The following is a 112,916-nucleotide window of genomic DNA, read 5'->3' as shown; positions in this document are numbered from 1 at the left end:
CGGCGTCGTTCGTGAGGATGATGCCGCCACGGGGGCCACCGAGCGTCTTGTGCGTCGTCGACGAGACGACGTGGGCGTGCGGCACCGGAGACGGGTGCAGGCCGGCGGCGACCAGCCCTGCGAAGTGGGCCATGTCGACGAAGAGGTACGCGCCGACCTCGTCGGCGATGCGCCGGAACGCCGCGAAGTCGAGGTGCCGCGAGTACGCGGACCAACCGGCGACGATCATCTTCGGCCGGTGCTCCCTGGCCAGCCGCGCGACCTCCGTCATGTCGACGACGTGGGTGTCCTCGCGTACGCCGTAGGCCACGACGTCGTAGAGGCGGCCCGAGAAGTTGAGGCGCATGCCGTGCGTCAGGTGACCGCCGTGGGCGAGGTCGAGACCGAGGATCGTGTCGCCCGGCGTGAGCAGCGCGTGCATGACCGCGGCGTTCGCCTGGGCCCCCGAGTGCGGCTGGACGTTGGCGTGTGCCGCCCCGAAGAGCGCCGTGACCCTCTCGATCGCGAGCGACTCGACGACGTCGACGTGCTCGCACCCGCCGTAGTAGCGGCGACCCGGGTAGCCCTCGGCGTACTTGTTCGTCAGCACCGAGCCCTGCGCCTGCATGACCGCGAGCGGGGCGAAGTTCTCCGAGGCGATCATCTCCAGGGTTCCCTGCTGGCGCCGGAGCTCGGCCCCGATGGCGGCGGCGACCTCGGGATCGAGCTGCTCGAGGTCCTCGTCGAGCAGCGTGCCGGCGGCGGTCGGGGTGATGGTGAGCTGGGACATGAAGCCCTCCGGAAGTTGATGTCCTTGTTGTCGATGACTGATATATCATCGGGATCGCAATAGTATGTTTGCCGGGACGGGTCGTCAACGGTCTGTCCGGAAAGATCGACGATCTCGACCACGACACCGTGGCCACCGACCCGGGAGGAACCATGACCGCGACGGCGCCAGCACTGGCGTACGGCTCACTCGCCGAGCAGGCCTACCACGTGCTGCGCGACCGACTGGTCATGCTCGACATCGCACCCGGCGCCCCGATCAACGAGGCGCAGCTGGGCAGCGACCTCGGCATCGGCCGCACCCCGATCCGCGAGAGCCTCAAGAAGCTCGAGCTCGACCACCTCGTCGTGTCCTATCCGCGGCGGGGCACGTTCGCGACGCAGGTCGACATCACAGACCTCGCCGCGATCTCCGAGATGCGCCACGTCCTCGAGCCACTCGCCGCGCGGCGGGCCGCTCTGGTCGCGCGCGCGGACATCCGTGCCGAGCTCGCCGAGAAGGCGCGGCAGATCGGGTCGATGGGCGACGAGCCCGAGGACAAGCGTCCGCTGATGGAGTACGACATCGACGTGCACCGGCTCATCTACCGCGCCGCCGAGAACCCCCACCTCGAGGAGACCCTCGTCCGGCTCGACAACCTGGCGACGCGCATCTGGTGCCTCGTGCTCGAACGGCTGCCGTCCGTCTCGGAGCACATCAAGGAGCACGTGGCCCTGCTCGAGGCGATCGTGGCCAAGGACGCCGACCGCGCCGCCGAGCTGGCCGCGTCGCACGTCGAGCACTTCGAGGAGGCGGTCCGCGCCGTCCTCTGACGGCCCGCCCAGCCGGCCGGCACCGCGGTCAGGAGCGCAGGTCGTCGCGCAGCTGGGCGCCTCCGCGCACGAGCCGGAGCGCGAGCGCCAACGCCGCGAGCTGACCCCGCCCTCGCGGGTCGCCACCGAGCACCTGGAAGATCCGGCGGAGCCGCTTGTGCAGGGACTGCCGCTCGAGGAAGAGGAGCTGCGCCGACTCGGTCGCGTTGCAGCCGGTGGAGATCCACACGTCGAGGGTGCGCACCAGCTCGCCGCCGGACCGCTGGTCGAGCCGCACCAGCTCACCGAGCGCCTCCTCGACGAGGGCGTCGACGACACTGCGCGACAGCGACCTCTCGGCCATCCGCTCCACGAGGTAGTCGGAGGCGTCGTGGACGGCGGCCGTGCCCTTCGCCGACCGGCCGAGGCGCCACGTCGCGCGCGCCTCCGCGAGGGAGAGCGAGGCCTGCCGCACGGTCGGGGCCGTGGGGCCGAGTGCGCCCGTCAGACCGGTGCCGGCGATCGCGGCCCGCAGCGCCGTGAGAGCCCGCGCCCGCTCGGCCTGCGTCGCTGCCTGGAGCGGCATGAGGATCTCGAGCCAGTCCGCGTGGGCGACGACGAGCGAGGCCGGCAGGGCACGTCGGGTGCGCTGCTCCGTGTCGATGCGCCCGTCGGCCGGGCGCCGCACCACCGCCATGACGAGGGGCCGCTCGGGGTCGATCCCACCCGCCTGGCACAGCTCGAGGAGGCGCTCACCTCCCCCGCCGGCGCCGATCAGCCGCACGAGCTCGTCCTCGGCGAGCCTGACCAGGCTGGGCCGGCTGTGCCGGGCGAGCGCCAGCGCGACGATGCTGCGCACCCTGGCGAGCACCGTCTCCAGGGTCTCCCGGGTCTGCACGTCGGCCACCGGGCTGCCCAGCAGCTCGAGGTGGGCGACCCCGATCGCGCTGACCGACAGCTCGACCCCGAGCGGCTCGGCCTCCGCGTCCGGCTCCGGACCGGCCTGCCCGAGCAGGCCGCCGCGGGTGTCGAGCACCCGTACGTGGACCCCGAGCGTCTCGGCGATGACGCCCAGCAGCGGCTCGAGGGCCGTGCCGGAGCTCGCGAGCCGCTCCGTGAGGGCCTGGGAGAGCTGGTCCGCGACGCGGAAGGCTGCCACCTGCGCCGAGACGATGCGGCGGTTGACCTCCTCGGCCACCTCGACGAACGGGACCACCTGACGCAGCTCCAGCAGCGGCAGACCGGCCTCCTCGGCGGCGGCGACCAGCTCGGCAGGCAGGTGCCGGCCCGACCCGGCCGTCTCGACGGCGAGCGCGGCGACGCCCCGTGACGCGAGGCTCCAGACGTACTCCACCTGGGCCGCGGGCTTGAGCGCGAGCAGCGCGACCCCGCCGGTGAGCAGCAGCTCGCCGCCGGACAGCAGCGGCGCGATCTCGAGCACCTCGCTGGAGTGCACCCACCGCACCCGGGCCGTCCCTACGCCGCGCTGGGCAGCGACCACCTGCGGCGCGCCGGGGGCGAGGGCGCCACTGTCGAGGATCTCGCGCAGCAGAAGGGACATAGCAGTCACCCTCGCAGTGGGGGTGACACTTTGTCACCTGATCGGGCCGTGAGAGGAGACAGTGTGAGTCTGGAAGGGACGGAAGGCAGATCCTACCGTTGTCGCAGCCGGCCATTCATCCTCAGGGGTTTTCAACGACGAAAGCAGTCCCCACATGAGCCTTTCCACCAAGAGTCACTCGGAAGACGTGACCCATTCCGTAGAGGACGTGCTCCAGCCAGTGCCGGAGTCCGCCCGAACGACCAAGGTCTCCGGACAGTTCTGGATCTGGGCCGGGGCGAACGTCGCTCCGATCAACTGGATCCTCGGCGCGCTGGGCATCCAGCTCGGTCTCGGCTTCGCCGACACGATGACGGTTCTCGTCGTCGGCAACATCATCGGCATGGTCGGGTTCGGCTTCTTCGTGCTGCTCGGGCAGAAGACCGGCGCCACCGGCATGCTGCTCGCCCGCGGTGCGTTCGGCCGGCGCGGCGCCTACCTCCCCGCCGCCATCCAGGCCGTCGTCGCGGTCGGGTGGTCGGCCGTCAACACGTGGGTCATCCTCGACCTCGTCATGGCGCTCTTCGCCAAGATCGGCTGGGTCGACCCGGACGCGTCCAACCTCGCCTGGAAGATCGGCGTCGCCGCCGTGATCATGAGCATCCAGGTCGGCATCTGTTACCGCGGCTACAGCGCCATCGCGAAGTTCGAGCGCATCACGATGCCTCCGACGATCCTCGTCCTCGTCGTCATGTCGGTCATCGCCTGGACCCAGCTGCCGATCGACTGGGGCTACGCCGGCCCTCCCGGAAAGGTGCTGACCGGCGGAGAGCGGTGGGCCGCCATGTCGGGCATCATGACCGCGATCGGGATCGGCTGGGGCATCGGCTGGTTCACCTACGCGCCGGACTACTCGCGGTTCGTCTCCAAGCGCATCCCGCCGTGGAAGCTCTACCTCACCTCGGTGCTCGGCCAGTTCCTGCCCGTCGTCTGGCTCGGCGTGCTCGGCGCCAGCCTGGCGACGATGCACGGCACCGCCGACCCCGGTGAGCTCGTCGTCAAGAGCTTCGGCGCGATGGCGATCCCCGTGATCCTCCTCGTGATCCACGGACCCATCGCGACGAACATCATCAACCTCTACACGTTCGGCGTCGCGTTCCAGGCGCTCGACATCCGTATCGGCCGCAAGAAGCTCTCGGTCATCGTCGGCTGCCTGTCGATGTGCGCCGTCATCGGCTTCCTCTTCGCCGAGGACTTCGCGACGCTGCTCGACGGCTGGATCATCGCCATCGCGGCCTGGGTCGCGACGTGGGGCGGCATCATGGCCGTGCACTACTTCGTCTTCGAACGCCGCCACAAGACCTTCGGCTACCTCTTCGTCAACCCGCGCGACACCCGCCTCAAGGCCGTCAACTGGTCGGCGATCGTCGCCTTCGTCTGCGGCCTCTTCATGACGTGGGTGTTCATGTACGGGGGTCTCCCGGCCTTCCAGGGCCCGGCGGCGACGGCCATGGGCGGCGTCGACCTCTCGTGGCTGGCGGGCACGCTGACGTCCGGGCTGCTCTACCTCGCCCTCGGCTACCCGCGCTTCCGCGACCGCATCCACCACGGTGTGCCGCTGGGCATCAGGACCGACCTGGCCGACGAGGACTACCTCCGCGACCACGGCGACGCGTGCGCGCACGACGCAGACCACGCGTACGCCCCCGGCCGGCCGGCCACGACCCCGACCGAGGTCTCGGCGCCCGCGCACTGACCCCCCGTCACCGGCGCGCGGTGGGTGGGAACGCCCACGCCCACCCACCGCAGCGCTGGACCCTGCCCGCACCCCCGGACCCGTTCAGGAGCAGCCATGCCCACCACCGTCCTCATGGAGGAGCTCGACGCCTTCACCTACCGCGAGAAGATCGGTGGCGGTGCGCCCGTCATCGTCCCGGTCGGCGCGATCGAGCAGCACGGGCCCCACCTCCCGCTGCAGACCGACGTGCTGCTCGCCAAGGCCATGAGCACCCGACTGGCCGAGGCCGTCGACGGCATCGTCGCGGCGCCCGTCACGTACGGCTACAAGTCGCAGCAGCGCTCGGGCGGTGGCAACCACCTGGCCGGCACGACGAGCCTCGACTCGGCCACCGTCATCGCGATCGCCCGGACGCTGACGCTCGAGTTCGCGCGCCACGGGGCGCGGCAGGTCGTCTTCCTCAACGGCCACTTCGAGAACTACCAGTTCCTCTACGAGGGCGTCGAGCTCGCGACGACCGAGCTGCAGCAGCGAGGGCAGGACGTGTCGGTGATCCTGCTGTCCTACTGGGACTTCGTCGACGAGGAGACGATCGAGGAGATCTACCGCGGCACGTTCCCCGGTTGGGACGTCGAGCACGGCGGCGTGCTCGAGACCTCGCTGATGCTGCACCTGCACCCCGAGCTCGTCCACCTCGATCGCGTGATGGACCTCCCGGCAGCACAGCTGCCCCGCTACGACCGCCTCCCGGTCCGCCCGGAGCTCACGCCCATCTCCGGGTGCCTCTCCTCCGCAGCCGCCGCCTCCGAGAGCGCAGGCCGTCTGCTGCTCGACCGGACGTCAGCCGCGCTCGCCGAGTCGATCGGCGCCGAGCTTCGCACCACCCCTGACCTGATCCCGGCCAACGCCACCCCCGGATTCACCACCCCCTGAAGGAGATCCACCATGTCCATCGCCACCCCCGTCACGTCGGTCAGCGAGCTCGAGCGGCTCAAGGAACTGCACAACGGCACCAAGGTCCCCCTGACCTTCTCCGACGCCGAGTTCGAGCGCCGCCTCTCCGGCCTTCGCCAGATCATGGCGACCAAGGGGCTCGATGCCGTCGTGCTGACCTCCTACCACGGCATCAAGTACTACTCCGACTTCCTCTTCACCTACTTCGGCCGGTCGTACGCCCTCGTCGTCACCCCGACCGAACAGGTCAGCGTCACGGCCAACATCGACGCCGGCATGCCGTGGCGTCGCAGCTACGGCGAGAACATCGTCTACACCGACTGGCGCCGCGACAACTTCCAGCACGGCGTCCAGGAGGCCCTCGCGCAGCGCGGCATCATGCCGCGCCGCGTCGGCGTCGAGTTCGACACCCTCTCGCTCGACGCCCACGCCAAGCTGCAGGCGGTGCTCGGCGGCGCCGAGCTCGTCGACGTGGCCCAGGACGCGATGCGCCAGCGGATGGTCAAGTCCGCAGAGGAGATCGAGGTCATCAAGCATGGCGCCCGCATCGGCGACCTCGGCGGCGAGGCCATCCGCGCGGCGATCCGCGAGGGCATCAGCGAGTACGAGGTCGCCCTCATCGGCACCGAGGCGATGGTCCACGAGATCGCACGCACCTTCCCCGACAGCGAGATCCGCGACACGTGGGTCTGGTTCCAGTCGGGCATCAACACCGACGGGGCCCACAACTGGGCGACCACCCGCACGCTGCAGCGCGGCGACATCCTGTCGCTCAACTGCTTCCCGATGACCTCGGGCTACTACACGGCACTGGAGCGCACCCTCTTCCTCGGCGAGCCCGATGCGCGGTCGCTCGAGCTGTGGGAGATCAACGTCGAGGTGCACCGCCGCGGTCTCGAGCTGATCAAGCCCGGTGCCGTCTGCAAGGACATCGCCGCCGAGCTCAACGAGATCTACGTCGGACACGGGCTGCTGCCGAACCGCACGTTCGGCTACGGCCACTCGTTCGGCGTCCTGTCGCACTACTACGGCCGCGAGGCCGGCCTCGAGCTGCGCGAGGACATCGACACCGTGCTCGAGCCGGGCATGGTCGTGTCGATGGAGCCGATGATCACCGTCCTCGACGGCGAGCCCGGCGCGGGCGGCTACCGCGAGCACGACATCCTCGTCGTGGGCGAGGACGGCGCCGAGAACATCACGAAGTTCCCGTTCGGCCCCGAGCACAACATCATTCCCTGCTGACGCGGCGCACCGACAGGCGCCCGGACCTCCGCTGGCGGAGGGCCGGGCGCCACCGCAGTGGGGCCGGGCTCAGCCGCCGGCTCTCAGCGTCGCGCGGCCGCCCGGGCATAGGCGTCGGCGATGTCGAGCACGCGCCGGACGTACGCGTCGGAGGCGTTGTAGCCGAAGACCGCTCGCGCCCAGGCACGCCCGTCGCTCAGGTCGACCCCGCCGGCGCACAGGTGCCGTGCCGCGCCCCACGCGGCGTCGTCGATGTCAGTCGGGTCGGCGACGCCGTCGGCGTCCGCATCGGCCCCGAACCGCTGCCACGAGCTCGTCAGGAACTGCATCGGCCCGACCGCGTGGTCCCACGTGGGGTCCCCGTGCAGGCGTACGCCGGCGGCGTCAGGTCGTAGGGGCGCCACCCCTCCCTCGCCGTCGAGAGCAGGCCCGACGATGGGTCGGGAGGTCCGACCGCTCTTCAGCAGTCGTCCGCCACCGAGTGTGCCGTGCACCGACTCGACCCGGCCGACGGCGGCCAGCGTCGTCCAGCCCACGTGGCAGTCCGGGAGGTCGGCCACCGCGAGGATCGAGGCTCGCGCGTACGCCCGCAGCGCGACGACGGGGATGCCGGTGCGCGACGAGATGCGCGACACCCAGGTCGGGTCCGGTTGGACGGACAGCGGGGCGGCCCCCTTGCCCCCGGGCCGCCCAGTTGCCCGCTCGGCCGGTGCGGTCAGCGGCGTCGTGTCGACGACGTCGACGAGCGAGCCCGTCGCCGGCTGGTCGATCGGCATCTGGAGCCCGTGACCGACGACCCACGCCGTGCCGAGGACGGCCAGGCCCACGGACACCCCGCCGCCCGGGACCCGTCCGAGCCGTCGCCGCCGGCGCGCCGGTCTGCCGGTCGCTCTCGATCCTCGACCGCGCACCCGGCCGAGGATACGCAGCGCGTCACCCGGCGCGCCGGAGGCGCGACCCGGCGTGGTGCACCGACGTCAGCCTCGCGGCCGCCCGTCGCCGTGGAGGGTGCGAGGGTCGGCGGCAGCCCGTCGCACGGCGTCGGCGTCCAGGTCCTCGGCGTGGGTCTGCGACTCCCGCTCGGCGCGCACCCTGTCGGCGTACGCCTGCACCTCCGCCGTCGTCGTCGCCTCGTCCCAGCCCAGCAGAGGTGCGACGAGAGCCGCCACGCCCGACGACGCACCCACCCCGCGGTCGGCGACCTCGATCGAGATGCGGGTGCGCCGGGTGAGCACGTCGTCGAGGTGCAGCGCACCCTCGTGGGTGACGGCATACCGGATCTCGGCACGCAGGTACTCGTCTGCGCCGGCGAGGGGCTCGCGCAGGCTCGCGTCCTCGCGGGTCGGCTCGAGCACCTCGGCGACGAGGCTGCCGTAGCGGTCGAGCAGCCGGCGCAGGCGCCAGGTCGGCAGGGACCACTCGGCCGCCAGGGACTCGAGGGAGTTGCTCAGCGCCTCGTAGCCCTCGGCCCCCAGGATGGGCGTCCGGTGCGTGACGGACGGCGCGACGGGACGGTCGAGGTCGCGCACGGCTGCGTCGACGGCGTCGCGGGCCATGACCCGGTAGGTCGTGTACTTGCCGCCGGCGACGCTGACGAGGCCCGGCAGCGGTCGGGCGACGGCGTGCTCGCGCGAGAGCTGGCTCGTGGCCTCGGACTCCCCCGACAGCAGTGGCCGGAGGCCGGCGTAGACGCCGAGGATGTCGTCGTGCGTCAGTGGGGTCGTCAGCACCGAGTTGACCTGCGAGAGAAGGTAGTCGATGTCGGAGCGGCTGGCAGCCGGGTGGGCCTTGTCGAGGTTCCAGTCGGTGTCGGTGGTGCCGACGAGCCACTGGTTGCCCCACGGGATGACGAAGAGCACAGAGGTCTCGGTGCGCAGGATCAGGCCGGTCTCGGAGTTGATCCGGTCGCGCGGCACGACCAGGTGCACGCCCTTCGACGCCCGCACGCGGAACCGACCCCTCGTGTCGGCGAGCTCCTGCACGTCGTCGGTCCACACGCCGGTACAGTTCACGACGACGGACGCGCGGACGGTCGCGCGCGCCCCCGTCTCCACGTCGCGCAGCTCCGCGCCGACGACCCGGCCGCCGTCGCGGACCAGGCCCTCGACCCTCGTCGAGGAGCGGACGACGGCGCCGTAGTGCGCCGCCGTGCGCGCGACTGTCAGGGTGTGTCGGGCGTCGTCGGCCTGCGCGTCGTAGTACTGCAGCGCCCCGACCAGCGCGTCGGGTCGCAGCGCCGGGCACAGGGCGCGTGCGCCGGTGCGGCTGAGATGGCGGTGCCGCGGCACGCTGCTGCGACCGGCAAGGGCGTCGTAGAGCGCGAGTCCCGCACCGACGTAGGGCCGCTCCCACACCCGGCCCTTGAGCGGGTAGAGGAACGGCACCGGGCGCACGAGGTGCGGCGCGAGCAGGGTGAGCATCAGCTCACGCTCGTGCAGCGCCTCGCGCACGAGGGTGAAGTTCAGCTGCTCCAGGTAGCGCAGGCCGCCGTGGAAGAGCTTGCTCGACCGCGACGAGGTGCCACTCGCGAAGTCGCGCATCTCGACGAGGGCGGTTCGCAGCCCGCGGGTCGCCGCGTCCAGCGCCACGCCCGCGCCGGTCACCCCTCCCCCGATGACGAGCACGTCGAAGGCGCCGTCCTGGAGCTCGCCCCACGTGGAGGCCCGGTGGGCAGGGTCGATGCGGTCGCGTACGTTCACGACGTCTCCTTGACGAGGGGTTCGGGCTGGGGGTGAGGCACGGGCTCGGAGGTGGCCCAGCCGAGCGACCGGTCCACGGCGTCGTTCCAGCCGCTCCAGCCGATGGTGGCGAGCGTCGAGCCGGGGTCGGGCTCCCACCGCCGACCGACACGGCGCACCCGGGCCACGGCCTCCGGGCTGTCCCACACCCCGACCGCGAGGCCGGCGGCGAACGCTGCGCCGAGCGCGGTCGTCTCGGTCACCTCGGAGGCGACGACCGGCACCTGCAGCACGTCGGCCTGCAGCTGCATGAGCAGCGAGTTGGCGACCATCCCGCCGTCGACCTTGAGCTCGTCCAGGTCACGGCCGGTGTCGGCGCGCATCGCGTCGGCCACCTCGCGCGTCTGGAAGCACGTGGCCTCCAGCGCCGCCCGCACGAGGTGCGCCCGCGAGGTGTAGGCCGTCAGGCCCGCGATGACGCCGCGGGCGTCGGGTCGCCAGCGCGGGGCGAAGAGTCCCGAGAAGGCGGGCACGACGTAGGCGCCCCCGCTGTCGGGCACGCTCGCCGCGAGCGTCTCCACCTCGGCGACGTCGCGGACCAGCTCCAGGCGGTCACGCAGCCAGTGGATGAGCGCGCCGGCCACGGCGACGGCCCCCTCGAGCGCGTAGTGCGGCGGCCTCTCGCCCAGCTGGTAGGCGACCGTCGTGAGCAGCCCGTGGTCGCTGCGGACGATCTCCTCACCGGTGTTGGCGAGCAGGAAGCCGCCGGTGCCGTAGGTGCTCTTGGACGAGCCGGGCTCGAAGCAGGCCTGCCCGACGAGGGCGGCGTGCTGGTCACCCAGCGCGCCGGCCACGGGAACGCCCGGCAGGGGGCTCCCGGGATGGCCGGTGCCGTAGACCTCGGACGAGCTGCGGATCGCGGGCAGCGCCGCCGGCGGCACGTCGAGACGGTCGAGCTGCTCGTCGCTCCAGGCGAGAGTCCGCAGGTCCATGAGGAGCGTGCGCGACGCGTTCGTGACGTCGGTGACGTGCACCCCTCCGTCGGGGCCGCCCGTGAGGTTCCAGACGAGCCAGGAGTCCACCGTGCCGACGAGCAGGTCACCCGCGCAGGCTCGTTCACGGGCTCCCGGCACGTGGTCGAGCACCCACGCGATCTTCGGCCCGCTGAAGTAGGTCGACAGCGGCAGCCCGGTGATCGCGCGCACGCGCTCGACGGTGGCCGGGTCGTCGGCCAGACGCGCACACACCTCGGCCGTACGCGTGTCCTGCCACACCACTGCCGGGTGCACGGGTTCGCCGGTCGCCGGGTCCCACACCACGACGGTCTCGCGCTGGTTGGCGACGCCGCACGCCGCGATGTCGGCGGCCTCGAGTCCCGCGTCGCGCAGGGCCGCCTCGACGACGTGGACGGTGTTGCGCCAGATCTCCTCGGCGTCGTGCTCGACCCAGCCCGGCGCCGGGTAGTGCTGCCGGTGCTCGGTCTGCGCGCTGCCGACGACGGTGGCGTCCGCGTCGACCACCAGACAGCGGGTGCTCGTCGTCCCCTGGTCGATGGCGGCCACGTAGGGCGGGCGCCCGCGACGCGCGCTCACCACGCCAGCACTCCCTTCACGACCGTGAAGGCCGCGCCCGCGAGCGCCAGCCCGATGGCGAGGTGGCGGGCCATCTCGTGGTCCACCCGTCGCGAGAGCGCCTCCCCGCCGAGCAGCCCGACGAACAGTGCACCGAGCGAGACGAGGAGGGCGGCCGGTGACACCCGCGGCAGGCCGCCCTTGGCTGCGAGCGACGCGAGGTTGGTGAAGATCGAGAAGAACTGGAAGGTCGCGACGAACTTGCGGTGCTCCCACGAGGTGCTGACGGCATACAGCACGATGGCCGGGCCGCCCACTCCCGCAGTGACGTTCATGAAGCCGCTCGCCCCGCCGGCGACGACCGCGCCCGACGTGCCGCGCAGCACGCGGGCCCGGTCGCTGAGCACCACGGCGGCGAGGGCGACGATGACCGTCAGCCCGATGATGACCATGAGCTGCGGCGCGGGCACGTTGCGCGCGACCCAGGCCCCGGGCGGGATCGCGAGCAGCGCGGGCACGGCCAGCAGCAGGCCCTTGCGCCACTCGGTCTCGCGCCACTGGGTGACGAACACGACGGCGCTGACGATGAGCCCCAGCAGGTTCGAGAGCACGACGCCCTCGAATGGCCCGGCGACGAGCACGAGCAGCGGCGCGCACACCAGCGCGAAACCGATGCCGGTCACCCGCTGGGTCAGCGCCCCGGCGATGACGCCGAGGGGCAGGAGCACGAGCTCGGTGCTCATGCCGTCGCGTCCTGGTCGGTCGTCATGGCGGGGTCAGAGCCCGAGGGCGAGGTAGCGAACGTCCTCGAACTCCTCGAGCCCGAGGGCGGCGCCCTCACGGCCGAGGCCGGACTGCTTGACGCCACCCATCGGGGCGAAGGCCACGGACGGCAGTGCGTTGTTGACGCCGACGATGCCGGCCTCGAGGCGCTCGGCCGTGCGCCAGCACCGCGACACGTCGGCCGACCAGACGTAGGCGGCCAGACCCATCTCGGTGCGGTTGGCCCGCGCGACGGCGTCGTCGGCGTCACGGAACCGGAAGACGGCGGCGGCGGGGCCGAACACCTCCTCGGTTGCGAGACCGGCGGTCGTCGGCACGTCGGTGAGCAGCGTCGGCGCCACGAACGTCCCTGCGGTCGGCAGGTCGCGCTCCTGGGTGACGCGCTTGGCGCCGAGCGAGATCGCCTCGTCGACAAGGGAGTTCACGGCATCGACTCGCGACTGGTCGATCACGGGACCGAGGTCGGGCAGCGGGTCGGCCAGGCCGTCGCCGATCGTCATCGCTTCGACGCGAGCTGCGAGGCGCCCCACGAACTCGTCGTGCACGTCCTCGTGCACGAGGAAGCGGTTGGCGGCGATGCACGACTGACCGGTGTTGCGGAACTTGGCGAGCATCGCCCCCTCGACGGCCGCGTCGAGGTCGGCGTCGTCGAACACCACGAAGGCGGCGTCGCCACCCAGCTCGAGCAACGGGCGCACGATCCTGCGCGAGGCGGACGCCATGATCTCGCGGCCTACCTGCGTGGACCCGGTGAACGACACCGCGCGCACGGCCTGGTGGTCGAGCAGGGCCTGGGTCACCTCGCGGGCGGGGCCGTGCACGAGGTTGACGACGCCGTCGGGCACGCCGGCGTCGACGAGGGTGCGGATCAGCTCCGTCGCCGCCAGCGGGGCCTTCTCCGACACCCGCGCGACGACCGTGCAGCCGGCGGCGAGCGCCGGGGCGAGCTTGCGCGCCTGGATGGAGCACGGGAAGTTCCACGGCGTCAGCGAGGCGACGACGCCGACGGGTCGGCGCACGGTGAGGTGGCGCCGGTCGGCGGCCTCGTGCGGGATCACCTCGCCGTGGGGGCGGCGCGCCTGCTCGGCGAACCAGCGGAAGTACTCGGCGCTGAAGGCCACCTCGCCGACGGCCTCGGGCAGCCGCTTGCCGGCCTCGCGGGCGAGCGTCGCGCCGATCGTCTCGGCGCGTTCGGCGAGCAGCCGGGACGCCTCGAGGAGGATGTCGGCACGCCGCCGGGCGGGCAGCTCGGACCAATCGCCGAAGGCTCCCGCTGCGGCGTCGGCGGCACGACGGGCGGTGTCGGGTCCGCCCCAGGCGACCTGCCCTACGACTCTCCCGTCGGCGGGGTTGGTGACCTCGATGGCGGACTCGCCCTCCTCCCAGGTGCCGGCGACGAGGTTCTTCGCGATGGTGGGCACTGCAGTCTCCTTGCGTTCAGGGTTTCCGTACGTCATGGGGCGTCAGCGGACGAGCACGCCAGGGCGGCGGCGACCGCCCACCTCGACCGTGGGCCAGGCGTCGTCGTGCACGAGGGTGCGCGGACCGTCGTCGAGCACGAGCGTCGTGTCCTCGACCTTCCAGCCGGCACCACTCGGGTTCCAGGCGACGACGGCACCGTCGCCGAGCACGACGTCGCTCGTCGTGTGCGCGGGGAACTCCCGTGGCACGAAGCCGCTGAGGCCGCCCTGGTGATGGCGGTGCCACTCGTCGGTGTCGAAGCCGTTGCGGCCGTATGCCGCAGCGCCGGCACCCACGACGTCGCCGAGTCGCGCACCCACTCGGCTCTCGTCGAGGAAGGCCTGCTCGACGGAGAGCAGCCGGCGGTAGGCGTCCTCCTGCTGCGCATCGAGGGAGGCGAAGGACACGATGCGGCTCACGCTGGCGACCAGCCCGTGCCGCCGTCCGCAGGCGACGAGCAGCGCGAGGTCGCCGACGGGCTCGCCCACGGGCAGCGGGTGCCGGTGCGCCTCGAGCCGGTCGGCACCGCCCACGAGCAGCACGATGGGGTCGAGCTCGCGGTCCAGCAGCTCGCGGGCGAACGCTCCGGCCGCGGCGTAGCCGGTGGTGCTCGGCGTCAGTCCCTGCGCTGCAGCGGTGGCGGCAGCGGCCGCGTCGCGGCACACGTCGGCGAGGCGGCTGCGCTGGAGTCCGGTGAGCTGTCGGCGGGCTGCCGCCAGGTCGGCCCCGACGGGGACGGCGCCGGACGGGGGCCGGTCGCCCGCGACACGGGAACCCGTGGGGAGCTTCCCGTCACGGCCCTCCCACCATGGCACGACCTCCCACCGCGTCTCGCACGCGTCGTCGAGGCCGGCGAGCTCCATATCGCGCAGCCGCGGCGCCTCGATGGCGTTGGTGACGACGGTGAGGCCGACGGCGCCCGACGCCGGCACGTGGACGATGACGTCGAGGCACGCGGTGTCGAGCGTCTGCGGCACGTTGACCCGGGCGCCGAGGAGCCAGGTGAGGTTGGCCGGCTCGCGCAGCACGACGGTGTCGACGCCGTGGCTGCGCGCCAGCTCGGCGAGGCGGGCGAGCTTCTCCTGCAGGTCGCCCCACCTGCCTTCGTCAGCCCCCATGTCGCACCACCGGTCCGGCGAAGGATGCCGGCTGTTCGTCGAACCCGACGAGGCCGTCGGTGGCGTCCGCGCCGTCGGGCGCCCCGGCGCCGTATGCGTGGAGCGTCCAGGGCCGCCCGTGCAGGTCGTCGACCGACCGGACGGACTCGTCGACGTCGACCCGGGGGATCGTCGCTCCACCGCGCACGAGGACGGGCATCCGGTCGAGCGGCACCGTGACGGTGTGGAAGGCCGGACCGGCATACCTCGTGTCGTCGTCGAGGTCGAACCACTCGCCCTCGGGCACGTAGAACGTGCGGCTGACGGGGGCGTCGCCGTCGTCGAAGACGGGCACGACGAGCAGGTCTCGGCCCAGCAGGAAGCTGTCGTCGACGCTGCGCGCGACCCGGTCGTCGGAGTGGTGGAAGCCGAGCGGCCGCATCACGGGCCAGCCGTTCGCTGCGGACTCGCGGGCCACCTGCCAGAGGTAGGGCAGCAGCGAGTAGCGAAGTCGCACCCACTCACGGGCGATGTCGAGGGCCTGGTCACCGAAGGCCCACGGCTCGCGGGGGCGCAGCCCGTGGGCGCGCATGAGCGGCGACAGCGCACCCAGCTGGGTCCACCGCACGTAGAGAGCCGGCGTGAGCTCGGGCCCGAAGAATCCGCCGATGTCGTGGCTCCAGAAGCCCGGGGCGCTCATCGCGTACGACAGCCCACCACGGACCGTCGCCTGCATGCCGGCCACGGTCGACTCGGCGTCGCCTCCCCACTGACCCGGGTAGCGGTGCGAGCCGGCCCAGCCGCTGCGCCCCCAGACGAGCGGTGCCCGTCCCGTGAACTCACGGATGGCGTCGGACACCGCGGCGTTGTAGCGCAGCGGGTAGAGGTTGTGCGCCTGGTTGGCGGGGGTGCCGTCGTAGAGGGCGACGTCGTCGGGCAGCGCCTCGCCGAAGTCGGTCTTGAACACCGCGACCCCGTCGTCGAGGAAGGCGCGGTGCTTCTCCTGCCACCAGCGCTTGGCCGTCGGGTTGGTGAAGTCGATGAGAGCGCGCATGCGCCCGTCGGGGGTCGGCGTCTTGACGATGCCGGCGAGCGTCCCGTCGGTGCGGCGCACGAGGTAGCCCTCGCGCTCGGCCTCGTCGAAGAGCGGAGAGGCCGGGTCGAGGTAGGGCAGCTCCCACACCGAGAGCCGAAGGCCGAGGTCGGCGAGGTCCTCGACGAACTGCTTGCGGTCGCCGAACCGATCGGTGTTCCAGATGAAGTCGGTGTTGAGCCGGTCGACGACGAGCCAGTCGGGGTCGAGGTGCAGCACATCCATCGGCACCTGGTGGCGCCGGGTGCTCTGCGCGACCTCGAGCATCTCCTCGCTCGAGTGGTAGCGGCAGCGGCCCATCCAGTAGCCGAAGGCCCACGGCGGCGGCACGTCAGCACGCCCGGTGAGGTCGGTGTAGTTCGTCAGTCGTGCACCCGGGTCGGGGCCGGCGAAGACGTAGAGGTCGATCGCCCCGTCCTCGATGCCGAGGGAGAGCACGGAGGGTCGGGAGTGCCCGACGTCGGCGTTGACGACGGCCCCCGTGTTGACGAAGCCGGTGTAGCCGCGGCTCGAGTGCCAGACCGGGACCGGCTTGTATGCCATGCCGGTGCCGGTGCCGCAGGCGTCCTCGCTGCGCAGTCGCAGCAGCTGGCCGTTCTTCACGAGCCGACCGAACTGCTCGCCGAAGCCGAGGACGTCCTCGTCGGAGCCGAGCTCGAGGTTGAGCGTCGTCGTGCCGCCGGTGACGACCACGGACGGGGCGGTGAGCAGGCCTGCGACCTGGCGCAGGCGGTCTGCCGTGCGCAGGATGGTGGCGCCGCCGGCCTCGTCGACGAGACGCAGGGTGAAGGGTGCCCGTCCGACCTCCAGCCGGAGGTTTCCGGTCGTGAGGACGACGTGGGTCTCGTTCTGCTCCAGCGCGATCCGTTGAGGCGCCGGCGCCGGATGGACCACGATGCCCGTCGAGGTGCCGTCGTCGGCCAGCGCGGATGCGCCGCTCGGTCCCACGGTGAGTCGGAGGCAGTCGGGCCGCGGGGCAGTGACCCTGAGCTCGAACGGCGTGATGTCGGTGGGCGGCAGCTCGATGTCGGGGAGGTTGGGCATCTGCGTCTCGACACCCTGGTCCTCGAGCGGCTCCCCCGTGAGCCAGCCCGGCATGACGCCCAGCTGCACACCGGGCAGCCCGTCCACGGCGAGCGTGGCCGTGGTCCCCTGCGCGTCGACCCGGGCGTCGCGCACGCGGCGGAGCAGGACGGCGCCCGTGGACGCGGAGGAGGACGGAGTCTCGTGCGTCATGGTCAGCCCTTCACGGCGCCGGCCGTGATGCCGGCGACGAAGTAGCGCTGCAGGAACACGTAGGCGATGACGATCGGCGCGGAGGCGACGACGACGCCGGTGAAGAGCAGCGGGTAGTCGGTGAGGAACTCGCCCTGGAACGAGAGCAGCGCCACGGGGATGGTGCGCTTGTCGGCCTCGTTGATGAACAGGAGCGGGTAGAGCAGGTCGTTCCAGTGGATGACGAACAGGAAGATCGCGGTCGCCGACAGCGAGGGCACCGAGACCGGAACGACCACCGAGCGGTAGGTGCGCCAGGGCCCTGACCCGTCGACGGCAGCGGCCTCGAAGAGCTCCTTGGGGAGGGTCTTGAGGAAACCCGTGAGGATGAACACCGCGATCGGCAGGGTGACGACGATGTTGATGAGCACCAGGCCGAGCAGGGAGTTCGTCAGGCCGAACGTCTCGAACTGGACGTACTGCGGGATCATGTTGGCCTGTGCGGGAACCGCCATGCCGAGCACGATGAAGCCGAACAGCAGCGCGCTCTTCCAGCCCGTCGTCCGGGCGATGCCGTAGGACGCGAGGCTCGCCACGAACAGCGTGAGCGGCACGGACAGCCCGGTGACGATGACGCTGTTGCGGAAGGCGACACCGAGACCGGAGTCCTTGACGACCTTCGAGTAGTTGCCGCCCTGCCAGTCGGTGGGTGGTGTGAACGGTGAGGCGAAGAGGTCCTGGCTCGTCTTGAAGGATCCGAAGATCACGACGACGAGCGGGACGATGACGAGCACGGCATACACGCCGAGGACGACGCGTCGGGACAGGTTGTAGGTCATGGGACTCTCCTCACGCGTCCGGGCTGCTGGCCTTGACGGCACGGCGCTGGATCCAGGTGATGGCGGCGATCAGGGCCATGAAGACGAGCGACTCGGCTGCGGCGTAACCGAACTGGGAGTTCGCGAAGCCCGAGTAGATGCGCGTCGACAGGATGTCGAGCGAGCCCTTCGGCGGGTTGCCGCCGAGGCCGAGGATGAGGTCGAAGGCCTTGAACGACTGCACGGTCGTGTACGCCATGACGACGGCGGTGGCCGGAGCCACCATCGGCAGGGTCACGTGGCGGAACTGCTGCCACCTGCTGGCCCCGTCGGTCTGGGCCGACTCGTAGAGCTCCTGCGGGATCTGCTGCAGACCGGCGATGAAGATGATCATCATCTGGCCGACGTGGAACCACACCTGGGTCAGTGCGACCCAGTAGATGGCCTGCCCGTCGTTGCCGAGAAAGGCGCTCTGGAACCGGTCGAGCCCCACGGCGCCGAGCACGGAGTTGACGAGCCCGAAGTTCGGGTCGTAGACGAACTTCCAGATGAACGCGACGGAGACGCTGGACAGGATGGTCGGGAAGAAGAACACCGACCGCAGGGCCACGGACGACTTGCTGTTCTTCGTCAGGAAGACCGCCAGGGCCAGCGAGAAGACCGTCTGGAACACGACGACCACCAGCATGAACTTGAGGTTGTTGCCGAGGGCGTTCCGGAACAGGTCGTCACCGGTGAAGATCTTCACGAAGTTGTCGACGCCGACGAACTGCGCGGTGGGGCTGAAGCCGTCCCAGTCGGTGACCGAGTAGACGACGCCCTGGATCGTCGGGATGACGAAGAAGGTGATGTAGAGGACGAGGGCCGGCACGGGGAAGAGCCAGAGTGCGGGGTGTGCCGCCATCGGGTTGCGACGCCCGTCCGGACGCTCGGGCTCGGGACCGGTCGGGGCTTCGGGGGGACGCTCGGAGGTCAGTGTCGTGGACATGTCACTTCCGCTTCTGGTCGACGACGCCCTGGGCCTGGGCCGCAGCCTGGTCGGGTGACGTGCCACCGACGACGGCGACGCACGCCGCCTCGACGGCCGCCCTGATGTCGAGGTTGTTGAACTGGAAGCGGGGCGCGAGCATCGTCTTCTTCTCGAGCCACGCGGCGTTGTGCTTGAGGTCGGCGTTCGTGTACTCGACGTTCTTGACCGTGACGTGCTGCGCGGTGCCGTTGGCGTAGACGGCGGCGTTGACCGGGTCGGAGAGGAACTGCACCCACTTGAGGGCGGCGTCCTGGCCCTTGCCGGCCGAGTTGACCCCGAGGATGAACGTCGCGTTGTAGATGCCCTCGTACTTCGCCTTCGCCGCATCCACCGTGATGGGCGCGACGAGCCCGATGGGGAACTTCGCGCCGAGCTTGCGGACGGCGCTGATGTGGAACGAGCCCGTGGCGAGCATCGCCGCCTTGCCGCTCGCGAAGAGCTGCTGCAGGGGCTCGCTGCTCGTGCCGGTCGAGTTGGCCTCGAAGAACGGTGCGAGCTGCTGGTACTGCTTGAGCGTGGCGATGAACCAGTCGTCGGTGACCTTGCGGGTGCCGGCCTCGATGTCGGCGAACGCCGTGTCGGTGGGCATGTTGTTCATCACCATCGAGTTGATGAGCTGGCCCGAGTTGGCCGGCTCGCCGCCCGGCCACGCGATCGGCGTGAGGCCCTTGCCCTTGAGGGTCTCGCACAGCGCGAGGAAGCCGTCCCAGTCCTTCGGCAACGAGCTGACACCCGCAGCCTCGAAGGCGGCCTCGTTGTAGATCGGCATGTTGAAGACGAGCTGGTAGGGCAGGCCCATCTGCGCCCGGGTGTCGGCCTGGCCGGTCTTGATCAGCTCGGCGAAGTAGTTGTCGACGAACGGCTGGGCGCCGAGACCGGCATACAGCCCGGCCTTGTTCATGTTGACGAACTGGGCGCCGCGGAACGCGGTGAACGCCGTCCCGATCTTGCCGCCCTTGATCTTCTGGAGCGCGGTGCTCTGGTAGTCGTTGGACGGCGCGATGTCCTGGGTGACGTCGGCCTGCGGATTCGCCTTGCGGAACGAGGCGATGAGCGTGTCGAAGACGGCCTTGTCCTCGGCGCGCCAGTGCGCGAACGACACCGGGCCGGTGGCCTTGGAGCTGTTGACGGGCGGCAGCAGCTGTGCCGCCGAGCCGGCCGCGGTGCCCCCGGCACCACGCGAGGTGATCGTCGGGCCCACGCACGCGGTGAGGGCTCCCCCGACGCCGAGGGCGCCGAGGCCGTGCAGGAACCGACGGCGGTCGATCTTGGGCGTGTCAGACATCGTTGTCTCTCCTTGGGGTCCTGCGAGGGTGCTACTACCAGTCCACGACCGAGATCCCGACGAGGGCGGCGGCGGCCCGCAGCTGCGGACGCACGTCGGACCACGCGAGAACGGTGTGGTGGGGGAAGCCGCCGGTCACCAGACCGGTGACGAAGGTGGACGCGTCGCCGTCGAGGCGGACGGCGGCGGTGTTGCCCTGGAACCGGTTCGGCTCGGGCATCGACTCGCCGGCGGCGAGCAGCAGCCGGAGCTGCCCGGGCCGCTCGGGGTCCTCGGTGAGCCGGGCCATGCAGACCGGGCCGGTGCGCAGGGGGAAGTTGCCCGCGACGCCGAGCTTGCGGTTGCAGTGGGTCGACTGCGTGGCGTCATCGGGGTCGGCGGCGAGCGACGTCGCGGCCGCACCGCAGTGCCAGAGCCGCACGACGTTCTGCTCCGCGTCGAGCTCCACGGTGTCGACGAGGTAGGTCGTGCCGGATCCCAGCGCCTCCATGAGCAGCATCGTCACGGCGCCGTAGACATCGCGCTCGCACGCGGTCGGCGTGCCCTCGTCGGCGACGCGGGAGAGCGACGAGCACGGGCAGGCACCGAGCTGGGTGGGGAACTCAGGCCAGCAGCGGATCGCCATGCCCGACAGGGTCTCCCGGTCGCGCCAGCCGCGCATGGCCGTCGTGATGCGTGCCGAGGTGAGGGCCTGGCCGGCGTCGACGGAGGCGAGGCTGGGCTGGGCCTCGACGGCCGCGTCGTGCTCGGCCGCCGCGTCCGCGTCGCTGACGCAGCCCACCTGCTCGAACATGGCCTCCACGGGCACCTGCTCGACCTCGATGCCGAAGAGCCTGCTCAGCAGGTCGCCGTCGTACTGGCTCGGCGTGAAGCCGGGAGGGGCGTCGCCGACGAGGCCGAGCCGGCGACCGCGCAGCGACTCCAGCGCCGGCTCGACGTCGGCGCGCTCGCTGCGCTCGCGGGTGTCGGTCGGGGCGGGGACCACCTCGGGCAGCCGCCCCGCGAGGGCGGCCTCGAGGACGCTGCGGGTCTCGGGCTCGTCGGGGTTTCCGTAGACGAGTCGCGGCGTGCGCCCGGCGTGCACCACGAGGGCGTGGCCGAAGAGGTTCGCGCCGCACATCGAGTTGAGCCAGAGGCGGTCACCGACCGGACCGGGCTCGCGGAACGACCACAGCAGCACGGGCTGCTCGAGGTCGCCGTAGAGCTCGAGGGCGGGGGTCGCGTCGGAGAAGGAGGCGCAGACGTTCACGACGAGGTCGGCCGAGCCGTCGACGTACGCCTTGGCTGCCGCGACGTCGTCTGGCGTCATCACGAGGGCGTCGGGTCCGCTGACCTCGGCGCCGAGCTCGACGAGCAGGGCACGCGCCTCGCCGGCGAGCCGCTCGGCGACGTCGACCGCGAAGGTCGGGCGTGCCGTGGCCACGAGCGTGACCTTGGGGGCCTGCGTGGTGCTCATCGCCGGACTGCCTCGTCGACGATCTGGCCGAGCCGCTGCAGGCGCGGGATCGACACCTCGCGGAGGTCGCGCTCGATGTCGTCGCTGCCGATGACCGAGGCCCACACGGCACGGCCGGCGAGGAAGCCGGATGCCCCCTCGTGGCAGGCGAGCTCGACGGCGTGCGGGAACAGCTCGGCGGGGACGCCCGACGACAGCACGACCCAGGGCGACGCGACGGCCTCGGTGATCTCGGCGCAGGCGCGGCGGATCTCGTCGTCGGAGCCCTGCCCCTTGAACGGCACCTCGGCCTTGTAGAGGTCCGCCCCCAGCGACCCCAGCTCGCGCGCGGCCTCGATGACGCACGCGTCCCAGTCCCAGGCGCCGCCGGCGCGCGGGGCCTTGGCCACCGGCTCGATGATGCTGACGAGGCCGGCGGCGCGGCAGCGCTCGACGAACTCCTCGACCATCTCGACCCGCGTCGCGGCGGGCTCGTCGGGGCGGTGGATGACGAGCAGCTTCATGGCGACCGCTCCCTGCTCGCGCACGGCGGCGGGGTCGACCGCGCGGTCGATCTCGACCGAGGTGACGAACTCGCCGTTGCCGGCGATGAAGTGGTCGGCGGCCGCGATGAGCCCGCAGGTCGGGGCCACGGCGCCCGCGTCGACGACGGCGTCGAACGCGAACTGCTTGTCGACGAGCACGGCCGACGCGTGGGGAGTCAGCACGCGGGTGGCGGCGACCTTGAACTCGGTGAGCTGCTGGTCCGTGACGGGCGCGTCCTGGTGCTCGGCGAACATCGCGCGCATCGCCTCGCGCTGGTCGACGGCGAGCATGGCGAAGCCGCCGCTCGGTCGTGCCACGTCCTCGAGCCGGAAGCGTGTCCCGGTCGCGGTGTCGGGGTTCGTCTCGGTCATGGGTTCTCTCCTGCGGGTCGTGGCGTGGTCGGCGTGGTCGGCGTGGTCGGCATGGTCGGCGTGGTCGGCGTCGTGGGTGAGAGGGGTGAGGTGGCGGGGATGACTGGGCGGATGTCGTTGTGGCCCAACGGCGTTTGGCTCAGGCCGAGGGTGCCGGCTCGGGCTGGGCCTCGGCCTGCCGGGTCTCGAGGACCTGGAGGACCTCGGGCAGCTGTGGGATGCGTGAGCGCCCGTCGAGCCCACGACACGACAGCGCTGCCGTGACGTTGGCGAAGGCGAGCTGTTCGGGGAGGGGGAGGCCGCGGACGACGGCCGCGACGAGGGCGCCGTGGAAGACGTCGCCGGCACCGAGGGTGCTCAGCACGTCGACGGCGTGTGCGGCGGCATACGCCCGCCGGCCGTCGGCCGCGAACGCGTGCGAGCCGCGGGCGCCGTCGGTGGCGACGACGACGTCGGCGCCCTGCTCGAGCGCGAGGGCCAGCAGATCGTCCACTGGACGCTCGCCGTGGAGGCGCTCGAGGGCCTCGACGGTGGGCACGTAGAGACCGACGCCTCGGGCATCGAAACCGGGGATGTCGTTGCCGGCGTCGACGGAGAGCACCTGACCCTCGCGCAGCAGCCCTGACTCGTGGACCGGCTGCCAGCCGGCGTGGTCGGCGTGCACGACGGGGGCGGCGGCGATGAGCTCGACGCCGGCGGAGATGTCGATGCGCGGGGCCGGCCGGTTGCAGATGGCGCGGCTGCCGCGCTGTCGGTCGACGACGACGACGCTGGCGGCGGTGGCCACGCCCGGCGCCACGGTGACGCCGCTGACGTCGACGCCCTCGGCGGCCAGCCCGTCGAGGACCGCCCGCCCGTTGGCGTCGTCGCCGACGGTGCCGACGAAGGCGCTGCGCACGCCGAGGCGCGCTGCGGTGACGGCCGACGTCGCAGCGGGACCGCCGCCGGCGTAGGACACCTCGTCCGCGACGACGCGCTGGTCGGGCCCGGGGAAGCTCGGGACCAGGGCGATCGCGTCGAGGGTGGCGACTCCGACGAAGACCGCCTCGACAGCCTGTGTGCTTGCCATGCGTCCTGCACTCCTTCGTGCGTCCCAGTTGATGTTGATACCCTAACAGCGGATGTTGGAAAGTCAACATATTCTGGTCGGTAACTCACGTATGCTGAGCGAGTGGGAGTCGTCGATGAGTGAGTCAGGGGCCGAGCTGAGGGCCGAGCTGAGGGCCGATCAGGGGGCTGATCAGGGGGCCGAACCCGGTGCCATGCGCTACGACACCGCCCCCGACCGGCGGCGCAGCATCCTCGAGCGCGTGGAAGGCACCGGTTTCGTCTCGGTCACCGAGCTCACGCGACGTCTCGGCGTCTCGGACATGACCGTCCGCCGCGACCTGCGCAAGCTCGCCGAGCAGGGCAAGGTGCGCATCGTCCACGGCGGCGTCAGCGCACTGAGGCAGTCGCTCCACTCCCCCGCCTTCACCGGACGCGCGGAGGAGAACTCCGACGCCAAGCAGGCCATCGGGACCCTCGCCGTCGCGACCCTGCCGGCAACCGCGACCGTGGCCATCGACGCGGGCACGACGACGTATGCCGCCATGCAGGCGCTGCCCGAGACCTTCCGTGGGACGGTCGTCACCCACTCCGTGCCGGTCATGCAGCTGGCCCTCGCGCGGGGGCTCAGCCGGCTCGTCGGCCTCGGCGGCGAGCTGCTCCCCGACAGCCAGGCCTTCGTCGGTCCGCGCACGGTCGAGTCGACGCGGGGGCTGCGGGTCGACACGCTGCTGCTCGGGGCTGCCGCGGCCGACGAGCACGGCATCTACGTGTCCACCGACAACGAGCGACCGACCAAGCTCGCCCTCATGGCGATCGCGCAGCGCACGATCCTGCTCGTCGACTCCAGCAAGTTCACGACCACGGCGCCGGTGCTGCTGTGCGACTGGTCGGCCATCTCGGGGGTCGTGAGCGATGCGCCGCCGCCGGCCCACCTGGCCCACACGCTGCACGACCTGCCCGAGGGCGTCCTGGTCGCCGGCTGACCCCGCGGCTCGACCACACGAGCCCAGAAGGGCTCCGGGGGCCTCCGGGTGGAGTCCGGTGGCGCGGGCGGTACGCGGTTGACGCCCGCACCACCGGGGCTCTGGGGTTCGCCGCTCGTCAGAGGCGGGCGGCGAGGCGGTGGTAAGCCGCGCTCCAGCGCAGCTCCTGCCGCACGCTCTCGGGCGTCGAGCCGTCATCGATGACGACCAGCTCGGTCGAGGTCATCTCGGCGAGGTCGCGGAACTCCTCCGTGCCCACCGCCGTGGACAGCACCGTGTGGTGCGGCCCGCCTGCGAGCAGCCACGACTCGGCCGAGGTCGACAGGCTGGGGCGCGGCTCCCACACGGCGCACGCCACGGGGAGGCGGGGCAGCTCCTCGTCGGGCTCGACGACGTCGATCTCGTTGAGGGTCAGGCGGAATCGGCCGCCGAGGTCACTCATGCCGACGACCACACCGGGGCCGGGCGCTGCGGTGAACCGCAGGCGCACCGGGTCCTCGCGGCCACCGATGCCGAGCGGGTGGATCTCCAGCGACGGCTGCCGCGAGGCGATCGTCGGGCAGACCTCGAGCATGTGCGCGCCCAGGATCTTCTCCTCCCCGGGCACGAGGTGGTACGTGTAGTCCTCCATGAACGAGGTGCCGCCCGGCATTCCCTTCGCCATCGCCTTCGTCGCGCGCAGCAGCACCGAGGTCTTCCAGTCGCCCTCGCCGCCGAAGCCGTAACCGTCGGCCATCAGCCGCTGCACCGCCAGGCCGGGCAGCTGCCGCAGCCCGCCGAGGTCCTCGAAGTTCGTCGTGAATGCGCCGAACCCGCCTTCGGTGAGGAAGGTCCGCAGCCCGGCCTCGATGCGTGCCCCGTAGCGCAGCGACTCGTGGCGCTCGCCACCGCGTCGCAGCTCGGGCACGACGGCGTACGCGTCCTCGTACTCCGCGACCAGCGTGTCGACCTCGGCGTCGGCGACCGCGTCGACGACCTCGACGAGGTCGTTCACGCCGTACGTGTTGACCGAGACCCCGAAGCGCAGCTGCGCCTCGACCTTGTCGCCCTCGGTGACCGCGACGTCCCGCATGTTGTCGCCGAACCGGGCCAGCCGCAGGCTGCGCAGCTCTGCCACGCCGGCAGCCGCCCGTCCCCACGCACCGATCCGCTGGAGCACGGCCGGGTTGCTCACGTGACCGGCCACGATCTTGCGGGCGATCCCCAGCCTCGCCCCGACGAACCCGAACTCGCGGTCGCCGTGCGCGGCCTGGTTGAGGTTCATGAAGTCCATGTCGATGCTCGACCACGGCAGCTCGGCGCCGGCCTGCGTGTGCAGGTGCAGCATCGGCTTGCGCAGCGCGTCCAGCCCGGTGATCCACATCTTGGCGGGCGAGAACGTGTGCATCCAGGTGACCACGCCGATGCACTCGGGCGCCGCGTTGGCCTCGAGGATCGCGGCGTGGATCGCGGCGCCGTCGGCGAGGATCGGCCGCCACACCACCCGCGCCGGCAGCACCGCGCTCGCGTCGATCTCCTTCGCGATGGCCTGCGACTGCTCGGCCACCTGGCGCAGCGTCTCCTCGCCGTAGAGGTGCTGGCTGCCGGTGAGGAACCAGACCTCGCGCTCGTCGCTGCGTGCCGGGTGCGTGCTCGTCATGGGGTGTCCTTCTGTCCGTAGACGTTCTGGTAGCGGTCGAACAGGGAGTCGACGTCGGTCGGGTCGATGCGGATGGGCTCGCCCAGCTGTCGGGCGATGTGCATGGTGCGGGCGACGTCCTCGCACATGACGGCCGCCTTGACGGCCGAGCGGGCGTCCTTGCCGATGGTGAAGACACCGTGCTGCTTCATGAGCACGGCGGCCGACTTGCTGGCCGTGAGCGTCTCGACGATGCCGCGCCCGATGGAGTCGTCGCCGATGAGTGCGAAGGGCCCCACGGGGATCTCCCCGCCGAACTCGTCGGCCTGCATCGTCAGGGCGCAGGGGATCGGCTCGCCCCGGCTCGCCCAGGCCGTCGCGTACGTCGAGTGCGTGTGCACCACGCCGCCGACGTGCGGCAGGTGCCGGTAGACGTACGCCTGGGCGTCGGTGTCGGACGACGGTGCGTGCTCGCCCTCGACCACCCGGCCGTGCAGGTCGCACAGCACCATGTTCTCGGGCGTCAGGTCGTCGTAGGCGACACCCGACGGCTTGATCACCATGAGGTCGCGGCCAGGGACCCTCGCCGAGACGTTGCCGGCCGTCCAGATGACGAGCTGGTAGCGGGTCAGCTCCGCGTGCAGGGCACACACCTCGCGCCGGATCGACGCGATGGTTGCGTTCACATCGGTGAGCACGCTCACGCCGCCTCACCTCCTGCGCGGACCTCCTGGGCGGTCGGGGCGGTCGGCCCGGGCGCCTGGCGCACCTCGTCCTTGCCTGCGATCGCCTTGCGGCGCAGGGACTTCAGCCGCTTCATGACGTCGTTGCCGCCTCGACCGAAGTGGTCGTGCAGCCGCACGTACTCCTCGAAGAGCAGGTCGTATGCCACCGCGTCGCCTTCGCGGGGCACGAACGCCGCCCGCTCGACTCCCCCCATGGCCGCCGCCGCGGCAGCGACGTCGGGGAAGGCACCCGCCGCGACGGCGGCGTGGATCGCCGACCCGAGGGCCGGGCCCTGGGCGGAACGGATGACCGACAGCGGCAGCCGCGTGACGTCGGCATAGATCTGCATGAGCAACGGGTTCTTCGCGAGGCCGCCGGCGATGACGAGCTCGGTGACCGGGACGCCGCTGTCGCGGAAGGTCTCGAGGATGACGCGGGTGCCGAAGGCGGTCGCCTCGAGCAGCGCCCGGTAGACCTCCTCGGGTCGGGTCGCCAGGGTCTGGCCGACGACGAGGCCGGACAGCTCGTGGTCGACGAGGACCGACCGGTTGCCCGAGTGCCAGTCGAGCGCGACGAGGCCGTGCTCCCCCACCGCCTGGGTGGACGCCTTCTCGGTGAGCAGCTCGTGGGCCGACAGCCCGCGGGCCTCTGCCTCCGCGGCATACCCGGCCGGGAAACCCGTGCGGGTGAACCAGCCGAAGATGTCACCGACCCCGGACTGTCCGGCCTCGTAGCCGTAGAGGCCGTCGACGATGCCGCCGTCGACGACGCCGCACATGCCGGGCACCTCGCGCAGCACGTCGCTGCTCATGACGTGGCAGGTCGAGGTGCCCATGATCGCCACCATCTGGCCGGGTGCCGTCGCCTGCGCGGCGGGGGCGGTCACGTGCGCGTCGACGTTGCCGACGGCCACCGCGATCCCCTCGGGAAGACCCGTCCACGCCGCAGCTTCAGCAGTGAGCCGCCCTGCGGCAGAGCCGAGCTCACCGATCGGGTGATCGAGCTTGTCGTCGACGAACGAGGCGAACCCCGGGTTGAGCGCTGCGAGGTAGTCCCTCGACGGGTATGCGCCGTCCTGACGGATGCCCTTGTAACCGGCCGTGCACGCGTTGCGCACGTAGTCGCCGCAGAGCTGCCACACGATCCAGTCGGCCGCCTCGACCCAACGGTCCATGGCAGCGTAGACCTCGGGGTCCTCCTCGAGAACCTGCAGCGCCTTGGCGAACTCCCACTCCGAGCTGATCAGGCCGCCGTAGCGCTGCAGCCACGGCTCACCGCGCTCGGAGGCGAGGGCGTTGATGCGGTCGGCCTGCGCCTGCGCGGCGTGGTGGCGCCACAGCTTGACCCAGGCGTGCGGGCGGTCGGCCCACTGGGGCAGCTCGCACAGGGGCACACCGTCGGCGGTCGTCGGCAGCACCGTGCACGCGGTGAAGTCGGTCGCGATGCCGATGACGTCACCCGGGTCTATCCCGGCAACGGCGACCGCCGCCGGCACGGCGTGACGCAGCACCTCGCGGTAGTCCTCGGGCACCTGCAGCGCCCACTCGGGCGGCAGCGCGGCCGCCCCGGGGAGGGGGAGGCGCTCGGTGACGACGGCGTGCGCGTACTCGTGGACAGCCGAGCCGAGCTCGGCGCCGTCGGACACCCGGACGACGAGGGCTCTCCCCGAGAGCGTCCCGAAGTCGACGCCGACGACGTAGGTCGCCCTTTCGCCGGTGGCCTGCTCGTTCATGTCGTGCTGCTCCTGGTCCGGCCCGGCGGCGCGGTGCTCGCGCGGACGATGAGTTGGGGGTCGATGAGGCTGGGCACCTGGTCGGTCTCGCCCGAGATGGCTGCGGTGAGCATCGCGATGGCCTCCCGGCCGATCGCGGAGAAGTCCTGGCGCACCGTCGTCAGCGGCGGGATGAGGTACTCCGCCTCGGGCACGTCGTCGAAACCGACCACGCTGACGTCGTCGGGGACGACGCGGCCGGCCTCGTGCAGGGCGCGCAGCACCCCGATCGCCATCTGGTCGTTGGCGGCGAAGACCGCTGTCACGTCGGGCTTCTCGGCGAGCTCTAGCCCTGCGCGGTAGCCGCTCTCGGCGGACCAGTCCCCCGCCACCGGCTCCATCGGCCGGTGACCCGCCGCGACCATCTCGGCACGCCAGCCCTCGGCGCGGGCACGGGCCTCGGCCCAGTCGAGCGGACCGGTGACGTGGGCGACCTCGACGTGACCGAGGTCGATGAGGTGCCGGGTGGCCAGCCGGGCCCCGGCGACGTTGTCGACGCCGACGGTGCGCCGCGCCCGCGTGAGGTCGCCCTCGACGATGACGAACGGCAGCCGCGCGCTGCGCGAACGCGCCACCTCGAGCGCCTCGTCGTGGCCCGCGATGACGACGATGCCCTCGACGGCCAGCCGGTCGAGGTGGTCGACCGCGGCGTCGAAGCCCTCCCGGGTCATCTCGGCGAGCGACACCGACGAGGCGAAGAAGCCGGCCTCGCGAGCCGCCGTGTTGACGGTGCGGTGCACGCTCGTGGGGCCGAAGAGCGTCGAGGCCGTCGTGATGATGCCGATCGTCCCCGACCGGCCGCTCACCAGGGCCCGGGCCGCCGTGTTGGGCCGGTAGCCGAGCCGCTCGATCGCCTGCAGCACCCGGTCGCGGGTCTCGGGTCGGATGCTCGAGGCCCCGTTGATGACGCGCGACACCGTCTGGTGCGACACGCCGGCCAGCCGGGCGACGTCCTGCATCACGGGAGCGCGCGACACGGTGTCGCTCACGAGGCCCTCCTCGTGAACAGCCGCTGCATCACGATGAAGAGCAGGAGCAGGGTTCCGATCGCGATCTTTGTCCACCATGAGCTCAGCGTGCCTTGGAACGAGATCAACGTCTGGATGACACCCAGGACGAGCACGCCGAGGAGCGAGCCGAGGACGAAACCGACGCCACCGCTCAGCAGGGTGCCGCCGATGACGACGGACGCGATGGCGTCGAGCTCCATCCCCACGGCATGGAGGCCGTAGCCGGAGAGCATGTAGACGGAGAAGAGCAGCCCGGCCACCGCGGCACAGAGCCCGCTGATGGCGTACGCGGCGACCTTGACGCGGGCGACCGGCAGACCCATGAGGGTGGCCGAGCTCTCGCTGCCGCCGATCGCGTAGACCGTGCGCCCGAAGCGCGTGCGGTGGAGCACCCACACGGCCGCGGCGACGATGACGAGGGCGATGACGACGCTCCACGTGATGACCACCCCACCGGGCAGCTCGATCGTGCCGGTCGCGAGGGCTCGGAAGAACGGGTCCTTGATCGAGATCGACTCCACTCCGATGACGAAGCACAGGCCGCGGGCGAGGAACATCCCGGCGAGCGTGACGATGAACGGCTGGATCTCGAAGTGGTGGATCACCAGCCCCATGAGCACCCCGAGACCGGTGCCGACGGCGAGGACGAGCAGGATGACGAGCGGTGCCGGGATGCCGGCGCGCAGCGTCGCCGCGGCCAGCATCGTCGAGAGGGCGACCACCGCCCCGACGGAGAGGTCGATGCCGCCGGTGAGGATGACGAAGGTCATGCCGACTGCGAGGACGATGAGGAACGCGTTGTCGATGAAGAGGTTCGCGAAGACCTGGCCCGACGTGAAGCCCTCGTAGCGGACCGAGCCCACGCCAAAGAGCAGGACGAACAGCACGAAGGTCGCGACGACGGGGAGCACGCGGCCGGGGATGCCGGGGACCTTGGACAGGCCGGGGACGCGGTGCCTTGCCGGAGTGGTCGTGGTCATGACTGGGTCACCTTCTGCTTGGTGTCGGGCGCGTCGACGGCGTCGGCGACCGGGCGGTCCGCGACACCATCCGGCTCGGCTGCGTCGTGGTCGGCCGGGTCCTGTTGCGCCGCAGGGCTGTCCGCATCGGCAGACGGTTGCGTGGCGGGGTGGCCGGCGGGCCTGCGCCGAGCGAATCGGGCCCGCATCTTCGGCGCCTGCAGTAGGCACACGGCGATGACGACGAGAGCCTTGAAGACGAGGGTGACCTCGGGGGCGATGCCCATGGAGTACACCGTCGTCGTCAGCGTCTGGATGATGAGGGCGCCGACGAGGGTGCCCGACAGCGAGTACCTCCCGCCGGCGAGCGACGAGCCACCGATGACGACCGCCAGGATCGCGTCCATCTCGATCCACAGTCCGGCGTTGTTCGCGTCGGCGGCGCTGACGTTGGAGCTGATCATGAGGCCGGCGACGCCGGCACACACGGCCGCGAAAACGTAGACGGTCCAGATGATCGTCCGGGACCGCAGGCCCGCCAGGCGGCTGGCCTCGGGGTTGATGCCGACCGACTCGATGAGCAGGCCGAGCGCGGTGCGCCGGGTGACGAGCGCGACGGCGACGAGGGCCGCGAGCGCGATGAGGATGGAGATCGGGAAGAGGAGGAACCCCGCGCCGATCTCGCGGAAGAAGTCGTTGCGCACCGTGATGATCTGGCCGTCCGTGACGAGCATGGCGATGCCGCGCCCGGCGGTCATCAGCACGAGGGTGGCGATGATCGGTTGGATGCCGAGCAGCGACACGAGGAAGCCGTTCCACAGGCCCAGCACGAGGCACAACGCCAGCGCCACCCCGATGCCGGTCAGCGCGGCCGCCGGACTCGTGGGGTCGCTCGAGCCCACGATCGTCGTGCACGCGACGGCTCCGGCGATGGCGGCGACCGCACCGACGGACAGGTCGATGCCCCGGGTGGCGATGACGAGCGTCATGCCCAGGGCGATGAGCAGGGTCGGCGCGCCGTTCTTGAGGATGTCGACGACGCTGCCGTAGAGGTGCCCGTCCTGGAGCCGCACCGACAGGAACCCGGGGTTGCGCGCGGCGTTGGCCAGCAGCAGCGCGACGAGGGCGACGACGGGCCAGAGCAGGCGGCTCCCCCGCATCCGCTGGGCGAGCGTGGCGGTTGCTGCGCTCATGACGCCACCTGCTCGGTCCGGGCGGCGGTGCCGACGCGCGGTGGGGCGGTGGCGTCGGTCTCGGCGATGAGTCCCATGATGTCGTCGACGGTGGCGGAGGCGTCCAGCTCGGCGACCTTCGCGCGGTCCTTCAGCACGACGACGCGGTGCGACAGCCGGGCCACCTCCTCGAGCTCGGCTGAGATGTAGACGACCGCCATGCCCTCGGCGGCCAGCTGCGCGACGAGCTTCTGGATCTGGGCCTTGGCGCCGATGTCGATGCCGCGCGTGGGCTCGTCGAGGATGAGCAGCCGCGGGTTCGTGACGAGCCAGCGGGCGAGGAGCACCTTCTGCTGGTTGCCACCCGAGAGGCGCCCGACGATCGCGTCGGGGTCGGCGGGGCGGATGTCCAGGGTCTCGATCCAGCGGGCGACGAGCTCGTCCTTGGTGCGCCGTGGGATGGGCCGGGCCCACCCGCGCGCGGCCTGCATCGCGAGGACGAGGTTGTCGCGGATCGACAGGTCGGCGAGGATCCCCTCGCCCTTGCGGTCCTCGGAGCAGAACGCGATCCCCGAGGCGATGGCGGCGCGGGGCGTGCGCAGCGAGACGTCCTTGCCGCCCACACGCACCGATCCGGAGTCGGCGCGGTCGGCCCCGAAGAGCAGCCGGGCCAGCTCGGTGCGGCCGCTGCCGAGCAGGCCGGCGAGTCCGACGACCTCGCCGGAGCGGATCGTCAGGTCGAACGGGGCGATCGAGCCGCGTCGGCCCAGCCCGCTGGCCTCGAGGACCGGCGGCGCCCCGGAGGTGCCGGACCCGGCGTCCTCGGAGAGGCGCTCGACCTCCTCGAGCACCCCGAGCTCGCGGCCGATCATCGCCGACACGAGCTGGAGCCGGGAGAGGTCACGCGTGAGGTGCTCGCCGACGAGTCGGCCGTTGCGCAGAACCGTCATGCGGTCGGCGATCTCGTAGACCTGCTCGAGGAAGTGCGAGACGAAGAGGATGGCCACCCCCTGGTCGCGCAGGTGGCGCATGATGCGGAAGAGCTCGGCGACCTCGTCCTGGTCGAGGCTCGAGGTGGGCTCGTCGAGGATGAGCACCTGCGCGTCCACGGCCACGGCCCTGGCGATGGCCACGAGCTGCTGGATCGCGATGGGGTGCTCGGCGAGGGTCGAGGCCGGGTCGATGGTCAGGCCCATCCGGCCGAGCAGCTCCGCGGCGCGGGCCCGGGTGCCCGGCAGGTCGATGGCCCCGAACCGGCGCGGCTCGCGCCCGAGCAGGATGTTCTCCGCGACCGAGAGGTTCGGGCAGAGGTTGACCTCCTGGTACACGGTGCTCACACCGGCCTCCTGGGCCGCCGCGGGTCCCGCGAAGGCCACGCGCTCGCCGCGCAGCTCCGTCGTGCCGGACGTGGCCGTGTAGACCCCCGTGAGCACCTTGATGAGGGTCGACTTGCCGGCCCCGTTCTCACCCATGAGGGCGTGCACCTCACCGGGGAGGAGGCGGAAGTCGACGTCCGCGAGGGCCGTGACCCCCGGGAACTCCATCGTGATCCCGCGCATCGCGACGACGGGCTCGCCGGTCGGGGCGGTCGTCGGTCTCGGCGTGTCGGTCATGACGTCCTGTCCTTCGCTTCCGGGTGTCGGGTGGACGACCCCCGCCACCACACCCGGAGGGTGGCGGGAGCCGTCGATCGGGCGAGGCGCGCGGCCCGGCGTGTGGGCCGCGCGACCTCGGGTCGGGGGCTCAGTACTTGCGCGAGGGCAGCGCCGTCTTGGCCTGCTCCTGGGTGAACGTCGTCTCCTCGGTCACCACGCGCTCGGGCACGGACTCACCGGCCACGACCTTCTTCGCGAGGTCCATGAGCTGGTCGCCGAGCAGTGGGCTGCACTCGACGATGTAGTTGATCTTGCCGTCGGCGAGGGCCTGCATGCCGTCGTGCACGGCGTCGACGGTGATGATCTTGATGTCCTTGCCCGGAACCTTGCCGGCGGCCTCGATGGCCTCGATCGCTCCGAGACCCATGTCGTCGTTGTGGGCGTAGACGACGTCGATCTTCGGGTTGGACTTGAGGAAGGCCTCCATGACCTGCTTGCCACCGGACCGGGTGAAGTCACCGGTCTGCGACGCGATGACCTTGATCTGCGGGGCCGCCTTGATGGCGTCGGCGAAACCCTCCTTGCGGTCGATCGCCGGTGCTGCGCCCGTCGTGCCCTGCAGCTCGACGACGTTGACCTCGCTCTTGCCCTCGCTGTCCTTGACGAGCCACTCGCCGGCCTTCTTGCCCTCGGCGACGAAGTCGGAGCCCAGGAAGGTCTTGTAGAGCGTCTTGTCCTCGGAGTCGACCGCCCGGTCGGTGAGGATGACGGGGATGTTGGCGCGCTTCGCCTCGAGCAGCACGGTGTCCCAACCGGTCTCGACGACGGGGCTGAAGGCGATGACGTCGACCTTCTGCTGGATGTAGCTGCGGATCGCCTTGATCTGGTTCTCCTGCTTCTGCTGCGCGTCGGAGAACTTCAGCTCGATGCCGGCGGTCTTGGCCGACTCCTGCACGTTCTTGGTGTTGGCAGTGCGCCAACCGGACTCGGCTCCGACCTGCGCGAAGCCCATGACGATCTTGTCGCCGCCCCCGGCGCCGGCGCCGGACGCACCGGCCGCGGCCCCGCTGGAGCTGCCACAGGCCGCGAGGGCCGCGACGGCGACGGCACTGACGGCCACCGGAAGGATCTTCTTCAGCACTGGACTTTCCTCCAAGCTCAGGACGCCCTCATTGGCGCCGTGGTGCGGCCGACCTCCTCGTCCGCCGTGGCAGTCAGGCCACTTGAGGCAAGAGTGTGAGCGTTAACATCGCGCCGCGTCAACCCCCCGTCCGAATCTTTTCTGCCCCCTTGACGCATGCGGAGTGGCTGCTATGTTAGCGCTCACTTTCGTGAGCAGGGCTGCTCCTGACCGGTGCTGCCCCGCGCGCGGAGGACACCCGGACCAGCCCCCTTCCTTTCCACGAAAGGCCCCACCCCATGACACACGCACGTGTCGTGGCGGGTCTGGCGACTGGCGTCCTCGGCGTCGGACTGCTCGCCGGGCTCCCGTCGGCGCAGGCCGCCGCCGGGACCGCCACTCCCGCCCCGCTCGACTACTCCATCACCGTCGACCCGGCGTCCACCGGACCGGCCATCGACGACTCCATGTACGGCGTCTTCTACGAGGACATCAACCGCGCCGCCGACGGCGGCCTCTACGCCGAGCTCGTCCAGAACCGCTCCTTCGAGTACTCGTCGGCCGACAACCGCTCCTACACCGGGCTCACGTCGTGGTCGACGTCCGCCACCGCCGGAGGTGCCGGCACGGCGACGACCGTCGACGACGCCGACCGGCTCGGCGAGCGCAACAGGAGCTACCTGCGCCTCGCCCTGGCGAACCCCACGGGGGCCACCTTCGGCGTGAGCAACGCCGGCTACAACACGGGCGTACGCGTGGAGGCCGGGAAGACGTACGACTTCAGTGTCTGGGCGCGCACCGACGCCGCCGCCGGCACCCCGCTCACGGTCACGCTGCGCGACGGCGGCCGCACGACGGCATACGCGGCGCCGCTGCGCATCGACGTCAAGGGCGACGCCTGGACGAAGTACGCCGGCAGCTTCGTCGCCACCGCCTCGACGACGTCCGGGCGTCTCGGCGTCGAGGCCGGCGGCACCGGCACTCTGCGGCTCGACATGGTCTCGCTCTTCCCCCGCGACACCTACAAGGGCCGCCCGAACGGCCTGCGCAAGGACCTCGCCGAGAAGGTCGCCGCCCTGCACCCCGGGTTCGTCCGCTTCCCGGGCGGCTGCCTCGTCAACACCGGGAGCATGTACGCGTACGACGCGGCGAACGGCTACCCGCGGGCCCGCAGCTACCAGTGGAAGGACACGATCGGGCCCGTCGAGCAACGCGCCACGAACGCGAACTTCTGGGGCTACAACCAGTCCTACGGGATCGGCTACTACGAGTACTTCCAGTTCTCCGAGGACATCGGCGCCCAGCCGGTGCCGGTGCTGCCCGCGCTCGTCACCGGCTGCGGCCAGAACCGTGCCACCGTCGACGACGCCCTCCTCCAGCGCCACATCCAGGACGCCCTCGACCTCATCGAGTTCGCCAACGGTCCCGTGACGAGCGAGTGGGGCGCCAAGCGCGCGGCCATGGGCCACCCGGCACCGTTCGGCCTCAAGCGGATCGCCATCGGAAACGAGGAGAACCTCCCCGACCAGTACTTCGCGAACTTCGTGAAGTTCGAGTCGGCCATCAAGGCCGCGCACCCCGACATCACGGTGATCTCGAACTCCGGGCCCGACGACACGGGGTCGACGTTCGACCGGCTGTGGGACCTCAACAAGGGCCACGGCACCGCCATGCTCGACGAGCACTACTACAACAGCCCGGACTGGTTCCTCCAGAACAACAAGCGCTACGACGCCTACGACCGCCAGGGCCCCAAGGTCTTCCTCGGCGAGTACGCCTCGCTCGACAACAAACTGCGCAACTCCCTCGCCGAGGCGGCCTACATGACGGGCCTCGAGCGCAACGCGGACGTCGTCAAGATGGCGTCCTACGCGCCGCTGCTGTCCAACATCGACTACGTGCAGTGGAAGCCGGACATGATCTGGTTCGACAACGCCGGCTCGTGGGGCTCCACGAGCTACGAGGTGCAGAAGCTCTTCATGAACAACGTCGGCGACGAGGTCGTCCCGAGCAGCGCGAGCGGCTCTGTCGCACAGGCGAAGCCGATCACCGGGGCCATCGGCCTGTCGACGTGGGCCACCGCCGCGAAGTACGACGACGTCACCGTGACCGGGGCCGACGGCACCCGGCTGTTCACGGACGACTTCTCCGGCGACGCGTCACGGTGGACGTCCCTCGCGAACCGCGGCACGTGGTCGGTGCAGGACGGCGCCTACGTCCAGTCCGACGCCGCCGCGCAGGACACGCTGGTGCGGGCAGGCGACGTCACCTGGCACGACTACGACCTGAACCTCAAGGCGACGAAGACCGCTGGCGCCGAGGGCTTCCTCATCGGCTTCGGCGTCAAGGACTCCGGCAACTACTACTGGTGGAACCTCGGCGGGTGGAACAACACCCAGGGCGCGGTCGAGAAGGCGGTGGGCGGTGCGAAGCAGACGCTCCTCGCCAAGCCCAACACCATCCAGACGGGCCGCACCTACGACGTCAGCGTCAAGGTGCGAGGCGGCCAGGTCGAGCTCTACCTCGACGGCGCGCTGTGGGGCAGCTTCCGCGACGACGCCGTGACCGAGCCGTTCGCGCAGGTCGTCACCCGCGACGTGGCGCGGCAGCAGCTCATCGTCAAGGTCGTCAACGCCCAGGACGCACCGGCACGCACACGCATCGACCTCGGCACGTCCCGCGTCGTGGGCAAGGCCGAGATGACCGTCATCTCCGGCGACCCCGAGGCCCAGAACACCCGCACGGCCCAGCCCGTGCAGCCGGTCACCTCGACCGTCAAGGGCATCGCGTCGACGTTCACCCGCACCTTCGAGCCGAACTCGGTGACCTTCCTCCGAGTCCAGATGAAGTAGGAGACCGCCATGACCCACGCACTCTCGCGACGTACCCTGCTGGGCGGCGGCCTCGGCGGGTTCGCGCTCGCCGCAAGTGGCCTCGCACTGCCACAGCTTGCCGGCCGTGCCCTTGCGGCCACCAGTCCACTCACGGACGCCCAGGTGTACGGCGCGCCCACCGCGAGCCCGCTCGTCTGGCAGCGCGCCGACCCGTTCGTCACGCTGCCCGTCTCCGGCACGTACTACTTCACCGGTTCCGTCCCGGAGTACGACCGCATCGTCGTGCGCGGTGCCGACACGATCACCGGCCTCGGGTCCGCCGCCGAGTCGGTCGTGTGGCGCCGTCCCACCTCCGGGCAGATGGGCGGACACATCTGGGCCCCCGAGCTGCACCGCATCGACGGCCGCTGGTACCTCTACTTCGCGGCCGGCGACGCGGGCAACGTCTTCAACATCCGCATGTACGTCATGGAGTCAGCTCTCGCCGACCCGCGGGAGCCCTCGGGCTGGGGCGCGCCACGACAGATCGTCACCCCCTGGTCGTCGTTCGCGCTCGACTCCACCACCTTCGAGCACCTCGGCCGGCGTTACCTCGTGTGGGCCCAGAGTGAGCCCGAGATCGCCGTCAACACGAGTCTCTACATCGCCGAGATGGCCTCCCCCTTCGCGCTCGCGAGCGCGCCGGTGCGCATCGCGACGCCGACACGGTCGTGGGAGGTGCAGGGCTTCAAGGTCAACGAGGGGCCGGCCGTGCTGGTGCGCAACGGCAGGGTGTTCATCACCTTCTCCGCGAGCGCCACGGACTCCCGGTACTGCATGGGCCTGCTGACGGCCGACGCCCGCTCGAACCTGCTCGACGCAGGGGCGTGGAGCAAGGGGGCCGACCCCGTGTTCACGACGAACGAGCAGACGCGGCAGTACGGCCCCGGCCACAACAGCTTCACCGTGGCCGAGGACGGCGTCACCGACGTCATGGTCTACCACGCCCGCGACTACCGCGACATCGTCGGCGACCCGCTCTACGACCCGAACCGGCACGCCCGCGCCCAGCGGCTCTACTGGCACCCCGACGGCACGCCGCTCCTCGGCGTGCCGGTGGGAACGGGCGGCCCGATCGTGCGGCTCTCCCCCGCCGACTCCGCGTCGTCGTTCGTCAGGCACTTCGCCTACGACCTGCGCGTGGACGCCGACGTGCGCGAGCTGGCCGACAGCCAGTTCCGTTTCATGCCGGGCAAAGCCGGCACGGACACGGTGTCACTGCAGTCGGTGAACTTCCCCGACCGGTTCGTGCGCGTGACCGGCACGAGCCTGCGCATCGACCCGGTCGACGAGGCCAGCAGCACGTATGCCGCCGAGGCGAGCTTCCGTCGGCAGCCGGGCCTCGCCAACCCGAGGGGCGTGTCCCTCCAGTCGGTCTCTGCGCCGGGGTCCTACCTTCGACACGACAAGGGTCGCCTCGTCGTGGGCCCGGCCTCGGGGTCGAAGTCGACCTTCCTGCTCAGCTGACGCTCCCCGGGGGCCGGCTCGCGACGTCGCGAGCCGGCCCCTGCCGCACCCGAACCCGACGCCCCCAGGAGACCAGATGACCAGCCCGTCCTCGATCGCGCTCACCGCAGACGGGATCATCCTCGAGGTGGTCACCGCGGGTGCAGCCGTCCGCCGGGTCACCCTGACCGACGAGGACCGACCCCTCGACGTGGTGCTCGGGTTCGGTGACCTGGCCGACTACGGCACGGGCCTCGACTACCTCGGCGCGACGATCGGTCGCTACGGCAACCGGATCCGCGCCGGCCGCTTCTCACTCGACGGCGTGGTGCACGAGCTCGCGACCAACGAGAACGGCAACACCCTCCACGGCGGTCCTGAGGGGTTCGACCGCCGGGAGTGGACGGTCCTGGATCGCGGCGACGCGCACGTCACCCTGGGCCTGCACAGCCCCGACGGCGACCAGGGCTTCCCGGGCGCCCTCGACGTCACCGTCACCTACACCGTGGCACCGGGTAGCGTGCGCATCGACTACCGTGCCACGACGGACCGCGACACCGTGGTCAGCCTCACCAACCACGCGTACTTCAACCTCGGCGGCGAGGGCAGCGGCCCGGTCGACGACCACACCCTCGCCGTGCCGGCCGACACCTTCACCGTCACCGATGCCGCGCTCCTGCCCACGGGCGAGCTGCGCGACGTGACCGGCACGCCCTTCGACCTGCGTGCCCCGCGCCGACTCGGTGACGTCCTGGCGACCGACGACGAGCAGCTGCGGCACGGCGGGGGCCTGGACCACAACTTCTCAGTCCGCGGCTCGGGACTGCGCGAGGTGGCCGTCCTCCGCGGAGCGTCCGGGCGCACCCTCGTCGTCGAGAGCGACCAGCCGGGCCTGCAGGTGTACTCCGGGGCGCACTTCGACGGCACGATCACCGGACCGGGGGGTACGGCCTACGCCGCCCGCGCGGGAATCGCTCTGGAGACCCAGGGCTTTCCCGACGCACCCAACCACGCCGGCTTCCCCTCGACCGTCCTGCGGGCCGGCGAGACGTACGCCAGCACGACGGCCTGGCGCTTCGGCCACGACGCCTGACGCCGCTTGCTCCTCGGGCCAGGTCGAGGAGCCTCTTGACTGCATACCCCATAGGGGTACCTTGGAAGTATGGACGGCAACCGTGAGGCCCCGACCGCTGAGTCGCGGTCACTGGTGCGCGACCCCGTCTGCGGCATGGACGTCGATCCGGCGATGACTGCGCACCACCACGAGCTGCAGGGCCACACCCACCACTTCTGCTCCGCCGGTTGCCGAGCCACCTTCATCGCGAATCCCCTTCATTTCCTTGGCAGTTCGGAGAACCCCAAGGCGCCAGCCGCCCGACCCGGCGATGACGTCGAGTGGACGTGTCCGATGCACCCGGAGATCCGCAGGCCGGGCCCCGGCTCGTGCCCCATCTGCGGGATGGCGCTCGAGCCCGTCACGGTGACCGCGGGCAGCGGTCCCAACCCCGAGCTGGCCGACATGACGCGACGGTTCGTCGTGGCGGTCGCGCTCAGCGTCCCTGTGCTCGTCCTCTCGATGGGCCGCGATCTCCTTCCCGCCCTGGAGGACGCCATCTCGGCGACGGCCGCCGGCTGGGCCCAGCTCGTCCTTGCCACACCCGTCGTGCTGTGGGCGGGCCGGCCGTTCTTCCAGCGCGGCTGGACCTCCGTTCGCACGATGAAGCTGAACATGTTCACGCTCATCGCGATGGGCACGGGTGTGGCGTGGCTCTTCAGCGTGGTCGCGACCGTCGCGCCCGGGGTGTTCCCGGAGGCGTTTCGCATGGACGGCGCCGTCGCCGTCTACTTCGAGGCGGCCGCCATCATCACCGCACTCGTCCTGCTCGGACAGGTCCTCGAGCTGCGCGCCCGCGAGAGCACATCCGGCGCCATCCGCGCACTGCTCGACCTGACGCCCAAGACGGCCCGCCGCATCGACCCGACCGGAACCGAGTCCGAGGTAACCCTCGACGAGGTGCAGCTCGGCGACCTGCTGCGCGTCCGTCCCGGCGAGTCGGTCCCCGTGGACGGCACGGTGCAGGAGGGCCGGTCGACGGTCGACGAGTCCATGGTCACGGGCGAGTCGATGCCGGTGACCAGAGGCGAGGGCGACAGCGTCATCGGCGGGACCGTGAACCAGACTGGGTCGATGGTCATCCGCGCCGAACGGGTCGGCCGCGACACCATGCTGGCCCGCATCGTGCAGATGGTCGCCGACGCCCAGAGGTCGCGTGCCCCGATCCAGCGGCTCGCCGACCGGGTCTCGGCGGTGTTCGTGCCCGCCGTCATCGTCGTCGCCGTGGTGGCGTTCGTCGTGTGGGCCACCGTGGGTCCCGACCCGCGGCTGGCCCACGGCCTCGTCGTCGCGGTCAGTGTCCTCATCATCGCCTGCCCGTGTGCGCTCGGCCTGGCGACGCCGGTGTCGATCATGGTCGGGGTCGGGCGGGGCGCCTCGCTCGGCGTTCTCATCAAGAACGCCGAGGCCCTGGAGGTCATGGAGAAGGTCGACACCCTCGTCGTCGACAAGACCGGCACCCTCACGGAAGGGCGCCCGTCGGTCACGCACGTCGCAACCGCCGACGGCGGCGACCGGGACGAGGTGCTCCGGCTCGCCGCCGCCGTCGAGCGCGCCAGCGAGCACCCGCTCGGACTGGCTGTCGTCAGCGCCGCACGGGACGCCGCGTTGGACCTTCCCGAGGTCACGGAGTTCGACGCGCCCAGCGGAAAGGGCGTCACCGGCCTCGTCGGAGGACGCCGGGTGCTTGTGGGTAGCAAGGCCTTCCTGACCGCCGAGGAAGTCGACACGGCACGCCTGGACGACCAGGCGGACGCCCTCCGTGCCGACGGGGCCAGCGCCGTCTACGCCGCGGTGGACGGCCGGGTGGCGGGAGTCCTCGCCATCGCCGACCCGGTGAAGGAGACGACTCCCGCAGCCCTGGCCGCCCTGCGAGAGGACGGCATCGAGGTCGTCATGCTCACCGGCGACAACGCGGTCACCGCGAACGCCGTGGCGCGGAACCTGGGCATCGACCGCGTCGAGGCAGAGGTGCTGCCCGAGCACAAGAGCGACGTCGTCAAGGAGCTCCGGTCGGAGGGCCGGGTCGTGGCGATGGCCGGCGACGGCGTCAACGACGCACCTGCCCTCACCGCGGCCGACGTCGGGATCGCGATGAGCACCGGCACCGACGTCGCCATCGAGAGCGCCGGAGTGACGCTGCTCAAGGGGGACCTCACCGGCATCGTGCGTTCCCGGGCCCTGTCGGTGGCGACCATGTCGAACATCCGTCAGAACCTCGTGTTCGCCTTCGTCTACAACGCCGCCGGCATACCGCTCGCCGCAGGCGTGCTCTACCCGACGTTCGGTCTGCTGCTCTCGCCGATGATCGCCGCGGCCGCCATGGCGCTGTCGTCCGTCAGCGTGATCGGAAACGCCCTCCGCCTGCGCAGCCAGCGCATCTGACCCGGCCGCCGTCACGGTGCCGTCACGGTGCCGTCACGGCGCCGTCACGGCCCCGTCGTCGCCCCAGCACTCGTGCTACCACTCGTCGGAGTCACAGCGCCGTCGGAGGTGGGGGTGGGCGCGGGGTCGCCGGAGGAACCGCTGTCGCCGTCGGCGCTGGTGGCGGGGGTCGACGTCGACGGATCCGGTCCTTCGACACCCCCGTCCTCCGTGGACCCGCCGTCCGGCGGGAGCGCGGGGTCCGTGCCGGTCGCGACGGTCGTGGGCGTCGTGCCGATCGTGGGAGTGGCGCCACTCTCACCACCGGCCGGCTCGCTCGGCGCGAGCGGTCCCTGCTCCTTCTCGATGATCTCGAGGATCTGCTGCTTGTACGCGGTGAGCCGTTCGTCGATCTCGGAGAGCGGGACCTCGGCGATATGAGCGCCGAACTCGGCGATCTGCTTCCAGACCGCGGCGATCTGCTGCTGCCCGGCTGCGCTCAGCGGACCGTCGAGGGTGACGAACAGCTGCGAAGCAAGTGCATAGGACAGGCAGTTCACACAGTCGTGGTTGACGGCGCCGGAGAGGTTCTGGGGAACGGCCACATGGTTGTCACCCGTCACCAGCACGACCTGGAAACCGACCGCCACCGCGGCGCAGTTCTCGCAGCTGGAGAAGGCGTACGCCTCGTTGGTGTTGAGTGCTGGGGAGTCGTCCTCGATCCAGACCAGGGCGAACGCCACGTCGTAGCGGATCGTGTTGTCGGTCGTGTTCACGGCCAGTGCCTGGTTGTCTCCGGCGTCCGGGGCGAGCGGCTTGTCGAACGGGAAGACCCAGCCTGTGGCCCCTGGCGGGATGCTGTCAGGGCCCGGGCCGGGAGCACCCGGGCCGGCGCCGTGCGGAACCAGCACCATGGCCAGCTGTGGCTTCTCACGAGTCGGGCGCGGGTCGTTCCTGCCCCAGCCCGCGACCACGCTCCCGCGGCCGCCCTCGGCAAGGCCCGTCGGGGAGGGCCGAAGCCCCGGTGACGCCGGAAGGGCCTGGACGGCCTGCACGAGGGTGCCGCCTTCATACGGTTGCACCGGACGGTAGCTCCCCTCCCGAGGCCACCAGGCCCAGGTGAGGCCGGCCACGACTGCCAGTGCGACGACGACGACCACCCCGCGTTGCACCGGCGCGCCACGAGTGCGCCGCATCGCCGCACCGACGACCTGTCGCACCAGACGAGCCAGCAGCACCGCCATGGCCAGGATCGGGAAGGCGACCGCGAGGATCGCCACGCCGCGTGCGCCGACCGCTACGAGGTCGGTGTCGGCCCACGCCCGCGCCAGGGCCTCGGTCTGGGCGCCGAGACTGCGCCACGCGGTGCCGAGGACCCGCGGAAGGGCGATGACCATCGTGAAGACCGAGAAGGCCAGCATCGGCACGACGACGAGCACCCACACGGTCACGACCGCGCGCGCCCAGGGCTTGAGGACCTGCGACTCGGGGTCCTTCCACCGCCAGGGAAGGATGCCGAGCAGGGTCGGCCCGATGCGGTGGAAGAGGTCCGGCACTCCCGTGACGTCGGCGAGCACGTGGTATCCGTCGAAGCGGACCAGCGGCGTCAGCTGCCGCACCATCTGGAGGATCTGCGCCGCCACGACGAGTAGCAGCGCGTCCCAGTGCGTGAGCCACCAGACCCCCGCGGTCGCCACCGCGACCATCGCGTTGAAGTAGAGGCCGCCGAGGTCGGTGCGGACCCGCCCGGCCCGGCCGAGCCGGTAGGAGTCGGTGACGTCGGTGTAGAACGCCGGCCAGACCAGGTAGATGCCCGCCCCCATGACACCCGGGGTTGCGCCGCCTCGTCGGGCGGCCGCGGCGTGCCCGAACTCGTGGAAGCCGGCCGACAGCACGGTGACGAGCACGACGACGAGCAGCAGGCCCGGCTGGTCGAACGCCTGGTACGTCGCGGACGCCAACCCCTCGTGGAACAGCACCCACCAGCTGACGGCCAGGAAGACCGCCACGACGAGCGCCACGAGCACGGGGTGGAACAGCCGGGCGAACGGTGCCGTCAGGCGCCGCGTCAGGTCGGGGTCGCTCACGGCGTACTTGAACCGCAGGGCGAGCAGCGGGTCGGACTTCTTCAGCTCGGGCTGCCTGCCGTCCGCGCGCGCAAGCAGGCCCAGCGGTCGCAGCTGCTCGTCGACCAGGGTGCGCACGTTCTCGCCGGTCACGGTGCGCCCCTGCACCGCGGTGATGTGGGCACCCAGCTCGTCATAGGACCGCTGACCGTCGACCGACGCCAGCACCAGGTAGAGCAGTGGCGTGAGCTGGAAGGTCTGGCCGTCCTGCCTCCGCACGAGTGACGGCGGCACCCGGTAGCCCGACCCGGCCATCTCGCCGATCAGCTCGACGCCCTCGGCTCGCACGGGTGCAGCCAACACAGGCGGGTCGCCTTGGGGCGCAGCGATTCCGGACGCGGCGGGGAGCGACGACTCCACGCCGTCGTTCCCCGGCGTCCGGCCGGACAGGATCGTCACGTGCCGGCTACTGCGTGATGTCGGAGGTCTGGTCCGACGTGGCCTCGGCAGACCCGGTGATGTCCTGGTTGATGATCGCGTCCTGCTGCGACACCGCCACGGCGTCGCTGCCGACCGAACCGACGTTCGCGGCGACCGCGGCGTCGATGGGTGCAGCGACGTTGGCGTTCGCCGCGACGGCGCCGTTGATGGGCGCGGCCACGTCGGCGTCGGCGTCCACGTTGACGTTGACGTCGAGCAGGTCGCCGTCGAACAGGCCGCCGCTGGTGACGCTGCCCGTCGGGTCGGTCGTCGGCTCGGTCGCACCCTCGGTGGCTGTGCCCGTCGGGGCGCTGCCGTCGGTCGCGGGCGCGGCCGAGCCGCCGTCGACGACGTCGTTGCCCTGGTCGATCCCGCTGTCCTGCGTGGCGTTCGCGGTCGCGTCGGTGTCGAGGCCCTGGTCGATGAGCACGCCCTGGTCGCTGAGCGCCTGGGCACTCGAGTCGACCGAGAGGATGTTGGCTCCGACCGCAGCGTCGATCGGTGCGGCGACGTTGGCGTTCGCGGCGACGGCGAGGTCGATCGGGGCTGCGGCGTCGATGGCGAGGTCGATGTCGGCGTTGAGGTCGAGGATCGAGACGACCTCCTTGTCGGGCAGCGCGGTCGAGGTCTCGGCAGCGAGCTCCTCGGCCGACAGGCCGGCGGTCGGGTGGTCACTCATCGCAGGTCTCCGTTCTCGGCGGGCCGTCACTTGGTTGACGTCGGTCAGGCCCGTACCCGTCCGATTTGTCCTGCAACCACGGCCCCCCGCCCGGGACGACTCGTCGGGTCGTTGTCGACTCCTACTCCTCGCGCGCAGGGCGGAACCAGGCAGCAGCCTCGGAAGACAGCTCGGCGTATGCCGTCCGGCCCGTCTCGCTCCCGGGCTCGCTCCCGGGCTCGCTCCCGGGCTCGCTCCCGGGCTCGCTCGTGAGCAGCAGCTGTCCCGGCACCGGAACCGGGCGCGCGGAGAGGTTGACCATGCACTGCCACCCCTCGGAGCGCTCGAACCGCAGCACCTCCGCATCCCCGGTGTCGATCCACGCGAAGTGCTCGTCCTGAACCAGACTGCGGCGCAAGGCGATCGCCTGCCGGTAGAGCTCGAGCGTGCTGCCGGCGCGTCCGCCTTGGGGCGCGGCGGCATACGCCCCGAACCACGCGGGCTGCGGCAGCCACGAGCCGTTGTCGCCGAAACCGAACGAGCTGCCCTCGGGGGTCCACGGCAGGGGAACCCGGCATCCGTCGCGGCCCTTGAGCTGATGACCGGTGCGCTCGTGGACGGGGTCCTGCAGGACGTCGGCCGGCAGGTCGGCCGCCTCGAGCAGGCCCAGCTCCTCCCCCTGGTAGAGGTAGGCCGACCCGGGCAGCGCGAGCATCAGGACGGTGGCGGCCCGTGCCCGGCGGGCAGCGACCTCCGGGTCCAGCGGCACGAGGGTCCCGTCGCTGCTCAGCCACGCATCGAGGTCGGTGCCGACGGGCAGCGCGTACCGGGTGGCGTGGCGGGGCACGTCGTGGCTCGAGAGCACCCACGTCATGGCCCCGCCGATGGAGGTGTGCTCCTCGATCGACCGGCTGATGACGGTTCGGAGCTGGTCAGGGTGCCACTCGGCCTTGAGCAGCGAGAAGTCGAAGACCTGGCCCAGCTCGTCCGGCCGGCCGTAGAGGTAGGTGCGGCTCGAGGTGGGGGTCCACGTCTCGGCCACGGCCATCCGCGGAGGGTCGTACTCGTCGAACACCTTGCGCCAGGAGCGATAGATCTCGTGGACCTCGTCGCGGTCGTAGAGCGGGTCGGAGCCGTCGAGCGGCAGCACGCGGTCGAGGTCGGGCTGGCTGCGCAGCGGGTGCGACAGGTCCTTCGCGAGGGAGTGCGCCACGTCGATGCGGAAGCCGTCGACCCCCCGGTCGGCCCAGAAGCGAAGGGTGTCGAGGAAGTACTCGCGCACCTGCTCGTCGTCCCAGTTGAGGTCGGGCTGCTCGCGGGCGAAGAGGTGGCAGTACCACTGGCCGTCGTCGGTGCGCTCCCAGGCCGAGCCCCCGAAGTGAGACTGCCAGTCGGCGGGCGGCTCGCTGCCTCCCGGGCCGGTTCCGTCGCGGAAGATGTAGCGCCGCCGTTCGGCGGAGCCCGGGCCCGCCCGGAGGGCCTCGAGGAACCAGGGGTGCTGGTCGGACGTGTGGTTGGGGACGATGTCGACGATCACCTTGATGCCGCGCTCGTGGGCATCGGTGACCAGCGCGTCGAAGTCGTCGAGGGTGCCGAGACGTGGGTCGACGTCGCGGTGGTCGGTGATGTCGTAGCCGCCGTCGGCCAGTGGCGAGGGGTAGAAGGGGCTCAGCCAGATCGCGTCGATGCCGAGCTCGGCGAGGTGGGACAGCCGGCTGCGGACGCCGGGAAGGTCGCCGATCCCGTCACCGTTCGCGTCGGCGAAGCTGCGTGGGTAGACCTGGTAGACGACGGCGGTGCGCCACCAGTCGCGGTCGGTCGTGGCGCTGGGCGGGGTCATCGACATGACGGGGAAGCTCCCTGTACTGGCGGGGGTGGGTGGGTGGGGTGGTCGGCCTGCCGCGCTCAGCCCTTGACGGCGCCGGCGAGCATGGCCCGGATGAAGTACTTCTGGAAGAGGAGGAACACGAGGATCGTCGGCGCCATGATGAGCAGCGCGCCGGCGTTGAGCAGCACCACGTCGGTTGAGTGGGCTCCGACGAATCCCTGCAGCGCCCCTGCCATGGTCCGCTTGTTCGGGTCGTCGATGAGCACGATCGCGAGCAGGAACTGGTTCCACGTGCTGAGGAACATCAGCACGCCGAGCGAGGCCAGCGCGGGGACGGCGAGCGGGAGCTGGATGTGACGGAACGCCTTCCACGGCCCGGCCCCGTCGATCGAGCTCGACTCGGAGATCTCCGCCGGCACGGACTGGAAGTGCGTGCGCATCCAGAAGACGGCGAAGGGCATGTTCAGGCCGATGAGCGGCAGGATGAGGCCGAGCTGGGTGTTGAGCAGGCCCAGCTGCTGCATCTGGTAGTAGAGCGGCACGACGACGATCTCGTAGGGCAGCGTCAACCCGAGGAGCAGGAGCAGGAAGAAGACGTTGCCGAAGGGGATCCGCAGCTGGGCGATGGCGTACGCGGCCATCGCGGAGATGAGCATCGCGATCGGCACGACGCCGACGACGAGCACGGCGCTCGACTGGACGAGGGTCGTGATGTTGGCGACGTTCCAGGCGTCGACGAAGTTGTGCCACTGGGGGTTCGTCGGGAACGAGATGCCCGCGGGCGCGCTCCCCTGCGGCTGGAGGGCCGCCGAGAACATCGACAGGAGCGGGAAGACGGAGAAGAGCGCGGCTGCGGTGAGCAGAACGGTCTTGGGCGCGGTGTCGCGCAGTCGAGCGAGCACGGGGATCACTTCTCCCTGAAGAGGCGCTGGATGGGCAGGATGACCGCGAGCACGATGAGGCTCAGCACGACGGCGAGCGCCGACGACTGGCCGATCCGGTTCTCGGTGAAGGCGAGCTGGTAGACCTGCACGCCCGGCACCTGCGTCGAGTAGCCGGGACCGCCCTGGGTCGACATGAAGACCACGTCGAAGCTCGCGAGAGCGGCGATGATGGTGATGGTGACGCAGACGCCGATCTCCTGTCGGAGCCCGGGGAGGGTGATGGCCCGGAACTGGTGGTAGCGGTTGGCGCCGTCGAGCGAGGCCGCCTCGTAGAGGCTCCCGTCGATCTTGCCGATGCCGGCCATGAGCAGCAGCGTGCAGAGGCCGGTCGCGAGCCAGGTGCCGATGATGCCGACCGCAGGCAGCGCCCACGTGAAGTCGCCGAGCCAGGCCCGCGTCAGCGCGTCGAGGCCGAGCGCCCGCAGCAGCTGGTTGACGGCGCCGCCGGGCGAGTACATCCACGTCCAGGCGATGGCCGAGGCCGCCCCGGGGATGATCTGCGGCAGGAACATCAGCGTGCGCGCCGCGCCGCCCGCCCACTTCGACCGGATCTCGCGCACGATCGAGGCCACGACGAGCCCGAGCAGCACCGGCAGGAACGTGAAGAAGATGATGAGGATGAAGGAGTGCACGATCGAGGCGAGCAGCTGTGGCTCGGTGAAGACCCGCGTGTAGTTGGCGAGGCCGACCGGCTTGCTGACGTTGATGCCGTCCCAGTCGAAGAACGAGTACTGGACGGCCGTGATGATCGGGTACAGCTCGAACACGGCATACATGACGAGGGCGGGGAGGGCGAAGAGCCAGCCCGCCCAGCGAGCCCTCGACCTGACGCCGAGGTCCGCGCGAGACAGGACACCGACGCCGGTCATCGCTTCAGCTCCTCGTCGTACTTGGTCTGCACGCTGGTGAGGAACTGCTCGGGCGTCGAGCTGCCCTCGAAGAGCAGCTGGCTCTCCGGCGTCCAGGCCCGGTTCGAGATCCCGGCCGTGGCGTTCTGCACGAAGGGCACCTGGCCACCCGCCGCGGAGACCTCGCCGAAGGCCTTCGTCACGTCACCGAGCACCGAGCCGCTCTTGATCGTCGGGGCCGTCTGCGAGCTGAGGCCGCTCGGCATGAAGCCGTTGTCGACGGCGATCTGGCGAGCCTCGTCGCTCGAGAGGAAGTCGAGGAACGCGGCAGCAGCGTCCTTGTTCTCGGACTTGGACGGGATGCCGAAAGCGGTTGCGGCGTCGGACATCGCGGCGACCTGGCCGCCGGCCGTCGCAGGCGGCATCGGGAAGAATCCGACCTGACCGGGCATCGTCTTGTCGAGGTTCGCCGCGTCCCAGTTGCCCCACGGGAAGAAGAGGCCCTTGCCGGAGGCGAAGAGCGCGTCGGCCGCGGTGGCGTCGAGGGCGTTGACCGAGGCGGGGAAGAGCCCGGCAGAGTTCCAGCCCTGCACCGTCTTGGCGGCGGCGACGGCCTCCGGGGTGTTGATCGTCGCGCCCGGCGCGTTGAAAACCCACTTCGAAACGTTCTCGGGGCCCATGGCGGAGTTGACGAGCAGCTGGAACGGGAAGACGCCACCACCCTCCTTGTTCGCGACGACCATCCCGGTCAGCCCGGCCGCCTTGGCCCTGTCCATGTAGCCGGCGAGCTCGTCGACCGTCTTCGGCGGGGCCGTCATGCCGACCTGCTGCGCGAGCTTCTTGTTGTAGTAGAGGCCCGTCATCGTGAAGCCGCTCGCCTTGGCGTAGAGCGAGCCCGAGCCGGCCACGCCGTCCTTCGCGCGGAACTGCGCGAGCTGCGAGGCGGGCAGCTTGTCCCAGCCGTATGCCGTCGCGTAGGCGTCGAGGTTCGTGAGCAGGTTGTTCTTCGTGCCCGCTGTCACGGAGATGACGCGCACGAGGTCGGGCGGGGTGGCCGAGGCGAGCTGCCGCGGCTGGTTCTGCGTCGTCACGTTGTCGGGGTCGTAGGTCGGGGTGATCGTCACGGTGGGGTGCTTCTTGGTGAACGCGGCGATGAGCGCGTCGTCGACGGCCTTGAGGCCCTGGCCGTCGTAGAGCCTGAGCGCCACGGGCTGCGAGCCGACCGAGGTGCTGACGGTGGTCGGTGTCGCGTCGGCCGCCGCCGCGTCGGACGCGGCGGGCCCGGGGGCGGAGCAGCCGGCAGCTCCGGCGACGGTGAGGGCGCCAAGCGCCACGACGACGGATCGACGGGTGGGACGGGAACGGTGACCTGCGTGCTGCATGGATTCCTCCTGCGTCGTTGAAGGAGCCGGCCACCTCGTGTCGCCGACCACTGCCTCATCCAGAGGCGGGATGGAAGCGCTGGAAACGTTTCCATTTCCGATGGTGATGGCAGTCGAGGACGTCTGTCAATGTAGAGCTCCGGAATTCAAGACGGCTGCGTCTCCCCCATGGCGCGCCACGCGCGCCGAAGGCCCGCTGCATGGATGCGTTTCCAGTGACGTACGGTGTACCCGTGGACGACTTGACCGCATCTCGCGCCCCGTCGAAGGTGACCCTGGTCGACATCGCCCGGCTGGCCGGCGTCGGCGTCGGTACCGCGTCGCGGGCCCTGAGCAACGCCAAGAACGTCGCCCCCGCCACCCGGGCGCGCGTCCTGCGCGTGGCCGAGGAGCACAACTACGTCGTCTCTCCCGAGGCGTCCAGGCTGGCCAAGGGCAACACCGGGCGCGTCGCCCTCGTCGTCCCCCACCTGTCCCGCTGGTTCTTCGGGTCCGTCGTCGAGGGGCTGGACTCGGTGCTGCGCGAGGCCGAGCTCGACGTGCTGCTCTACCAGGTCGGCGACGCCCGCGACCGGCGCGACTTCTTCGACCGGCTCCCGGCCCGCCGCAAGGTCGACGCGGTCGTCGTCGTCGGCTTCCAGGTCGAGGACGACGAGCGCACGCGCATGGAGACCATGGGAGTTCACATCGTGGCCGCGGGCGGCCAGTCGGCGGCCTACCCGTCCGTGCACATCGACGACTACGAGGCCAGCCGGCAGGCCGTCGACCACCTGCTCCATCTCGGCCACACGCGCATCGGCATGCTCGAGGCCGTCGACCCGGACCAGCCCAACCTCAGCGCAACCCGCTCGCCCGCCTACTACGACGCGCTCGAACGCGCCGGCCTACCGGCGGACCCGACCCTCGTCGTCACCGCGCCCTGGGGCGGCGAGCACGGCGCCGCCTCGATGGGGCGGCTGCTCGGGCATGCCGAGCCACCGACCGCGGTGTTCGCCCACTCCGACGAGGTGGCCCTGGGCGCCATCCGCACCCTGCGACGTGCCGGGCTGCGTCCCGGAGACGACGTGTCGGTGGTGGGGATCGACGACCACCCGATGGCCGAGCTCACCGACCTCACGACCGTCCGGCAGCGGCCCGTCGAGCAGGGCGTCATCGCAGGCCGGCTGGTCCTCGACCTCCTCGGGGGCGGGGTGGCACCGCAGGCCTCCACGACCCTGCCCACCGAGCTGGTCGTTCGGGGCAGCACGGCCCCACCGCTTCGCCGCTGAGGGACCTTGACGTGGGGTAGTGCGAGATCGCATCATCTAGGTACTGCGATTTCGCAGCATCTCGTCCGCGAGACCCCGAGGAGCCCCCTGTGTCCACCACACGCACCAAGCCCGTCACACTGCCCCGCCACTCGAGCCCGAGCGACGACCCGGGGGTCACTGGGTCCGTCGCGAGAACGATGGCGCGGATGGCACGAGGGCGCGTGCTGCTCGGGAGCGGCGCGGCGTACGCCACGTTCGCGACCGTCTTCTTCGCGACCTCCCTGCCGTTCACCATCCCCCGGGTCGAGGCCGTATGCCGGCAGGCGCCACCCGACGTGCGCTTCGCTCCCAGCGCCACGGCCGTCCTGCGCTTCCTCGACGCGTGCGGGGTCGCGGGCCGCGAGAGCTACCGCAACCTGCAGCTGGCGGACCTCGCCTACCCCGCCGTGTTCGGCCTCTTCCTCGCCACGGCGCTGGCCTTCGTCATCTCCCGACTCACGCGGCCCGACTCACGGCTCATCGCCCTCTCGGTCCTGCCGCTCCTCGGCGCCGCTTTCGACTACCTCGAGAACGCCTGCGCCTGGCTGGCGCTCGCGGCCCACCCCGAGCCGAGCGTGGCGAGTTCCCTGTTCGGCCTGGCGTCGGGGGCCAAGAGCATCGCCTCCTGGGCGGCGGGCCTCGTGCTCGTCGGGGTCGTGGTCCTGCTCCTCGCGCGCACGACCCGCGACAGGTGGCGTGCGTCCCGAGGCGAAGTGGGCGCGGTCCGCGACGACGCTGGCCGACAGTGATGGCACGAGAGAGCTCACCGCCCGGTCCGTCGAGCCGAGGCGAGAGCGGGGCGCCGGAGGTGCCTGAGGGGCTGTCCAACGTGCTCTTCGACGTCTGGCTGGTGTCCCGGGCCGCAACCGCCCTCATCGACGAAGCCATCCGGGAGTCGGGGCTCGACGCCGACGAGTTCGCGATCTACTCGATCCTCGCCTCGACACGCGGGATGACGCCGAGCGAGCTGGCGCGCTGGATGGCCGCCCCGCCGACGACGGTGTCCAGCTACATCAAGCGGTTCGAACGACGCGGCCACGTGCGCAAGGCCGCTCACCCCGAGGACCGAAGGTCGTACCACGTGCTCCTGACCGCCGACGGCGTGGGGGCTCACCTCGCCGCGGGAGCGCGGTTCCTGCCGCTGCTGGGCGACGTCCAGAGCCGGCTCGGGCGCGCGGGGGCGGACACCCATCGGCGGCTGCGCCGCCTGCACGAGTGTCTCGCCACCCTCGACGGTGAGCGGCACCAGGAGCGGTGACCCGACCCGCGCGAACCCGTACGCCGTCGAGGCGTGGACGTCGCGCTGCACCAAGAGCGTCAGACGCGAGAGAGAACGCGCGGGCCGGGCAGTCCCGAGAACTGAGGATCTATGTCGAGTGCTATAGATTTGGTGTACCACGCGTGCCATCCTTAAGCAAGAGGGCGAATGGACCACGACCCTCGACGGCCATCAGGTCAGGAGGTCCACCGTGACCGCACAGCACCCCGATCCCCGTGTCGACGTCCCCGAGGCCGATCTGCTCGAGCAGCAGACCCCCGCAGGGGCACCCGAGCCCGGCGACCGGTCCTCCGACACTGCGTCACCACCCACGTCGACGGACACCGCGGATGTGGCAGACCGGCTCGAACAGCTCGAGGACGTGCCGTCGGAGGACGACGAGGACTACCCGCACGAGGTCTAGGACGCGCCACCCGGCAGGGGGGCCAGCTCGGCGAGCACCTCGTTGAGCGCTTCGGTGCTCGACGGGTGCGTCCAGATGCCGTCCAGCAGCTCGTCGGCCGTGGCGCCTGCCCTCATGGCCAGGGCCACGAGGTTGACGAGCTCCTGGGAGTCGACGCAGAGGAGGGTCGCGCCGAGGATCTCCCGTGTTGCCGCGTCGACGGTGAAGGTGACCACGCCGTCGGCGTCGCCGACGATCTTGGGCCGCGGCATCGTCGCGATCCGGGCCACCTGCTTGCTCGCGTAGAGCACGTCGTGGCCGGCTGCGCGCGCCTCCAGCGGCGTGAGACCCACCTGCGACAGGGGTGGGGTGGTGAACGTCGTCCGCGGCACGGCGACCCGGTCGGTCGTGGAACGGCGCCCCTCCCCCGTCAGCTGGTCCCACACGACGCGGTTGTCGTCGAGCGAGATGTAGGTGAACTGCGGACCGCCGTTGACGTCACCGACGGCGAAGACGTCCTCGGCGGAGGTGCGCAGCCGGTCGTCGACGACGATGAATCCTCTTTCATCCGTGTCGATTCCGGCCGCGTCGAGTCCGAGGTTGCGGGTCACCGGCGTCCTGCCGGTCGCGAGCAGCACCGCGTCGCACTCGAGGTCGTCGTCGGGCAGGGCCACGCGCAACCCCGCACCCGCCTGCTCGATCCACCGCACCCGGGCGCCATGACGCACCGTCACCCCGCGTCGCGACAGCACGTCCTCGACCGCCGCGCCTACACCGGGCGCGGCGTCCGGCACCAGGGCGTCACGGGAGTCGAGCAGGGTCACGTAGGCGCCGAAGAGCGCGAACATGTTCGCGAACTCCAGACCGACGAACCCGGCACCCACGACGACGAGCCGCTCGGGAAACGGGTCGGCGTGCTGGATGGTCGTCGAGTCGTACACCCCGGGCAGCGAGGCGCCGGTGATCTCAGGGCGCGCCGGCACCGTCCCGGTTCCGACGACGACCTTCTCGGCCGTCACGATGACCTCGCCGTCAGCGGCGCGCACGGTGACCTCCTTCGGGCCGGTGAAGCGCGCTTCGCCGTCGAGCAGCGTCGCGACGCCTTCGAGCATGCCGTGGTTGGCCGCGTTGAGCCCCCCGATGAGGGCGTCGCGGTCGGCGACAGCTCGCCTGAAGTACCCAGCCGGGTCGTCGCTCGGACGGCGCGCCTCGGCCGACACGACGAGGTCCTTCGTCGGCACGCAGGCGACGTTGATGCACGTTCCGCCGTACATGGCCGGATCGCGCTCGACGAGAGCGACCGACCGACCCGTGGCCGAGTAGCGCTTGGCGAGGGTCTTTCCCGCCTTGCCCCACCCGATGACCAACAGGTCGACGTGCAGTGGCGACGTGGTCACGACGGGGCCTCCTCGGACGCGCGGGGCGTGCCGTGTCGGCACCCTGTCACTCTCGTGCCCGTGGGTTTCACGGCGCAACCGCCGAGCGCCGGCTTCCTCCGCGCCGTCAGTCGGCGGCGCGACCGAGCTCGCGCAGGACGGAGTCGAGGCTCGGACCGGTGCGGCGGTTGTAGGGCAGCATCGACAGCGCCTTGCTCATCGCGCAGCTGTTGGTGACTGCCGCTCCCGTGAGGCCGGCGCCGATCGCCGCCGACACCCACTTGAGGGCCGGCACCTTGGTGCTGGCCAGCACGCCGGACAGGACGATGCCTCCGGCGACGAGCCGCACCTGGCGCTCGAGCTCCCAGGTCTGCGTGCCCCGTTTGAGCGGGCCGCCCGAAGCCTCCCAGGCGGACACGCCGCCGGTGAGGACGTGGAGGTTGGCGAGACCCGTCGAGCCGAGCAGCGCCTCCGCCTGGGTGGCCCGGGCCCCGGATCGGCAGACGAGCACGACGTCGTCGTCGAGGTGCGAGCGCAGCTCGTCGCGGTGCTCGCGCAGCAACGGCAGGGGGACGTTGTAGGAGCCGGGGATGTGGGAGGTCGTGAACTCGGCCGGAGTTCGCACGTCGAGCAGGCGCGGGCGGTCGTCGCCGGCCAGCCACTCCTGCAGCGCCTGCGGATCCAGTGCTGCAGGGCGGCGCGGGGTGGTGCGGGTCGCGGTGGGATCGCTGTGGACGGAGGCGTTGGTGCTCATGGTTCCTTTCACGTTCCCGCCTGCCGGGCTGCGGGCGGGGTCAGGGCGGCGCGGCGGATCGGCCACCGCGCCGGGCTCAGGCTGCCGACCTCAGTGGGAGGCCGGCGGCTGCTGCGTGCTCCTCGAAGCTGTCGTCGACGGCGACGACATGGTGGCCGTGGGCGGCGAGGACCGATGCGGCGATCGAGGCGCGGTAGCCACCCGCGCAGTGCACCCAGACCTCGCCCGCGGGGACCTCCGTCAGCCGCTCGAGGAGCTCGTGCAACGGGAGGTTGACGGCATCGTCGATGTGCGACTCGGTGAACTCCGAGGCGCGGCGCACGTCGAGGACGGCGACGTGTCGGTGGTGCCGCACCTGGGCGAGGTCGGCGAAGGTGGCGCGGTCGAAGGAGCCGAGCGGTGAGTCGGTCCAGTCCGCGGGAGCGCCCGTGGCGGCGCCCTCGAGGTGGTCGATGCCGATGCGGACCAGCTCGCGCTGGGCCTCGGCGACCTGTTCGGGACTCTCCCCCAGCAGCGTGAGCGGCGTGCCCCACGGGATGAGCCAGCCGAGGTAGGTGGCGAACTGGCCGTCGACGCCGAAGTTCAGCGTTCCCGTGACGTACCCGGCGGCATACGCGGTCCGGTTGCGCAGGTCGACGACCCACTCCCCGTCGGTGATGCGGCGCGCGACCACCGCCTTGTCGGCCCGTTCGGGGGTCGTCAGGTCGGCCGCCTGCGGGCCGGCGCTGTTCGCAGGCCCCATGTGGGCGTAGTAGGCGGGGTACGCGTCGAGCCCGGCGAGCGTGTCGGCCACCCAGCGCTCCTCCTCCTGGGTGAGGGCCGGGTTCGCCTTCTTCTCCTGGCCGATGGTCGAGGCGGTCGTGTCACCCGCGGAGCCGGCGGAGCAGAAGCTGCCGAAGCCGTGGGTGGGCAGGACGTGGGTGTGCTCGGGCAGCTCGTGGACGAGGCGCTGCGCGGAGGCGTACTGGTGGTGGACGAGGTCGTGGGTGTGCTCGTGCCCGAGCAGGTCGGGCCGGCCGGTGGCGCCGAAGAGCAGTGAACCTCCCGTGAAGACGCCGACGGGCTCGAGCGTTCCGGTCTCGTCGTTCGCGGCGTCCAGGGCGTACGAGAGGTGCGTGTACGTGTGTCCGGGGGTGGCGATGACCCGGACGCGCAGCGCGGGTGACACGTCTAGGACGTCGCCGTCACTGACGGGGACGCGCTCGTAGGCGACGTCGTCGGCGGCGTTGACGTGGTACGCGGCACCGGTGGCCCGGGCCAGGGCGTAGCCACCCGTGACGTAGTCGTTGTGGATGTGCGTCTCGAAGACGTGGGCGATGGTGACGTCGGCGTCCCTCGCGAGGTCGAGGACACGGTCGATGTCGCGCTGCGGGTCGATGACGATCGCGACCTCACCGTCGTGGGCGAGGTAGCTGCGGTCGCCGAGGGTCGGGGTGTCGATGGGGATGATGGTCGCCATGGGCAGGGTCCTTTCGGGGCGGGCGGACGTTCGTGGAGCCTGTCGGGGCCGCTGGTGCGGCGCGGGTCAGGCGGACGGCTTGGTGCCGCCCACGACCGGGCGCCCGGATGCCGCCCAGGCGGACGTCCCGCCGTCGACGGATCGGGCGTCGAAGCCCGCGCGAACGAGGTAGTCGCTCATGGCGCGGCTGCGGTTCCCGCTGGCACAGACGACGTAGACGGGGCGGTGGCGGTCGAGCTCGCCGACGCGCGAGGGCAGCTGGCCCATCGGCATCAGCACGGCTCCGGGCACGTGCCCGCCGACGTACTCACCGGGCTCTCGCACGTCCACGACGGTGGCGCCGTCAGCGGCAGCGGCAGCGAGCTGGTCGATGCTGGCAGTGATGGACATGTCGCTCCTTCGATAGATCGATGCATACCCCTGGGTGTATTGTTCGAACAGCACCCTAACCCGTCGCAACTCATTCGTCGAACTGGGAATGACTGCACTAGACGAGAGGTTTTATACCCCAGAGGGTATAGTCGTACCCAAGAGAAACCGTTCCTGTCCAAGGAGATTCAATGTCCACGCAGAACTTGACCGCCGCCGACTTCGAGTCGTCCATCACCCGCGAGGGCATCACCCTCGTCGACTTCTGGGCCTCGTGGTGCGGGCCGTGCCGCATGTTCGCCCCGGTCTACGAGGCCGCGTCCGAGAAGCACCCCGACATCGTCTTCGGCAAGATCGACACCGAGGCGGAGCAGCAGCTCAGCGCCGCCGCCGGCATCACCTCGATCCCGACCCTCATGGCCTTCCGCGACGGCATCCTCGTCTTCAGCCAGCCGGGCGCGCTCCCCGCCGCTGCGCTGGAACAGGTCATCACCGCCGTCCGCAACCTCGACATGGACGACGTGCGCGCGAAGGTCACTGCGGCGCAGCCGGCCGACGCCTGAGCCCCACCAGCAGCCACCAGGCCGTGCGCTGCGCCCCCAGGACGCGCCTGCGCCCGAGATCAGGAGAGAGACATGGACTACACGCTCACCACCACCGTCGAGGCGGACTTCGACGTGACCCTCGCCGAGACACGGGCCCGGCTGGCTGAGGTCGGCTTCGGCGTCCTCACCGAGATCGACCTCGCGTCCACCCTCAAGGCCAAGCTCGGCGTCGACATCGCCCCCCAGGGGATCCTCGGCGCCTGCCGGCCACCACTGGCTCACGCCGCCCTCAAGGCAGAGCCGTCCATCGGCGTCCTGCTGCCCTGCAACGTCGTCGTCCGCTCGATCGGCGAGGGCCACACCCTTGTCGAGGCCATGGACCCGGCGACCATGGTCGAGCTCACCGGCAACGACCGGCTCGCAGACATCGCCGCAGACGCACACGACCGACTGACCCAGGCACTCCAGGCGCTCACGGCGTCGGGCGCACGCCGGCCATGAACCAGAAGGAGACTCGCATGGTCACACCGACAGCAGAGGAGATGGCGCCGATCCTCAACCGGCTCAAGCGCGCCCAGGGTCAGCTCGGAGGCGTCATCCGCCTCATCGAGGAGGGCCGCGACTGCCGCGACGTGGTCACCCAGCTCGCGGCCGTCAACAAGGCGCTCGACCGGGCCGGCTTCGCGATCATCTCGACCAACCTGCGCGAGTGCATGGCCTCGCCCGAGGGCCTGCAGGACGAGGACCAAGCCGCTCTCGAGAAGCTCTTCCTGAGCCTGGCCTGAGCCCCCGCATCACGACACACCAGCGGCGACCCCGGTGGGTGGGTCCGGACTCATGCGCATCAGGCGCGCCCACGCCGAACGCGTCGCCCCGGACGCTGGGGGCAGTCCACCGCTCGACGACCGACGACCGTGACGGGCGGCGGACCGGGATCTCCGCATCAGGTGTCAGATCGATGGCGGGTCTCGTACATCCGCACGGCGACAAGCAGCCCCGAGAGCGCGGTGAGGGCCGCAACGACCCAGACTGCGGCGCGTACCCCGAGGGCGTCGGCCACGACACCGGCCAGGACCGCCCCGGCGGCGAAGCCGGCGTCGCGCCACAACCGGTAGGCACCCACCGCCCGAGCTCGCCACGCGGGGTGTGCGACGTCGCCGATCGCGGCGAGCAGGGTCGGGTAGACCATGGCGGTGCCTGCGCCGAGCAGGGCCGCGGCGAAGGCCCAGAGGGCGAACGAGTCGACGGCGGCGATGACGGCGAGCGCGACGGCCTGCACGAGCATCCCGGAGGCGATCATCCACTTCCGACCGACGTGGTCCGACAGGCCGCCGGTGACGAGCTGGCCCAGGCCCCACACGGCCGGGTAGATCGCCGCGAGGATGCCGATCTGCGACACGGACAGGCCGACGCCGGCGAAGAGGATCGGGAAGACGCCCCACGCCAGGCCGTCGTTGAGGTTGTTGACCAGTCCGGCCTGGGTCGCTGCCGACAGGGCCGGCTCTCGGAAGCTGGTCTGGGTGAACACCTGCCGGTTGGTCAGCGCGTCGTGGAGGTGGTCGTGCCGACCGTCCGGGCGGGCGCTGTGGCCGGCCGCCTCGAGCCGGGCGTGCCCGCGGGTCTCCTTGACGGCCAGGGTCGAGAGCCCCAGCCCGAGCGCTGCATAGGCGATGCCGAGCAGGAAGGGCGCCGGGCGCAGGCCGTGGGCCTGGGCGATGTAGCCGGTGGCCAGGGCGGTGCCCGCGACGGCGGCATACCCGGCGGCCTCGTTGAACCCCATCGCGAGGCCGCGCCGGGCAGGGCCGACGAGGTCGATCTTCATGACGACGGTGGTCGACCAGGTCATGCCCTGGCTGACGCCGAGCAGCACGTTGGCCGCGACGACCCAGCCCCACGTCGGGGCCCAGATGAGCAGCAGCGGCACCGGGAGCGCGACCAGCCAGCCGGCCACGAGGACCGGCTTGCGGCCGAACCGGTCCATCCACGAGCCGGCGACGTAGTTGGTCAGCGCCTTGGCGAGGCCGAAGACGAGGATGAAGGCGAGCCCGGCGGTGTATCCGGTCAGCCCGAAGACGTCCTTGCCCAGCAGCGGGACGACCGTGCGTTCCTGGCCGAGCATGCCGCCGACGAGGGCGTTGACGGCCACGAGCGTCCCGAACTGGGCGAGATTCTGTCGGAGCCCCAGCACGATCCGGGGCTCGCCACCGGTCTGGCGCGTGCGCTGGAACGACATCAGCCGATCAGGCCCAGTGACCGGACGCCCGTGTAGAAGGCGACGACGACGAGCAGCGTGGCGAACGCGATGGTGAGGTGCCGCGGGTTGGCCCGGCCGGCGAGTCGACCGCCGACGAGGCTGCCGACGACGGCGGCAGCGGTGAAGACCCCGATCATCGACCAGTCGAGGTGACCCGCCCCGGAGCCGAGCCTCGCGGCGAGCGCCGTGGCGCTGTTGACGCCGATGACGAGCAGCGAGGTGCCGACAGCCACCGGCATGGGGAAGCCGAGGGCCAGCACGAGGGCGGGGACGAGCGCGAAGCCACCGCCGACGCCGAAGAAGCCGGTGAGGAGCCCGACGATCGTGGCTGTCACGAGGACCTTGGCGGCGCGCGGGCAGGCGCAGCTGAAGGGGCGCAGCGTCATCATCGGCTCGACGGTGGGGTCGATGGCGTGGCCGAGCCCGCGGGGCGCCTTGACGGCGCGACGGACCATCAGGGCCGCGACGAGGAGCATCAGTGCCGCGAATGCGGTGAGCAGCGTCGTGGGTCTCACGGAGGTCGACAGCGCGGATCCGGCGAAGGAGCCGGCGGTGCCGAGCACGCCGAACATGAGCCCCTGGCTGAAACGGACGCGCTTGGCGCGGGCGTGCGGCACCAGGGCGAGCAGGGAGGTGAGCCCCACGATGACGAGCGAGCTCGTCGTGGCCGTGCGCGCGTCCTGACCCAGGACGTAGACGAGGGCGGGGACGGTCAGGATGGAGCCCCCGCCACCAAGGGCTCCGAGCGACAGTCCGATGGCGATCCCGAGCGGGATGGCGATCAGCATGCGAGGCGGTCCTCTCGTGGTGGTCGGCGTCGGGAGACGTGGTGGCCCCCGGCGCGCCACCGGTCAGCGGCTCGTGCGGCTGGCCGGCGGCGCGTCGCCGTGTGCGGGTCGCGGGCTCAGCGGTTGAACAGCCGCGAGAGGAAGCCGCCCGAGGCGGACTCACCCTTCTCGTGGCCGTCGCAGCGCTGGGCCGGGGGGACGTTGCGCATGACCTGGTCGACGTGCTGGCCGCAGCCGGCCCAGGTCGTCTTGCCGCAGGTCCGGCAGGTGGCGGGTCGACACATGATGGTTCTCCTTGGTGTTTGCCGGCGGGTGCCGGGGACGGGGTGATGCGCGGGTGGCGCGGGGGGCGGGGTGGCGCGGGTTCCGAGAGGGACGGGCGTATGCCGTGTGGCGGGCCGGCGCGGGTCAGGAGGCGCTGGCGTGCGCGAGGTCCCAGGCGCCGTAGCCGCCGAGGATGTCGGAGACGTCCGCGAAGCCGCCGGCGCGCAGCAGGCTCGCCCCGACCGAGCTGCGCCAACCGCCCGCACAGTAGACGACGACGGGGCGCTCGGCGTCGAGCTCATGGGACCGGAGGCCCAGCTCTGCCAGCGGGATGTGGCGGGCGCCGGGCACCATGCCGGACTCGATCTCTCCGGCGTTGCGGATGTCGACGACCTGCACGTCGGCGCGCGCCGTCGCCTCGTCGACGTCGGCGACCGACAGGCGGCTGGCCCGGTCGACCTGGTCCTGGTGCGTCAGGAAGTACTCCTCGACGTCCGCCACGTATCCCACGACGTGGTCGTAGCCGATGCGGGCGAAGCGGGTGGCGACCTCCTGCTCCTGGCCCTCGGGGGCAACGACGACGATCTCGTTCTCGGGCGAGAAGACCATGCCGACGGTCTCGGCCATCCGGCCCTCGACGGGCACGTTCACCGAGCCGCGCAGGTGCGCCGCCGCGAACTCCTGCACGTCGCGCGCGTCGTGGATGCGGGCGCCGCGGGCCAGGGCCGCCTCGACCTCGGCGCCATCGAGCGAGGGCACGCTCGCGTCGAGGTCGCGCAGGTCGCGGGACTGCTTGTTGAGCGTGGCGTTGTAGGCGAAGTAGGTCGGTGCCGTGGGCTGCCCGGCCGTCACGACCTCGAGGAACTGCTCCTCGGTCATCGGCTGGCACGCGTAGTTGAAGCGCCGCTGCTCACCGATGGTCGACTGGCGCTCGGTCGAGAGGTTCTTGCCGCAGGCCGAGCCCGCCCCGTGAGCGGGGAACACGCGTACGTCGTCGGGCAGCCCCATGAGCTTGCGCTGGACCGAGTCGTAGAGCATCTGCCCGAGCTCGGTCGCCGTGACACCGACGGAGGCGAGCAGGTCGGGGCGGCCGACGTCGCCGATGAAGAGGGCGTCTCCGGTGAGCACGCCGTAGGCGACCTCGTCGTCGGCGTGTTCGCGGACGAGGACCGAGATCGACTCGGGCGTGTGGCCGGGCGTCGTCATGACCTCGAGGGTCACGTCACCCAGGGAGATCCGCTCCCTGTCGGTGAGCGAGCGCACCGGGAAGTCGGTGACGGCCGCGTCTCCGTAGCCGATCCACGCGCCGGTGGCCCGGGCCAGCTCGAGGTGCCCGGAGACGAAGTCGGCGTGGAAGTGGGTGTTGATGATTCCGACGGTCGTCAGGCCACGCGCTTCGGCGTCGGCCAGGTACTCCGCGACGTCGCGTCGCGGGTCGACGACGACGGCCAGGCGGCTCTTCTCGTCGGCGATGAGATAGGACGCCTGCGACAGGCAGTCGAGGTAGTACTGGGTGAAGATCACGGTTCCTCCAGGTGTGGCGGGAAGTTCTGGACCACCATAACAGATACCCCTAGGGGTATCGAGGGAACAGGTCTCGCGGCCGACACGGAGGCTTCACACCAGGCCCCGCCCACCCTTCACGCACGACGCGTTGACTGAAGGTGTGAAGGACTCGGACCACCCGAGCCCACCGTCCGGGAAGGACAGGACCATGAAGACGTGGATGACCCGCCCGCTGGCTCTCGCCACCGCAGCCGTCGTCGTGGGGGCGGGCGCCGAGATCTCTGCCGCCGCTGCCTCCGGAGGCGTCGCCGGGGTACCTCCGGAGGCCGCCGCTGCGGTGAGCAGCGTCACCGCGGCCGACGCAGCCCTGACGCAGCTGCTGCGGTTCGGCAGCGAGGAGGAGCGGATGGCGCGCGACCTCTATGCCGCCTTCGCCGCACGCTACGGCGACGGGACGCCTTTCGCGTGGATCTCCGCGAGCGAGCAGCGCCACCTCGACGCCATGGGCACCCTCCTGACGAGGTATGCCGTCACGGACCCCGGGTCGGGCAAGGCCGCCGGGACGTACGCCGACGCGACGATCCAGTCGCTCTACGACCGCTGGCTGGCGCAGGGCAACACCTCGCTCGCCGCCGCCTACCAGGTCGGCGTCGCCCTGGAGCAGCGCGACATCGCCGACCTGCGGACCGCGGTCACGAAGACGACCGCCTCGGACGTGCGTCAGGTCCTCACCCATCTGCAGCGGGCGTCGGAGCACCACCTCGCCGCCTTCGAGGCCGCGGCAGCGGGCCGCACCGTCACGGGGCCGGGCGCCGGCATGGGCCCGGGTGCCGGCATGGGCCCGAGTGCCGGCATGGGCCCGGGTGCGGGCATGGGGCCGGGCGCCCGGGTGGGTGCGACCGACCGGGACGGCACGTGCCCGATGTGGGACGACGCCCGCTGACTACCGCCGTCGCCGGTCGACCGCAGGACGGGTCGGGTCGGACGCCGCGACGGGACGCGGGGCCTCGGGGTGCGTCGCAGTGGGGTGCGTCGCGGTGGGGTCCGTCGCGGCGAAGAGGGGCAGAGCCGCGGTGAAGGTGGAACCGCGACCGCGCCCGGCCGACGCGGCGGTGAGCTCGCCGCCGTGCGCGCACACGATGCCCCGGGCCACGGTCAACCCGATGCCCGAGCCGGACTCGGCACCCACGCTCCGGCGCCTGGGCACCCGGTAGAAGCGCTCGAACACCCGCTCGAGGTCGGCCGCGTCCAGGCCCTCGCCGGTGTCGGACACCTGCACCAGCGCCTGCCCGTCACGCCGCGTGCACGTCACGGCGATGCGGCCCCCCGGGGCGGTGGCGCGAATGGCGTTGCCGACCAGGTTGGTCACAACCTGCGCGAACCGATCCGGGTCGACCAGGGCCACGACCGCGTCCGCAGCCGGAGCGTGCAGCTCGAGCCCGGCGTCCTGCGCCTGCGGACGCATACGTTCCGCAGCGCGGCGCACGAGCGTGCCGAGGTCGTGGGGCCTGACGGCGAGGTCCAGCCGTCCCTCCTCCGCGCGCGACAGCGCCGAGAGGTCGTCGGCCAGGCGCCGCAGGCGGCGGACCTCGTCGCCGACGCTCCCGAGCGGGGCCGGGTCGCGAGGCAGGACGCCGTCGATCATGCCCTCGACGTAGCCGTCGATCACGGTCAGCGGGGTTCGCATCTCGTGCGCGAGCTCCCCGAGCAGGCGGACACGGCGGGCCTCCGCGCCCGCCATGGCGGCGCCGAGGCGGTTGAGGTCGGTGGCCAGCTCGGCGAGCTCGGCCTCGTGCGGCACCGACACGACCGTGGCGTAGTCACCGCCTGCCATCCGGCGCGCCGCACGGCCCATGGCGCCCAGTGGACGCAGGAGCCGCCAGGCGGCGAACGCCCCGAACGTCGCGGCGGCCACGCTGCCGAGGAGCGCTCCGACGAGGAGGGCCTGGTCCACCGAGTCGGCGAACTGCGTGCGCAGTGAGGCCTCCCCCGCGCGCCCCATGCCCATCCCGGTGCCCATGCCCGCGCGGTTCATCGAGCTGTCGAACAGCGTGGGGGCCAGCTGCCGCACGATGACGAAGGTCGCGACGGTCCCGATGAGTGCGACGACCAGGTGCGAGAGGACGAGTCGTGTCGACAGGCGGTTCATGACGCTCCCTCCAGGACATCGGGCAGGAAGCGGTAGCCGACCCCTCGGACGGTGCCGATGACCCGGGGGTCCGCCGCGTCGTCGCCCAGGGCGCGCCTCATGTTGCGGACGTGCACGTCCACGACTCGCTCGTCGCCGAAGAAGTCGTAGCCCCAGACCTGTTCGAGGAGCTGCCCGCGGGAGAAGACGCGACCGGGACTCCGGGCCATCGCGGCCAGCAGGTCGAACTCCAGGGCGGACAGCTCGACCGGGACGCCCCTGCGATGCACCTCGCGCCGGCCCTCGTCGATGGACACACCCTCGAAGGCGAGCACGGCGACGGCGCGGCGCGCGGGGCTCGCGTCGCCGGTCGTCGCCGCATCGCGCGGTGCTCGGCGCAGCACGGCTTTGGCTCGCGCGACGATCTCACGCGGGCTGAAGGGCTTGGTGACGTAGTCGTCGGCACCCACGCCCAGGCCGACGAGCTTGTCCACCTCCTCCGACCGGGCCGTCACGAGGATGACCGGCACCTGCGATTCCTGGCGCAGGGTGCGCAGCACCTCGATGCCGTCGACATCGGGGAGGCGCACGTCGAGCAGCACGAGCGAGGGGCCTTCCGAACGCACCAGACGCAGCGCATCGCCACCGGTGCCGGCCTCCGTGACGCTGAACCCGTCGGCCTCCAGGTAGGCCCTCAGCACGGCGCGGATCTGCGGCTCGTCGTCGACCACGAGGACCTGTCGCTCCATCGGTGCCCCCTTCCAGGGCCTGCTCCGTCCCGTTCCCCATGATACCCGCTGGGGTATGCCGTCATGAGCAGTTCGACGCCCTGCGGTGCCCCATCCGTGACATCGTGGATCGGCCCCGGTCCCGCTCCACCAGGAGGCACGATGACCAGCTCGCCCTCCGCAGCCACGACAGTCCTGTCCGACCTCGGAGGGTGCCGGCCGTGGCAGGAGGACTTCTACCGCCACCTGCACCAGCACCCGGAGCTGTCCCACCGGGAGCACGAGACGGCAGCTGCCGTCGCCGAGCGGCTGCGCGGGAGCGGCTACGAGGTGACCGAAGGCATCGGCGGCACCGGCGTCGTCGGGATCCTGCGCAACGGCGACGGCCCCTCGGTGCTGCTGCGCGCCGACATGGACGCCCTGCCGGTCGAGGAGGCGACCGGGCTGCCGTACGCGAGCACGGCCACGGCGACCGCCGGCGACTCCGCCGAGCCGGTGCCTGTCATGCACGCCTGCGGCCACGACGTGCACGTCACCTGCCTGCTCGGCGCCGCCGACCTGCTCGCCCGCCACCGCGATGCATGGAGCGGCACGGTCGTGGCGCTGTTCCAGCCCGCCGAGGAGCTCGGCGACGGCGCCCGCCGGATGGTCGACGACGGGCTGGCCGGGGTCGTGGGCCCCGTGGACGTCGCCCTCGCCCAGCACGTGCTGCCCGGCGTCGCCGGCACCGTGGGCACCCGGTCGGGAGCGGTGCTGTCGGCCGCCGACAGCATGCGCGTGACGGTGCACGGGCGCGGCGCCCACGGCTCGATGCCGCAGGCAGCGGTCGACCCGGTCGTGCTGGCCGCGATGATCGTCGTGCGGCTGCAGACCGTCGTCTCACGCGAGATCGCGCCGACGACGCCGGCCGTTCTCACCGTCGGCAGCATCCAGTCCGGCACGAAGAGCAACGTCATCGGCGACCGCGCCGTCCTCGAGCTCAACGTGCGCACGTTCGACGAGCAGACCCGCGCGTCGGTGCTCGAGGCGATCCGCCGCATCGTCGTCGCGGAGTGCCAGGCGTCCGATGCGCCGGGCGAGCCCGAGTTCGAGCTCTTCGACCGGTTCCCGCCCACGGTGAACGACGACGCGACGACGCAACGGGTCCGCACCGCCTTCGCCGAGCACTTCGGCGAGCTCGCGACCGAGCTGCCGCTGCAGAGCGCGAGCGAGGACTTCAGCGACCTGCCCACCGCGCTCGGCGTCCCCTACACCTACTGGGGCATCGGCGGCACCGACCCCGACGCGTACCGCGCGGCCGTCGAGGCGGGCACCGTCGCCAAGGACGTGCCCGTCAACCACTCCCCCTTCTTCGCGCCCGTCGTGCAACCGACGCTCGACACCGGCACCTCGGCCCTCGTCGTCGCCGCCCTCGCCTGGCTCGGACACCGAGCGGCTCGATGAGCCCGACGTCGTGGGCGTGGTCGCCCTGCGCTGTTACGCACGTGCTGCGAACCAGGGTCGGGCCGCCCGCATCAGAGGATGGACGTGAGCACTCCGCCGTCTGCGCGTACCGCGGCACCGTTCGTCGCGGATGCGAGCGGGCTCGCCAGGTAGACCGCCAGACTCGCGATCTCTGACGGGTCGATGAAGCGCTGCAGCAGTGACGTCCGGTTGCCGGCGACGATGGCGCCCTTGAGATCATCGACAGGGATGCCCTGTGCCTGCGAGATCCGGCTGACCGCGTCAGCGACGCCGTCCGAGTAGGTGGGTCCGCCAAGGATCGTGTTCACCGTGACCTCCGTGCCCCGCGTGCGCTTGGCGAGGCTGTTGCCGAGGGCCAGAACTGCCGCCTTGGTCATCCCGTAGTGGGCCATGTCAGCGGGAACGTTCACCCCGGACTCGCTGCTGATGAAGATGATCCGCCCCCAGCCCGCGGCGAGCATCGCGTCGAGGACGTGACGAGAGAGCCGGACTCCGCTCATGACGTTGACGTCGAAGTAGCGCTGCCAGTCCGCGTCGGAGATCGCCTCGAACGGCGTGACGTCGAACTGCCCCACGTTGTTCACGAGCACGTCGAGGTGCCCCAGCCGGTCGAGCATGCGCTGCACCTGGGTCGCATCCGCGAAGTCAGCGGTCAGTGCGCTCACGTCGGCCCCCGGCACGAGCTCCCGAAGGCGGTCCACCGCCGCGTCGACACGACCCGCGTCCCGGCCGTTGATGACGACCGAGGCGCCTTCCGCGAGCATGGCCTTCGCAATCGCGAACCCGATGCCCCGCGTCGAACCACTCACGAAGGCGCGCTTGCCCTGTAGCTGCATGTCCATGCTTCTGTGCCTGCTCCCGATCGTCCGCGGACTTGCTTGGTCAAGTCATCGACGACGTTATCACTTGCTCAGTCAAGTCATGGATCGGCGGTTCTCCCACGCCCTGCCCTACGCTGCTGGCATGTCAGACGCCGGCCACCCCGCATCGCTCGAGGGCGAGGACCTGGAGACCTGGGCCGCGCTGGCCACCGTCCTCGAGTGGCTACCGCCCGCCTTGGACGGACAGCTGCAGCGAGACGTGGGACTCACCCACTTCGAGTACGGCATCCTCTACGCGCTTGCCAACGCGCCGGACCGCCGGCTGCGCATGAGCGTGCTCGCCGGCTACGCCAACAGCTCGCTGTCGCGCCTGTCCCGTGCCGCCACCCGCCTGGAGGCCAAGGGACTGCTGCAGCGCACCCCGGACCCGAGCGACGGGCGCTACACCCTCGGCATCCTGACTGCCGCCGGCCATCGCACGTTCGAGCAGGCAACCCCCGGTCACGTGGAGACGGTGCACCGGCTCGTCCTCGATCGGCTCACCCAGCCGCAGCGGCGCCAGCTCCGCGACATCAGTCACCGCATCACGCGAGCCATCCGGGCCGACCAGGGCTGGCAGCCGCCCGAGACCGCGTAGCTCGCGCCATCGACCGGCGATCAAGCCCCTGGCACATGCAAGAGGCCCTGTCCCGCGTCTCCGCTGGTCAGGGCCTCTCGGGCACTGGGTGGCAGGTGAAGGATTCGAACCTTCGAAGCTTTCGCGACGGATTTACAGTCCGCTCCCATTGGCCGCTCGGGCAACCTGCCGTGGTGCGTCTGGAAGGATAGCAAGAGATCGGGCGGGCTCCGAATCGGGATCTCGACGACGCTTTCTGCGTGTCTGCACACCCTTCAGCGCCACGCCCGACAGACCAGCCACCAGCACTCGGAAGGACCCAACACCGATGGCCGACTCCTCGTTCGACATCGTCAGCAAGTTCGACAAGCAGGAGATCGCGAACGCGGTCAACAGCGCCAGCAAGGAGATCGCGACTCGCTACGACTTCAAGAACGTCGGCGCCTCCGTCGATCTCGCCGGCGAGGTGATCAAGATGAAGGCGAACACCGAGGAGCGCTGCCTGGCCGTCCTCGACGTCGTCCAGACGCACCTCGTCAAGCGCAAGGTGAGCCTCAAGCACCTCGACGTGCCGGAGGCCGGACCGCGCCTCTCCGGCAAGGAGTACCACCTCGACGCCCCGCTCAAGGAGGGCATCTCGCAGGAGAACGCGAAGAAGATCAACAAGCTGATCCGCGACGAGGGACCCAAGGGCGTCAAGAGCCAGATCCAGGGCGACGAGCTGCGCGTCTCGAGCAAGAGCCGAGACGACCTCCAGGCCGTCCAGCGCATGTTGCGCGAGGCGGACCTCGACGTCGCACTCACCTTCACCAACCAGCGCTGATGCGCGGGCTCGCTTGGCACGCAAGCGAGCCCACAACACCAGACCACGTATGCCGTCCACCCCGGTGGGCGGCATACGTGCGTCTCAGAACGGGCGGGTGAGACCTCGCAGGTCGGGGAAGACCTCGACCGCGAGCGGCCACCAGAAGAGATGGCCGCAGAGCTCGGCGTACTCCTCCGGGGTGACCCAGCGCGTCTCGTGGATGCCGTCGTCACCGTCGTTGATCTCGGGTCGCACGTGCTCGAGCCTCGTGCGGAAGACCTGGAGGTAGGGCTTGTCGCGCGTGAAGAGGTTGTCGTCGGTGCGGGGCGTGAATCTCTCGTAGCCGCAAGGGAGCACGTCGGGGTGACGCAGGCGCAGTCCGGTCTCCTCGTACGTCTCGCGCACGGCGTTCTCGACCGGCGTCTCGTCCTCCTCGCGCCAGCCCCCGGGCGAGCCCCACTCCCCCCGCCGGACACTGTGCACCGCGACGAAGTCGCCGCGGCGGTCGCGCACGAACACCATGGCGGCCAGCACCCGCGCGTGGTCGAGGGGGTCGTCGGAGGCCACGAGGTCGACGTCGCTGGCGCCGTTGGGGAACGACACGTCGAGGATGCGGCGCACGCCCCGGTCTCGCTTGCGCTTGCGCAGCCGCAGGCCCGAGGCGTTGAGCCGTCGCGCGAGGTCGACACCGGTCGTCGGGATCGCGCCCGCATCGACGGCCGACTGCCAGCGCGCCTCCGGCACGTCGTAGTGGTCGCCGTCGAACGAGCGGGGGTGCAGCTGAGCGGTGCGTGCGACGGCGTGCAGCTCGTCGTAGGAGGTGTCGCTGACCAGGTGGGCGAAGAGCCGACCGTGCGCAGGCCAGATGGGCTCGTCGATCCACACGGTCATGGGTCCGAGCCTAGGCCAGCCGCCCGACACCGCCGAGCCCGTCGCCGCCTGTGGATGACGACGGCCGCGTGCCGACCGCTCGACCTAGCCTCGGACGAAACGCGGCCACCACCGGGTCGGCCACCGATAGAGGAGTAGACACATGTCCCGTTCCGTCGTTGACACCGAACGCATCGCCGCGGCAGCCGGCGACATCCACCGGCTCGCCGACACCATCACGTCGAGCACCGCTGAGCTGCGCGGCCGGCTCGCCGGCATGGGCGCCGACTGGCAGGGCCCGGCCAAGGTCGAGTTCGAGCGCGTCATGCACGACTACCAGCGCATCCAGGCACAGATGACCGAAGCGCTCGCCGACGTCGGTCGCCTCACGCTCAAGGCCTCGACGGCGTACGCCGAGCACGAGAACGCGACCAGGGCCCTCTTCTCCCGCTGAGCCGCCCTACCGGTCGGTCCGCCCGGTCCCGCATGCCCGTCCCCCCGGCCGCCGCTGACCCCTCCCCGTCAGCGGCCGACCGGCGGCACCCCCCAGCCGGTCCGGTATGCAGGACCCGAGGGGGCGGCCCGCGGCGATCAGGCGTCCGGCCCCCCCCTCGGCAGAGCGGTCCGATTGAGGCGACCTTCACCCGAATCCGCCCCGTGCGCCCGTCTTGTCGGGATACTCGTTCCACGCCCATGCCACCCCAACGGGGCGCAGTGCTCGAGCAGCTGCGAGGTGCCATGCAGGGTCCGACGAGGACTGAGTACCACCGACGTGGCCTGCGCGCGGAGCGAAGGCGACTTCGCGGCTCGATCTTCTCGTTGGCGCTGCTCGTCCCGTTGCTCTGGCTCGGCGCGCTGGGCACGCCGACGCACGACGAGCTCGTGGCGGCGACCGGCATCTCGAGCGTCCTCGTCACGGCGATGATGACCTACGTCCTCGTGTCGATCGAGCGCAGCGCGGGACGCGACGCCGACTCCTGGTGGTCCGTGGCCCGGATCCCCCAGCTCGTCTTCGGGGTCGACCTCATCGTGCTGGTGATCTGGGCCGCCCCGTGGGCTCGGAATGCGCTTGTGGCTGGCAGCTCGGGGCAGTGGCTGCTTGTCGTCTCGGGGTGGATGATCACCATCTCCCTGGTCATTGGAGTCGTCGCGCTCGTCCGGCTCGACCTTCGCGTGACGATCGACCAGGTGGAGGCACGCTCGGAGCAGCGACGCGCCGCAGCAGCAGAAAGCGCCCCACCGGACCAGGCCGATCCCTCTCATGCGACGGAAGACGCAGGCCGGAACGATGTCGCCGGGGGCGGGGAGCCGGCAGCGCACGGTCGCGAGGTCGTCGCCTGCTCCGGAGGCGGGATCCGCGCCTCCGCCTTCGTCCTCGGCGGGCTCAACGCGATGCAGGACCGCGCCATCCAGGACCCGAAGAGGCCTGAACCGAGCCTCGTGGCGGTGAGCGGTGGCAGCTACATGGCCGCAGCGATGGGACTGCTGCGTGGCTGGTCCCCGACGGGATCCCCCGACGGCTCTCCGAAGGTGCCGTGGACCGCTGCCTTCAGTCTCCGATCCCCGGAGCTGCAGCGTCTCCGGCGGCACACCCGCGACCTGGTCGAACCTCGAGCCGAGGTCGTCTCGGCCTTCTTCCAATGGCTGCTCGGGGCCCTGGTCAACCTGTCGGTGCTGTTCGGCGCCGTGACACTGCTCGGCTCCGTCATGGGCTGGGTCACGAGACGGGCCTCCGCGTTGTCGTACGCCCGGTCGCAGCTGACGTGGGCGATCCCCTCGTGGGTGCTCTGGCTGCTCGCCGGGCTGGCCGCGGGAATCGTGCTCGCCACCATGAACGTGTGGATCCGGCAGACCCGACGCGACGCGCCCAGGGACCCCGACGCCCGGACGGTGTCCGGGCCGGGCGCCGAGAGCACCCGGCGCGGTCTCGGCCTCGCGCTGCTGGCCACCGCGTTCGTCTTCGTGGCCGTCCCCGGCGCCGTCACGGGGCTGAGCGCCCTCGCCGCCAACAACCAACCGACGCCAGCGGTCGCGCGCGTGATCCACGTCATCGGACTGACGGCGGAAGATCAGTGCGACCGGGCCGCTGCTGAGTCGGTGCTCCTGGCCGCCAGGGCCGCCCGGGCGGACGCAACCCTCAGCCCGGGCGAGAAGAGGTCCTTCGACGCCGGTGCCTGTGGCTTCGTCACCACCGTCACTCTTTCGGGGAACCTCGAGGAGTGCGTCTCCGGCGCGGCGGCAGCCTGTCCACGTTCCGACGAGCAGTGGCGCGCACTCGGGGCGGCGACGCTCGACGCGGCAGGTGACGTCAAGCGCACCGGCGTCGCCCAGTGGGCACTGCTCGGGGCGGTCATCAGCTCCGTCGTAGGGCTGATCCGCGGCGGCATGATCTCTCCGGGAGACGGCGAAAGCCGCCTCGTCGGTCGGCTGAAGCGCACCGTCTTCGCCTGGGTCCCCATGCTCCTGTTCGGCCTCGTCCTGCTCTGGGTCGTTCTCGTCGCCGTCTTCGGCATCGTGACGGACCCGAGCTCGATGAACAGGGGGTGGCGTTACGCGTTGCCGCTGGCCGGGCTGGTGTGCGCGATCTGGGTCGATGCCAACGTCACCTCGCTGCACGGCTACTACCGCCGACGCCTCGCCCACGCCTTCGCGGTGCGTCGGACGCCTCCCGGGTCAGCTGGGGAAGGCGTCGCACCACTGGACGAACAGGCGTACTACTCCTTCGCCGACCTGCGTCCAGACCGTCAGGCAGGCCCCGCTATCCCGTTGTCCATCGCGACCACGGCGAACATCCGCGCCTACGACGAGGCGCCGACCCGCCGGGGTGGCATCCCGTTCGTCTTCTCCCCTGACGTCGTGGAGCTCGCGCTGCCCGACGACGCGCCACACCGCCTCGACAGTGCCGCCTACGCTGCTTTCGCCGGACGCGGGAGGACGACGATCATGTCGGCCGTCGCCATGAGCGGCGCAGCCGTCAGCCCGATGGCGGGACGCTACTCGAAGGCGATGTCCCCCTTCCGGCTGCTTCTCACCGCCCTCAACATCCGCGTCGGCGTCTGGGTGCCGAACCCGCTGTGGTTCGGCGACGAGTCGATCCGGGCCACGACGGTCGGCGAGTACCTCACCCGCTGGCCGGCGGCGCCGTGGCTCGACAGCCGGCCGGGCATCGGCCAGGTCCTCAACGAGGCCGCCGGTCGGGGCTCCCTCCTCGACCGCTGGATCTACCTGACCGACGGCGGCCACCTCGACAACACCGGCCTGGTGGAGGCCGTCCGGTCCCTGCAGCGGCCGTGCAGCCACACAGGGCAAGCATCGGAAGGTCAGCCGGCAGTGGGCGGCACGGTGATCGTGTTCGACGCGAGCAACGACCGCGAGGGCACCTGGGCCGCTGTGGGCGATGCGCTGTCGGTGATCGCCTCGGACCTCGGCGTCGTCCTCACCCTCGACGACGAGGCACAGCGCGGCACCATGCCGGGAACGGGCGCGGACCAGCGCCCTGCTGCCCGGTGGTGGCGCAGCACGCCGAGCGACGCGCCGCCCGACTACGCCCGCATATACGTCGCTCCGGAGGCGGGCATCCGCGTGCTCGTGGTCAAGGCGGTCCGCCCCGGAGACCTGGCCTCGGTGGTGCTCCCCGAGGCCGTGCGCTCGTTCGCGATGCGACATGCCGACTTCCCTCGCGCGGCGACCACGCGTCAGGACTTCGGCGACCTCGAGTTCGAGGCCTACCGGCAGCTCGGCTGGTGGTGCGCGACCGAGGGGCTGTGCCTCCTCGACCGCGTCCGGCCGATCGCCTCGGCCCGGGCTGGGTCAGCGGAGTCGTCGCCGACCGAGACGTCGGTCGGCTCGCCTGCGCGCGGCACGCCGCAGCGCGGCTCGACAGAACCCGGATCATCAACGGGTGGCGAACCGGACGACCCCGGAACCGCCTGACCTCAGCGGAGCCGCGCGCCATGTCGTGCTCACACACGGTACCCCGAGGGGCGTCAGTGTTGCCCACGAGGCAGACGCCGAGGCGTCGCTTTCGGGGTGGCCTTTTTCAGCCCCGAGGACCGCATGCCGAAGGGCGGCTCCCCGTGGGGAACCGCCCTTCGGACGTGACTGCGTCGCGTGGGGCAGCTGGGCTCAGAAGCCCATGCCGCCCATGCCACCCATGTCGTCGCCACCCGGCATGGCCGCAGCGGCCTTCTCGGGCTTGTCGGCGATGACGGCCTCGGTCGTGAGGAACAGTGCGGCGATCGACGCGGCGTTCTGCAGCGCCGAGCGGGTCACCTTGACCGGGTCGATGATGCCGGCGGCCAGCAGGTCGCCGTACTCGCCCGTGGCGGCGTTGAGGCCGTGGCCGGCCTCGAGACCGCGCACCTTCTCGGCCACGACTCCACCCTCGAGACCGGCGTTGATCGCGATCTGCTTGAGCGGGGCCTCGGTCGCGACGCGCACGATGTTCGCGCCGGTCGCCTCGTCACCCTCGAGCGAGAGCTCGTCGAGCGCCTTGGCGGCCTGGATGAGAGCGACGCCACCACCGGCGACGATGCCCTCCTCGACGGCAGCCTTCGCGTTGCGGACGGCGTCCTCGATGCGGTGCTTGCGCTCCTTGAGCTCGACCTCGGTGGCCGCGCCCGCCTTGATGACGGCGACGCCGCCGGCGAGCTTGGCGAGGCGCTCCTGGAGCTTCTCACGGTCGTAGTCGGAGTCCGACTTCTCGATCTCGGCCTTGATCTGGGCGATGCGGCCCTCGATCTGCGAGCGGTCCTCGGCGTCCTCGACGATGGTCGTCTCGTCCTTGGTGACGACGACCTTGCGAGCCTTGCCGAGCAGGTCGAGGGTGGCGTTCTCGAGCTTGAGACCGACCTCCTCGGAGATGACCTGGCCACCGGTGAGGATGGCGATGTCGGTGAGCATGGCCTTGCGGCGGTCGCCGAAGCCCGGGGCCTTGACGGCGACGGACTTGAACGTGCCCTTGATCTTGTTGACGACGAGGGTCGCGAGGGCCTCACCCTCGATGTCCTCGGCGATGATCAGCAGCGGCTTGCCGGACTGCATGACCTTCTCGAGCAGCGGGACGAGGTCCTTGATGCTGCCGATCTTGCTGTTGGCGACGAGCACGTAGGCATCGTCGAGGACGGCCTCCATGCGCTCGGTGTCGGTGACGAAGTACGCCGAGATGTAGCCCTTGTCGAAGCGCATACCCTCGGTCATCTCCAGTTCGAGACCCATGGTGTTGGAGTCCTCGACGGTGATGACGCCTTCCTTGCCGACCTTGTCCATCGCCTCGGCGATGAGACCGCCGATCTCCTCGTCGGCCGCCGAGATGCTGGCGGTCGAGGCGATCTGCTCCTTGGTCTCGATCTCCTTGGCCTGCTCGAGCAGACGGGCGGAGACGGCCTCGACGGCCTTCTCGATGCCGCGCTTGAGGGCCATCGGGTTGGCACCCGCGGCAACGTTGCGCAGGCCCTCCTTGACCATGGCCTGGGCGAGGACGGTCGCCGTCGTCGTGCCGTCACCGGCGACGTCGTCGGTCTTCTTGGCAACTTCCTTGACGAGCTCCGCGCCGATCTTCTCGTACGGGTCGTCGAGCTCGATCTCCTTGGCGATCGAGACACCGTCGTTGGTGATCGTGGGGGCGCCCCACTTCTTCTCCAGCACGACGTTCCGGCCCTTCGGGCCGAGGGTCACGCGGACGGCGTCGGCGAGGATGTTCATCCCACGCTCGAGCCCGCGACGCGCCTCTTCGTCAAACGCAATGGTCTTGGCCATTCGGGTGGTTCCTCCCACGCGAATCGAAAGGTGGTGGGCCGCATGACGCCCGCGACGGACGGGACCGGTCTTCCCAGCTCACGTCGCTGCGAACCCAGCCCCTCGGCAGGCGGCCCATATTTCTGTCACTCCCACGGGGAGAGTGCTAACGCCATTATTGGCACTCTCGGGGTGCGAGTGCAAACAAAACGACGCACCCCCGGGAGGCCGGGGCTCACCCGGCAGGCTCGAGCGCCGCGGCGAGCCGGGCGGCATACGCGGCGGACTCCTCCTCGGAGGCGTACTTCGTGCGCGGCCAGAAGAAGCCGCGCAGGCCGTCGCCCTTGGTGCGCGGCACCACGTGCACGTGCAGGTGCGGCACCGACTGGCTCACCACGTTGTTCATCGCGACGAACGAGCCCTGTGCCCCGAGCCCGCCGACGACCGACGCCGCGAGGCGACGCGCGGCGCCGAGGAGTCCGGCGTGCAGGTCGTCGGGCAGGTCGAGCAGCGTGTCGACGTGCACGCGCGGCACCAACAGGACGTGGCCCTTGAAGACGGGCCGCCGGTCGAGGAAGCCGACGAAGTCCGGCTCGTCGAGCACCCGGTCGCTGGGCAGGTCACCGGCGACGATCGAGCAGAAGACGCAGTCCATGGCGACAGGCTGCCACGCAGCGCGGCCCCCGTCGCGCAGGCGTCGACGGGGGCCGCGGTGCGGTGGCGCCGGGTCAGCAGATGATGAGCAGGAAGCAGCCGCCGTCGGACGGCGTCGGGCTGCTCGTGGGGGTGGGCTTGGGCGAGCTCGGCTTCGGCTTCGGGCCGCCCCTGGTCGGCGACGGGCTCGGAGCCGCGGTCGACGACGACGGGGCCGGTGACGTGGGCGCGGGGGCCGGCGGAGGCGCCACCGTGGAGGTGGACGTCGGGTCGGGCGCCGGCGCCCGGGTCGTCGGCACGGTCGACGTGGCATCCGAGGCAGGCTGGACGACCGCGGTCGCGGGAGCCTGGGTCGAGGACGTGCCGGGCGTCGCCGCGGTGCTGGACGTGCCGGGCGCGTCGGCCGTGCCGTCGGACGTGCCCCAGCCGTCCTCCGACGGCGTCTCGGCGAAGTCCGAGCCGGGCACGTCGGGGAAGACGCCGGCGCTCATCGCCTCGTCGCGCCAGCTGTCGCCGGACCAGAGTGCGACGGCTCCGGTGGCGAGCAGGGCGAACGCGGCCAGGGCTGCCGCGATGACGACTCGACGACGACGTCGACCACCCGGTCCGGGCCGGAAGTCGGTGGAGGGCTCGAAGGACATGGCTCACCAACGTAGAGGAACCGGGCCGGGATCGCCTGTCCGGAGCAACCGCCGGGCAGCGGCACTACGGTGGGACCGTGCCCGAGGAGACATGGATCACACCGAGGACTCCGTCGTGACCGTCGGCGGGGGCGCGGCCGCCCCAGGACGCAGGGTGGGCACGTGACCGCCACCCACGGCTTCGTCGAGGTGGCCGACCGGGTCTTCGTCGCGCGCTACCGGCAGTGGGACGTCAACGTCGGCCTCGTGCTCGGCCGCGACGGGGCCGTCGTCATCGACACCCGCGCCAGCGACCTGCAGGGCCGGCAGGTGCTCGACGACGTGCGCCGTCTCGGGCGTGACATCGAGGTGCGCCACGTCGTCAACACGCACGTCCACTTCGACCACACCTTCGGCAACGCGGCGTTCGACGTGGCCACGGTGCACGCCCACGACAACGTCGGGCGCACGCTCGCCGAGTCCGCCGAGCAGGTCAAGGAGGCCCTGCGCGCCGACCCGGCCGGCGCCCCGGAGTACGGCTACACCGAGCGCGACGCCGCCGAGGTGCTGGCCACGCCCGTGCGCGGCCCGGACCGCACGTTCGGCTCCCACGCGACCGTCGACCTCGGCGACCGCGTCGTCACCATGGCGTATGCCGGCCGCGGCCACACCGACGGCGACGTGGCCGTCACCGTGCCCGACACCGAGGCGGTGTTCCTCGGCGATCTCGTCGAGGAGAGCGCCCACCCGTCGTTCGGCAGCGACTGCTACCCGCTCGAGTGGGCCGACACCCTCACCTCGCACCTGCTGCAGTCCGACGATGGCGCCGTCGTCGTGCCCGGCCACGGCCGGCCGGTCGACCTCGGCTTCGTGAGCCGGCAGCGCGACGACATCGCCGCCGTGGCAGCCGTGGTCCGCGAGCGCCGCCTGGCCGGCGGGTCGCTCGAAGAGGCGTTGCGGGACGCCGACCCGCGCCTGCCCTACCCGCTGCCCGACCTCGAGTCGGCGATCCGCCGCGGGTGGGAGCACCTGGCCCCACTCGCCCCCTGAGGGCCCTGAGGGCTCTGAGGGCTCTGAGGGCTCTGAGGGCTGACGCCCCCGCGGCCGCACTCGGTGAAGGCTTGTGCGGTGGATCGTCGGCGCCTGGTGCCGGAGATCCACCGCGCTAGCACGCCCGGCGTCGCGCGAGGTCCACCAGCGGCAGGGAACCGACCGGGCAGTCAGGTGAGCACGGCTCGGCGCCGCGCCATCCCCGACCGCCCAGCAGTCTCGCGAGCACCGCCGCGGTGCGGCATGGTTGCGCGACGTGCACCCACCCGAGCCGCACCGTCGTCTCGCCCGAGATCGCAGCGTCGACGTCACGCTCCAGGTCCTGCCACTGGACATCCGGCGCGGAGTGGACGAGGCGACCGTCGAGCTCGACCACGGTGCGCTGCTCGGGGTACTCGACGTCGCGGTATCTCGGCCCGCGACTGGTCACGACCCGTCGTTGGCGCCGTCCGGTGGGCAAGGCGTGCGGACGTTCGACGTCTCGGACGAACCGCCGCTCCAGGACCGAGCGCACGCCCACCGAGACGTCGCTCAGCACCTCGACCAGCAGCCGCCGGTGCCGGAGGCGGGAACGACTACGGACGACGGCCAGGAGCCGCTCCGGCGTGGTGCGACCCTGCTGGCAGGCGTCGGCGAGCACCGCGACCGCGTCGGACTCGCGACCGACGGCGTCCGCGACATCGACCAGCGCCTCGTCGAGCCGCAGTCGAGGTGGCGACAGGTGCAGCAGCGCCACTGCGGCGAAGTTCGAGCGGCGCGTGAGCACGACACCCGCGGGCGCCTTGACGTGACGATCACGGTCGACCGCCACATGGATGGTGAGCTCCTCGGCGGCGCCCGGTCTGCCGACACGCGGAACGCCTCCGAGGCCGTGCACTCGGAGGGCGGACGGCCCGGCCAACGCTGCGGGCTCGACCGCAAGCAGCGCGGCCCACGCCTGCTGCCGCCAGGGCAACGGGCCGGTGTGGGTCACGTAGACACCTGGGTGGACCACCGCCCACTCGCGGCGCCGGAGAAGTCGCTCGATGTCGTTGTCGGTCGCCCCGCACGCCAGCGCCTGTCTCCGGGCCACGACACCATCCTGCACGCGCAGCAGGTGCTCGATGGCAACGGTGTCCATTGCGCGACAGTGACTGCCTCGCCGGCACCGACGCCACGCGTCGCGAAGGGTTGTGGACGAGCCGGCATCTGGCTCTGGGGATGTGGATCCAGCTGCGGCTGGGCACCAGACCTCCCCGGCGCGGTGGATCGTCGGCGCCTGATGCCGGAGATCCACCACGTTGCCCACCGTCGGGGAACCTGCGCCCGTAGCATCCAGCACGGAATGCCACCCGTCGCCGAAGGGTCACCCGTGTCCGAGCCCCACCCTGCCCCCTCCCCACCGCGGCCTGCCCCAGCAAGGCCCCGCGGATCGTGGTTCGCCCGACGCAAGGTCGCCGCGGTCGACGCCGGCTCGGCCCGCACGCACGACAGCCTGCTCTCCCAGGTCAGCCGCGGCGAGCGCCCGTCGCAGACCACGCGGACCGGGGCCGCCGTCGTCGCGCTCTCGGTGACGGTGCTCGTCGCGTATGCCGTCGCCGTCGTTCTGCTCGTCCTGGCGACCTTCGCGCCGAAGAACCTCTACGGCTGGGTCGGCGTCGTGATCGGTTGGCTCGTGGTGGTCGCCGTGGCGCCGCGGCCCAACCGGCTAGACGACGTGCGGCCACTGACCATCGACGAGTGCCCGAACCTGCACCGCCACGTCGCTGCCGTCGCAGACGCCGTCGGTACGCGCCCACCGGATGCCCTCGCCGTCTCGACCGACTTCAACGCCGGTGTCACGCGCCTCGGGTGGGGCCGGCGCCAGGTGCTCGTCATCGGCCTTCCGCTCTGGACGCTGCTGACCGACGACGCGCGGCTCGCGCTGCTGGCCCACGAGATGGGCCACCTCCGGGGCCGCGACGCCACGACCGGCTACGTGACGTGGACGGCCCACGGCATCCTCCACCGTTTCGCGACGCTGCTGACACCGCTTCCGGCCGACGCCTACACCGACTTCGCTGACTACCGTCCCGTGATCGAGGAGTCTCAGGCGACGATGAACGCGGTCGGCTCCTTCCTGCTGCGCATCGTGTCCCTGCCGGCGACGCTGCTGCTCCTGCTCTTCGAGCGCCTGGACGCGGTCAGCTCGCAGCGGGGCGAGTACCTCGCCGACCTGCGAGCTGCCGAGGTGGCGGGCTCCCACGCCCTCGTGAACCTGCTCGTCACGCTCGAGAACGTGCCGGGCCTGCACACGCTCGCTGCCGCCGGGGTCCGCCGGCGCGAGGACCCGTTCGTCGTGCTCGACACGGTGCGGGAGCGGCCGGTCCCGACCTCCGTCCAGGTCGACGCCGCCCGGCAGAGGGCCCGGGAGCAGGACCTGCGGTGGGACTCGAGCCATCCACGCGACGACCTGCGCCTGAGCCTCGTCGAGGCACGGGCCGCCGAGCGCACCCTGGAGCGCACCGACGTCGAGCACGAGGCCGCGGCGGAGCTCGCGCGGCTGCGGAACGGGCTCGCTCGACAGTTCGCAGACGACCTCATCGAGACCTACCACTGAAGGGCCGCCGGCCGCCCCATTGACGGCCCCCGCAGGCCGCCCCAACAGGAGGCCTAGCGGCCCACCGCGGACGGGAATGCGTCGGACCACGACCGCAGGGCGATGCCCCCGTCGGCCGTGCGGTCGACCGAGGTCGCGGCGAGCAGCGCGTGCACGATCGCTCGCGCGACGCAGTCGGCACCGGCCTCCATGAGCACCGTCAGCCCGATCGGGTCGGGCGCGGGTCGCTCCCCCGTCGACAGGGCGAACAGGGTGTCGCCGTCGAAGAGCGTGTGGACCGGCTTCAGCGCGCGGGCGAAACCGTCGTGGGCGATGCCGGCGGCCTTCTGGCACTGCGCCTTCGAGAGCGTGGCGTCGGTCGCGACGACGCCGATGGTCGTCGCCAGTCCGGGCAGCCCCGCGACGCGGCCGGGCAGCGCCTCGGCCACCTCGCGCGACGCCGCGAGCGCGGCCTCGTCCGGTCGGCCGACGTGGGCCAGCTCGGCGGCGAGACCCAGCCCGACGGCATACGGCAGGCCGGTCACGGGGTCGACGGCCGACCCGACGGCGTTAACGGCCACGAGAGCGGCGACCGTGACACCCGACTCGAGCACGACGCTCGCCGAGCCGATGCCGCCCTTGAAGCCGCCGACCTTGGCGCCCGTGCCGGCGCCGACGCAGCCTTGGACCACCGCGTCGGACGACGCGCTCGCGTATGCCGCCCTGCCGTCCTCGGCGCTGGGCGTGTTGCGCCACGTGCCGCTGCGTCCGAGGTCGAAGAGGATCGCTGACGGCACGATGGGCACGCGCTGACCCGGCTCGGCCGTGGGCCAGCCGAGCCCGTCGTCCGCGAGTGCAGCCATGACGCCGTCGGCTGCGGCGAGGCCGAAGGCGGAGCCGCCGCCGAGGACGACCGCGTTGACCCGGTCGACGAGGTTGCGGGGGTCGAGCAGGTCGGTCTCGCGCGTGCCGGGGCCACCGCCACGCACGTCGACCCCGGCGACGACACCGTCGTCGGGCGCGACGACGGCCGTCACCCCGGTCAGCCAGCCCGGCTCGTCGCGGGTGCAGTGGCCGACGCGCAGGCCAGGCACGTCGACGAGCGAGTTCGTCGGGCCAGGGGCCTGGCCGGGGGCCTGGCCGGGGCCCTGCCCTGGTCTCGGGGCGGGCCCCGGGCCGGAGAGGGGGTCGGTCACTGCGGGTCCCGCAGGTCGAACTCCATCAGCCGGCCGGGCGAGGTGAACCCGAGCCGCTCGTAGAACTCCTGGGCCCGGTCGTCGGGCGCGTTCAGGCGGATCCACTTCACGTCCGTCGTGCGCGACCACTCGATCATCGCCTCGGTGAGGGCGCGGCCGACACCACGGTCGCGGCACCCGGGGGCGACGAAGAGGCCACCGACGTGCAGCCACGAGACGTCGCGGCGCCCGGGCCACGGCAGGGCCCGGATGCGACGGGTCTCGAGGATGCCCGCGTGCTCGCCCCGGCTCTCGGCGATCCACGTGGGGCGGTCGGGCCGCTCGGCGAGCCATGCGTCGACGAAGCGGTCGAGGTAGCCCGTCTCGGACGGCATACCGAGCTCGCGGGCAAACTGGAGGTGCAGCGCGGCCACGATCAGGGCGTCGTCGGCCGACGCGCGACGGATCGTCACCTCAGCCATGAGGGAAGTGAACCACGCAGGAGGTGCGCAGGCACCCAACCCGGACGACTCCGACGACCCGGGCGCGGCGGTCGGCCGTCGAGGCCGTGGTGGGTCTCGGCGGCAGGTCGGTCACGTGGCTGCCGCTGGACCCGGGTCAGACGTTGATGCCGAGACGACGTGTGGTGCGCGCCCGCTGACGGCTGGCGCGCATGCGTCGCAGCCGCTTGATGAGCATCGGGTCGGCCTCGAGGGCGAGCGGGCTGTCGAGCAGCGCGTTGAGCACCTGGTAGTAGCGCGTGGAGCTCATGTCGAAGAGCTCCTTGATGGCCTGCTCCTTCGAGCCGGCGTACTTCCACCACTGGCGCTCGAACGCCAGGATCTCGAGGTCGCGAGCGCTCAGGCCGTCCTCGGACTCGGGGCGGTGCGGCTGCGCCGTGGCGTGGTCTGTGCTCATGGTCCCGTCTCAGTGCGGTCGTGCTCGGTCCTACGTGTGTGCGTCGGCTCCGGACATCACCCTAGGTGCAAATGACAGGGGTGTCATTCAGATCGGGCGTGTTGGCGGCATGTCGTCGACCGCCGTCCGGCGAGGGGCGGAACATAGGCCTCAAAAGGCACATCCGCCCCATCTGTGACGCCTCGTCAGGCCATCGTGTCGAGGATGGCGTTGACGTCCTCCTTCGTCGTGTGCGGGTTGACGATCGCGAAGCGGGTCAGGGTCTCGCCGCGGAAGGTCGTCGGCACGACGAAGGCGAACTCCTCGGACAGTAGGCGGTCGGTCCACGCTTGGTAGTCCTCGGGCGTCCAGCCCAGCCGGCGGAAGACGACGACGGAGAGGTCGGGCTCGCGCACGGCCTCGAGGTAGGGACGGCGTGCGATCTCGTCGGCCGCGAACCGCGTCACCTCGATGGTGCTCTCGATCGCGTCGACGTAGGCGTCGGTGCCGTGGACCGCGAGGGAGTACCAGAGGGGCAGTCCACGGGCGCGCCGGGTCAGGCCGATCGAGTAGTCGGTCGGGTTCCACTCCGCCGACTTCGTGATGACGTCGAGGTAGCCCGCCTCCTGCGTGTGCGCGATCCGGGCCAGCTCGGGCTCGCGGTAGATGAGCGCGCAGCAGTCGAACGGGGCGAAGAGCCACTTGTGCGGGTCGACGATGAACGAGTCGGCGTGCTCGATGCCGGCGAAGAGGTGCCGCACCGACGGCGCCGCGAGACCGGCCCCGCCGTAGGCCCCGTCGACGTGCAGCCAGATGCCGAACTCGCGACAGACCTCCGCAACCGAGGCGAGGTCGTCGACGACGCCGAAGTTCGTCGTGCCGCTGGTCGCGACCACGGCGAAGAACGTCTCGGGACCGTTCTCCTCCAACGTCTTTCGCAGCTCTGCGCCGGTGAGTCGGAGCTTGTCGTCGACGGCGACTCCACACACCTCGGCGTCCATGACGGCCGCCATCGAGACGACGGACGAGTGGGCGTTGTCGGTGGCCGCGATCCGGTAGGGACGGGCCCCGCTGCCGCTCGCCGCGGCACGCGCCCGTGCCGTGTGCCGTGCCACCACGAGCGCCGACAGGTTGCCGACCGTGCCGCCGGGCACGAAGACGCCGCCGGCCGACTCGGGCAGCCCGGCGAGGTCGCTGATCCAGCGCAGCGCCTGGTTCTCGGCGTAGACGGCGCCGGCTCCCTCCATCCAGGAGCCCCCGTAGATGGACGAGGCGCCGACGACGACGTCGAACGCCGCGGCCTCACGCGTCGGCGCGCAGGGGATGAACGACAGGTAGCGGGGGTGGTCGGTCGACAGGCAGGCCGGGGCGAGGGTGTGCTCGAAGAGCTCCATCGCCCGGGTCGAGCCGAGGCCCTCGCGCGTGATGGTCTGACCGGCTTCCGACGCGAGGTACTCCTCGGTCTGGGCGCCGTCGAGTGGGATGGGGTCCATGAGGAGCCGCTCGCGGGCGTAGCTGAGGACCTTGTCGACGGCGACGTGGTCGGCGTCCTTCTCGAAGCTGTGCACGCACAGATGCTAGGCCCTGCGCGCCCCGCCCCCGACCGGGGATTGCGGCGCGCGGCGGCCCCGTCAGCCGATCAGGGTGGAGCGCAGCTCGTCGGCCGTCGTGACGACCGCCGACGGGCGCACGGCCTCGAGCGGCTCGGGCAGGCCGGCGCCCCACGTGACCGCGACGGTGTCCATCCCCGCCGCCTTGCCCGCGAGCACGTCGACGACGGCGTCACCGACGTAGACGGCGCCGTTGGCGCTGCGGCCCATCCGCTCGAGGGCGAGCAGCAGCGGCGTCGGGTCGGGCTTGTGCCGCTCGGTGTCCTCCATCGCCACCAGCACCTCGACGTGCTCGGAGATGCCGAGGATGTCCATCGCCTGCTCGGCCGACTCGCGGCGCTTCGACGTGGCCACCCCGACGGCGACCCCGGCCGCGCGCAGGTCGGCGAGCACCGCGACGACGCCGTCGTAGTCGCGGATGAGGCGCTCGGTGTTGTCGGCGTTCCACTGCAGGTAGGTCGCGTAGAGCTCGTCGGCGTGCTCGGGCGAGTGGTCGCGGAACGCGCCGATGAGCGGCCTGCCGATCCACGAACGGATGACGTCGGGGTCCTCCTCCCGCCCGATCACGGTGCGGAACGCGTACTGGTACGACTCGACGATGAGGTTGATCGTGTCAGCGAGCGTGCCGTCGAGGTCGAAGACGGCGGTGGACCAGCGTGGAGACGTCACCGGGCGAGCCTAGGGCAGCCCTGCCGGGACCCGGGTCCGCGGCCGTATGCCGGTCGGTTCGGCCCCGATATCGGCTTTCTTCGGACATTCCGGGCCTCGTGCTGCCCACGGCCGCCCTCGGGAGGGCAGCATGCACTCATGACTGAAGCCACGACGGTCGACTGGTCCGCCATGACGCAGCGTTCGCTCGACGAGCTGCGCGGGACGGACTCCCTGTACCGGCCGACGAGCTTCTGGGGCCCCGGTCTCGACGCGCTGCTGGCCGACATGGACCAGCGCGGGCTCGAGTCGTTCAAGTCGTGGCCGACGGCCGCCTGGTGGTTCTACCCGCGCTACGGCGTCGGCTTCACGTATGCCGTCATCGACAAGGTGATGGCCACCGTGCGGGCCTCCCTGCCCGACGCACAGGCCGGGTGGATCCGTTCGGCCCTCGTCGCCACCCACGAGGCCCGCCGCGACTTCGACGCCCTGCGCCTCGCCTGGAACCAGACGAACTGGCCGTGCGACCTCAACGGCTATGGCGAGTCGACGGTGGGCACCCCCTTCCAGTACTACCGGTTCACGAACGCCCACCACGGCTGGACCCGGCCCTACCTCAACTACGCCCTCTGCATGGCGGCCCTGTCGATGCACGTCCCGGCACCGCCGAAGCGCTTCCTCGAGATCGGCGGCGGCTTCGGGGTGCTCGGCGAGTTCGTCATGTCGCGCGACCCCGAGGCCGTCTACGTCGACGTCGACATCCCGCCCCTGCTGACCGTCTCGTCCTGGTACCTGCGCGAGCTCTTCGGCGACCGGGTCGCGGTCTACGACACGGGCATCGCCTCGACGGGCCCCATCGAGGTCGAGGGGTCCGCCGTGCTGCCGAACTACCGGCTGCCCGACCTCACCGGGGAGTTCGACGTCTTCGTCAACTCCTTCTCCTTCCAGGAGATGGAGCCCGACGTCGTGGAGAACTACATCGACCTCGTCGTCGCGCGCGGCGTGCGATGGGCCGTCTCGCTCAACTCGCGCCTCGGCAAGCCGGTCAAGGACGGCGACCGCGTCGGCGTCGTCGACCCGGTGACGTCGGCCCGCATCATCGCGATGTTCGAGCGTCGCGGCTTCGAGCTGATGGGCGCCTACAACAGCCCGCTCATCCACTCGGCCGGCCAGCTCGCGGTGCTCCGGAGACGCTGAACGGTCAGCCGAGCCAGGCGCCCCGGCGCAGCACACGGGTGGGCCGGGCCGCGTCGTCGACGACGACGAGGTCGGCGCGGGAGCCCACGGCGAGCGCGCCGCGGTCGGCCAGGCCCAGCGCTCGGGCAGGGGTGCGCGTGCCGGGGCGGACGGCATACGCCAGCGGGATGCCCGTGCCGAACGCCCGCGCGACGATGTCGCCGACGTGGCTCGTGCCACCGGCGATCGATCCGGGGGTCGTGCCGTCGGGATCGCTGCGCAGGCGTGCGACGCCCCGGTCGACGACGACCGGGAGACCACCGAGGACGTACGCGCCGTCCCCCACTCCCGCGGCCGCCATCGCGTCGGAGACGAAGGCGACGTGGTCGGCGCCGACGAGGTCGAGGACGGTGCGCACCGTGTCGTCGGACAGGTGCGCGCCGTCGGCGATGAGCTCGACCGTCACGTGACCACGGGCGGCCGAACGCATCAGTGCCGGGACGGCGCCCGGCTCACGGTGGTGCCACGGGTCCATGCCGTTGAAGAGGTGGGTGGCCAGGTCGGCGCCGGCCGCGACCGCCTGCTCGACCTGGCCGAACGACGCCGTCGTGTGGCCGATCGCGGCGTGCACCCCGGCCGACGTCAGCCAGTTCACGAGGTCGAGGCCGTGGTCGCGCTCGGGGGCGAGGGTCACTTGCCGCACGTGCCCGCGACCGAGCGAGAGGAGGCGCTCGACCTCGGCGAGCGTCGGGTCGCGCAGGAGGGCCGGGTTGTGGGCTCCGCAGCGCGCCTCGGCGAGCCACGGGCCCTCGAGGTGGATCCCGTCGACGAGCCCGTCGTCACAGAGCTCGGCGAGCATCGCGACGCCGCGCTCGAGGTCGCGAGGGGCCATGGTGACGAGGCTCGCGAGCAGGCTCGTCGAACCGTGCTCGTGGTGGTGCCGCGCCGCGGACGCGGCCGCCTCGTCGTCGAGGTCGGTGAACGCCGACCCGCCGCCACCGTGGCAGTGGAGGTCGACGTATGCCGGCAGCATCGTCCCGCTCACCCGCTCGGCGCCGAGGGCCTCCCTCGGCGGTTCGGTGCCGGGCTCGATCGGGGTGACCGCCACGATGCGCTCGCCGACCGCGCGGACCAGCACGTCGGGCAGCACGGCGTCGTCGACGAGGGCGGGACCGCGCAGCGAGAGGTTCATCGGGGTCGATTCTGTCGCACGACGGGCAGGGGTAGCGTGTGGCCGTGCCGGCGCGACCCCTCTCTGAGCTCGTCCACCCCACGTGGGTGCCCGCCCTCGAGCCGGTCGCCGACACGATCAGCCGCCTCGGCGAGTTCCTCCGCGCCGAGGTCGCCGCCGGGCGCGGCTACCTGCCGTCGGGAGAGAACGTGCTGCGCGCCTTCTCGCTCCCGCTGCCCGACGTGCGGGTGCTCGTCGTCGGCCAGGACCCCTACCCGACCACCGGCCACCCGGTGGGGCTCAGCTTCAGCGTGGCGCCCGACGTGCGCCCCGTGCCGCGGTCGCTGCAGAACATCTACCAGGAGCTCGGCACCGACCTCGGCCTGCCGACGCCGGCCAACGGTGACCTGACGCCATGGTTCGAACGAGGCGTCATGCTGCTCAACAGGGTGCTCACGGTGCAGCCGGGACGCTCGGCCAGCCACCAGGGCAAGGGCTGGGAAACCGTGACGGCACAAGCCATCTCGGCCCTCGTCGGACGCGGCGGTCCGCTCGTCGCGATCCTCTGGGGACGGCAGGCCCAGTCGCTCGCGCCCATGCTGGGGAGCGTGCCGCGCATCGAGTCGGCGCACCCGTCGCCCCTGTCCGCCCGCTCCGGGTTCTTCGGGTCACGCCCCTTCAGCCGCACCAACGACCTCCTCGCCCAGCAGGGCGCCCCACCCATCGACTGGAGGCTGACATGACCCAGCCCGCCCCCGGCGGCTCCCGACCCACCGTCTGGACCCGCTTCGTCGCGATCGGCGACTCGTTCACCGAGGGCATGTGCGACGACGACCCGTCGTTCGGCCACGACGGCGAGTTCGCCGGCTGGGCCGACCGGCTCGCCGCCCACCTGTCCGAGATCGCCCGCGCCGAGGGGCTCGACTTCGGCTACGCCAACCTCGCCGTCCGGGGGCGCAAGCTCGCCGACGTCGTCGGCCCGCAGCTCGAGGACGCGCTGGCCCTGCAGCCTGACCTCGTGAGCATCGTCGGCGGCGGCAACGACATCCTCCGGCCCAAGGCCGACCTCGACGGGCTCGCGGCCCGGCTCGAGGCGGCCGTGGCCCGCATCCGCGCGACCGGCGCCGACGTGCTCATGGCCACACCCGTCGATCCGGCAGATGCCCCGCTGGTCAAGGCAACTCGCGGTCGCGCCGCCATCCACACGGCCAACATCTGGAGCATCGCGCGGCGCAACGGCGCCCACGTCATCGACCAGTGGGGGCTGCACGCCCTGCGCGACTGGCGGATGTGGGCCGACGACCGCATCCACATGACGACCGAAGGGCACCGGCGCGTGTCGCTCGCAGCCCTCGAGGCCCTCGGGCACACGCCGTCCGAGACCGACTGGGCGACCCCGCTCGACCCCGCTCCCCCGATCGGGCGGCGCGAGGCGCTTCAGGCCAACGCGCAGTGGGCCAAGGAGTACGTCGGCCCCTGGGTGCACCGACGCCTCACCGGCCGCTCGTCCGGCGACCACCGGCAGGCCAAGCGTCCCGACGTCGCGCCGCTCGACTGAGTCTGCGAGGCGCACGGCATACCGCTGGATCTTCGGAACATGTCCGGAACGTCCTGAGGATCTCCTGAAATTTTCCGATTGCACCTCTGGTGCGAAGTAGGTCGCAGGTGATTAGGTCTCCCTCGGGTCACGCGCCGGGGGCGCCGGCCCTCCATCCACCACTCAGCGTGCGACTCCCGATCGGGTGCCGCACGTGATTGCGCACTGACGGCCACCCGCGCCGTCGAAACAAGGAGGTTTCGTGCGTAGGACGTCTGTGGGGCTGCTCAGCCTCGCCCTGGCCGCAGGGATGGGGGTGTCCATCGGAGCCCCGATGGTCGGCGCCCTCCCCACCGCCAGCCCGAACAACGTGCACGCCGGCGACGCCGCTGCACCGACCGGCTCGGACGAGTTCTCGAGCCCGCAGCAGGACAAGGCCCGCGCCCTCAAGGAGCGCGCCCTGACCGAGGTCCTCGACGGCAAGGCCACCGCCGTCAAGCAGGGCAAGAGCACCGTCGCCAAGATCTCCACCGGCAAGCGCGGCACGGGAGCCACCGACGAGTACGTCGAGCTCGGCCGCGAGGGCACCGACAAGATCTTCGTCGTGCTCGCCGAGTTCGGCAACCAGCGCAGCGCCAGCTATCCCGACGTCGACTCCGACCCGAACACCCCTGGTCCGACGACGTGGGACGGCCCGCTGCACAACGCGATCCCGCAGCCCGACCGCACCCTCGACAACTCGACGAACTGGAACGCGAACTACAGCCGCGACTACTTCCAGAACCTCTACTTCGGCGCCGGCGGCACCATCGGCGCCGGTGGCACGCAGGAGACCGTCAAGCAGTGGTACGAGCGTCAGAGCTCGGGCCGCTACAGCATCGACGGCCAGGTCTCCGACTGGGTCAAGGTGCCCTACAACGAGGCCCGCTACGGCCGCGACTTCTGCGGCTCGCACGTGTGCACCAACACGTGGGCCCTCGTGCGTGACGCCGTCAACCAGTGGGTCGCCGACCAGAAGGCCAAGGGCCAGACCGACGCCCAGATCAAGGCGACCCTCGCGACCTACGACCAGTGGGACCGCTACGACGCCGACAACGACGGCAACTTCAACGAGCCCGACGGCTACATCGACCACTTCCAGATCGTGCACGCGGGCGGCGACCAGGCCGACGGCGACCCCATCCAGGGTGAGGACGCCATCTGGTCGCACCGCTGGTTCGCCTACTACAACACGGCCGGCAGCCAGGGCCCCGCGGGCAACCTCAACGGTGGCACGCAGATCGGCACCACCGGCATGTGGGTCGGCGACTACACGATCCAGCCCGAGAACGGGGGCATGTCGGTCTTCACGCACGAGTACGGCCACGACCTCGGCCTCCCCGACCTCTACGACACCGCCACCGGCGCCGACAACGGCGTCAACTGGTGGTCGATGATGAGCCAGAGCCGCCAGGCCGGTCCGAACGACCAGTCCATCGGTTCGCGCGGCTCCGACTTCGGCGCCTGGGAGAAGCTCCAGCTCGGCTGGCTCGACTACAAGTACGTCCCGTCGGTGACCGCTGCCGGCACCACGGTGGACCTCGGCCCGCACGAGTACAACTCGGCCAAGAAGCAGGCCCTCATCGTCGGCCTGCCGAAGAAGACCGTCGTCACCAAGCTCGCGACTCCCTTCGAGGGCAGCAAGACCTGGTACGGCGGCCGCGCGGACGCGACGAACGCCACGATGACGCGTGACGTGACTCTGGCTGCAGGCACCTCGACCCTGACGTTCCAGACGAACTACTTCATCGAGGACTGCACCTGCGACTTCGCCTACGTCGAGGTCAACGACGGATCCGGCTGGACGTCGATCCCGGGCACCATCACCGGCACCGAGAACAACGGCATCACCGGCACGACGAACGACGCGTGGGTCCCGGCGTCGTTCGACCTGTCCGCCTACGCGGGCAAGACGGTGAGCCTGCGCTTCCGCTACGCCACGGACGCGGCCTACACCGAGCGTGGCTTCTTCGTCGACGCGGTCAAGGTCGTCTCGGGCGGCGCCACGATCGTCGACTCCGGCGCCGAGAACGGCACCGAGGGCTGGGCCCTCGCAGGCTTCTCCGCCGTGGGCGGGCAGACCTCGAGCCAGTTCAACAACTACTACATCGCCTCCTACCGGAACTACCTGTCGTTCGACAAGTACCTCCAGAGCGGGCCGTACAACTTCGGCTGGCTCAACACGAACGGCGACAAGGTGGAGCACTTCCCCTACCAGGACGGGCTGCTCCTCAGCTACTGGGACCTCTCCCAGGCCGACAACAACACCGGGGCGCACCCCGGTGAGGGCGAGATCCTCCCCGTCGACGCCAACGCGGCGCCTCGGCAGCTGTCCGACGGCACGCTGCTCCGCGCCCGCATCGCTGGTTACGACGCACCGTTCTCGCTGTCCAAGTCGGACACGTTCACGTTCCACAAGAACGGCGTGCCCTTCACGGTCGCGGGTGCGGCCCCGGCGCCGGTGTTCAACGATGGCAAGCAGTACTGGTACTCGCAGACCCCCTACACGGGCGTCAAGGTCCCGAACAACGGTGTCAACATCGCTGTGCAGAAGGTCGATGGCACCTCGATGACCGTCAAGGCTTGGCTCCGCTGACGCGGATTTCCTTGCAACGCAGTGAGGCCCGCCCCTCTACGGGGGCGGGCCTCTCCGCTTTCGAGGACTACGCCGGGTGGTTCCGTTGCGCTGCAAGGCAACCGGACGGCATACGCCCTCTGGCTTGTCGTGCTTCAGACGGACTGGGCGAAGGCCTTCTCGAAGATGTCGAGGCCCTCGGAGAGCAGCTCGTCGCTCGCCGCGAGCGGCGGCAGGAACCGGAAGACGTTGCCGTAGGTGCCGCACGTCAGGGTGACGAGGCCCTCGGCGTGGCAGGCCTTGTTGACGGCGCCGGTGAGCGCGGCATTCGGCGTGAGGTCGCCCTCGCCGTTGACGAGCTCGACCGCGAGCATCGCGCCGCGGCCGCGGATGTCACCGATCTGCGGGTACTTCGACGCCAGCGCCTCGAGCCGCGGCACGAAGAGCGCCTCGACCTGCTTGGCGCGACCGCAGAGGTCGTCGGCCTTCATCGTCTCGATGGCGCCGAGCGCCGATGCACACGCGACGGGGTTGCCGCCGTAGGTGCCGCCGAGGCCGCCGCCGTGGACGGCGTCCATGATCTCGGCGCGTCCCGTGACGCCCGCGAGCGGCAGGCCCCCGGCCATGCCCTTGGCGGTCGTGATGAGGTCGGGGACGACGTCCTCGTGCTCGCTCGCGAACCAGTCGCCGGTGCGGCAGAAGCCCGTCTGCACCTCGTCGGCGATGAAGACGATGCCGTTCTCGCGGCACCACTCGGCGACCTGCTTGACGAATCCCGCTGCGGGGACGATGAACCCGCCCTCGCCCTGGATCGGCTCGAGGATGACGGCGGCGAGGTTCTCCTCCCCGACCTGGGCGTGCACCTGCGACACGAAGACGTCGAACGACTCCTTGGCGCAGTCGGCCGGGCCGCCCGGCCAGCGGAACGGGTAGCTCATCGGGGCGCGGTAGACCTCGCCGGCGAACGGGCCGAACCTGTGCTTGTAGGGCATGTTCTTGGCCGTCAGGGCCATCGTGAGGTTGGTGCGGCCGTGGTACGCGTGGTCGAACGCGACGACGGCGTTGCGGCCGGTGTAGTGGCGGGCGACCTTGACGGCGTTCTCGACGGCCTCGGCGCCGGAGTTGAACAGGGCGGTGCGCTTCTCGTGGTCACCGGGCGTGAGGTCGTTGAGGGCCTCGGCGACCTCGAGGTACTCCTCGTAGGGGGTCACCATGAAGCACGTGTGGGTGAAGTCCTGCACCTGCGCGGTGACGCGCTCGACGACGCGCGGTGCGGCGTTGCCCACCGTCGTCACGGCGATGCCCGAGCCGAAGTCGATGAGCTGGTTGCCGTCGACGTCGACGAGGATGCCGCCGCCCGCCCGCTCGACGTAGACGGGCAGGCCGGTGGAGACGCCGGCGGACACGGCCGCCGTCTTGCGCTTCTGGAGCTCGACGGACCGGGGGCCGGGGATCGCGGTCGTGAGGACGCGCTGCTGGGGGACGCTGCTCATGCGCGTCAGTATGCCGTCGCCGGGCCGCCCGGGGGAACCCGCCCCGTCGCGCCTGCCAGCGCTCGATCCGCAGCCGAACGACGCGTTCGGTGGCGAACTCAGCGGTAGAACACTGCGCTCGCCACTGAACGCGTCGTTCGAGAGGGTCGTCACCCGGCCGACGGCACACCTTGTCGCCGTGCCGCCGGCCCGTCGTTCAGAGCTCGACGCCTTCTCCGAACCGGCCCCGGTGCTCGACCGGGATGAGCGGCTTGTCGGCGCGGGCCCTGATCTGCTGGACCGCCCACGTGTTGCCGTCCGGGTCGGCGAACCCGAAGAACGTGCCTCCGTCTCGCGGGTCGATCGTCTGGACCTCCGAGCACTCGACGCCGCGTCCGACGAGCTCGGCGCGGGCCGCCTCGGCGTCGGCCACGACGAGCTGCACGCCCTTGAGCGAGCCCGGGGCCATCTCCTGCTGGGCGGGGATGTCGCCGACGACGATCGAGCACCCGGAGCCGCGCGGCGTCAGCTGGGCGACGTGCATGTGCTCGTTCTTCGTGTCGTGGTCGAGGGTGAACCCGACCTGGTCGCGGTAGAAGGCGATCGCGGCGTCGAGGTCGCTGACCGGGACGATGACCACCTCGAGGGTCCAGTCCATGGCCTTCAGGCCTGCGCGGAGGCGGTCGATGCGGCGGCGGTCGATGCGGAGGCGACGAGCTCGTCGAGGCGCTCGTAGCCCTCGACCATGCCCTTCTCCATGCCGCTCTCGATCATCATGTCGCGGCCCTCGACGGTCGGGCCGACACTGTGGCCCTCGAGCCGGCAGCGGCCGTCGCCGAGGTCGACGAAGCGCATGAACTCGATGGCGACCTCGTCGGGCGCACCCTCGAACTCGAACGTCTGGATCGCCAGCTCGTTGTCGCGGACGGTGTGGAAGGTGCCGTGGAAGCCGTAGACGTTGTCGCCGTCGCGATGGGTGTAGCGGTAGCCGCCGCCGGACGTGAAGTCCCAGCGCTCGATGTCCATCTCGTAGCCGCGCGGGCCGAGCCACTGGCGGACGAGCTCGGGGTCGCGATGGGCGTTGAAGACGGCCTCGACCGGGGCGTCGAACTCGCGCGTGAAGTCGATCCACGGCTTGCCGGAGGGGGCGTCGATGTTCAGCGGGTGGCTCATGGCTACTGCTCCTTGTGGGTGTGCTGGTTCGTGTTGGTGTTGGTGTTGGCGTCGGTGTTGCCTGACGTGGTGCGTTCGAGGAGCGCGTCGAGGCTGCGGAACCGCTGCTCGGCGAGGAGGCGGTAGCGGTCGATCCAGGCCGTCATGGCCTCGAGCCGCGCGGCCTCGAGGTGGACGGGGCGGCGCTGGGCGTCGCGGGTCCGGCTCACGAGGCCGGCGAGCTCGAGCACCTGGATGTGCTTGCTGACGGCCTGCTTGCTGATCTCGAACGGTTCGGCGAGCTCGTTGACGGTCGCGGGCCCTCGGCTGAGGCGGGCGATGATGGCGCGCCGGACCGGGTCGGCCAGGGCCGCGAAGGCGCGGTCGAGGTCGGCGTCCGAGACCGGCGTGAGGATCATTATCAACCAAATCCTTGATCAATCGATAGATTGATTACACGCCCGCCGCGCCATGGTGTCAACCCCTCCTTTTCATCGAGAAAGCGATCCGTCCGGACGGATCGCTTTCTCGGTGAGGACGCTCGGGGGCGCCTGAGGACGCTCAGCTGCGCCCGTGAACAGCCGCGTGTTCCGCAGATGCGGAGGTAGAGTGCTTCCCATGCCGCATCTGCGCATCACCGAGGCCGCCGCGCTGCTCGGCGTCTCCGACGACACCGTCCGCCGCATGGTCGACTCGGGCCGGCTCGACGGCGGCACCGACGACGCCGGGCGCCGCACCGTCGACGGGGCCCAGCTGGCAACCGTCGCACAGGAGCTGGCCCACCCGGCGGCCGTGGGCGCCATCGGCAGCGCCTCGGCCCGCAACCGGTTGCGCGGCATCGTCACGGCGATCACCAAGGACACCGTGATGGCCAAGGTCGAGCTGCAGTGCGGGCCGTTCCGCATCGTCTCGCTCCTCTCGAGCGAGTCCGTCGACGACCTCGGCCTCGAGGTCGGTTCGGTCGCCGTCGCGAGCGTCAAGTCGACCCACGTCGTCGTCGAGGTGCCCGTATGAGCGCGACCGCGCCGAACCGCCCGCGCCCCCGACCCTCCCTCGGCGTGACCGTCACGGTGGCGGTCCTCGCTCTCGTGCCCCTCGCGCTCGCCGCCTGCGGCGCCGGCACCGACTCCGCCGGGAGCACCGGACGCCAGGGGTCGTCCGGTGCCCCGGGGGCCCAGGCGCAGCGACTCGAGGGGACCGTCACGGTGCTGGCTGCCGCGTCACTCACCGAGTCGTTCGACCGGCTGAAGGCTGACTTCGAGGCCGCCAACCCCGGCGTCACCGTCGAGACGTCCTACGGCTCGAGCAGCACCCTCGTCCAGCAGGTCAACAACGGCGCACCCGCGCAGGTCATCGCGCTCGCCGGCGCCGCCGCAGCCGAGCCCCTCGACAAGAGCCTGGTCAAGCAGACCCGGACCTTCGCCACCAACGTGCTCGAGATCGCCGTGCCGCCGGGCAACCCGGCCGGTGTCACGTCGGTCAACGACCTCGGCAAGCCCACGGTCAAGGTCGTCCTCTGCGCCGACACCGTGCCCTGCGGCAAGGCCGCCCAGGCGACCTTCAGGAAGGCGCGCATCGTGCCCAACGTCGTCAGCAAGGAGGTCGACGTCAAAGCCACCCTCGCCAAGGTGAAGCTCGGCGAGGCCGACGCCGCCGTCGTCTACCACTCCGACGTCGTCGCCGCGAAGGACGCCGTCACGGGCGTGGCCATCCAGGTGCCGTTCAACACGCGGCTCGACTATCCCGTCATCCGGCTCGCCGACGACGCCGCGACCAAGGCGTTCGTCGCCTACGTGCTGAGCGCCCAGGGCCTGGCCACGGTGCAGTCGTTCGGGCTCGGCGCGCCCTGACCGGCCGAGCCGGTGTCGGCCGGAAGGATGCCGTGACATGAGGTATGCCGGCCGGTGGCGCACCCGCCTCGCCCTCGGCGTCCCGGCGGGGCTGGCCCTCCTGCTCCTCGTCGTGCCGCTGGCTGCGCTCCTCGTGCGGGCGGACTGGGCACGCATCCCGGCGGACCTCGCGACACCGACCGTCCTTCCGGCGCTGCGGCTCTCGCTCACGACGACGTCGTGCACCGCTGCGCTGTGCCTGCTGCTCGGCACTCCCCTGGCCTGGTTCCTCGCGCGCTCGGACCACCCGGCGACGAGCTGGCTGCGTGCGCTGCTCACCGTGCCGCTGGTGCTCCCTCCGGTGGTCGGTGGCGTGGCCCTGCTCATGGCGTGGGGCCGCAACGGGCTGCTCGGTCAGCACCTGGCGCCGTTCGGCGTTCAGATCCCGTTCACGACCGTGGCCGTGGTGCTCGCCGAGACCTTCGTGGCCATGCCCTACTACGTGCTCGCCGTGGAGGGCGCGATGCGCGGTCTCGACGCACGTCTCGAGTCGGTGGCCCGCACCCTCGGCGCCGGCGAGCTGCGCTACCTGCGCACGGTGGGCATCCCCCTGGTGCTGCCCGGCATCGCGAGCGGGCTCGCCCTCGCCTGGGCCCGCGCGCTCGGCGAGTTCGGTGCGACGATCACCTTCGCCGGCAACTTCCAGGGCCGCACGCAGACCCTCCCGCTCCTCGTCTACGTCGAGCTGGAGCGAGATCCGCAGGTGGCGATCTCGATCTCGATCATGCTGCTGGCCGTCAGCGTGCTCGTGCTCGGGGTGCTGCGTGGCAGGTGGCTGCGGTGAGCCTCGATGCGCGAGTCCGCCTGTCGCGCGGTGCGATCGACGTCGACGTGTCACTTCGGGCCGAGCCCGGCCAGGTCGTCGGCGTCCTCGGCCCCAACGGCGGCGGCAAGACGACGACGGTTCTCGCGCTGGCCGGCATCCTGCGTGTCGCCGAGGGTCACGTCCGCGTCGATGGGCAGGCCTGGGACGACGGGCGTCGCGCCCTGCCCCCCGAGCAGCGCACGGTCGGCCTGATGCTCGCCGACAGCCTCCTCTTCCCGCACCTGACCGCCCTCGACAACGTCGCCTACGGTCCGCGCAGCCGGGGAGTCGACCGCCATCGCGCGCGCGACCGCGCCCGCGAAGAGCTCGGCCGGGTGGACCTGTTGGAGCGCGCCTCCTCCCGCCCGCGCCAGCTGTCGTCGGGGCAGCAGGCCCGCGTCGCCCTGGCTCGAGCCCTCGCGACGGACCCCTCCCTGCTCCTGCTCGACGAGCCCCTCGCCGCCCTCGACCCCGACACGCGCGCGCGCACCCGCAGCGACCTCGCGACCCGCCTGACGGCATACGGCGGCATCACCGTGCTCGTCACCCACGACCCGCTCGACGCGCTCACCCTCGCCGACCACCTCGTGTTCGTCGAGGACGGCCACGTCACCCAGTCCGGCACGCCGGCGGAGGTGCTCAGCGAGCCGCGCAGCCCCTACGTCGCTACCGTCGTCGGACTCAACCTGTATGCCGGAGAAGGGGACTCGCGGGGGCACGTGACCACCGGCGAGGGCGGCGTGGTCGTCACCACGAGCCCGACCGAGGGCCGGGTCTGGGCGACCATCCCCCCGAGCGCCGTGTCGCTGCACCTCCACCAGCCCGAGGGATCACCGCGCAACACGTGGCGGCTGCGCGTCGCGTCCGTCACCGTGCAGGGCCAGTCGGCGCGCGTCGGGCTCGTCGGCGCCCTGCCGGTCACGGCCGAGGTGACGCTCGAGTCCGTGACCGCACTCGGCCTGCAGGTCGGTCAGCAGGTCTGGGCCGCCGTCAAGGCCACCGAGGTGCGCACCTACCCGCGCTGAGCCTCGGCAGGGTCCACCGTGACGTCCGGCCTGCCCGCGACCCGACGCACGCGGAGGAAGGCGGCGACGGCCGGCAGCTGGACGGCCGCCGCGACGACGAGGGCGAGCGGGATCGAGGTGCGCGCCGCGAGCGCACCGAGCGGAGGGCCGCCGGCGACCTGCCCGATCGCGTTGGCCTGGCTGTTCATCGACAGCACGGTCGCGCGCGTCGAGGACTCGAGGTTGCGGTTGAGCCACGTCGCCTCGATCGGGCCGGCGAACGCGCGGCTCGCGCTGTGCAGCCAGAGCGCGACGAGCACCAGCCAGAGGTTCCCGAGCAGGGCGACGCCGACGACGGCCAGCACCTGCACCACGGCTGCGACGGCGACGGGCGTCCCGGGACTGGCATCGACGACGTGCCGCGGCAACCAGCGACTGCTTGCCAGCGACGCGCCGAGTGAGACGAGTGAGCCGACGAGCGCGAAGGCGGTGAAGGCGATGGCCTCGTCACCGCCGAAGAGCTCCGGCATGTCGAACGCGTCGAGCACCCGCACCTGCCAGAGCCGGTCGAAGACCTCACTGGACAGGCCGACGAGCAGGCTGACGAAGAGGAAGACGCGGACCACCCTGCGGCCACGAGCGATCCGCAGGCCGGCGACGAACTGGCTGCGCAGGTGCCCGAAGGTCTCCCGCTCGTTCCGCGGCGTCGGGCGGAAGTGCCGCTCGGGCATCGTGAGCAGCAGCCCGACGGCGAGGAGCACGAGGGTGGCGCCGGCGACGATGATCGGCAGGCGCAGGGCCACGAGGCCCAGCACGCCGGCGGTCAGCGTGCCGACGAAGCCGAAGGTGAGGTCCAGCTGGGTCTCCCGGGTGAACACCTCGGCCACCTCCTCCTCCCCCACCTCGTCAGTGATCCACGCCTGCAGCGCGCCGGAGGTGAAGGTGTAGCCGATGCCCCACACGACGTTGCCGACGAGCGCCGCGGCGAAGGTGGCGAGCACGCCCTCGACCGCGAAGCCCACCCCGACGAGGAGGAAGCCGATGATGACCGATGCCCGCCGGCTCCACAGGTCGGCGACGAGGCCGGTGGGCACCTCGAAGACGAAGCAGGTCGCCTCGAGCACCGTGCCGACGAACACCATCTGGAAGGGGTCGAGCCCGACCACGCGGTACTGGAAGACGAGGTTGAGGGTGAAGCAGGCGGCATACGCGAAGGCCGCGACGGCCGTCAGCACGTAGAAGGTCGGCGTCGCCGGGGTCTCGCGCAGCGGGCGGCGCAGGAGCCGGAGCACGGCTCGACAGTAGGGCCGTCGGGGGGCGCTCGTCCTCCGGTTTCCGACGACGTGTGCCGGGGCGCGGGTGGTGGCGCGGACGCGGGCGCCGGCGCTCGTGCGCCGACGCCCGCGGTCGGGAGGTGTTCAGCCGGGGTGCCGACTCACGGGAGGTCGAGGAAGGCGGTGCGCAGCAGCGGCTGGTTGTTGACGAAGCCGTAGCTCGCGCACGCGGCCGCGCTGCACGAGACCCGCGAGTCGACGCCGACGCGCATGTCGATGTGCAGGTGGGGGTCGGTGCAGAGGGCGTGGTACTTCGTCCCCACGTAGCCGATGCGCTGGCCCTTGCTCACGGTCTGGCCGACCGCGACGACCGGGGCGGGGCTGTCGTCCATGTGGGCGAAGTACCAGAGGCGGCCGAAGCCGTCCTTGACGGTGACGGTGCTGCCGACGCTGTCGCACCCGGTGCTGCCGGCGCGCACGTTCTTCGTCATGACGGTGCCGCCCACCGGCGAGAGGACCGACGTCCCGGTCGCGGAGAAGATGTCGGCGGCGTTGTAGTCGTGGTGGCAGTTCGTCTTGCTGTCCCAGCACCAGTGCGGCGTGCGGTTCTTGATGTCGGCCTGGTTGACGGCGAGCGGGAAGCGCAGCGAGGCGTCGCCGACGATCTGCGAGGCGTTGTTGTTGTAGACGTTGCTGTTGAGGTTGACCTGGGCGCCGTCGGGGATCTGGTCGTAGGTGCCCCCGAAGTCGCTGTTGTAGAAGACGAAGACGGGCTTGCCGGTGCGGTTCCAGACGGAGGCCGTGTTGTTCTTGACGCACTGGCCCTGGCCGGCGCCGCTGCTGACGAACTCGATGCAGCCGGTGCCGCTGCCGTAGTCGCGCTGGGAGTTGACGAGGTCGACGCGCGAACCGGCCTGGCCGCTGTTGTAGTAGAGGCAGAACTCGCCGCTCTCGCACACTCCGTTGCGAGCCGTGGCGTTGGCGGCTGGTGCCGCGACGATCGCGGCGGCCGTGAGGGCGGCCAGTGCGACGAGGGCGGTTCCGAGCTTCTTGAACATGTCGGTCCTTCCTGGTGAGCAGTCCGATGGTGCTGGCCCGGCCCATGAGAGCGCCCGGCACTAACAAGCCCCTAACCCCCGTCGACGTCTCACACTTTGGACGAAATGCTCGGACGTCCTAGTATCTAGGCCATGCCAGCGACGAGGCTGATGCCGACCGACGAAGCCACCGACCTCATCGAGCTCACCCGCGAGATCTGCCGCAAGGACCTCGCGCCCAAGGTGGACGAGGCGGAGCGCGCCCGCACCTTCCCCGAGCAGGCCTTCCGCACCCTCGGCCGGGCGGGCCTGCTGTCGCTGCCCTACCCCGAGGAGTTCGGCGGCGCCGACCAGCCCTACGAGGTCTACCTGCAGGTCGTCGAGGAGATCGCCTCGGTGTGGATGAGCGTCGCGGTCGGTGTCAGTGTGCACAGCCTGACGGCATACCCCGTGGCGACGTTCGGCACGAAGGAGCAGCAGGAGGCGCTCCTTCCCGACATGCTCTCGGGCGAGCAGCTCGGCGCCTACTGCCTGTCCGAGCCTCTTGCCGGCTCCGACATCGCCTCGATGACGACCCGCGCGACGCGCACCGACGCCGGCTGGTCGCTCAAGGGCACCAAGGCGTGGATCTCGCACGCGGGCCACGCCGACTACTACACGACCTTCGCCCGCACGTCCGACGACGGCGGCAGGGGCCTCTCGACCTTCATCGTGCCGGGCGACGCCCCGGGCCTCACCTTCGCCGAGCCCGAGAAGAAGATGGGCCTGCACTGCGACCCCGTCTCGCAGGTCATGTTCGACGCCGTGCCCGTCGACGGCGCGCGCCTCATCGGTAGGGAGGGTGACGGCATGAAGCTCGCGCTGTCGGCCCTCGACGCCGGACGCCTCGGCATCGCCGCCGCGGCGACCGGCCTCGCCCAGGCGGCGCTCGACGCCGCTGCCGACTACGCCAACGAGCGCCAGCAGTTCGGCCGGCGCATCGGCGACTTCCAGGGCCTCGCCTTCCTCCTCGCCGACATGGAAGCGGCCGTCACGTCGGCCCGCGCCACCTACCTCCACGCCGCCCGGCTCAAGGACGCCGGCCGCGGGTTCAGCAAGGAGGCGGCCGTCGCCAAGCTCGTCGCCACCGATGCCGCGATGAAGGTCACGACCGACGCCGTCCAGGTCCTCGGCGGGGCCGGCTACACCGAGGACTTCCCGCTCGAGCGCTACATGCGCGAGGCGAAGGTGACCCAGATCTTCGAGGGCACCAACCAGATCCAGCGGCTCGTCATCTCGCGCCACCTCCTCGCCCGCTGACCCCCCGACGCCCGAAAGGCCTGTCATGCAGCTGAACTCGTCCACCGTCGCCATCGTCACCGGCGGCGGCTCCGGCCTCGGCGGCGCCACCGCGCGCCGCCTCGTCGCCGACGGCGCGACGGTCGTCATCATCGACCTCGAGGGGTCCACGGCCCCGGCGCTCGTCGCCGAGCTCGAGTCCGAGCGGGCCGGCAGCGCGCACTTCGTCGCCGCCGACGTGCGCGACGAGACGCAGGTCCAGGCCGCCGTCGACAAGGCCACCTCGCTCGGCGAGCTGCGCATCGCCGTCAACTGCGCCGGGGTCGCGACGCCGGGGCGGGTCCTCGGCCGTGGCGGGCCGCTGTCGCTCGACACCTTCCGGACGGTCGTCGACATCAACCTCGTCGGGTCGTTCAACGTCATGCGCCTCGCCGCAGCGGCGATGCTGGCCAACGAGCCCGTCGACGGCGACCGCGGCGTCATCGTCAACACCGCGAGCATCGCCGCCTACGACGGTCAGATCGGGCAGGCCGCGTATGCCGCGAGCAAGGGCGGCATCGTCGGTCTCACCCTGTCGGCCGCCCGCGACCTCGCCGACAAGGCGATCCGCGTCATGACGATCGCGCCCGGCACGTTCGAGACGCCGATGCTCGCCGGGCTGCCCGGTGAGGTCAAGGAGATCCTCGAGAAGCAGGTGCCGCACCCGTCGCGCCTCGGCAACCCGACCGAGTACGCCTCGCTCGTGCGCCACATCATCGACAACCCGATGCTCAACGGTGAGGTCATCCGCCTCGACGGCGCCCTCCGTATGCCCCCTCGCTGACCCGGCTGGGACCACCCCCGCATCCACCCCAGGAAGTGGGCACTCGACCGTCGAGTGCCCACTTCCCGACGCCCCACCCGTCGAGTGCCCACTTCCCGACACAATGGGAGCGTGAGCGAGCCGGGCGGAGACCTCGTCCTCGCCGACGGCCCCGGTCTGCGGCGCGGGCTCGTCATACCCGCCTCCGAGCTCCTCGAGCGGTTCAGCCGGGCGTCGGGACCTGGCGGCCAGGGGGTCAACACGGCCGACAGCCGGGTCGAGCTCGTCTACGAGCCGGGCACGTCCGTCGCCCTCTCTGCGGCACAGCGTGAGCGCGCCCTCGCAAACCTCGGCCCCCGTCTCGTCGGAGGTCGGGTCACGGTGGTCGCCAGCGAGCACCGGTCGCAGCTGCGCAACCGCGCCGCCGCCCGCGAGCGCCTCGCCGACCTCCTCCGTGAGGCTCTGGCTCCCCCGCCACTGCCGCGCCGCGCGACGAAGCCGACCAAGGGATCACAACACCGCAGGCTGGCGGGCAAGAAGCGGCGCTCCGACGTCAAGTCGGGGCGGGGGCGCATACACCCGGACTGATCTCGGCCGTCGGGGACTGGGCACTCGACGGGAAAGGTCGCGTCGGGAACTGGGCACTCGACGGGAAAGGTCGCGTCGGGAAGTGTGCACTCGACGAGGACCCGGCGTCGGGAAATGGGCACTCGAACCGGGAGGCGAGGGGTGCTTGCCGAGTCAGGCGTCGTGGGGTGGCGGGAGGACGGTGGTGTCGACGACGGCGTCGACGTCGATGGGGCCGTAGACGTGGGGGAACGACTCGCCCGTCGCCGGGTCACCGACCTCGTGCACCACCTCAGGTGTCAGGCGTGACTCGTCGATGTGCAGCAGCACGAGCGGCCCGGCCACGTCGGCGTAGAACCGCGCCCGGACGACCGGCCACTGCTGCTCCGACGACGCGTGGATGAAGCCCTCCTCCTCGAGCGAGACCCCGCGCGTCGAGCGCGTGTAGCTGCCGTCGCGCCGGGCCTGCTCCCAGTCGGCCTCCTCGGCCAGGTGGTAGATCATCCGCCAAGCCTGCACCCTCGGGGCCCGGCCGCAGGACACTGGGGAGAGATCTGTCGGCGGACGACAACCTCGGCGCGCCCTCACCGCGTTGAGAGTGCGTCCATCCACGTCGACCCAGGGGGTGTCCGGTGGGAAACATCGATCGCGAGGCCGACTTCTCGGCGTACGTGCGAGCGCGTCAGAAGTCCTTCGCCCGCTTCGCCTACCTGCTCACGGGCGACGCGTATGCCGCCGAGGACCTCGTGCAGTCGGCCCTCGCCAAGGCGTACGCGAAGTGGGACCACATCAGCGGCGTCGAGTCACCCGACGCGTACGTCCGCAAGATCATGGTCAACGAGCACACGTCGTGGTGGCGGCGCACGTGGCGCCACCGCGAGCGGACCGACAGCGAGCTGATCCGCGTCATGGACCCGGCGGCGATCGACGCCCCGGCACATGACAGCGAGCTGTGGGCGCACGTGCGCTCGCTCGCTCCGCAGCAGCGGGCCGCCGTCGTCCTGCGTTACTACGAGGACCTCAGCGAGGCCCAGACCGCGGAGATCCTCGGATGCTCCGTCGGCACCGTCAAGAGCCACACGAGCCGCGCGATCCGGTCGCTGCGCAGCACGATGAAGGAGGTCACGCCGTGAACACCCACGACCGGGAGCACGAGCTCCAGACCCTGCTGCGGCAGGAGGCCGACCGCGTCGAGGTGCCCGGGGACTTCGCCCCCGTCGCCATCGCCCGACGCCGTCGCGACCAGCGCACCCGCGCCCTCGTCGGCGCGACCGTCGCGGTGGCGGCCATCGCCATCGCGGTGCCGACCGTCTGGTCCGGCCGGGGCAACGCACCGGTGCCGGCCGTCCCCTCGACGACCACGTCGGTGCCGTCGCCCACCGGCTCCGTGTCGACGCCGCCCACCTCGCCGCCGCGGAGCGGCGCACCGGTCCGAGCCGTCGCGACGCGCTCCAACACGTATGCCGTGGACGACACGATCCGCGTCGGCGACACCGTCATCCGTCTCGAGAAGGGCACCGTCGTCGAGAGCTTCGCGGTGCTGGGCAACGGCGGTTTCGTGCTCATGTCGCGGCTGTCGACACCGAACGCGCAGACCGAGCTCGAGATCCTGTCGCCCACGGGCAAGACGGTGCGCGCCGTCCGCGACGGCGGCTCGTACGTCGTGTCGCCCGACGGCTCACGGGTGCTCGTCAAGAGCGGCACGTCGAACGCGGTCGCGGTCTACGCCGCGGACGGGTCGGTCGTGGCGCAGCGCCAGGACCAGCGCGAGGCCGGCGCGGTCGTCGGCGACGTCGCGTACCTGAACGGCGACGAGACCCAGGGCTCGCTCGAGTGGAACCTCACCACCGGCGCCACCCGCAGGCTCCCCGCGCACATCGTGGCGGTCTCGGCCGACCGCAGCCGGGCAGCGCTGTCGTGGAACGTCGCCAGCGACACGTTCGAGGACTTCTGTTGGGCCGTCGTCGACCTGACGCGGCCGGACTTCCCGAAGACGATCGAGCGCTGCGGGCAGAAGGGCAACCCGTCGATGTTCCAGCCGACGGCGTTCTCGAGCCGGGGCACCTACCTCGTCGGGTCGCACTACGTCGACGGCGGGTTCTGGTTCAGCGCCGGTGTCGTGCGGGTCAGCGACGGAGCCGTGGTCGTGGGCGGCGGCGACGCCGCGCGGCTCGTGTCAGGCTGGAGCTGGCACCTCGAGGCCGACGAGTCGACCTTCGTCATCTCGCGCAACACCTCCACCCCGGTGTCCCCGGCGACGCAGAACACCCTCCAGCGCTGCTCGCTCTCGATGCAGTGCCAGCAGGCGCAGCCGCCCCTGCCGGTCAAGGACCCGAACGGGTTCACGGAGCCGCGCTACGTGGTCCCCCGCTGACGACCAGTGATCCCGTGCCGACCCGTCCGGCGAACTGAGCACTCGACGGGGGCCGGCCGCTCGGACATCTCGAGGACGTATGCCGTCCGCCCACCTCGGGCGGACGGCATACGCACGCTGTCGTGAGGTCTCAGGCGTTGGCGCGGCGCTCGCGCATCCCGACGAGCGTGAAGGCCAGGGCGCCGAGCGCGACGAGGCACAGCAGCGCCAGGCCGAAGCCGTAGCCGCCGAAGACCTTCTCGTAGGTTGCGCCCATGACGAGCGGCGGGAAGTAGCCGCCGAGACCACCGGCCGCGCCGACGAGACCGGTGACGGTGCCGACCCGCTCGGGCGGCGCGAGCCGCGCGACCCAGGCGAAGACGCCGCCCGTGCCGAGGCCGAGGAAGAACGCGATGGCGACGAAGGCGATGCCGGCGGGGAGCTCGAGCGGTGGCCGCAGGGCGAGCACCACGGCGAGGGCGGCGGTGCCGGCGAGCGAGATGGCGAGCACCGTCCGCGGGCCGATGCGGTCGCTGAGGATGCCGCCGAGCGGACGCGCGACGACCGCGGCGATGGCGAAGCCGGCGGTGCGCGTGCCCGCTGCCGTCAGGTCGAAGGAGTAGATGTCCTTGAGGTAGGTCGGCAGGTAGGTGGAGAAGGCGACGAACCCACCGAAGGCGACGGCGTACAGGAACGACATGCGCCACGTGACCGGCAGCTTGAGGGCGGCGGTCAGCTTGGGCACGACCGGGTCGGTGTTCGGCTTCCACACCGGCGAGTTGCGCATGCCGAACCAGCAGATCGCGGCGGTCGCGACGAGGGCGAGCGACATGATGATGTGCGTCGCCGTGTAGCCGAACCACGTCACGAACCGCGGCGTGAAGAAGGCCGAGAGCGCCGTGCCGCCCATCCCTGCGCCGAACACGCCGGTCGCGAACCCGCGCCGGGCGGGCGCGAACCACGCGTTGACGAAGGGGATCCCCACGGCGAAGGTCGTGCCCGCGATCCCGAGGAAGAAGCCGAAGACGAGCAGCAGCGCGAACGACTTGACGTTGCCGGCGAGTGCGACGAGCAGCACGAAGGGCACCGAGAGCAGCGTGAGCACCGGGAACATGAGACGCCCGCCGAACCGGTCGGTGAGAGCTCCGACGGGGATGCGCCCCAGGGACCCGACGAGCACCGGAGTCGCGACGAGCAGCGCCTTCTGGCTGCCCGACAACCCGAGCTGCTGGGTGTAGCGCACACCGAGCGGCCCGATGAGGTTCCACGCCCAGAAGGTCACGGCGAAGGCGAACGTGGCGAGGGCGAGGTTGCGGGTGTGGCCGGTCAACGGGGTGGTGGCCGTCGACGCGGCGGTGGTGCTGGCACTCATGAGTTCTCCTGTGAGCGATGGTTCGAGGTGGTCATCGGCGTTCCCGGTCGCTCGTGCCGACGCCGGACCAGCCCGGGCGGCTCGCACGCGAGCCGGTGCCGCGGGCGTCGCGCGAGCGGTAGACGATGTAGGGCCGGAAGAGGTAGTGCAGCGGTGCCGTGAAGGCGTGCACCAGCCGGGTGAACGGCCACAGCGCGAAGAGCAGCATCCCGACGATCGCGTGGACGTGGAACTGGATCGGCGCCTCCTCCATGGCGGCGACGTCGGGCTGCAGCAGGAACACCGAGCGGAACCACGGCGACACGGTCTCGCGGTAGTTGTGCGCCTCGCTGCCCGCGCCGACGCTCACGAGCGTCGTCCACAGCCCGAGCACGATGGCCGCCACGAGGAAGACGTACATCAGCTTGTCGTTCTTCGTCGTCGCCATGAAGACCGGGCCGGTGCGCCGCCGCCGGTAGACGAGGATGAGGATGCCGACGAGGGTGCAGACGCCGGCGAGGCCGCCGAAGAGCAGCGCGTTGAAGTGGTAGAGCCCCTCGCTGACGCCGACCGCCTCGGTCCACGCCTCGGGGATGACGAGCCCACCGACGTGCCCGACGAAGACGAGCAGGATGCCGAAGTGGAAGAGCGGCGAGCCGATGCGCAGCAGCCGGGACTCGTAGAGCTGTGACGAGCGCGTGGTCCAGCCGAACTTGTCGTAGCGGTAGCGCCAGATCGTGCCGCCGACGAGGCTCGCGATGCAGAGGTAGGGCAGCACGCCCCAGAGGAAGGTGCTCATGCTCGTGCCTCCTGGGGTGCGCTCGACGAGACCGGTTGCAGCGGGAGGAGTCTCGGGTCGTACGGCTCCAGCCCGACGCTCTCGGCCGGCTGCGGGCCCGTCATGCCGACCATCGCCATCACGGCCGCGCGGTCGGCCGGGGACTCGCCGGGCAGGGTGGCGCACACGCCTGTGGCCGCGGCGGCATACGGGCTCTGCTTCTCCTGCAAGGCGATCCGCAGCAGCTCGATGCTGGCGCGGTACTCCTGCAGCAGGGCGGCTCCGGCCTCCGCGTCAGCGCACGCTGCGAACTCGAGCACCATCGGCAGGTAGTCGGGCAGCTCCCCGTGCGTGTCGACGAGGAAGCCGCTGCGCCGGTATGCCGTCTTGAACCGTCCCAGCACCTCGCCGCGTCGCCGCGTGTCGCCGTCGGTCCAGTAGGACAGGTAGAGGGCGTGCTTGCGGCTCAGGTCGAACGTGTCGACGTACGCGCGCTGCAGCGACCCGAGCGGCTGCGACCCCAGGTGATCGACGAGGGTCACCAGCTCGCGCGCACCCGGCGAGCCCGCCTGCTCTGCAAGGGCATCGGCCAGCATCGGCAGTGCTGCGAGGAGGTCGCCGGTCGGGTAGTCGAGGCAGCGGGACGCGACGAGGTGCACGACCCGGTGGTCGGCGGACCGGCCGCGCCGCTCCTCCGCGCGGCGGGCCCTCGAGCGCAGGCCGATCACGGCGCCACCTCCCACTCGGTGCCGCGATCGGTGCCACGCTCGTTCCCGCGCTCGTTGCCGGGGAAGAGGCCCGGCGGGGTGCCGTTGCCGTCCCAGTTGAGCAGGTTGACGCGGCCCCGCAGCTCCTCGCTCGACGTCGCCGAGTCCGTCGTCTGGCGCTGCTTGAGGGCGTTGAACGTCTCGACCGCGACCGGCGCGGGCCGGCCGCTCGCCTCGCCGAACGGCCCTGACTCGTACATGCCGGGCCCCTCGTCGTAGGCGAGCGAGCAGCCGAGCTCCTCGAGCTCGTGCGCGCGCTCGACGTGCGCGGTCGGGATGACGTAGCGATCGTCGTACTTCGCGATCGCCATGAGGCGGTACATCTCGTAGAGGGTCTCCTCCTCGAGCCCGACCGCGGCCGGGATGGACGGGTCGCCGTCGCGGCCCAGCGACACGTCGCGCATGTAGGCGCGCATCGCGGCGAGCTTGCGCAGCACACCGGTCACGATGTCGGCGCGACCGGCCGTGAACAGCTCGGCGAGGTACTCGACGGGGATGCGCAGCGCCTCGATGGCCCCGAAGAGCACGTCGCGGCTCTCGGCGTCATGGCCTTGTGACGCAAGCAGATCCACGACGGGCGACAGCGGCGGGACGTACCAGACCATCGGCATGGTGCGGTACTCCGGGTGCAGGGGCAGCGCGACGCGGTACTTCTTGGCCAGGGCGTAGACGGGCGAGCGCCGCGCCGCGTCCATCCAGTCGTCCGGTATGCCGTCGCGCCGGGCCGCCGCGACCACCTCCGGGTCGTTGGGGTCGAGCATGAGGTCGAGCTGCGCCTCGTAGAGGTCGCCGTCGTCGGGCGTCGCTGCCGCCGCGGTGACGCGGTCGGCGTCGTAGAGGAAGAGGCCGAGATAGCGCAGCCGGCCCACGCACGTCTCGGAGCAGACGGTCGGCAGGCCCACCTCGATGCGCGGGTAGCAGAAGGTGCACTTCTCTGCCTTGCCGCTCTTGTGGTTGAAGTAGATCTTCTTGTACGGGCAGCCGGTGATGCACTGGCGCCAGCCGCGGCACCGGTCCTGGTCGACGAGGACGATGCCGTCCTCCTCGCGCTTGTAGATCGCACCGGACGGGCACGACGCCATGCACGACGGGTTCAGGCAGTGCTCGCAGATGCGGGGGAGGTAGAACATGAAGGTCTGCTCGAGCTCGAAGCGGATCTTGTCCTCCGACTGGCGGCGCACCTTCTCGACGAGCGGGTCGAGGTGTCCGAGCTGGCTCGTGCCGCCGAGGTTGTCGTCCCAGTTCGCCGACCAGGTGACCTTGGTGTTCTCGCCCGTGATGAGCGACTTGGGCCGCGCCACCGGGAAGTCGTCGCCGAGGGGGGCCTCGACGAGCGTCTGGTAGTCGTAGGTCCACGGCTCGTAGTAGTCGGCCAGCTTGGGCTGCACGGGGCTGGCGAAGATGCCGAGCAGCTTCTGCACGCGGCCGCCGGCCTTGAGCTTGAGGTTGCCCCGGCTCGTGAGGGTCCAGCCGCCGCGCCACGTCTCCTGGTCCTCGTAGCGGCGCGGGTAGCCCTGTCCGGGGCGGGTCTCGACGTTGTTGAACCAGACGTACTCGGTGCCGGCGCGGTTGGTCCACGCCTGCTTGCACGTGACCGAGCACGTGTGGCAGCCGATGCACTTGTCGAGGTTCATCACCATGCCCATCTGGGCCATGACACGCATCAGTACGTCACCTCCTGCGAGCGCTTGCGCACGGTCGAGACCATGTCGCGTTGGTTGCCGGTGGGGCCGAGGTAGTTGAAGGTGTAGGACAGCTGGGCGTAGCCGCCGATGAGGTGGGTCGGCTTGACCAGCAGGCGGGTCACCGAGTTGTGGATGCCGCCGCGCCGGCCGGTTGCCTCGGACTTGGGGACGTCGATGGTGCGCTCCTGCGCGTGGTGCACGTAGACGACGCCCTCAGGCATCCGGTGGCTGACGATGGCGCGCGCGACGAGCACGCCGTTGGCGTTGGTGCACTCGACCCAGTCGTTGTCGCTGACGTCGATCGAGCCGGCGTCCTGCGGGCTCATCCACACCGTCGGGCCACCGCGCGACAGGGAGAGCATGAGCAGGTTGTCCTGGTACTCCGAGTGGATCGACCACTTGCTGTGCGGGGTCAGGTAGCGCACCGTCACCTGCTTCGCGCCGTCCGGTCCGAGCTTCGGCTCACCGAAGAGCCGGTGCATGTCGAGCGGTGGCCGGTAGATCGGCAGGGCCTCCCCGACGTCCAGCATCCAGTCGTGGTCGAGGTAGAAGTGCATCCGCCCCGTCAGTGTGTGGAAGGGCTTGAGCCTCTCGATGTTGACGGTGAAGGGCGCGTAGCGTCGGCCGCCGGTCTCGGAGCCCGACCACTCGGGTGAGGTGATGACGGGGACGGGCTGGACCTGCGTGTCGGCGAAGGAGATCCGCTTCTCCTCGGCACCCTCGGCGAGGTCGACGAGCTTCTTGCCGACCCGCTCCTCGAGGGTCTTGAAGCCCTGCACGGCGAGGTGCCCGTTGGTCGTTCCCGAGAAGGTGAGGATGGCCTCGGCGAGCTTCTCGTCGGTGTCGATCGCGGGCCGCCCGTCGCCGGCGCCGCCGAGCATGACGCCGTTCTTCCTGGCGAGCCGCTGGGCCTCCTCGGCGACCTTGAACGTGACGTTCTTGACGGTGAAGCCGAGGGTGTCGGCGAGCGGGCCCACCGTCGCGAGCTTCTCGGCGATCGCGGTGTAGTCGCGCTCGACCACCTGGAAGACCGGCATGGTGCGCCCCGGCGTGCCCGGCTCCCCGGTGCTGCGCCAGTCGACGACGCGACCGCCCGGCTGGGCGGTCTCGCCGGGGGTGTCGTGCATGAGCGGCACGCTGACGAGGTCCTTGACCGTGCCCAGGTGCGTCTTCGCGAGGTCCGAGAACTTCTGGGCCAGGAGGTGGAAGAGGTCGAAGTCGCTCTTGGCCTCCCACGGCGGGTCGATGGCCGGCGTGAAGGCGTGCACGAACGGGTGCATGTCGGTCGAGCTGAGGTCGTGCTTCTCGTACCAGGTCGCCGCGGGCAGCACGATGTCCGAGAGCAGCGTCGTGGAGGTCATCCGGAAGTCGGCCGACAGGAGGAGGTCGAGCTTGCCCTGTGGTGCCTCGTCGTGCCACTTCACGTCGGCCGGCCTTGGTGTCACGGGGTTCTCGCTACCGAGGACGTTGTGGTGGGTTCCGAGCAGGTTGCGCAGGAAGTACTCGTTGCCCTTGGCGGAGCTGCCCATGAGGTTGCTGCGCCAGAGCACGAGGGTGCGCGGCCAGTTCTCGGGGGCATCGACGTCCTCGATGGAGGCCTTGAGGGTGCCGTCGTGGAGCGCACCGGCCACGTATGCCGCCGCGCTGGGGGCGGTGCCCGCCTCGACGGCGGCCTCGGCGTCCTCGGCGACCTGGATCGGGTTCGTGCCGAACTGCGGGTAGAAGGGCATCCACCCGAGACGCGCCGACTCCGCGATCGTGTCGGCCGTGTGCTTGCCCGCGAGGTGGCCCTTCGCGAGGGGTGACGCGAGCGAGTCGGCGGAGTACCCGTCGTTGCGCCACTGGTCGGTGTGCATGTACCAGTACGCCGTGCCGATCATGGTGCGCGGCGGCCGGCTCCAGTCGAGCGCGTTGGCGAGACTGATCCAGCCGGTGATGGGGCGGCACTTCTCCTGCCCGACGTAGTGCGCCCAGCCGCCGCCGTTGCGCCCCATGCAGCCGGTGAGGATCAGCAGCGACAGGATCGAGCGGTAGGTCGCATCGCCGTGGAACCACTGGCAGATGCCGGCGCCCATGATGATCATCGAGCGGCCCTGTGACTGTTCGGAGTTCGTCGCGAACTCGCGCGCCACCCGCATGCACTGCTCGGCCGGGACACCGGTGATCTCGGCCTGCCACGCGGGCGTGTAGGGCGTGGCGACGTCGTCGTAGCCGGTGGGCCACTCCCCCGGCAGCCCGTCGCGAGCCACGCCGTACTGGGCGAGCATGAGGTCGAAGACGGTCGTGACGAGGTGTCCACCGACCCGGCGCGCGGGGACGCCACGGCGCAGGACCGACCCCGACCCGTCGGCCTCGAGGAAGGCCGGCAGCAGCACCTCGACCTGCTCGGCGCCCGGGCCGGCCATCGTCAGGGCGGGACGCACCCCGTCGAGGTCGAGGTTCCAGCGGCCCTTGCCGGAGTCCGCGTAGCGGAACCCCATCGAGCCGTTCGGGACCACCGGCTGGCCGGTCGCCTCGTCGAGCAGCACTGTCTTCCAGGCGTCCTCGTCGGGCGGCGACGCCGGAGAAGCCCCAGCCGTCAGGTCGGTCGCCGTCAGGAACTTGCCCGGCACCGACGGTGGCGCCGCCGCGTCGCCCGACCCGGCGGCATACGCCCCCTCGGCGGGGTCGAGGCGGATGAGGAAGGGCAGGTCGGTGTAGGTGCGCACGTAGTCGGTGAAGAAGGGCACCTCGCGCTCGACGAAGAACTCCTTGAGCAGCACGTGGCCCATCGCCATGGCGAGGGCGGCGTCGGTGCCGGCCTGCGCTGGCATCCACTCGTCGGCGAACTTCGTGTTGTCGGCGTAGTCGGGGCTGACCGTGACGACCTTCGTCCCGCGGTAGCGGACCTCGGCCATCCAGTGCGCGTCGGGGGTGCGCGTGACGGGGACGTTGGAGCCCCACATCATGAGGTAGGTCGCGTCCCACCAGTCGCCTGACTCGGGCACGTCGGTCTGGTCGCCGAAGACCTGCGGGCTCGCGACGGGCAGGTCGGCGTACCAGTCGTAGAAGCTCGTCATGACGCCGCCGATGAGCTGGATGAAGCGGGTGCCGACGCAGTGCGACACCATCGACATCGCCGGGATGGGCGAGAAGC

The 112,916-nt window shown here is 71.3% G+C and carries 100 protein-coding genes and 1 tRNA gene (2 of these 101 running past the window's edge); 37 read left to right on the top strand and 64 right to left on the bottom strand.

Features of this window, described 5'->3' with window-relative positions; all coding sequences use genetic code 11:
* On the bottom strand, positions 1-769 hold the 5' portion of the coding sequence (gene glyA, locus ACYVNR_RS05330; protein ID WP_045191416.1) for a serine hydroxymethyltransferase. It extends 548 nt beyond the left edge of the window; 769 of the gene's 1,317 nt are visible here — the first part of the coding sequence; the start codon lies at positions 767-769; its stop codon lies beyond the left edge, outside the window.
* Positions 770-921: 152 nt separating this feature from the next.
* On the opposite strand from glyA, the gene ACYVNR_RS05325 reads away from it, so the two are divergent.
* Positions 922-1,581, top strand: a complete 660-nt coding sequence (locus tag ACYVNR_RS05325) for a GntR family transcriptional regulator (protein ID WP_045191494.1) — start codon at positions 922-924, stop codon at positions 1,579-1,581.
* A 28-nt stretch (positions 1,582-1,609) separates the two neighbouring features.
* On the opposite strand, the gene ACYVNR_RS05320 is transcribed toward ACYVNR_RS05325, so the two are convergent.
* Positions 1,610-3,121: a PucR family transcriptional regulator gene (locus tag ACYVNR_RS05320; RefSeq protein WP_461047080.1), complete on the bottom strand. Its 1,512-nt coding sequence runs from the start codon at positions 3,119-3,121 to the stop codon at positions 1,610-1,612.
* Positions 3,122-3,275: 154 nt separating this feature from the next.
* On the opposite strand from ACYVNR_RS05320, the gene ACYVNR_RS05315 reads away from it, so the two are divergent.
* The 3 genes from ACYVNR_RS05315 to ACYVNR_RS05305 all read left to right on the top strand — a co-directional run bounded on the left by ACYVNR_RS05315 (position 3,276) and on the right by ACYVNR_RS05305 (position 7,034).
* Positions 3,276-4,856 (top strand): purine-cytosine permease family protein, encoded by a 1,581-nt coding sequence (locus tag ACYVNR_RS05315; protein WP_461047078.1) that lies wholly within the window; start codon positions 3,276-3,278, stop codon positions 4,854-4,856.
* 96 nt (positions 4,857-4,952) lie between these two features.
* Positions 4,953-5,771, top strand: coding sequence for a creatininase (locus ACYVNR_RS05310; RefSeq protein WP_461047076.1), 819 nt, complete (start codon positions 4,953-4,955; stop codon positions 5,769-5,771).
* Between the two features lie 12 nt (positions 5,772-5,783).
* The gene (locus tag ACYVNR_RS05305; RefSeq protein ID WP_045191413.1) at positions 5,784-7,034 is read left to right on the top strand and encodes a M24 family metallopeptidase; all 1,251 of its coding nucleotides are present in this window, start codon (positions 5,784-5,786) and stop codon (positions 7,032-7,034) included.
* Positions 7,035-7,117: 83 nt separating this feature from the next.
* On the opposite strand, the gene ACYVNR_RS05300 is transcribed toward ACYVNR_RS05305, so the two are convergent.
* The 13 genes from ACYVNR_RS05300 to ACYVNR_RS05240 form a co-directional block, all read right to left on the bottom strand.
* On the bottom strand, positions 7,118-7,861 hold the full coding sequence (locus ACYVNR_RS05300; RefSeq protein WP_461047074.1) for a lysozyme family protein: 744 nt from the start codon (positions 7,859-7,861) through the stop codon (positions 7,118-7,120).
* Between the two features lie 150 nt (positions 7,862-8,011).
* Positions 8,012-9,733, bottom strand: a complete 1,722-nt coding sequence (locus ACYVNR_RS05295; protein ID WP_461047072.1) for a glycerol-3-phosphate dehydrogenase/oxidase — start codon at positions 9,731-9,733, stop codon at positions 8,012-8,014.
* Positions 9,730-11,304, bottom strand: a complete 1,575-nt coding sequence (glpK, locus tag ACYVNR_RS05290) for a glycerol kinase GlpK (RefSeq protein ID WP_461047070.1) — start codon at positions 11,302-11,304, stop codon at positions 9,730-9,732. The genes ACYVNR_RS05295 and glpK overlap by 4 nt, the downstream gene beginning before the upstream one ends.
* Positions 11,301-12,026: a sulfite exporter TauE/SafE family protein gene (locus tag ACYVNR_RS05285; RefSeq protein WP_045191412.1), complete on the bottom strand. Its 726-nt coding sequence runs from the start codon at positions 12,024-12,026 to the stop codon at positions 11,301-11,303. Before ACYVNR_RS05285 ends, glpK begins: the two co-directional genes overlap by 4 nt.
* A gap of 33 nt (positions 12,027-12,059) precedes the next feature.
* Entirely contained in the window at positions 12,060-13,487 is a 1,428-nt protein-coding gene (locus ACYVNR_RS05280; RefSeq protein ID WP_461047068.1) for an NAD-dependent succinate-semialdehyde dehydrogenase, read from the bottom strand.
* Positions 13,488-13,529: 42 nt separating this feature from the next.
* The gene (locus tag ACYVNR_RS05275) at positions 13,530-14,645 is read right to left on the bottom strand and encodes a M24 family metallopeptidase (protein ID WP_461047066.1); all 1,116 of its coding nucleotides are present in this window, start codon (positions 14,643-14,645) and stop codon (positions 13,530-13,532) included.
* Positions 14,635-16,953, bottom strand: a complete 2,319-nt coding sequence (locus ACYVNR_RS05270; RefSeq protein ID WP_461047064.1) for a glycoside hydrolase family 31 protein — start codon at positions 16,951-16,953, stop codon at positions 14,635-14,637. The genes ACYVNR_RS05275 and ACYVNR_RS05270 overlap by 11 nt, the downstream gene beginning before the upstream one ends.
* 2 nt (positions 16,954-16,955) lie before the next feature.
* A complete protein-coding gene (locus tag ACYVNR_RS05265) occupies positions 16,956-17,771 on the bottom strand; it encodes a carbohydrate ABC transporter permease (RefSeq protein ID WP_045191410.1) in 816 nt (271 codons plus the stop codon).
* Positions 17,772-17,781: 10 nt separating this feature from the next.
* Positions 17,782-18,738 carry a carbohydrate ABC transporter permease gene (locus ACYVNR_RS05260; RefSeq protein ID WP_045191409.1) on the bottom strand — a complete coding sequence of 319 codons (957 nt, stop codon included), beginning with the start codon at positions 18,736-18,738 and terminating at the stop codon, positions 17,782-17,784.
* 1 nt (position 18,739) lies between these two features.
* Positions 18,740-20,065: an ABC transporter substrate-binding protein gene (locus ACYVNR_RS05255; protein ID WP_045191408.1), complete on the bottom strand. Its 1,326-nt coding sequence runs from the start codon at positions 20,063-20,065 to the stop codon at positions 18,740-18,742.
* Between the two features lie 34 nt (positions 20,066-20,099).
* A complete protein-coding gene (locus ACYVNR_RS05250; RefSeq protein ID WP_461047061.1) occupies positions 20,100-21,521 on the bottom strand; it encodes a hypothetical protein in 1,422 nt (473 codons plus the stop codon).
* Positions 21,518-22,417: an aldolase gene (locus ACYVNR_RS05245; protein WP_461047059.1), complete on the bottom strand. Its 900-nt coding sequence runs from the start codon at positions 22,415-22,417 to the stop codon at positions 21,518-21,520. The genes ACYVNR_RS05250 and ACYVNR_RS05245 overlap by 4 nt, the downstream gene beginning before the upstream one ends.
* A 139-nt stretch (positions 22,418-22,556) precedes the next feature.
* Complete coding sequence (locus ACYVNR_RS05240) at positions 22,557-23,486, bottom strand: PfkB family carbohydrate kinase (protein WP_461047057.1); 930 nt, start codon at positions 23,484-23,486, stop codon at positions 22,557-22,559.
* Positions 23,487-23,601: 115 nt separating this feature from the next.
* Here ACYVNR_RS05240 and ACYVNR_RS05235 point away from each other — a divergent pair, with 115 nt between their 5' ends.
* Entirely contained in the window at positions 23,602-24,450 is an 849-nt protein-coding gene (locus ACYVNR_RS05235; RefSeq protein WP_461047055.1) for a DeoR/GlpR family DNA-binding transcription regulator, read from the top strand.
* A 118-nt stretch (positions 24,451-24,568) separates the two neighbouring features.
* Here the strand turns inward: ACYVNR_RS05235 and araA are convergent, their stop codons facing one another.
* The 8 genes from araA to ACYVNR_RS05195 all read right to left on the bottom strand — a co-directional run bounded on the left by araA (position 24,569) and on the right by ACYVNR_RS05195 (position 34,442).
* Positions 24,569-26,089, bottom strand: a complete 1,521-nt coding sequence (araA, locus tag ACYVNR_RS05230) for an L-arabinose isomerase (protein ID WP_461047053.1) — start codon at positions 26,087-26,089, stop codon at positions 24,569-24,571.
* On the bottom strand, positions 26,086-26,772 hold the full coding sequence (locus ACYVNR_RS05225; protein WP_045191402.1) for an L-ribulose-5-phosphate 4-epimerase: 687 nt from the start codon (positions 26,770-26,772) through the stop codon (positions 26,086-26,088). Before ACYVNR_RS05225 ends, araA begins: the two co-directional genes overlap by 4 nt.
* On the bottom strand, positions 26,769-28,526 hold the full coding sequence (gene araB / locus ACYVNR_RS05220) for a ribulokinase (protein WP_461047051.1): 1,758 nt from the start codon (positions 28,524-28,526) through the stop codon (positions 26,769-26,771). The genes ACYVNR_RS05225 and araB overlap by 4 nt, the downstream gene beginning before the upstream one ends.
* Positions 28,523-29,554: a LacI family DNA-binding transcriptional regulator gene (locus tag ACYVNR_RS05215; RefSeq protein WP_461047049.1), complete on the bottom strand. Its 1,032-nt coding sequence runs from the start codon at positions 29,552-29,554 to the stop codon at positions 28,523-28,525. The genes araB and ACYVNR_RS05215 overlap by 4 nt, the downstream gene beginning before the upstream one ends.
* Positions 29,551-30,555 (bottom strand): galactofuranose ABC transporter, permease protein YjfF, encoded by a 1,005-nt coding sequence (gene yjfF / locus ACYVNR_RS05210; RefSeq protein ID WP_045191401.1) that lies wholly within the window; start codon positions 30,553-30,555, stop codon positions 29,551-29,553. The genes ACYVNR_RS05215 and yjfF overlap by 4 nt, the downstream gene beginning before the upstream one ends.
* Positions 30,552-31,727, bottom strand: coding sequence for an ABC transporter permease (locus tag ACYVNR_RS05205; RefSeq protein WP_461047046.1), 1,176 nt, complete (start codon positions 31,725-31,727; stop codon positions 30,552-30,554). The genes yjfF and ACYVNR_RS05205 overlap by 4 nt, the downstream gene beginning before the upstream one ends.
* A complete protein-coding gene (locus ACYVNR_RS05200; protein WP_461047044.1) occupies positions 31,724-33,319 on the bottom strand; it encodes a sugar ABC transporter ATP-binding protein in 1,596 nt (531 codons plus the stop codon). The genes ACYVNR_RS05205 and ACYVNR_RS05200 overlap by 4 nt, the downstream gene beginning before the upstream one ends.
* Before the next feature lie 130 nt (positions 33,320-33,449).
* Positions 33,450-34,442 (bottom strand): ABC transporter substrate-binding protein, encoded by a 993-nt coding sequence (locus ACYVNR_RS05195; protein WP_045191399.1) that lies wholly within the window; start codon positions 34,440-34,442, stop codon positions 33,450-33,452.
* Between the two features lie 278 nt (positions 34,443-34,720).
* On the opposite strand from ACYVNR_RS05195, the gene ACYVNR_RS05190 reads away from it, so the two are divergent.
* The 4 genes from ACYVNR_RS05190 (at position 34,721) to ACYVNR_RS05175 (ending at position 42,239) form a co-directional block, all read left to right on the top strand.
* Positions 34,721-37,273 (top strand): alpha-L-arabinofuranosidase C-terminal domain-containing protein, encoded by a 2,553-nt coding sequence (locus ACYVNR_RS05190; RefSeq protein ID WP_461047042.1) that lies wholly within the window; start codon positions 34,721-34,723, stop codon positions 37,271-37,273.
* 9 nt (positions 37,274-37,282) lie between these two features.
* Positions 37,283-38,761: a family 43 glycosylhydrolase gene (locus tag ACYVNR_RS05185; RefSeq protein ID WP_461047039.1), complete on the top strand. Its 1,479-nt coding sequence runs from the start codon at positions 37,283-37,285 to the stop codon at positions 38,759-38,761.
* Positions 38,762-38,837: 76 nt separating this feature from the next.
* Positions 38,838-39,833, top strand: a complete 996-nt coding sequence (locus ACYVNR_RS05180; protein WP_461047037.1) for an aldose epimerase family protein — start codon at positions 38,838-38,840, stop codon at positions 39,831-39,833.
* Between the two features lie 69 nt (positions 39,834-39,902).
* Complete coding sequence (locus tag ACYVNR_RS05175; RefSeq protein ID WP_461047035.1) at positions 39,903-42,239, top strand: heavy metal translocating P-type ATPase; 2,337 nt, start codon at positions 39,903-39,905, stop codon at positions 42,237-42,239.
* Positions 42,240-42,283: 44 nt separating this feature from the next.
* On the opposite strand, the gene ACYVNR_RS05170 is transcribed toward ACYVNR_RS05175, so the two are convergent.
* The 6 genes from ACYVNR_RS05170 to ACYVNR_RS05145 all read right to left on the bottom strand — a co-directional run bounded on the left by ACYVNR_RS05170 (position 42,284) and on the right by ACYVNR_RS05145 (position 50,424).
* Positions 42,284-44,632: a hypothetical protein gene (locus tag ACYVNR_RS05170; RefSeq protein WP_461047033.1), complete on the bottom strand. Its 2,349-nt coding sequence runs from the start codon at positions 44,630-44,632 to the stop codon at positions 42,284-42,286.
* Between the two features lie 118 nt (positions 44,633-44,750).
* Entirely contained in the window at positions 44,751-45,443 is a 693-nt protein-coding gene (locus ACYVNR_RS05165) for a peptidoglycan-binding protein (protein WP_461047031.1), read from the bottom strand.
* A 121-nt stretch (positions 45,444-45,564) separates the two neighbouring features.
* Positions 45,565-47,268, bottom strand: coding sequence for a glycoside hydrolase family 13 protein (locus ACYVNR_RS05160; protein WP_461047029.1), 1,704 nt, complete (start codon positions 47,266-47,268; stop codon positions 45,565-45,567).
* 59 nt (positions 47,269-47,327) lie between these two features.
* Positions 47,328-48,152 carry a carbohydrate ABC transporter permease gene (locus ACYVNR_RS05155; protein ID WP_045191477.1) on the bottom strand — a complete coding sequence of 275 codons (825 nt, stop codon included), beginning with the start codon at positions 48,150-48,152 and terminating at the stop codon, positions 47,328-47,330.
* A 5-nt stretch (positions 48,153-48,157) separates the two neighbouring features.
* Positions 48,158-49,063: a carbohydrate ABC transporter permease gene (locus ACYVNR_RS05150; RefSeq protein ID WP_082080953.1), complete on the bottom strand. Its 906-nt coding sequence runs from the start codon at positions 49,061-49,063 to the stop codon at positions 48,158-48,160.
* Complete coding sequence (locus ACYVNR_RS05145; RefSeq protein ID WP_461047026.1) at positions 49,060-50,424, bottom strand: ABC transporter substrate-binding protein; 1,365 nt, start codon at positions 50,422-50,424, stop codon at positions 49,060-49,062. The genes ACYVNR_RS05150 and ACYVNR_RS05145 overlap by 4 nt, the downstream gene beginning before the upstream one ends.
* 233 nt (positions 50,425-50,657) lie before the next feature.
* Here ACYVNR_RS05145 and ACYVNR_RS05140 point away from each other — a divergent pair, with 233 nt between their 5' ends.
* The 4 genes from ACYVNR_RS05140 to ACYVNR_RS05125 all read left to right on the top strand — a co-directional run bounded on the left by ACYVNR_RS05140 (position 50,658) and on the right by ACYVNR_RS05125 (position 53,395).
* Positions 50,658-51,692, top strand: a complete 1,035-nt coding sequence (locus ACYVNR_RS05140; protein ID WP_461047024.1) for a LacI family DNA-binding transcriptional regulator — start codon at positions 50,658-50,660, stop codon at positions 51,690-51,692.
* A gap of 188 nt (positions 51,693-51,880) precedes the next feature.
* On the top strand, positions 51,881-52,462 hold the full coding sequence (locus ACYVNR_RS05135; protein WP_461047022.1) for a hypothetical protein: 582 nt from the start codon (positions 51,881-51,883) through the stop codon (positions 52,460-52,462).
* Positions 52,463-52,521: 59 nt separating this feature from the next.
* Complete coding sequence (locus tag ACYVNR_RS05130; protein ID WP_461047020.1) at positions 52,522-52,971, top strand: MarR family winged helix-turn-helix transcriptional regulator; 450 nt, start codon at positions 52,522-52,524, stop codon at positions 52,969-52,971.
* 211 nt (positions 52,972-53,182) lie between these two features.
* The gene (locus ACYVNR_RS05125) at positions 53,183-53,395 is read left to right on the top strand and encodes a hypothetical protein (protein ID WP_461047018.1); all 213 of its coding nucleotides are present in this window, start codon (positions 53,183-53,185) and stop codon (positions 53,393-53,395) included.
* On the opposite strand, the gene ACYVNR_RS05120 is transcribed toward ACYVNR_RS05125, so the two are convergent.
* From ACYVNR_RS05120 to ACYVNR_RS05105, 4 genes are all read right to left on the bottom strand, one after another.
* Positions 53,392-54,771 carry a dihydrolipoyl dehydrogenase family protein gene (locus ACYVNR_RS05120; RefSeq protein ID WP_461047016.1) on the bottom strand — a complete coding sequence of 460 codons (1,380 nt, stop codon included), beginning with the start codon at positions 54,769-54,771 and terminating at the stop codon, positions 53,392-53,394. The genes ACYVNR_RS05125 and ACYVNR_RS05120 overlap by 4 nt on opposite strands.
* Positions 54,772-54,877: 106 nt before the next feature.
* Entirely contained in the window at positions 54,878-55,504 is a 627-nt protein-coding gene (locus ACYVNR_RS05115; RefSeq protein ID WP_461047014.1) for a rhodanese-like domain-containing protein, read from the bottom strand.
* A gap of 76 nt (positions 55,505-55,580) precedes the next feature.
* A complete protein-coding gene (locus ACYVNR_RS05110) occupies positions 55,581-56,963 on the bottom strand; it encodes an MBL fold metallo-hydrolase (protein ID WP_461047012.1) in 1,383 nt (460 codons plus the stop codon).
* Positions 56,964-57,029: 66 nt separating this feature from the next.
* Entirely contained in the window at positions 57,030-57,353 is a 324-nt protein-coding gene (locus ACYVNR_RS05105; RefSeq protein WP_461047010.1) for a rhodanese-like domain-containing protein, read from the bottom strand.
* A gap of 170 nt (positions 57,354-57,523) precedes the next feature.
* Here ACYVNR_RS05105 and trxA point away from each other — a divergent pair, with 170 nt between their 5' ends.
* The 3 genes from trxA to ACYVNR_RS05090 all read left to right on the top strand — a co-directional run bounded on the left by trxA (position 57,524) and on the right by ACYVNR_RS05090 (position 58,662).
* Complete coding sequence (gene trxA / locus ACYVNR_RS05100; RefSeq protein ID WP_045191387.1) at positions 57,524-57,895, top strand: thioredoxin; 372 nt, start codon at positions 57,524-57,526, stop codon at positions 57,893-57,895.
* A 72-nt stretch (positions 57,896-57,967) separates the two neighbouring features.
* Positions 57,968-58,378, top strand: coding sequence for a DUF302 domain-containing protein (locus tag ACYVNR_RS05095; RefSeq protein ID WP_461047008.1), 411 nt, complete (start codon positions 57,968-57,970; stop codon positions 58,376-58,378).
* Positions 58,379-58,395: 17 nt separating this feature from the next.
* Positions 58,396-58,662: a metal-sensitive transcriptional regulator gene (locus tag ACYVNR_RS05090; RefSeq protein WP_045191385.1), complete on the top strand. Its 267-nt coding sequence runs from the start codon at positions 58,396-58,398 to the stop codon at positions 58,660-58,662.
* Positions 58,663-58,820: 158 nt separating this feature from the next.
* On the opposite strand, the gene ACYVNR_RS05085 is transcribed toward ACYVNR_RS05090, so the two are convergent.
* The 4 genes from ACYVNR_RS05085 to ACYVNR_RS05070 form a co-directional block, all read right to left on the bottom strand.
* On the bottom strand, positions 58,821-60,110 hold the full coding sequence (locus ACYVNR_RS05085; RefSeq protein ID WP_461047005.1) for an MFS transporter: 1,290 nt from the start codon (positions 60,108-60,110) through the stop codon (positions 58,821-58,823).
* On the bottom strand, positions 60,110-60,919 hold the full coding sequence (locus ACYVNR_RS05080; RefSeq protein ID WP_461047003.1) for a sulfite exporter TauE/SafE family protein: 810 nt from the start codon (positions 60,917-60,919) through the stop codon (positions 60,110-60,112). The genes ACYVNR_RS05085 and ACYVNR_RS05080 overlap by 1 nt, the downstream gene beginning before the upstream one ends.
* 116 nt (positions 60,920-61,035) lie before the next feature.
* Positions 61,036-61,203 (bottom strand): hypothetical protein, encoded by a 168-nt coding sequence (locus tag ACYVNR_RS05075; RefSeq protein WP_458798708.1) that lies wholly within the window; start codon positions 61,201-61,203, stop codon positions 61,036-61,038.
* Positions 61,204-61,327: 124 nt separating this feature from the next.
* The gene (locus ACYVNR_RS05070) at positions 61,328-62,707 is read right to left on the bottom strand and encodes an MBL fold metallo-hydrolase (protein WP_461047001.1); all 1,380 of its coding nucleotides are present in this window, start codon (positions 62,705-62,707) and stop codon (positions 61,328-61,330) included.
* Between the two features lie 190 nt (positions 62,708-62,897).
* Between ACYVNR_RS05070 and ACYVNR_RS05065 the strand changes: the two genes are divergently transcribed.
* Positions 62,898-63,632 carry a DUF2202 domain-containing protein gene (locus ACYVNR_RS05065; RefSeq protein WP_461046999.1) on the top strand — a complete coding sequence of 245 codons (735 nt, stop codon included), beginning with the start codon at positions 62,898-62,900 and terminating at the stop codon, positions 63,630-63,632.
* Here ACYVNR_RS05065 and ACYVNR_RS05060 read toward each other — a convergent pair whose 3' ends face one another.
* Positions 63,633-64,838 carry a sensor histidine kinase gene (locus ACYVNR_RS05060; protein WP_461046997.1) on the bottom strand — a complete coding sequence of 402 codons (1,206 nt, stop codon included), beginning with the start codon at positions 64,836-64,838 and terminating at the stop codon, positions 63,633-63,635.
* Positions 64,835-65,566, bottom strand: coding sequence for a response regulator (locus ACYVNR_RS05055; RefSeq protein ID WP_461046995.1), 732 nt, complete (start codon positions 65,564-65,566; stop codon positions 64,835-64,837). The genes ACYVNR_RS05060 and ACYVNR_RS05055 overlap by 4 nt, the downstream gene beginning before the upstream one ends.
* Positions 65,567-65,707: 141 nt before the next feature.
* Between ACYVNR_RS05055 and ACYVNR_RS05050 the strand changes: the two genes are divergently transcribed.
* Positions 65,708-66,988: an amidohydrolase gene (locus tag ACYVNR_RS05050; protein ID WP_461046993.1), complete on the top strand. Its 1,281-nt coding sequence runs from the start codon at positions 65,708-65,710 to the stop codon at positions 66,986-66,988.
* 71 nt (positions 66,989-67,059) lie between these two features.
* On the opposite strand, the gene ACYVNR_RS05045 is transcribed toward ACYVNR_RS05050, so the two are convergent.
* Positions 67,060-67,851: an SDR family NAD(P)-dependent oxidoreductase gene (locus tag ACYVNR_RS05045; protein WP_461046991.1), complete on the bottom strand. Its 792-nt coding sequence runs from the start codon at positions 67,849-67,851 to the stop codon at positions 67,060-67,062.
* A gap of 121 nt (positions 67,852-67,972) precedes the next feature.
* Between ACYVNR_RS05045 and ACYVNR_RS05040 the strand changes: the two genes are divergently transcribed.
* Entirely contained in the window at positions 67,973-68,467 is a 495-nt protein-coding gene (locus ACYVNR_RS05040) for a MarR family winged helix-turn-helix transcriptional regulator (RefSeq protein ID WP_045191470.1), read from the top strand.
* A gap of 89 nt (positions 68,468-68,556) precedes the next feature.
* On the opposite strand, the gene ACYVNR_RS05035 is transcribed toward ACYVNR_RS05040, so the two are convergent.
* Positions 68,557-68,637: transfer RNA gene (locus ACYVNR_RS05035), tRNA-Tyr, on the bottom strand.
* Positions 68,638-68,774: 137 nt separating this feature from the next.
* On the opposite strand from ACYVNR_RS05035, the gene ACYVNR_RS05030 reads away from it, so the two are divergent.
* A complete protein-coding gene (locus tag ACYVNR_RS05030) occupies positions 68,775-69,269 on the top strand; it encodes a YajQ family cyclic di-GMP-binding protein (protein WP_045190851.1) in 495 nt (164 codons plus the stop codon).
* A gap of 84 nt (positions 69,270-69,353) precedes the next feature.
* Here the strand turns inward: ACYVNR_RS05030 and ACYVNR_RS05025 are convergent, their stop codons facing one another.
* Positions 69,354-70,142: a DUF4031 domain-containing protein gene (locus tag ACYVNR_RS05025; protein WP_458798715.1), complete on the bottom strand. Its 789-nt coding sequence runs from the start codon at positions 70,140-70,142 to the stop codon at positions 69,354-69,356.
* 142 nt (positions 70,143-70,284) lie between these two features.
* On the opposite strand from ACYVNR_RS05025, the gene ACYVNR_RS05020 reads away from it, so the two are divergent.
* On the top strand, positions 70,285-70,575 hold the full coding sequence (locus ACYVNR_RS05020; protein ID WP_045190853.1) for a WXG100 family type VII secretion target: 291 nt from the start codon (positions 70,285-70,287) through the stop codon (positions 70,573-70,575).
* Between the two features lie 239 nt (positions 70,576-70,814).
* Positions 70,815-74,054: a hypothetical protein gene (locus ACYVNR_RS05015; protein ID WP_461046988.1), complete on the top strand. Its 3,240-nt coding sequence runs from the start codon at positions 70,815-70,817 to the stop codon at positions 74,052-74,054.
* Between the two features lie 192 nt (positions 74,055-74,246).
* On the opposite strand, the gene groL is transcribed toward ACYVNR_RS05015, so the two are convergent.
* The 3 genes from groL to ACYVNR_RS05000 form a co-directional block, all read right to left on the bottom strand.
* Entirely contained in the window at positions 74,247-75,878 is a 1,632-nt protein-coding gene (gene groL, locus ACYVNR_RS05010; protein WP_045190855.1) for a chaperonin GroEL, read from the bottom strand.
* A 214-nt stretch (positions 75,879-76,092) separates the two neighbouring features.
* Positions 76,093-76,512, bottom strand: a complete 420-nt coding sequence (locus tag ACYVNR_RS05005) for an HIT family protein (RefSeq protein WP_045191078.1) — start codon at positions 76,510-76,512, stop codon at positions 76,093-76,095.
* Positions 76,513-76,585: 73 nt separating this feature from the next.
* On the bottom strand, positions 76,586-77,152 hold the full coding sequence (locus ACYVNR_RS05000) for a hypothetical protein (RefSeq protein ID WP_461046985.1): 567 nt from the start codon (positions 77,150-77,152) through the stop codon (positions 76,586-76,588).
* A 162-nt stretch (positions 77,153-77,314) separates the two neighbouring features.
* Between ACYVNR_RS05000 and ACYVNR_RS04995 the strand changes: the two genes are divergently transcribed.
* Complete coding sequence (locus ACYVNR_RS04995) at positions 77,315-78,181, top strand: MBL fold metallo-hydrolase (protein WP_461046983.1); 867 nt, start codon at positions 77,315-77,317, stop codon at positions 78,179-78,181.
* Between the two features lie 115 nt (positions 78,182-78,296).
* Here the strand turns inward: ACYVNR_RS04995 and ACYVNR_RS04990 are convergent, their stop codons facing one another.
* Entirely contained in the window at positions 78,297-79,301 is a 1,005-nt protein-coding gene (locus ACYVNR_RS04990; protein WP_461046981.1) for a type IV toxin-antitoxin system AbiEi family antitoxin domain-containing protein, read from the bottom strand.
* A gap of 231 nt (positions 79,302-79,532) precedes the next feature.
* Between ACYVNR_RS04990 and ACYVNR_RS04985 the strand changes: the two genes are divergently transcribed.
* Positions 79,533-80,759, top strand: a complete 1,227-nt coding sequence (locus ACYVNR_RS04985) for a M48 family metallopeptidase (RefSeq protein ID WP_461046979.1) — start codon at positions 79,533-79,535, stop codon at positions 80,757-80,759.
* 53 nt (positions 80,760-80,812) lie between these two features.
* Here ACYVNR_RS04985 and ACYVNR_RS04980 read toward each other — a convergent pair whose 3' ends face one another.
* From ACYVNR_RS04980 to ACYVNR_RS04960, 5 genes are all read right to left on the bottom strand, one after another.
* Positions 80,813-81,934, bottom strand: coding sequence for a P1 family peptidase (locus ACYVNR_RS04980; protein WP_461046977.1), 1,122 nt, complete (start codon positions 81,932-81,934; stop codon positions 80,813-80,815).
* Complete coding sequence (locus ACYVNR_RS04975; protein ID WP_045190859.1) at positions 81,931-82,395, bottom strand: GNAT family N-acetyltransferase; 465 nt, start codon at positions 82,393-82,395, stop codon at positions 81,931-81,933. Before ACYVNR_RS04975 ends, ACYVNR_RS04980 begins: the two co-directional genes overlap by 4 nt.
* Before the next feature lie 136 nt (positions 82,396-82,531).
* A complete protein-coding gene (locus tag ACYVNR_RS04970) occupies positions 82,532-82,831 on the bottom strand; it encodes a DUF3263 domain-containing protein (protein WP_386054151.1) in 300 nt (99 codons plus the stop codon).
* 185 nt (positions 82,832-83,016) lie between these two features.
* Positions 83,017-84,378: a pyridoxal phosphate-dependent decarboxylase family protein gene (locus ACYVNR_RS04965; protein ID WP_461046974.1), complete on the bottom strand. Its 1,362-nt coding sequence runs from the start codon at positions 84,376-84,378 to the stop codon at positions 83,017-83,019.
* 63 nt (positions 84,379-84,441) lie between these two features.
* Positions 84,442-85,089 (bottom strand): HAD family hydrolase, encoded by a 648-nt coding sequence (locus ACYVNR_RS04960; protein ID WP_045190862.1) that lies wholly within the window; start codon positions 85,087-85,089, stop codon positions 84,442-84,444.
* 138 nt (positions 85,090-85,227) lie between these two features.
* Between ACYVNR_RS04960 and ACYVNR_RS04955 the strand changes: the two genes are divergently transcribed.
* Complete coding sequence (locus tag ACYVNR_RS04955) at positions 85,228-86,265, top strand: putative sugar O-methyltransferase (RefSeq protein WP_461046972.1); 1,038 nt, start codon at positions 85,228-85,230, stop codon at positions 86,263-86,265.
* Between the two features lie 4 nt (positions 86,266-86,269).
* Here ACYVNR_RS04955 and ACYVNR_RS04950 read toward each other — a convergent pair whose 3' ends face one another.
* The gene (locus ACYVNR_RS04950) at positions 86,270-87,436 is read right to left on the bottom strand and encodes an N-acetylglucosamine-6-phosphate deacetylase (RefSeq protein WP_461046970.1); all 1,167 of its coding nucleotides are present in this window, start codon (positions 87,434-87,436) and stop codon (positions 86,270-86,272) included.
* A 44-nt stretch (positions 87,437-87,480) separates the two neighbouring features.
* Here ACYVNR_RS04950 and ACYVNR_RS04945 point away from each other — a divergent pair, with 44 nt between their 5' ends.
* From ACYVNR_RS04945 to ACYVNR_RS04935, 3 genes are all read left to right on the top strand, one after another.
* Entirely contained in the window at positions 87,481-88,158 is a 678-nt protein-coding gene (locus ACYVNR_RS04945) for a uracil-DNA glycosylase (protein WP_458798724.1), read from the top strand.
* Positions 88,155-88,973 (top strand): SGNH/GDSL hydrolase family protein, encoded by an 819-nt coding sequence (locus tag ACYVNR_RS04940; protein WP_045190865.1) that lies wholly within the window; start codon positions 88,155-88,157, stop codon positions 88,971-88,973. Before ACYVNR_RS04945 ends, ACYVNR_RS04940 begins: the two co-directional genes overlap by 4 nt.
* Positions 88,974-89,214: 241 nt before the next feature.
* On the top strand, positions 89,215-91,587 hold the full coding sequence (locus ACYVNR_RS04935; protein ID WP_461046967.1) for an immune inhibitor A domain-containing protein: 2,373 nt from the start codon (positions 89,215-89,217) through the stop codon (positions 91,585-91,587).
* 134 nt (positions 91,588-91,721) lie between these two features.
* On the opposite strand, the gene gabT is transcribed toward ACYVNR_RS04935, so the two are convergent.
* The 4 genes from gabT to ACYVNR_RS04915 form a co-directional block, all read right to left on the bottom strand.
* Positions 91,722-93,059 carry a 4-aminobutyrate--2-oxoglutarate transaminase gene (gabT, locus tag ACYVNR_RS04930; RefSeq protein WP_461046965.1) on the bottom strand — a complete coding sequence of 446 codons (1,338 nt, stop codon included), beginning with the start codon at positions 93,057-93,059 and terminating at the stop codon, positions 91,722-91,724.
* Positions 93,060-93,255: 196 nt separating this feature from the next.
* Entirely contained in the window at positions 93,256-93,696 is a 441-nt protein-coding gene (locus tag ACYVNR_RS04925) for a VOC family protein (RefSeq protein ID WP_461046963.1), read from the bottom strand.
* Positions 93,697-93,701: 5 nt separating this feature from the next.
* On the bottom strand, positions 93,702-94,211 hold the full coding sequence (locus ACYVNR_RS04920; RefSeq protein ID WP_461046961.1) for an SRPBCC family protein: 510 nt from the start codon (positions 94,209-94,211) through the stop codon (positions 93,702-93,704).
* 2 nt (positions 94,212-94,213) lie between these two features.
* A complete protein-coding gene (locus ACYVNR_RS04915) occupies positions 94,214-94,609 on the bottom strand; it encodes an ArsR/SmtB family transcription factor (protein ID WP_461046959.1) in 396 nt (131 codons plus the stop codon).
* Positions 94,610-94,808: 199 nt separating this feature from the next.
* On the opposite strand from ACYVNR_RS04915, the gene ACYVNR_RS04910 reads away from it, so the two are divergent.
* The 4 genes from ACYVNR_RS04910 to ACYVNR_RS04895 are packed head-to-tail and all read left to right on the top strand — an operon-like array spanning position 94,809 to position 97,909.
* Positions 94,809-95,204, top strand: coding sequence for a TOBE domain-containing protein (locus ACYVNR_RS04910; RefSeq protein ID WP_458798730.1), 396 nt, complete (start codon positions 94,809-94,811; stop codon positions 95,202-95,204).
* Positions 95,201-96,040 (top strand): molybdate ABC transporter substrate-binding protein, encoded by an 840-nt coding sequence (gene modA / locus ACYVNR_RS04905; protein ID WP_461046957.1) that lies wholly within the window; start codon positions 95,201-95,203, stop codon positions 96,038-96,040. Before ACYVNR_RS04910 ends, modA begins: the two co-directional genes overlap by 4 nt.
* A 37-nt stretch (positions 96,041-96,077) precedes the next feature.
* Complete coding sequence (locus tag ACYVNR_RS04900; RefSeq protein WP_458798731.1) at positions 96,078-96,863, top strand: ABC transporter permease; 786 nt, start codon at positions 96,078-96,080, stop codon at positions 96,861-96,863.
* Complete coding sequence (locus ACYVNR_RS04895) at positions 96,860-97,909, top strand: ABC transporter ATP-binding protein (RefSeq protein WP_461046954.1); 1,050 nt, start codon at positions 96,860-96,862, stop codon at positions 97,907-97,909. Before ACYVNR_RS04900 ends, ACYVNR_RS04895 begins: the two co-directional genes overlap by 4 nt.
* Here the strand turns inward: ACYVNR_RS04895 and ACYVNR_RS04890 are convergent.
* Positions 97,897-99,180, bottom strand: a complete 1,284-nt coding sequence (locus tag ACYVNR_RS04890) for an MFS transporter (RefSeq protein ID WP_461046952.1) — start codon at positions 99,178-99,180, stop codon at positions 97,897-97,899. The two genes, ACYVNR_RS04895 and ACYVNR_RS04890, sit on opposite strands and share 13 nt — an antisense overlap.
* Before the next feature lie 143 nt (positions 99,181-99,323).
* Positions 99,324-100,220 (bottom strand): peptidoglycan DD-metalloendopeptidase family protein, encoded by an 897-nt coding sequence (locus ACYVNR_RS04885; protein WP_052677272.1) that lies wholly within the window; start codon positions 100,218-100,220, stop codon positions 99,324-99,326.
* Positions 100,221-100,352: 132 nt separating this feature from the next.
* Here ACYVNR_RS04885 and ACYVNR_RS04880 point away from each other — a divergent pair, with 132 nt between their 5' ends.
* The 3 genes from ACYVNR_RS04880 to arfB all read left to right on the top strand — a co-directional run bounded on the left by ACYVNR_RS04880 (position 100,353) and on the right by arfB (position 102,867).
* A complete protein-coding gene (locus ACYVNR_RS04880) occupies positions 100,353-101,498 on the top strand; it encodes an acyl-CoA dehydrogenase family protein (protein ID WP_045190876.1) in 1,146 nt (381 codons plus the stop codon).
* Positions 101,499-101,523: 25 nt separating this feature from the next.
* Positions 101,524-102,300 (top strand): SDR family NAD(P)-dependent oxidoreductase, encoded by a 777-nt coding sequence (locus ACYVNR_RS04875; protein WP_045190877.1) that lies wholly within the window; start codon positions 101,524-101,526, stop codon positions 102,298-102,300.
* A gap of 111 nt (positions 102,301-102,411) precedes the next feature.
* Positions 102,412-102,867 carry an alternative ribosome rescue aminoacyl-tRNA hydrolase ArfB gene (gene arfB, locus ACYVNR_RS04870; RefSeq protein ID WP_461046949.1) on the top strand — a complete coding sequence of 152 codons (456 nt, stop codon included), beginning with the start codon at positions 102,412-102,414 and terminating at the stop codon, positions 102,865-102,867.
* Positions 102,868-103,020: 153 nt separating this feature from the next.
* On the opposite strand, the gene ACYVNR_RS04865 is transcribed toward arfB, so the two are convergent.
* Positions 103,021-103,350 carry a DUF952 domain-containing protein gene (locus tag ACYVNR_RS04865; protein WP_461046947.1) on the bottom strand — a complete coding sequence of 110 codons (330 nt, stop codon included), beginning with the start codon at positions 103,348-103,350 and terminating at the stop codon, positions 103,021-103,023.
* Between the two features lie 128 nt (positions 103,351-103,478).
* Here ACYVNR_RS04865 and ACYVNR_RS04860 point away from each other — a divergent pair, with 128 nt between their 5' ends.
* Both ACYVNR_RS04860 and ACYVNR_RS04855 read left to right on the top strand, forming a co-directional pair.
* Positions 103,479-103,979, top strand: coding sequence for a SigE family RNA polymerase sigma factor (locus ACYVNR_RS04860; RefSeq protein WP_045190880.1), 501 nt, complete (start codon positions 103,479-103,481; stop codon positions 103,977-103,979).
* On the top strand, positions 103,976-105,220 hold the full coding sequence (locus ACYVNR_RS04855) for a hypothetical protein (RefSeq protein ID WP_461046945.1): 1,245 nt from the start codon (positions 103,976-103,978) through the stop codon (positions 105,218-105,220). Before ACYVNR_RS04860 ends, ACYVNR_RS04855 begins: the two co-directional genes overlap by 4 nt.
* A 130-nt stretch (positions 105,221-105,350) precedes the next feature.
* Here ACYVNR_RS04855 and ACYVNR_RS04850 read toward each other — a convergent pair whose 3' ends face one another.
* The 5 genes in view from ACYVNR_RS04850 to ACYVNR_RS04830 are tightly spaced (at most 31 nt apart) and all read right to left on the bottom strand, a layout consistent with a single transcriptional unit that may run on beyond the window.
* Positions 105,351-106,571 carry a nitrate/nitrite transporter gene (locus ACYVNR_RS04850; RefSeq protein WP_461046943.1) on the bottom strand — a complete coding sequence of 407 codons (1,221 nt, stop codon included), beginning with the start codon at positions 106,569-106,571 and terminating at the stop codon, positions 105,351-105,353.
* A 31-nt stretch (positions 106,572-106,602) separates the two neighbouring features.
* A complete protein-coding gene (gene narI / locus ACYVNR_RS04845; RefSeq protein ID WP_045190883.1) occupies positions 106,603-107,349 on the bottom strand; it encodes a respiratory nitrate reductase subunit gamma in 747 nt (248 codons plus the stop codon).
* Positions 107,346-108,056: a nitrate reductase molybdenum cofactor assembly chaperone gene (gene narJ, locus ACYVNR_RS04840; RefSeq protein ID WP_461046940.1), complete on the bottom strand. Its 711-nt coding sequence runs from the start codon at positions 108,054-108,056 to the stop codon at positions 107,346-107,348. Before narJ ends, narI begins: the two co-directional genes overlap by 4 nt.
* Entirely contained in the window at positions 108,053-109,759 is a 1,707-nt protein-coding gene (narH, locus tag ACYVNR_RS04835; protein WP_461046938.1) for a nitrate reductase subunit beta, read from the bottom strand. Before narH ends, narJ begins: the two co-directional genes overlap by 4 nt.
* A protein-coding gene (locus tag ACYVNR_RS04830) for a nitrate reductase subunit alpha (protein ID WP_461048282.1) crosses the window boundary here: on the bottom strand, positions 109,759-112,916 show its 3' portion. 598 nt of this gene lie beyond the right edge of the window; the window shows 3,158 of its 3,756 coding nt (coding positions 599-3,756); its start codon lies beyond the right edge, outside the window — the gene reads right to left on this strand; it ends in the stop codon at positions 109,759-109,761. Before ACYVNR_RS04830 ends, narH begins: the two co-directional genes overlap by 1 nt.

The sequence above is a fragment of the Terrabacter koreensis genome (genome assembly GCF_054783315.1).
The sequence above is the reverse complement of the archived record's forward strand: the minus strand, read 5'-3'. Positions and strand labels throughout refer to the sequence as shown.

Bases quoted from the DNA above. Each gene is read 5' to 3' on its own strand.
- ACYVNR_RS05075 (WP_458798708.1), bottom strand. From the start codon at position 61,203: ATGTGTCGACCCGCCACCTGCCGGACCTGCGGCAAGACGACCTGGGCC.
- ACYVNR_RS05025 (WP_458798715.1), bottom strand. From the start codon at position 70,142: ATGACCGTGTGGATCGACGAGCCCATCTGGCCTGCGCACGGTCGGCTC.
- modA (WP_461046957.1), top strand. From the start codon at position 95,201: ATGAGCGCGACCGCGCCGAACCGCCCGCGCCCCCGACCCTCCCTCGGC.
- ACYVNR_RS05085 (WP_461047005.1), bottom strand. From the start codon at position 60,110: ATGTCGTTCCAGCGCACGCGCCAGACCGGTGGCGAGCCCCGGATCGTG.
- ACYVNR_RS04880 (WP_045190876.1), top strand. From the start codon at position 100,353: ATGCCAGCGACGAGGCTGATGCCGACCGACGAAGCCACCGACCTCATC.
- yjfF (WP_045191401.1), bottom strand. From the start codon at position 30,555: ATGACCACGACCACTCCGGCAAGGCACCGCGTCCCCGGCCTGTCCAAG.
- ACYVNR_RS05270 (WP_461047064.1), bottom strand. From the start codon at position 16,953: ATGACGCACGAGACTCCGTCCTCCTCCGCGTCCACGGGCGCCGTCCTG.
- ACYVNR_RS05055 (WP_461046995.1), bottom strand. From the start codon at position 65,566: ATGGAGCGACAGGTCCTCGTGGTCGACGACGAGCCGCAGATCCGCGCC.
- ACYVNR_RS05090 (WP_045191385.1), top strand. From the start codon at position 58,396: ATGGTCACACCGACAGCAGAGGAGATGGCGCCGATCCTCAACCGGCTC.
- ACYVNR_RS05000 (WP_461046985.1), bottom strand. From the start codon at position 77,152: ATGTCCTTCGAGCCCTCCACCGACTTCCGGCCCGGACCGGGTGGTCGA.
- ACYVNR_RS05020 (WP_045190853.1), top strand. From the start codon at position 70,285: ATGTCCCGTTCCGTCGTTGACACCGAACGCATCGCCGCGGCAGCCGGC.
- ACYVNR_RS05245 (WP_461047059.1), bottom strand. From the start codon at position 22,417: ATGACCGAGACGAACCCCGACACCGCGACCGGGACACGCTTCCGGCTC.
- ACYVNR_RS05045 (WP_461046991.1), bottom strand. From the start codon at position 67,851: ATGGACATGCAGCTACAGGGCAAGCGCGCCTTCGTGAGTGGTTCGACG.
- narH (WP_461046938.1), bottom strand. From the start codon at position 109,759: ATGCGTGTCATGGCCCAGATGGGCATGGTGATGAACCTCGACAAGTGC.
- ACYVNR_RS04955 (WP_461046972.1), top strand. From the start codon at position 85,228: ATGACTGAAGCCACGACGGTCGACTGGTCCGCCATGACGCAGCGTTCG.
- ACYVNR_RS04925 (WP_461046963.1), bottom strand. From the start codon at position 93,696: ATGGACTGGACCCTCGAGGTGGTCATCGTCCCGGTCAGCGACCTCGAC.
- ACYVNR_RS04850 (WP_461046943.1), bottom strand. From the start codon at position 106,571: ATGAGTGCCAGCACCACCGCCGCGTCGACGGCCACCACCCCGTTGACC.
- ACYVNR_RS05185 (WP_461047039.1), top strand. From the start codon at position 37,283: ATGACCCACGCACTCTCGCGACGTACCCTGCTGGGCGGCGGCCTCGGC.
- trxA (WP_045191387.1), top strand. From the start codon at position 57,524: ATGTCCACGCAGAACTTGACCGCCGCCGACTTCGAGTCGTCCATCACC.
- ACYVNR_RS05190 (WP_461047042.1), top strand. From the start codon at position 34,721: ATGACACACGCACGTGTCGTGGCGGGTCTGGCGACTGGCGTCCTCGGC.
- ACYVNR_RS04950 (WP_461046970.1), bottom strand. From the start codon at position 87,436: ATGAACCTCTCGCTGCGCGGTCCCGCCCTCGTCGACGACGCCGTGCTG.
- ACYVNR_RS05205 (WP_461047046.1), bottom strand. From the start codon at position 31,727: ATGAGCGCAGCAACCGCCACGCTCGCCCAGCGGATGCGGGGGAGCCGC.
- ACYVNR_RS05115 (WP_461047014.1), bottom strand. From the start codon at position 55,504: ATGAGCACCAACGCCTCCGTCCACAGCGATCCCACCGCGACCCGCACC.
- ACYVNR_RS05080 (WP_461047003.1), bottom strand. From the start codon at position 60,919: ATGCTGATCGCCATCCCGCTCGGGATCGCCATCGGACTGTCGCTCGGA.
- gabT (WP_461046965.1), bottom strand. From the start codon at position 93,059: ATGAGCAGCGTCCCCCAGCAGCGCGTCCTCACGACCGCGATCCCCGGC.
- ACYVNR_RS05005 (WP_045191078.1), bottom strand. From the start codon at position 76,512: ATGGACTGCGTCTTCTGCTCGATCGTCGCCGGTGACCTGCCCAGCGAC.
- ACYVNR_RS05310 (WP_461047076.1), top strand. From the start codon at position 4,953: ATGCCCACCACCGTCCTCATGGAGGAGCTCGACGCCTTCACCTACCGC.
- ACYVNR_RS05265 (WP_045191410.1), bottom strand. From the start codon at position 17,771: ATGACCTACAACCTGTCCCGACGCGTCGTCCTCGGCGTGTATGCCGTG.
- ACYVNR_RS05110 (WP_461047012.1), bottom strand. From the start codon at position 56,963: ATGGCGACCATCATCCCCATCGACACCCCGACCCTCGGCGACCGCAGC.
- ACYVNR_RS04865 (WP_461046947.1), bottom strand. From the start codon at position 103,350: ATGATCTACCACCTGGCCGAGGAGGCCGACTGGGAGCAGGCCCGGCGC.
- ACYVNR_RS04975 (WP_045190859.1), bottom strand. From the start codon at position 82,395: ATGGCTGAGGTGACGATCCGTCGCGCGTCGGCCGACGACGCCCTGATC.
- ACYVNR_RS04990 (WP_461046981.1), bottom strand. From the start codon at position 79,301: ATGGACACCGTTGCCATCGAGCACCTGCTGCGCGTGCAGGATGGTGTC.
- araA (WP_461047053.1), bottom strand. From the start codon at position 26,089: ATGACGAGCACGCACCCGGCACGCAGCGACGAGCGCGAGGTCTGGTTC.
- ACYVNR_RS05320 (WP_461047080.1), bottom strand. From the start codon at position 3,121: ATGTCCCTTCTGCTGCGCGAGATCCTCGACAGTGGCGCCCTCGCCCCC.
- groL (WP_045190855.1), bottom strand. From the start codon at position 75,878: ATGGCCAAGACCATTGCGTTTGACGAAGAGGCGCGTCGCGGGCTCGAG.
- ACYVNR_RS05240 (WP_461047057.1), bottom strand. From the start codon at position 23,486: ATGGCAAGCACACAGGCTGTCGAGGCGGTCTTCGTCGGAGTCGCCACC.
- ACYVNR_RS05160 (WP_461047029.1), bottom strand. From the start codon at position 47,268: ATGTCGATGACCCCGCCCAGCGCCACGACCGACCGCGACTGGTGGCGC.
- narI (WP_045190883.1), bottom strand. From the start codon at position 107,349: ATGAGCACCTTCCTCTGGGGCGTGCTGCCCTACCTCTGCATCGCGAGC.
- ACYVNR_RS05180 (WP_461047037.1), top strand. From the start codon at position 38,838: ATGACCAGCCCGTCCTCGATCGCGCTCACCGCAGACGGGATCATCCTC.
- ACYVNR_RS04900 (WP_458798731.1), top strand. From the start codon at position 96,078: ATGAGGTATGCCGGCCGGTGGCGCACCCGCCTCGCCCTCGGCGTCCCG.
- ACYVNR_RS04940 (WP_045190865.1), top strand. From the start codon at position 88,155: ATGACCCAGCCCGCCCCCGGCGGCTCCCGACCCACCGTCTGGACCCGC.
- ACYVNR_RS05050 (WP_461046993.1), top strand. From the start codon at position 65,708: ATGACCAGCTCGCCCTCCGCAGCCACGACAGTCCTGTCCGACCTCGGA.
- ACYVNR_RS05315 (WP_461047078.1), top strand. From the start codon at position 3,276: ATGAGCCTTTCCACCAAGAGTCACTCGGAAGACGTGACCCATTCCGTA.
- ACYVNR_RS05305 (WP_045191413.1), top strand. From the start codon at position 5,784: ATGTCCATCGCCACCCCCGTCACGTCGGTCAGCGAGCTCGAGCGGCTC.
- ACYVNR_RS05015 (WP_461046988.1), top strand. From the start codon at position 70,815: ATGCCACCCCAACGGGGCGCAGTGCTCGAGCAGCTGCGAGGTGCCATG.
- ACYVNR_RS05135 (WP_461047022.1), top strand. From the start codon at position 51,881: ATGGCACGAGGGCGCGTGCTGCTCGGGAGCGGCGCGGCGTACGCCACG.
- ACYVNR_RS05165 (WP_461047031.1), bottom strand. From the start codon at position 45,443: ATGAGTGACCACCCGACCGCCGGCCTGTCGGCCGAGGAGCTCGCTGCC.
- ACYVNR_RS05260 (WP_045191409.1), bottom strand. From the start codon at position 18,738: ATGTCCACGACACTGACCTCCGAGCGTCCCCCCGAAGCCCCGACCGGT.
- ACYVNR_RS05040 (WP_045191470.1), top strand. From the start codon at position 67,973: ATGTCAGACGCCGGCCACCCCGCATCGCTCGAGGGCGAGGACCTGGAG.
- ACYVNR_RS05145 (WP_461047026.1), bottom strand. From the start codon at position 50,424: ATGCAGCACGCAGGTCACCGTTCCCGTCCCACCCGTCGATCCGTCGTC.
- ACYVNR_RS05030 (WP_045190851.1), top strand. From the start codon at position 68,775: ATGGCCGACTCCTCGTTCGACATCGTCAGCAAGTTCGACAAGCAGGAG.
- ACYVNR_RS05200 (WP_461047044.1), bottom strand. From the start codon at position 33,319: ATGACCGACACGCCGAGACCGACGACCGCCCCGACCGGCGAGCCCGTC.
- araB (WP_461047051.1), bottom strand. From the start codon at position 28,526: ATGAACGAGCAGGCCACCGGCGAAAGGGCGACCTACGTCGTCGGCGTC.
- ACYVNR_RS04910 (WP_458798730.1), top strand. From the start codon at position 94,809: ATGCCGCATCTGCGCATCACCGAGGCCGCCGCGCTGCTCGGCGTCTCC.
- ACYVNR_RS05325 (WP_045191494.1), top strand. From the start codon at position 922: ATGACCGCGACGGCGCCAGCACTGGCGTACGGCTCACTCGCCGAGCAG.
- ACYVNR_RS04885 (WP_052677272.1), bottom strand. From the start codon at position 100,220: ATGTTCAAGAAGCTCGGAACCGCCCTCGTCGCACTGGCCGCCCTCACG.
- ACYVNR_RS05060 (WP_461046997.1), bottom strand. From the start codon at position 64,838: ATGAACCGCCTGTCGACACGACTCGTCCTCTCGCACCTGGTCGTCGCA.
- ACYVNR_RS05095 (WP_461047008.1), top strand. From the start codon at position 57,968: ATGGACTACACGCTCACCACCACCGTCGAGGCGGACTTCGACGTGACC.
- ACYVNR_RS05275 (WP_461047066.1), bottom strand. From the start codon at position 14,645: ATGGGGGCTGACGAAGGCAGGTGGGGCGACCTGCAGGAGAAGCTCGCC.
- ACYVNR_RS05255 (WP_045191408.1), bottom strand. From the start codon at position 20,065: ATGTCTGACACGCCCAAGATCGACCGCCGTCGGTTCCTGCACGGCCTC.
- ACYVNR_RS05285 (WP_045191412.1), bottom strand. From the start codon at position 12,026: ATGAGCACCGAGCTCGTGCTCCTGCCCCTCGGCGTCATCGCCGGGGCG.
- ACYVNR_RS05235 (WP_461047055.1), top strand. From the start codon at position 23,602: ATGAGTGAGTCAGGGGCCGAGCTGAGGGCCGAGCTGAGGGCCGATCAG.
- ACYVNR_RS04970 (WP_386054151.1), bottom strand. From the start codon at position 82,831: ATGAGCACAGACCACGCCACGGCGCAGCCGCACCGCCCCGAGTCCGAG.
- ACYVNR_RS05150 (WP_082080953.1), bottom strand. From the start codon at position 49,063: ATGACCGGCGTCGGTGTCCTGTCTCGCGCGGACCTCGGCGTCAGGTCG.
- ACYVNR_RS05175 (WP_461047035.1), top strand. From the start codon at position 39,903: ATGGACGGCAACCGTGAGGCCCCGACCGCTGAGTCGCGGTCACTGGTG.
- ACYVNR_RS05065 (WP_461046999.1), top strand. From the start codon at position 62,898: ATGAAGACGTGGATGACCCGCCCGCTGGCTCTCGCCACCGCAGCCGTC.
- ACYVNR_RS05250 (WP_461047061.1), bottom strand. From the start codon at position 21,521: ATGAGCACCACGCAGGCCCCCAAGGTCACGCTCGTGGCCACGGCACGC.
- ACYVNR_RS05105 (WP_461047010.1), bottom strand. From the start codon at position 57,353: ATGTCCATCACTGCCAGCATCGACCAGCTCGCTGCCGCTGCCGCTGAC.
- ACYVNR_RS04915 (WP_461046959.1), bottom strand. From the start codon at position 94,609: ATGATCCTCACGCCGGTCTCGGACGCCGACCTCGACCGCGCCTTCGCG.
- ACYVNR_RS04875 (WP_045190877.1), top strand. From the start codon at position 101,524: ATGCAGCTGAACTCGTCCACCGTCGCCATCGTCACCGGCGGCGGCTCC.
- ACYVNR_RS04920 (WP_461046961.1), bottom strand. From the start codon at position 94,211: ATGAGCCACCCGCTGAACATCGACGCCCCCTCCGGCAAGCCGTGGATC.